The sequence below is a fragment of the Rhizobacter sp. P5_C2 genome, assembly GCF_054049715.1.
Window position 1 is genome coordinate 1 of record NZ_JBFULV010000020.1, and the last position, 83,986, is coordinate 83,986.

Below are 83,986 nucleotides of genomic sequence, written 5' to 3' on the forward strand. Positions count from 1 at the left end.
GCCGGCGCGAGCGCGGTGCAGGCCCGGGCGTACACGCTGGGCCGCGACATCGTGTTCGGCGCCGGCGAGTTCGCGCCGCACAGCGACAGCGGCAGGCACCTGCTGGCGCACGAGCTGACCCATGTGCTGCAGCAGCAGGGCGGCGCGCCCCTGCAGCCGCAGGCACAGCCGCTGCGCCGCCGGCCCGCTCCCGCGACGGCCACCACGGCCGCACCGACCACCGCCGCCGCGCCGCCGGATCCGCTGGCCGCAGCGCTGACCGACTCCGAATGGCGGCAGGTCGACCTGTGGATGAGCCGTGGCGTGATCGGCGTCGACAAGCTGGGCGCCGACGCCGCCGAGAACGCGAACCTGATCGCCGCCAACCTGTTCTGCGAGCGCGCGCTGTATGCGCCGGAGTTTCGCGAGGGCGACCTGCCGCCGGTGTGCCTGTTCCCGCGGCTCGCGACCGACAACCCGCGTGTGGTGGCACTGAGCAAGGAGGTGGCGCGCTTCGGCCCGCTGGTGCACTGGCCGGCGGTGCCGCTGGACAGCCGGCAGGTGCGCGCGATGGACCGCCTGGTCGACGTGCATGCGTTCCCGGTGAACGCCGCGGCCGGCATCGTCGGCAACCTCGTCGTCGAGTCGGCGGTGCTGCCGAGCCGCATCGAGCGCAGTGACGAGAGCACGCCGATGCGAAGTCCGCGTATCACGGGAAAGCCGGGTGTCACGGGCAAGGCCACCGACTTCTCGCCCCCGGAGGTCAAGGGCCGCGACGAGCGCAAGCAGGTCGGGCCGCAGCCGCCCGGCATCGGGCTGGGTCAGTGGACCACGCCGGCGCGCCGCGACGCGCTGTTCGCGCGCCAGGGCAAGGGCGCATCGATCCTGTTCGACATGGATGCGCAGGTCGATTTCCTGGTGACCGAGGTGCGGGCCATCCGCGGCCTCGATGCCGCACTGATGCGTGCCGGCATCTCGGCCGATGCGGCCAGCGACGAGTTCCTGTACCAGTTCGAGATCCCGAAATCGATCACCGACGGGCACGGCGGCAAGCTGCCACGCTCCGACCCCGCGGTGCAGACGGAGTTCGGGACGCGGCGCAGGAATTCGCAAAGCGCGCTGCGGGCGTACCGCAAGGCCCATCCCTAGTGAGCGCACATGGCGACCGAACGCGCAACGACCACCCGCCTGCCGGCAGGCCGCACGGCACCGCGCGAGGTGCAAGCCGCGGCGCTGCGGCAGGCGCAGCCCGTGGGCCTGGCCTCGGCGCGGGGAGCTTGCGCCTGCGGCGGCGGTTGCCCGCGCTGCCGCGGCGCCGCGCTGCAGCGCAAGCCGCAGCTCAGCACGCCGGGCGATCGCTTCGAGCGCGAGGCCGATGCGGTCGCCGACCAGGTGATGCGGATGGCGAGCGCGACGCCGGTGTCGGCCGGAGTCGCTGGGATCAGGAGCTTGCAGCGCAAGTGCGCCGACTGCGAGGACGAGGTGGAGGGCGCGACGATCCGGCGCGAAGCCGCTGGGGCCGGCGCGCAGTCGCTCGATACCGAGTCCGCAGCCCGCGCCGCGCAGCAAGGCGGGGCGCCGCTGTCGCCGGACCAGCGCGACTTCTTCGAGCCGCGCCTGGGCCATGACCTGGGCCACGTGCGCGTGCACACCGGTGGCTCGGCGGAGGCCGGCGCGAGCGCGGTGCAGGCCCGGGCGTACACGCTGGGCCGCGACATCGTGTTCGGCTCGGGCGAGTACAAGCCTGGCACGCCGGCCGGCCAGCGCCTGCTGGCGCACGAGCTGGTGCATGTGCTGCAGCAGGGCGAGCACCACCCCGACGCGCAGGCGGTGCAGCGCACGCTGAAGGTCGACGCCGCGGCGTCCGACGACCCGGCCACCGCGATCTCGACCATCAAGCCGCTGCTGACGGCGTTGTGCCCCGATTTCGACATCGCGGCGACCGGCCAGGTCTTGCCGAACAAGGGCAGCGATTGCGCCGGCTTCAAGTTCGGCGCGCTGGCCAAGGGCAAGCAGCAGGTCGGCTGCTGCTGCCTGTGCACGCTGACGGCGGCACCGGACGCCTGGCGCATCGTCGTGACCACCAAGGACGCACCCACCACCGACGAGGCCGGCAGGCAGGTCTCGATGACCCCCACGGCCGGCCCGGCGGCGCCCTCGCTGAGCTACTGGACCGCGGCCCAGAAGGTGCAGACCCTGCCGCTCACCGAGGCCTTCGGGCACGAGCTGTGCGGCCATGCGGCGCTGATGCAGATCAAGGCGCATCCGTCGTCCAGCGCCCCCGACACCGACCGCGCCTACAGCGACGTGCACGACCCCACGGTGCGCATCGAGAACGCGCTCGCCACCGAGATGGGCCTCGGCGGGGACCGGCGCGGCCTGGCCGGCAGTGGCACGCACCGCGGCGAGTCGCTGCGAGTCTTCAGCGTCGGGCCGTATGCGGCCGATGCCGACGACCCGGCGCCGTTCGCCGCGCAGATCAAGGCGGCGGTGGATTTCCTGAACGGCAACGAGCTGCTGCTGGTCGACGAGATCGGCCAGCGCAGCGCGGCCGACAAGACGGCGACCGTCGGCAAGACGCGCGCCGACAAGGTCGAGGCGGCGCTGAAGAAGGGCATCGCGAAGGCGGACGTCGCGGTCGAGACCACGCCCGGCGTCGACGAGACGCTGACCCGCGTGCGGCCGGCCACCGATGGCGGCGTGGGTGCGACGCCGGGTGTCGAACTGCGGATGGCGATCCGCCCCGCCGGGCTGGTCGTGCCGGCCGGCGCGGCACCGCCGAAGGCGCCGGTGCACGTCGGTCCCGCGAACCCGGCGGTGGTGGCGGCGCTCAAGGCCAAGGGGGCCGTCAACCCGTGCCACGTGCTGCTGTCGGGAACGGCCTGGCCTTGATCAGAGCTGCGAAATCACCTGGCTGGGCACCCCGTCCGATGTGGTGTTGCCGATCACGCGGTTGTTGCCGAAGGACACGTAGGAGCCGCCACCGACCGGCGGAAAGAAGCCGTAGCTGTTGCCCGACAGAAGCGTGTTGGCCAGCCAGATGATGGCGCCTGCGCCCTTGGCCAGCACGCCGCCGTCGCGGTTTCCGGATGACACCACCCGATCCAGGCTGATCGTGGAACTGCCACCCGTCGACGATGCCGCGACGCCCGAGGTGCCGTTGCCGGTGAGCAGGCTGTCGCTGACGCTGGCCGAACAGTTGTCGTTGAGGCGAATTCCCGTCAAGCCGTTGGCGGCCGAGGTGCTGTTGAACACCGCCAGCCTCGCGACACCGGCCGTCGGGGCGAGCCAGATGCCGTGTCCTGCGTTCTCGCGGATCACGCTGTTGGTCACCGTGACGTTCGTGGACGCGCTCGTGAGCACATCGATGCCGTTGCCGGTCTGCCCTCGAATGATGACCTGATCGATCTGGACGCTCGCCGCGGACAGCACGCGGATGCCCGCCTGCCCGCTGCCGTTCGCGACCGCGTCGATGGAGAGGTGGCGCAGCGTCACCTGGCCCGCGCCTGCATTGACGATGATCCCGTTGGTGCCGGCGTTCAGCACGCCCGCGAGAACACCGGTGCAGTCGATGACGATGGACTTCGTGATGGTGACGGCACCGAAACCTCCCGGGTCGATGCAATTGATCTCGCCATTCGTCGCGGTCTTGCTGATCGCTCCGGCGAAGGTCTTGCAAGGGGCCGTCCGGCTGCACGGGTTGACGTCGTCACCGACCCCGGAGACCCAGGTGCGCGAGGCCTGCGCTGACGCGACCTGCGGCACGCTCGACAGCACGAGCGCCGCGACCACGGCAACTGACGACGAGAGGATGGCCCTGATGATTTGCATGGATGCTCCGATCTGTTGATTGATGAAGAAGCGGTCTTCAATATCGCATCGGAGGACATCGATCACAACATCGAAATCACCGAGGGCCTATCCCACACGCCCCCGCGCCAGTGCCCTGAACCCCTTGAGAAGTCTCACCCCGAACCCTTGCGGAAGCGGCCGCCACAGATCGACCGAACTGGACAAGGTGACCTGCAGGAAATTGCGCGGATGGCGTTGCCGAACGATGGGCGAAACCGAATGCCATGACGCGTTGTTGCAGGGGAACATGACCAGCCGGTTCGCGCGCGGCACGATGGTGGTGGTGGCCCCGCCGGCACCATGCAGCAACAGGTTGCCGCCATCGGCCTCGGAGGGCTCGGACTCGGTGAAATAGAGCAGCATCGTCGCCGCACGCCTGCGGTGATCGACGTGAACGTTGCGCTTGTAGCCGACCCGCCCCTGCATCAGGTCGAACCTGACCCACAGATCGTCAGGCGCCAGCTCGTTGGCCGGCGGGTGCCGACTTTCTTTCTCGGCCCTCGACTCGACATGCAGCACGTGGCGCGCGTGATCCAGGTTCACCACCGCATCCTTCGAGAAGCAGGCAGCGAACTGCCGCAGCATGAAGTCGGTGAAGGCCTGGCTGTCACACGCCTTCCACAGGTCGCTCCACGCGCCATGGGTGGTCATGAGGCGGTCGAACCCGGCATCGCCTGGGTGGATGGTGAAGCCGGTCGGACCCGTGGCCGGCGGGCATTCCGGAAAGGTCGAAGCCAGTTCGTCGAACAGGTCCCGAGGCAGGAAGCCGTCGACACAGACATGGTCGAAGGGCAGCGTGTTCACCGGGAACGGCGGGCGATTCCACAGGTCGGAGACCGCGGGTTCAGTCATGGCGTCATCCTTTCGGCCGGGCGAGTTGGGCAAGACGCGAGAACTGTCGCCGAGCCCACAGCGTCGCGGCGGCCGGCAAAGGCTCCAGGCGCGACACATCCTTCTCGCGGGCGAGAAAGCGCCGCCGCCACTCGTCGGACAGCGCATCGCGCTGGACGTCGAGCGTCACCCGCTGCGGTTGGATCGGGTGCGCCCCCTCCAGACCGATGAAGCGGGCCACGGCATCGACGGCCGCTTGCGGTCGTGCCGCAACGTCCTCGTAGTTCAACTGCAGCGGCTCCAGGCCATTGCGTGCGAAGAAGAATTTCCAGCGTCCGGCGTCGCGGGCCGTCCGTGCCAGCGAATCGCAAATGGCGCGATGGTCGAACCGCGGGTCCGCCTGCACCGGTGCCGTCGAGCGGTATTGCCCGGTCTGGGTCGAGCGCACATCCGAGATGGCCTGGCCCAGCAGGTCCTGCCTCTCCAGGTGGATCCAGTGCAGCTGCGGCAACGCACTCGGCCAGTCGAGGCCGGCAATGCGGTCGAAGCTGGCGCAGAACATCTTCATGCCGTGCACGCCGTTCCCGGTGCCGCCGCGCAGCAGCAACTGCTGCAGCTGGGCATGCGGTTCGAGCGGATAGTCGGCGTCCCCGCGCAAGCGGATGCCGGCGCCGTTGAACCAGTCCTGCGGCCGGCCCAAGGTGCCCGTCGAGGCGAGCAGCTCGCACAGGTAGTTCGATCCGCTGCGAGGGTAGGAACAGATCACGTACGCAAGGGGGGTCGGGGTCGTCATCGGGCAAGTTCTTGCACGGCTGGTGGTCGCGGGGCCGACAGGATGAAATCCCGGCATCGCTCGGCCAGTTGTCGCGCCAGCGGCCGCCAGTGCTCGGGGTTGGGCGGCGGCGCCTTCAGGTCGAAATCGAAGCGCCCCGACAGGAAGGCGGCCGGCATCGCGACGTGCGCCAGGTCGAACCCCGGCTGCTGGCGCCTGCGATCCGGATCGACGGGCACGAACAGCACCGGCGTGCCGAATGCCAGGCAGGGCAGGGTGCAGTGCAGCCGCGTCGTGACCACCGCACGCGCGCGCGCATAGAGATCGAGCAGGGCCTGCGCGGTGGCCATGCGCTGCGCATGGCCCGTCGTGACCGCATCGTGATGCGTCACGCAGACGACCCGTGAAGCCGTCCGACGCCTCAGGGCCTCGACGTGCTGTGGCGGCAGATCACACGCCACGACGACATCGTCGCGCACCGCTGAACTCGCCGGCAGCGTCAAGGTGAGGCATCCGGAATGCCAGCTCGGGATGCGGTGACGCTGCAGGAGTTCGAACGTGGCCAGGTCGCGTGCGCCGACCGGGCCGTTCGCCGTCAGCCACGCCCGCCCCTGCGGCGTCAGCATCCGGGCGGCGGGCGGCGCGCGCCAGATGCGCCTGCGCGAACGCCGGGTGCTGAAGTGCATCGACAGGAGCAGCGGGCGGATGCGTGGGTGTGGCGGCCACTGCATGGGCGGTCCGAGGTACCACCCGTTGAGGATGGCGTGCACCGGGCCGGCACCGTCCGGCTCCCGTTGCAACGCGTCGCGCTGCAGCAGAGCGTCGACGCGTGGCAGGAAGCGCTGCGCAGCGATGCTTTGAACCTCATCGCCCAGGTTGGTCGTCTCGTAGGTGAGCAGCCCGAAACTCATGGCGCCCCCGTCGGCACCCGCTCGACCACGCTGCCGTGGCGAACGTCCAGGATCCGGTTGCAGCCGCGCAGTGCTGCGTCGCGGTGGGTGACGATCAGGATCGTCATCGACGCCCCGAGCGCATCCAGCGTGTCCAGGATGCCGGCCTCGGTGGCCGCATCGAGCTGGCTCGTCGCCTCGTCGAGCACCAGCACCGGCGCCTGGCGATACAAGGCGCGTGCGATGGCGATTCGCTGCCGCTGCCCGCCGGACAACAGAACACCGCCGTCGCCGACGCGGGTGTCCGCGCCCGACGGCAACGAGGCCAGCCACGGCACGAGCCCGGCGCCGCGGACGGCACTGTCGAACTGCGCGGCATTCACCGGGCTGTTCACCGCCGAATCCATGACGACGTCTCGAACGGATGCATCGCGCAGGTACACGTTCTGCGCGACACAGGCCAGCTGCCGCTGCCAGGCCCACAAGCGCTCATGCGAATCGAGCGGCACGCCATCGACCAGAAGACGTCCCGCGGTGGGCGCCACCAGGCCCAGCAGGATGTCGAGCAGGCTGGTCTTGCCGCTGCCGGAGGGGCCGACGATCGCCACGCGTTCGCCCTTGCGGATCGTCAGGTCGACATGGCGCAGGACGAGCTCGCGGTCGTCGTAGCGCATCTCCACCTGTTCCAGGGTGATCGAGCGCTCGAACGGCACGGCAGCGGCCGAGACCTGCGGCATCGGCAGCGCAGGCCGCTGCATCAGGCGAAGCGTTTGTGCGAGCACGTCGCTGTTGGCCTTGAAAAGCCGCCACCCCGCGTGGCTGCCGTTGATCATCGGCAGCAAGCGCTGCATGCCCAGCGCGGCCACGCCGATCACCGGGATGCCGGGAATCAGCCCCCCGGTTCGGCTGGACAGCAGCCAGACCAGCGCGACCGCGACCAGCACGACGACCAGTTCCACGACATGACGAGGCCCCAAGGCGGCGAAACGATCGCTCGCCTGGCGGGACCGGTAGTCCGCCTCCGCCTGGCGGAACTGCTCGGTGGCACGCGACTGCTCATGCGAGAGAACCAGGTCGCGAAAACCGCTCTGTGCTTCATGAACCACGTGGAGGCGGCGCACGGCCAGGGCCTGCAGCGTGGGCAATCCGTGTCCGGTGCGGCGGGTCGCCCAGACACTCGAGGCTCCGTACACCAGCGCCAGCAAGCCCAGCACCGGAAGGACGACGATGGGCGCGATGACCAGCAGGTAGGCCAGCAGCACGGTGGCCAGCGCGACGCTGACCAGGGCCTGCGCCAGCGGCCCGAGTGCGCCGTTCACCAGGCGCTGCATGTCTTCGAGCGCCGCGAACAACTCGGCAGACTCGCGCTTCACATGCTGAAGATAGGGTTGCCTGAGGGCACGGGAGAAGATCTCGGAACTCGCATCGCCGGCAAAGGCCAGCACGAACCCGTCCTGCAGTTTGAGGGTGGCCAATCGCGCCCCCGCGAGCGCGATGGCGCTGCCCGCAAAAACGAGCGATGGCACCAGGAGCTGTCGCTGGTCCACGGCATGCACGACGGTGGTCAGGAATTCCTTCAGGGCGATGAGCGTTCCGAGCTCGGCAGCCCCTGCGATGAGCATGACACCGGTCGTCAGGCCCACGGTGCGCCTGCGGCGAGCCGGGAGCACACGCCAGAGTGTCGCCAGCAAGGCCGCGGGGCTCATTCGGTCACCGGCCCATCGATGCGACCCAGGTTGATCGAAGGCTTGCCGGGCACCCATCGAAAGAGGTGGCCTGGCGGGAAGCGCCGGCGTGTGCGCCAGTTTCGCCACGCCAGTCGCATGCGGGTGGCCTGGCGCGCCATCGACGGCGACAGGCTGCAGACGAGGGCCCAGGCCATCACGCGCGCACTCGCGCTCAGGGGCCACAGGCGCATCCGCGCTGCCATGTCGGCCAGGATGCCGGGCGACCGGTGCGCCCAGAGTCGCAGGCCACCCAGTGTCCGGAAGACTTCAGGCTCGAGCCTGGCGGAGCCGTCGTGCCTGAACTCGCGCTGCTTCAGCGTGGCCGGCATGGCGTTCAGCGCCTGCTCGACATCCGCCTGGTCATCGGTCAGGCGCGCATTCATGCCGGTGACCCGGTACAGCAGCAGGTCATCGGCAATGACGAGGATGTCGCCGACTTCGACCAGCCGGAGGTAAAGCTCGGCATCCTCGAAATAGTTCGCGCGCTGGCAGTACCCGCCGATCTGGTCGAACGCCCATTTGCGGTAGAGCACCGAGGAATGCGCGATCGGGGGCGTGGGCCGGCCGAGGAGCGTCGACCGATCCACGCCGCGAACGGGCCGGTCGGCACCGTCGATGAGACTGAAGAGCGCGCCGACGAGCACCGCGGACGGATTCTCGGCCAGCGCCCGCAGTTGCAGCTCCAGCCGGCGCGGATGGCACAGGTCGTCGGCATCCATGCGGGCGACCAGCGGCGCACGCGCTTCGTTCGCGACCCAATTGGAACTGCGTGCCGGCCCGAGGCGCACCGCACTTGTCAACACGCGAATGCGCGGATCGAGCCTGGCGAAGGCCTCGGCGCATTCGGCGGACCCGTCGGTCGAGCAGTCATCCCCGATCACGAATTCAAAGTCACCGAAGCTCTGCCGCAGGATCGCTTCGATGGCCGCGCCGAGGTAGGGCATGGCGTTGTGCACCGGCATCACGACGCTCAATCGCGGCACCGCACCCTCGGTCAAGCCAGCCCCTCAGGCCGGTCGCGCGTCAGATGAATCATGAGTATTGCTCCCCGTGATGACCTCCGGGGATGGTGCCACATCGCAATGCAGCGCCACTTCATCGAGCAGGATGTTCAGGGCTCGGCGATCGAGCGCCTGCAACGCAGCGGAGCGTTGCGGGTCGTCTTCGGGCAGCAGCGACGCGGCACCCAGGTCGCTGAGCAAGGCACGACCTTCGCCATCGACCAGCAGGTTGTGTGCATAGAGATCGCCATGGGCGAGACCGCATGCATGCAGGTGGTCCAGCGCCTCGGTCGCCGCGCGTGCGACCGAGGTGGCCTGGGCGACGGACAAGTGCAAGTCGGCGCTGTACACGTCGCGGCTGCAGCTGACCATGTTGGGCGGTCCGGCGAGTGGCTTCCACTGCGGGGCGAGGCGCGGCAGCACGAGGCCTTGCGTGCCGTCAGGATGATCGGCGAGGGCGCCGAGCACGCCGACAAGGTGAGGGTGGCGGCCGGCCCTCAGCGTGGCGGCGATCTCGCAAGCGGGCAGGCCGTCGCTGGTCACAGCGCCCTTGAACAGTTTCACCGCCACGTCTTGCGCCGGGCCGCCGGCCGGCTGCCACTGCGCCGCATGGATGTGACCGGACGCCCCTTCGCCCAGCAGCGCTTGCAGCCGCAACTCGCGCCACGCGATCGGCGCGACGGTGGTCGTGGCCTGCGCGGCCTGCTCGCGCGCAGCGCTGAACGGATTGCCGGCATGGGCCAGCCAGGCCAGTTGCGGCAAGGCCAGCAGCTCGTCGGTCAACGCATGTTCTGCGCGCTCGAAGGCGTTGGCCGACAGCCGAAGCAGTTCGAGCCGCTGCAGGCGATCGATGCCCGCCGGCAGCCGCGTGAGCTGGTTGCCGGCCAGCATCAGCTTCTGCATGCGGCTGCAGTCGGTCAGCGTCGACGGCAAAGCCGCGATGCGGTTGTCGGTCAGGATCAGCCAGCGCAGCGTCGGTGCGAGCGCCGCGGCCGGCACGTCGGCGATCTGGTTGGCCTTGAAGCCCATCGTGTCGAGCGCCGGCAAGCGGCCCAGTACCGGCGGCAACGCGGTGAAGCGGTTGCCGGAAGCGAACAGCGTGTGGAGCCTGGTCAGGCGCGCCAGCCCGTCGGGCAGCGAGCTCAGCGCGTTGCCCGACACGTCGAGCACCTCGAGCGTGTCGGCCAGCATCAGCACCTCGACCGGCAGTTCGGTCAGGCCACCGCCGCGCAAGTCGAGGCGGGTGCAGCCTTGCAATTCGCCGGCGCGCAGGCGGGCCAGCGTGCGGGCAGTGCTCAGGTCGGGTTGCAGCGTGTGGTCCATCGGGCAGATCGGCGGGCGGCCCGCATTCTCGGTCATCGATCCAGCGCTTGACATGCAGGTATTTGCCTGCCTATCATGGGCTCACGCACGAACCTCGCAACGGATGGACGCAGACAAGGTATTCAAGGCACTGGGCGACCCGACCCGCAGAAAGCTGCTCGACCTGCTGTGCGAGCACAACGGGCAGACGCTGGGCGAGCTGTGCGAGCACCTCGACATGGCGCGGCAATCGGTCACGCAGCACATCGGGCTGCTGGAAGCGGCCAACCTGGTGAGCACGGTCTGGCGTGGCCGGGAGAAGCTGCATTTCATCAACCCGGTGCCGCTGCACGAGGTCTATGAGCGGTGGGTGCGCAAGTTCGAACGTCAGCGGCTGAGCCTGCTGCACGACCTGAAGAAGGAACTCGAAGGAGAGTGACGATGAGCAAAGAGAAAACCAGTTTCGTCTACGTGACCTACATCCGTTCGACGCCGGAGAAGGTGTTCGAGGCGATCACGAAACCGGAGATCGCGCGGCGCTACTGGGGCCACGAGAACGTGTCCGACTGGCAGCCGGGATCGGACTGGCAGCACATTCGCGCCGACGAGCAGCGCACGCTGCAGCTGGTCGGCAAGGTGATCGAGGTGTCGCCGCCGACGCGCCTGGTCATCACCTGGGCGAACGCCTCGCAGGCGGACGATCCGGGCAGCTACAGCCGTGTGAGCTTCGACGTGGCGCCCTACGACGAGATGGTGCGGCTGACCGTCACCCACGACGAACTCGAGGCCGGCAGCGGCATGGCCAAGGGCATCCAGCAGGGCTGGCCGATCGTTCTGTCGAGCCTGAAGTCGCTGCTCGAGACAGGGCAGGGCATCGATGTCTTCGCCAAGCCCAAGGCGGCGTGAAGCCATGACGACGCCCTACACCGGCGGATGCGCGTGCGGCGCGATCCGCTATGCCACACCGCACCAACCCATCTTCCAGAACCACTGCCAGTGCCGCGACTGCCAGCGGCGCAGCGGCACCGGGCATGGCTCCTGGCTGACCTTTGCCGCACGGGCCGAGATGGCGATCACCGGCGAGGCGACGCACTGGGAGGTTGCCGGCGACAGCGGCAACGTGAAGATCCACGCCTTCTGCCCGCGCTGCGGAACGCCGGTGTTCCTGCGCTTCGCCGCGATGCCGGACCTGATCGCGGTGCCTGCGGGCAGCCTGGACGAGCCGGGGCGCTTCGATCCCCACGTGCTCACCTACCGCGTGCGGGGGCTGGCGTGGGATGCCGTCGATCCGGCGCTGCAGGCGTTCGAGCGAATGCCGGTCGCCCAGGGCAGCGCCTCGCCGTGACTCACTTCTTGTCTTTTTTCTCGAGCGCCTCGAGGCGGCGGAGCTCCTCTTCGCGCTCCTTTTTCCTGTTTTCCCCGACAGCCTTCTCCAGCGCCTCCCGCAGCGCCTTGGGATCATTCTTGAGGTGATCCAGCCCCAATCGCTTCAATCGTGCATCCGAGGACATCCTGATCTCCTATAGCTTCTTCAGTTCCACTTCCTGATCTGCCCGAGCAATGACGTCGACCGGGCTCTCGTCGGTGGAAAGCACCGAGCTTGTGCCCCAGACGATTCCCGTGCCAGGCAGCCGCGGCTTCTCGATCGAGTCCTTGCTGTGCAGGATCTGGCTCAGCGTCAACAGGCGCGGTATGTTCATGACATTGAACGTCGCGTCTTCCTTGCTGATCAGCCAGTAGGTCTCGCTTCCGATGACCCGCCAGCGCACGTTCTTCTCGCTGATCTCGACCTTGGGCTTGCTGCGCATCGCCACTTCCCCCTCCAGCGGCTTGACGAAGATCGTCGGCAATCGAAGGCTGTTCAATTCCGCCACCTCGTGCCCGGTGTCCGCAGCGACGGAAAAATCCTTCCTTTCCTTCTGCCTGATCTTCTTGTCCTGCACATGAACATCGACGGCAGCCTGGGCTTCTCCCAGCACCTGCCTGACGGCGCCGGCCTGCACATCCCCGATCTTCGCCACGACGACAAAACTGAATTCGTCGCCCCCGTGCCGGAAACTCACGACGTCTGCCTTCAGTGACCGGACGTGCTTGTCGGCAGTATCAGACATGAACCTGAACACATTGTCGGAATCGCCACGCGTCAGGTTGTCGTTCAAGCCGCCCAGGTTTCTCACGTCGACCTCGACGTAGGCAGCGTACACGTCAGGCTTCTCCCTGACGAAGAGCCTGGCCTTTTCGACCGTTCCCAGGCGATCCCCGGCCGCGTCGAAGCCCGTCAACGGTTCTTTCTCGGACCTGCCCGCGATCTGGTACAGGTCCGCCGCCTGGACCTCGTCGAGCTTCAGTCGGTCCGCCAGTTCAAAGAATGAATCCCGTCGCGCCAGCGCCTGCCCTTTGAAGATGCCTGGCGCTGCGCCTTGAGATTCATGCCCGCCGCGTGGACCGATCCCGACATCGGCGGGCTCTCGCGCCTGATCGCGCTCGCCGGTGTCCGCATCGTCGCGTCGAGCGGGCCTCGCATCCATTTCGTCGACCTTGAAAGCCAGGTCCACGCCGGGCCGGCTGGGGGCTTTGGGGTTGGCGATGCCAGCCAGATCGCGTTCTTTCTTGACCTCGCCCCACGCCAGCTCGGCGCCCTTCAATGCAAGCTCCGTCTCTGCTTTGATGGTTTCCCCGGCGCCGACGATCATGAATCCGAACTGGCTTCCTTCATGCCGGTATCCCCGCACCTGGTATTTGATTCTCAATGCGGCGAGGCTTTGCCTCACGCAGTCCGCCATCCTCCCGAAGATCGCATCAGCACCGGCGTGCCCTTTGGCGGCATTCAAGCCGGCCAGGTTGCGGAACTTGATCGTGGCATAGAAGACCTTGTCGGTGTGGCCATCGCTTCCGACGTAGTCCCTGGCCAGCTTTCTGCTCGCATCCTTGTCCGTGGAGATCATCAGGTGGGTGACTGGATCCAGGTCGTCGCCGCCGCTTCGCCCATAGAGTTCCGTTGCGGCCTCCGTCTCGACGAGATACGTCTGCGCCTTCGCAATGAACGCTTCCTTTCGCAGTTCCGCACTGTCCTTGAATGCGCCCTGAATCACGCCGGTCCGTGACTGGAACGAACTTCCGAACGCTGCCTGCAGTGCGCGTCGCTGCGCCAGCAAGCGCGGCGACCGATCGATGCCCGCCTGGAAGCTGCCGTACCGGGTCGCGACCGCGCCAGCAGGGGGGCGAATCGGCTCTCGCTCGCCTGGCTCGGCTGCAGTGCCGCGCTGCGCCGTGTCGGGGCCGGTGTGGCTGGCTTTCATCGAAGCGCTCCTGGGTGGCAGACCCGTTCGTCCGCAGCACGCCCATGGTAGGAACCGCCGAGGTCCGGCGCCATCGGTCAATTGCTGAGATGTCGAGGAACTTCCGCGTACCCGCCTGGCGCGGTTGAAACGCCAGGGCGCCGTGCGGCCGGTCAGACCGCGGTCGGCGCGCCGCCTGCCGTGTCGCCGGATGCCTCGGGCGGATGCGTCACGATGCTCTTCAGCTCCGGCCGCGGCGCGCGCAGCGCGTCCAGGTCGGGCCGCGGCCGATGCAGCGCAGGTATCGTCTCGAAGCAGTGCTCGAGCGCTTGCGCGGCCGCGAGCAGAGCGGCATCCCCGCGCAGCCGCCCGATCACCTGCAGCCCGAACGGCATGCCATGTTCGTCGCGCCCGCAAGGAAGCGACAGCGCCGGGTTCGTCGCGAGCGTGACCACATAGGTCAGCCCGAGCCAGTGGTAGTAGTTGCGCATCGCCTGGCCGTCGATGTTCCGGGCATACAGCTCGGTCCACGGGAACGGCGTGACCGGCGTGGTCGGCGCGATGATCAGGTCGTAGCGCTCGAAGGCGCGCGCAAAGCGCCGCGCGATGCGCGTCTGCTCGAGATGCGCCCAGGCGCGGTCGGCGAGCGTGATCGACGCCGCCATCTCGACATTGGCGCGCACATTGGGCCCGAGCGTTTCGGGGGCGCTGCGGAAGGTGTCGGCGAATGCGGCGACGAAGCTCTCGGCGCGCAGCGTGTCGAACGCCCGGTCGGCGTCGCCCAGCTCGAGGTCGACCGGCTCGCAGCAGGCCACCCACGGCCGGATCGCTTCCACGCGCGTGCGAAACACGCGCCGGATCTCCGGGTCGACGATGCACAGGCCGAAGTCTTCGGTCGTGCCGACGCGAAGCCCGGCCAAGTCCACGCCGGCGAGCGGCCAGAACGACGCGCCGTGCGCCGCATGCGACAACGGGTCGCGTGGGTCGAAGCCGACCGCGGCGGCCAGCTGCAGCGCCGTGTCGCCGACGTCGCGCCCCATCGGCCCCAGCACCGAGAGGACCGACCAGCCGAGCGGCCGCGYATCGTTGGCCACCAGGCCGGGCGAGGGCCGCAGGCCGACCAAGCCGCACAGGGCCGCCGGGATGCGCAGCGAGCCGCCGGTGTCGGAGCCGGTCGCGATCGGCAGCATGTCGACCGCCAGCGCGGCCGCCGAGCCGCCCGACGAGCCGCCGGCGTTCAGCGCGGGGTCGAAGGGGTTGCCGGTCGCGCCCCACACCGGATTGCGCGTGTTGGCGCCGGCGCCCATGTCGGGCACGTTGGTCTTGGCGGTGACGATCGCGCCGGCCGCGCGCAGCCGTGCGACGAGCCCGTTGTCGTGCACCGGCACGTTGGCACGCCGGCCGACGTTGCCGTGGGTGGTGAGCAGCCCTGCGGTGTCCAGCAGGTCCTTCACGCCGAGCGGCAGGCCGTGCAGCAGGCCCAGCGGCACGCCGCGCATCACGTCGGCCTCGGCCTGGCGGGCGCTCGCGCGGGCGCGCTCGAAGTCGGTGGCGGCGATCGCGTTGACGGCGGGGTTGAAGGCTTCGATGCGCGCGATGCAGGCGTCCATCAGCTCGACCGGCGAGAGCTGCCGGCTGCCGATCAGGCGGCGCAGCTCGACGGCGGAGCGCTCGGGCAGCGTGGGGTCGTGGCTCATGGTGCTCACTCCAGCGGAATGTTGGCCTTGTGAACGTAGGCCCGCAGCAGCGGCATCTCCTTCGCCACGCGCGCATCGTAGAACGAGCCCGGCTCGTACGACACGTCGACGCCGGCCTTCTCGAGATCGGCGCGGCTGACGGGATCCGCCAGCGTGTCGGCGAGCGCCTTGCCCAGCACCTTCTGCACGGCAGGCGGCAGCCCGCGCGGCGCGACGATGGTGATCCACGGCAGCATCTCGAACCCGGGGTAGCCGGCCTCGGCGATGGTCGGCACCTGGGGCAGCGAGGGCGAACGCCGCGCCGACGTGACGGCCAGCGCCTTCACATGGCCGGCCCGCAGCATCGGCAGCGCGGCGACATTGGTGTCGAAGCTCAGGAGCACCTGGCCGCCGATCAGGTCCGTCATCGCCGGCGAGCTGCCCTTGTACGGCACGTGCAGGATGTCGACGCCCGCCACCAGCTTGAACATCTCGCCGGCCAGGTGCGCGGTGGTGCCGTTGCCGAACGATGCGTAGGCCAGCTTGCCGGGTTGCGCCTTGGCGAGCGCGACCAGCTCCTTCACGCTGTTGGCCGGCAGCGACGGGTTGGCCAGCAGCACCAGCGGCGAGGTGCCGATCAGGCCGATCGATTCGAAGCTCTTCTGGGCGTCGTACGGCAGCTTCGCCTTCAGCGCCGGGTTGACGGTGAAGGTGGTGTTGGAGCTGATCAGCAGCGTGTGGCCGTCGGCTGCCGCCTGGGCCACCGCGCCCGCGCCGATCGTGGTGCCGGCGCCGGCCTTGTTGTCGACGATGACGGGCTGGGCGAGCCGCTGTCCCATGCCCTTCGCGATGATGCGGGCCATCGTGTCGGTCGCGCCCCCCGGCGGGAAGGGCACGACCAGCGTCACCGGCTTCTCGGGGAAGCCGGCCGCCAGCGCCGGGCTGCATGCCAGCGCGCCGAGCAAGACGCAGAACAGCGAGGCGAGGCGGGTGGTGGTTCTCGACATGGACGGTCCTTTCGAAAAAAAAGATCAGCGCAAACGTTGCGGCGCCAAGGCGTGCACGTCGACGCCCTGTTGCACCAGGTCGGGCGGCAGGGCGGTGCCGCGCAGCAGCGAGGCGGCCAGCGCCGCGGCGCCGGCCGCGCTCTGGATGCCGTAGCCACCCTGGCCGGCGAGCCAGAAGAATCCGGGGCAGTGTTCATCCCAGCCGATCACCGGCTCGCCGTCGCGCACGAACGAGCGCAGGCCGGCCCAGGTGCTGGTGGGCCGGCGGATCGTGAGCGTGGTGACGGCCTCGATCTGGTGGATGCCGAGCGCGATGTCGAGCTCTTCGGGCACCACGTCGTGCGGCACGGTCGGGTCGGCATTCGCGGGCGAGCCGAGCAGCCGGCCGGCGTCGGGCTTGAAGTAGTAGCTTTCGTCGACACCGACCACGGCCGGCCAGTCCGACACGTCCGATCCTTCGGGTGCCTTGAACGTGAAGGCGCTGCGCCGGTGCGGCACCAGGCCGATCGGCGCCGCACCGAACACGGCCGCCACGTCGTCGGCCCAGGCGCCGGCGGCATCGACCACGGCCCGCGCCAGCACGGCCTCGCCGTCGGCCAGGCGCAGCGTCCAGTGGTCGTTGCTGCGCTGCGCGGCGATGACGTCTGCGCTGGTGCGGAGTTCGCCGCCGCGGGCGCGCATGCCGCGCAGGAAGCCCTGGTGCAGCGCGTTCACGTCGATGTCCTGCGCACCAGGCTCGTAGAGCGCGCCGTGCACCACGTCGGGCCGCAGGCAGCCGACGCGGGCCAGCGCCGCATCGGCGTCGACCCGATCGAGCAGGCTGCCGCTGGCCGCCAGCGTGCGCTGCATGGCTTCCAGCAGGGCCTCCTGGCCGTGCGTGGCGAGGTAGAGCACGCCGCGCGGCGCGAGCAGCGCAGCCTGGGTGAAACCGTGCGGTGGCGTCTCGTAGAACGCCCGGCTGGCCCGCGTCAGCGCACGCACGGCCGGCGGGCCGTAGCTCTCCATGAACATGGCCGCCGAACGGCCGGTGGCGTGGTAGCCGGGCTGGGTTTCGCGCTCCAGCAGCAGCACGCTGCGCTCACCGGCCAGCTGCCAGGCAAGCGACGCACCGGCGATGCCGGCGCCGACGATGGCGACATCAAATTCTCTCATACGAGAATTCTCACATGCGAGAATCGTGCCCGCAACCCCTGCCACAGGAACGATGCCCAAGCTTCGAACGACGAGTCGTCCGCCCGCCCGCACGACAGCCGCCGCCTTGCCCGACCGCGAGCGCGTCGGCGAGCGCCTGCGCGCCATCCGCAAGCGGCACGGGCTGACGCTGGGGGCGCTGTCCACCCGTTCGGGCGTCGCGCTGTCGACCTTGTCGAAGATCGAGCTCGGGCAGATCTCGGTGAGCTACGAGAAGTTCGCAGCGGTCGCGCGCGCGCTCGACGTGGACATCGCCTCGCTGTTCGACCCGGGCGCCGATGCGGCGCCGGCCGCGGGCCGCCGGCCGGTGGTGGTGCGCAGCACCCTGGACGCCGCACCCCGCTACGACGCCGAGAACTACGACTACCGCATGCTCGCCACCGGGTTCCCGGCCAAGCGCATGACGCCGCTGCACGGCATCGTCGTCGCGCGGCAGATGGCGCAGTTCCCCGACTACATCCGCCACCCGGGGCAGGAGTTCGTGATGGTGCTGTCGGGCCGCGTGCGCATCCACTTCGAGACCGGCGAGGTGGTCGACCTCGCGCGCCAGGAGTCGGCGTATTTCGACAGCGGCGTCGGCCACGTCTACCTGTCCACCGGCAAGGCGGACGCGCGCGTCGTGGTGGTGATGACGGAGTGAGGGGCGCCGGGCTCATCGTCATTCGTGTGGATGGCGCCGCTGCGCAGCATGAGCAGAATGGAGCGCTTGCAGGGAGAGCCTCTACATGAGCAATGACATCGCGTCGCAGCGCCGGCGCCTGCTGCTGTTGTCCGGCCTGGGCGGATCGGCGTTGGCGGCCGGGCCGGCCCGCGCCGAGGACGAGCTGGCCCACGGTGGCCACCACCCGCCCAGCCTGGACACCCGGCTCACGCGCGGCTACGGCGTGCGCCATCCCTTCGTCGGTGCCGGCATGGGCTTCGTCGCGCTGCCGTCGCTGGTGGCGGCGGTGTCGAACGCCGGCGGCATCGGCGTGCTGGGCAACGGCATCGAGCCGCCGCCCGGCACGCAGGCGCTGATCCAGTCGATCAAGGCCGTGACGGCGCGGCCCTTCGGCGTGGATTTCATCTTCGACGACTCGGCGTTCGGACCGCTGGTGACGGATGCGCACATCGATGTCTGCATCGCCGAGCGGGTGCGCCTGGTGGTGTTCCACATGAACGTGCCACCGCGCGCCTGGGTCGACCGGCTGCATGCGGCGGGGGCTCGGGTGTGGATGCAGGTGGCCTCGGTGCCGCAGGCGCTGGAGGCAGCAGCCGTCGGGATGGATGCGGTGATCGCCCAGGGCTCGCAGGCCGGCGGACACAACAAGAGCGGCACGCGCACGCTCAAGCTGCTGCAGCAGGTGGTCCACGCGGTGCGGCCGTTGATGGTGCTGGCCTCGGGCGGCATTGCCGATGGCCAGGGCGTGGTCGACGCCTTGTCCCACGGGGCCGATGGCGTCTGGGTGGGCACGCGGCTGGTCGCGTCGAGCGAGGCCCATGCGCATCCGGAATACAAGCGCCGCATCGTCGAAGCCCGCGGGCACGCCACGGTCACCACCACGCTGTTCGGACCGGAGTACCCCGGGCGGCCGTACCGCGTGCTGCGCAACCGGGTCGTCGATGAATGGGCCGGCAGGGAAGGGCAGGTGCCGAACCCGCCGCCGCCGCCCGCCGTCATCGGCAGCACGCTGCTGTTCCCGTTGACGCTGAAGCAGAACTACAGCATGCCCAAGTTCAGCGCCATCGTGCCGACGCCCGAAACGACCGGCGACTTCGAGGAGATGGGGCTGCCGGCCGGCTCGGAGAGCGTGAAGTTCATCAAGCGGGTGCAGCCTGCGGCCGAGATCGTGCGGGAGATGATGGAAGAAGCCCAGGCGCTCATCCGGGCGGCCTGACCGGGGCCGCTCCGCCCTGCGCGGCGCCTGGATGCCCGGCGATCTGCCGCGGGGTCTGCCCGAGGAATCGCTTGAGCGAATGCGTCAGGTGGGCCTGGTCGGTGAATTCGAGCTCGGCGGCCACTTGCGACGGCGCCTGCCCCAGGCGCAGCAACCGCGCGGCCTCGTGGGCGCGGGCAATCTGCTGGAAGGCCTTCAGGCCGAGGCCGGTCACCTCTGCGAAGTGGCGCTGGATGCTGCGCTCGTCGAGCCGCTGGCGCGCGCCCTGCAGCGCGCGCGAGACCACCGGGTCACGCTCCAGCAGGCCCTTGCGCGCCAGCGCGGACACGAACGCTTCGACGTTGTCGAAGCGGGGCACCTCGAAGCGATCGGGGCCGATCCAGACACTGCGATCCGCCTCCACCGGGCACGGCACGCCCTGGTTGAACGTCAATCGCCCCGGCAGGCGGGGCATGTAGACCTCGGGCTTGAAGGCGATCGTCAGCATCTCGTCGCCGGCCCGGCTGTCCACCGCGAGGGGTGCCGCGATCTGCCCGGTCTGGATGACCAACAGCGGGCCGCCGCCGCGGCGCAAGAACAGCAGGTCCCAGGAGCCGTCGGGCAGCGCCATCTCGCGCACGTCGCCGGCGTAGCGGGCACGGCGGACCTTCGCCACCAGGGGCGAGTCCGCCGCGCGCTCTTCTTCAGTGATCGTTCCTTCTGTGGGGGACATCCTGTTGCGCCTGCAGTCCGACGAAGAAGCGGCGCAGGTCATCGGCGACGAGGTCGGGGTCGGTCTCGCTGGCGAAGTGGCCACCGCGCGGCATCTCGGTCCACTGTAGCAGCCGGGTGTGGGAACGGGCCACGAAGCGGCGGACCGAGCGGAAGTCGTTCGGGAACACGGCCACGGCGGTCGGCGTGGGGTTGGGCAGTTCACGGTAGCCGGCACCGCTGGCGGCGTTGGCCAGGTAGAACTCCGCGGCCTGGCCGCCGGTGGCGGTGAACCAGTACAGCGACACATGCGTCAGGAAGCGATCGCGGTCGACCTCGGCGATGCGCTCGCCTTCGAAGCCGAAGAACAGCTCGGCATTCCACGACAGCAGCGCGGCCGGCGAATCGACCAGCCCGTAGGCCAGCGTGCCGGGGCGCTTGGACTGGATGTCGACGTAGCCGGCGTACTTGCGGAAGTGGTCGAGGCCCTTGAACCCTTCCATCTCGAACGCGGACAGCCCGTCCATCTCGCCGGGGCTGCCATTGGGGAAGGCGAAGACCTGCTGCAGGTGGACGCCGGCCAGGCCCTCGGGCGCGAGGATGCCCAGCTCGCGCGCAATCAGCGCGCCCACGTCGCCGCCTTGCGCGCCATAGCGGGTGTAGCCCAGCCGCGCCATCAGCGTGTCCCAGGCGGCCGCGGTGCGGGCCGCGTCCCAACCGGTGCCGGCCAGCGGCGACGACAGCCCCATGCCCGGCACCGACGGGATCACCAGGTCGAACGCGATCGAGGCATCGAGGCCATGGCTGCGCGGGTCGGTGAGCGGGCCGATCAGGTCCAGGTACTCGGCCGGGGAACTGGGCCAGCCGTGCGTCAGGATCAACGGGAAGGCCTCGGGCTCCTTCGACTTCACGTGGATGAAATGGAGGGTCTGGCCGTCGATTTCGGTGATGAACTGGGGATGGCTGTTCAACCGCGCCTCCTGGGCGCGCCAGTCGAACCCGTCGGCCCAGTAAGCGGCCAGCTCGCGCACCAACGCCAGCGACTGGCCATGGCCGAAGCCCGGGTCCACCGGTTGCGGCCAGCGCGTGGCCGCGAGGCGGCGCTGCAGGTCGAGGATCTGCGCTTGCGCGATGTCGATGCGGAACGGGCGGATCGTCGTGTTCGTCGTCATCATGGCTCCTGGCGGTGATCGGTGGTGAGGGCTTCACTGTCTCGCAACGCCGCCCGGCGATCTTGTAGAAAACCGACGCTGCAGGTAGTCCCCACAATTGCCGCCTGGATCGCTTCTTGCTACCGTCTTCAGCTTCACTGAACACGGACTGCAGAGCATCACATGCCAGGAAGTATTTCCCTCGAGCCCGTCGGCCGATCCCTGCTGGCCGCCGCTGTCATCGCTGCCGGCGTCTCTCTCTCCAGCGCCGCCGCAGCGCGCGACCTCGTGGTGGCGCTGAAGACCGAGCCCACGTCGATGGACCCGCAGTACCACGCGCTGACGCCGAACATCCAGCTGTCGCAGACGCTGTTCGAACCGCTCGTCTGCGTCGATGCCGACCTGAAGCCCGAGCCCTGCCTCGCCGAATCCTGGAAGGCCGACGGCAAGGTCTGGACCTTCAAGCTGCGGCCGAACGTCAAGTTCTCCGATGGCAGCCCGATGACCTCGGCCGACGTGCTGTTCACGATGGACCGCGTGCCCAAGGTGCCCAACAGCCCGTCGTCGTTCAAGGTCTACCTGCAGAAGGTCGAGAAGATCGAGGCCCCCGATCCGCTGACGGTGCGCATCACGACGACCGAGCCGTACCCGCTGCTCGCGATCAACATGGTCGGACTGCCCATCATGTCGGCCAAGGCCGCCGCCGGCTCGGCCCCCGAAGGCAAGACCACCACCGAGCTGAACGCCGGCAACGGCCTGGTGGGCACCGGCCCGTACAAGTTCGTCTCGTGGAAGCGCGGCTCCGAGGTCATCTTCGAGCGCAACCCCCACTACTGGGGCAAGGCACCGGCCTGGGACAAGGTCATCTACCGCCCGATCAGCAACCCGGCCGCGCGCGTCGCCGCGCTGCTGGCGGGTGACGTCGACCTCGCCGAAGATCCGCCGACCGATGACCTGGAGCGCCTGCGCAAGGAGCCCAAGCTGACGGTGGAGACCAAGGCATCCAACCGCATCATCTACGTGGCGCTCGACCAGAACGGCGACACCACGCCGGGCATCACCGCCACTGCCGGTGGCCCCATCGGCAAGAACCCGCTGCTCGACAAGCGCGTGCGCGAAGCGCTGTCGCTCGCCGTCGACCGCTCGGCGCTGGTCTCGCGCACGATGGGCGGCGTGGCATCGCCGGCCGCGCAGCTGCTGCCGTACCCGATGTTCGGTGCGAGCAAGAACCTCGTCACCGCCGCCAAGCCCGATCCCGAGAAGGCCAAGGCGCTGCTGAAGGAGGCCGGCTACCCGGACGGCTTCACGCTGGTGCTGGGCACGCCGAACGGGCGCTACATCAACGACAGCAAGGTCGCGCAGACGCTGGCCGCCATGTGGACGCGCATCGGCGTGAAGACATCTATCGATGCCAACGCGCCGGCCGTGTTCTTCAAGAACCGCGACACCTACACCTACAGCGCCTACCTGGCCGGCTGGGGCACCGCGACCGGCGAGATGTCGAACACGCTGATCGCGCTGCTGGTCACGCCGGACAAGGACAAGGGCCTGGGCACCACCAACCGTGCCCGCTACTCCAACCCCGCGATGGACAAGCTGGTGGCCGAAGCCTCGTCGCAGATGGACGATGCCGCACGCGCCGCGACGCTGGCCAAGGCCAGCGAGCTGGCGATGGCCGATTTCGCGATGCTGCCGATCCACTTCGAGCACTCGGTGTGGGCGATGAAGAAGAACGTCAGCTTCAAGGGCCGCGCCGACCAGCAGACGATGGTCCAGTACGCGGTGCCGGCCAGGTAATCAGCATGCACACAGGGCAGTACCGGGCACGCTGATGTCGGCTTTCATCATCCGCCGCCTGCTGCAGGCGGTGCTCGTCATGGCGGTCATGTCGGGCCTGGTCTTCGTCGGCCTCTACGTCGTCGGCGACCCGGTCTCGATGATGGCCAGCGCCGAGGCCACCGAGCAGGACCGCGCCGAGATCCGCGCCAGCTTCGGCCTCGACAAGCCGCTGTGGCAGCAGTACGGCATCTTCATGTCGCATGCGCTGCGGCTCGATTTCGGCAAGAGCTTCCTGACCGGGCAATCGGCGATGGGCCTGATCCTGGAGCGCATGCCGGCCACGCTGGAGCTCGCGCTGGTGTCGATGGGCCTGTCGGTGCTGATCGGCATCCCGTTGGGCATCTGGGCGGGCCTGCGGCCGCAGGCGCTCAGCACGCGCGGCATCATGGCCGGCTCGGTGCTCGGCTTCTCGCTGCCCAACTTCTGGGTCGGGCTGATGCTGATCATGGTGTTCGCGGTGCAGCTCGGCTGGCTGCCGGCCAGCGGGCGCGGGGCCACGGTGCACCTGGGGCCGCTCGACCTCAGCGTGCTGACGCTCGACGGCTGGTCGCGCCTGCTGCTGCCGGCGGTGACGATCGCGCTCGCGAAGACCGCGCTGATCATCCGCGTGACACGCGCCGCCACCCGCGAGGCGCTGCCGATGGACTACATCAAGTTCGCGCGCGCCAAGGGCCTGGGCTGGGGCCGCATCCTGCGCGTGCACCTGCTGAAGAACATCATGGTGCCGATCGTCACGGTCGGCGGGCTGGAGTTCGGCCAGGTGGTCGCGTTCGCGGTGGTCACCGAGACGATCTTCGCGTGGCCCGGCATGGGCAAGCTGCTGCTCGATTCGATCATCACGCTCGACCGGCCGGTGGTCGTCGCCTACCTGATCCTGATCGTGTTCTTCCTCGTGATGCTGAACCTCGTGGTGGACGTTCTCTATTCGGTGCTCGACCCGCGCGTGCGGCTGCAAGGGGCGAAGGCATGACGGTCGATGTGCTGTTGACTGCATTGCCGCCGCCCGAGACGCCGTGGCAGCGCCTGCGCCGCGAGTTCATGGCCGACCGCCTGGCGATGTTCGGCCTGGTGCTGCTGGTGCTCGCGCTGTTCGCCGCGGTGTTCGCGCCGTGGATCTCGCCGCAGAACCCGTACGACATCGGCAAGCTCGACATCTTCGACTCGAAGCTGCCGCCCGGCAGCCGCGATGCCGCCGGCACGATGACCTACTGGCTGGGCACCGACGGCCAGGCGCGCGACCTGCTGTCGGCCATCCTCTACGGGCTGCGCACCAGCCTGCTGGTGGGCGGCGTCTCGGTCGCGGCGGCGTTGGCCATCGGCAGCGCGGTCGGGCTGGCGGCGGCCTATTTCGGCGGGTGGATCGACGCGCTGCTGATGCGCATCGTCGACATCCAGCTGTCGTTCCCGGCGATCCTGGTCGCGCTGATCCTGCTGGCCATCCTCGGCAAGGGCGTCGACAAGGTGATCCTCGCGCTCGTCATCGTGCAATGGGCGTATTTCGCGCGGGCCGCGCGCGGCGCCGCGCTGGTCGAGCGCGCGAAGGAATACATCGAGGCCGCGCAATGCATGTCGCTCGGCTGGCCGCGCGTGCTGCTGCGCCACATGCTGCCCAACTGCCTGCCGCCGCTGATCGTGATCGCCACCATCGACCTGGCGCATGCGATTGCGCTGGAGTCGACGCTGTCGTTCCTCGGCGTCGGCGTGCCGGTGACCGAGCCGTCGCTCGGCATGCTGATCGCCAACGGCTACGAGTTCCTGCTGTCGGGCAACTACTGGATCTCGTTCTTTCCCGGCATCGCGCTGGCGCTGGCGATCGTCGGCATCAACCTGGTGGGCGACCACCTGCGCGACATCCTGAACCCGCGCAACGCGCATTGACAAGATGACCGTCCTCGACGTCCAGGGCCTGCAGACCCATTTCTTCACGCATGGCGGCGTGGTGAAGGCGGTCGATGGCGTCGACCTGCGAATCGAGGCCGGCGAGATCCTCGGGCTGGTCGGCGAATCGGGTTCGGGCAAGAGCATCACCGGCTTCTCGATCCTCGGGCTGATCGACCCGCCCGGGCGCATCGTCGGCGGGCACATCCGCTACCTCGGCGAGGAGTTGGTGGGAGCGCCCGAGCGCCGGCTGCAGGCGCTGCGCGGCAAGGAGATCGCGATGATCTTCCAGGACCCGATGATGACGCTGAACCCGGTGCTGCGCGTCGACACGCAGATGGTCGAGGCGATCCACGCGCACGAGAAGGTGACGGCGAAGGCGGCGCTCGCGCGGGCCCGCGACGCGCTCGCGATGGTCGGCATCCCGTCGCCCGACGAGCGGCTGCAGGCCTACCCGCACCAGCTCTCGGGCGGCATGCGCCAGCGCGTGGCGATCGCGATCGCGCTGCTGAACCACCCGCGGCTGTTGATCGCCGACGAGCCGACGACCGCGCTCGACGTGACGATCCAGGCGCAGATCCTGTACGAGGTGCAGAAGCTGTGCCGCGAGACCGGCACCGCGATGATGTGGATCACGCACGACCTGGCAGTCGTGTCTGGCCTGGCCGACCGCCTGGCGGTGATGTATGCCGGCCGCATCGTCGAGAGCGGCGCGACGGCCGACGTGATCGGCAACCCTTCTCACCCGTACACGCGCGGCCTGATCGATTCGATCCCGACGCGTGCCACGCATGGCACCTTGCTGCGGCAGATCCCGGGCATGACGCCGTCGCTGCTGAACCTGCCGCAGGGCTGCGCCTTCCGGCCCCGCTGCGGCCATGCGACCGACGCGTGCCTGGTGGTGCCGCAGGCCTCTCCCGGGCCTGAGGGCAAGACGGTGCGCTGCTGGAACATGCTGACGCCCGAGCCGGCCTGAGGAGCGCATGGACACCGTTCTCGAACCTACTCCTGTGAGCACCGCCGCGCCGCTGCTGCAGCTGCGCGGCGTCTCGAAGCGCTTCGTGCAAGACATCGATCTCGCAGGCCGCATCGCGAACCTGCTGGGGGCCGGCCACCGCGCCTCGGTGGTGCACGCCGTGGCCGATGTCGACCTGGAGATCCGGCCTGGCGAAGTGATCGGCGTGGTCGGCGAATCCGGCTGTGGCAAGTCGACGCTGGGCCGCGTGGTCGCCGGCATCACGCCGCCGACCGAGGGCAGCGTCAGCTTCCTCGGCAAGCCGGTGGCCGCGATGGACGCCACCGAGCGCCGCGCCTGGGGGCTGGGCGTGCAGATGATCTTCCAGAACCCGATGGCCTCGCTGAACCCGCGCATGCGGGTGATGGACATCGTCGGCGAGGCGCCGGTGGTGCATGGGTTGGTGAAGGCGGCGCAGAAGGTGGAATACGTCGAGAGCCTGATGCGCCAGGTGGGGCTCGACCCCGGCTATGCGCAGCGCTATCCGCACCAGTTCTCGGGCGGGCAGCGGCAGCGCATCGGCATCGCGCGCGCGCTTGCCCTGAAGCCGCGGCTGATCGTCTGCGACGAGGCGGTGGCGGCGCTCGATGTGTCGATCCAGGCGCAGGTGCTGAACCTGTTCCTCGAGCTGCGCCGCGAGTTCGAGCTGACCTACCTCTTCATCAGCCACAACCTGGGCGTGGTGGGGCACGTGTCGGACCGCGTCGTGATCATGTACCTGGGCCGCATCGTCGAGGTCGCGCCCACCGAGACGATCTTCAGCGCGCCCAACCACCCCTACACGCAGGCGCTGCTGGCCGAGCTGCCGACGCTGGACACCACGCGCCGCGCCTACCTGCCCATCCAGGGCGAACTGCCATCGCCGCTGGCGCCGCCCCCGGGTTGCGCCTTCCATCCGCGCTGCCCGCATGCGATGCCGCGCTGCAAGGTCGAGGCGCCGGTGCTGCGCACGCTGCTGACGGGCCACACCAGCGCGTGCCACCTCAACGATCCCACGCCATGACAACCGTCCTTCAAAGCGTCCCGACGCCGTTCCCGCCCTTCACGCTGCGCCTGCCCGAGGGCGAACCGGTGCCGCTGGTCTGCGACTCGCCGCACAGCGGCGTGCTGTACCCCGACGACTTCGGCCACGTCGTGCCCTTCGATCAGCTGCGCGGCGCCGAAGACACCGACGTGCACGTGCTGTGGCAGGCGCTGCCTTCGGTCGGTGCCACGCTGCTGGCGGCGGATTTCCCGCGCGCCTACATCGATCCGAACCGCGACATCGACGACATCGACCCCGAGATGCTGGCTGAGCCCTGGCCCACGCCGCTGCACCCCAGCGAGAAGACGCGCCTGGGCATCGGCCTGATCTGGCGCGATGCGGGCAAGAGCGGCAAGTGGCCGATCTACGCACGCAAGCTGCCGGTGGCCGAGGTGCAGCAGCGCATCGCCACGTACCACGCGCCGTACCACGCCGCGATGCGCGAGCAGATCCAGGCCGCCCATGCGCGCTTCGGCGCGGTATGGCACCTGAACCTGCACTCGATGCCCGCCGATTCGTACGAGGGCTTGCAGATCCAGAGCGACCATCCGCTCGCCGACTTCGTGCTGGGCGACCGCGACGGCACCACGGCATCGCCCGAGTTCACCGCGCTGGTGGCCGAGGCGCTGCGCCGGCGCGGTTTCAGCGTGGCGCTGAACGACCCGTTCAAGGGCGTCGCGCTGATCGCACGGCTGGGCCGACCCGCCGAGCGCCGCCACAGCTTGCAGGTGGAGATCCACCGCGGGCTTTACATGAACGAGACCACGCGCGAGCGCAGTGCCGGCTTCCCCGCCTTGCAGAATGCGCTCACCGCCGTCTCCCGAGAGATTGCCGACTACGTGAAGGATCAAGTGACATGACGCTCATCGCCGAGATCGAAGACAAGCACGCCGAGTTCACCGCGCTGCGCCGCGACATCCACGCGCACCCCGAGCTCGCCTTCAAGGAAACGCGCACCTCCGACCTGGTGGCCGAGCGCCTGGCCGCGTGGGGCATCGAGGTGCACCGCGGCCTCGGCCAGACCGGCGTGGTGGGCGTGCTGCACGGCACGCGCGGCGCCGGCGAGCGCGCGATCGGCCTGCGTGCCGACATGGATGCGCTGCCGATGCCGGAGCACAACCGCTTCCTGCACGCTTCGACGGCGCCGGGGCGCATGCACGGCTGCGGGCACGACGGTCACACCGCGATGCTGCTGGGCGCGGCGCACTACCTGGCTACGCACCGCGATTTCGAGGGCACGGTGAATTTCATCTTCCAGCCGGCGGAGGAGGGCGGCAACGCCGGCGCCAAGGCGATGATGGACGACGGGCTGTTCACCCGCTTCCCGTGCGAGGAGATCTACGGCATCCACAACATGCCGGGTTTCGAGGCGGGGCATTTCGCGTTCCGCAAGGGGCCGACGATGGCGTCGAGCAACCGCTTCGACATCATCGTGCGCGGCACCGGCGGGCATGCGGCGCAGCCGCACAAGGCGGTCGACACGATCGTGATCGCGGCCGAGATGGTCGGCGCGCTGCAGACGCTGATCTCGCGCCACAAGAACCCGATCGACGTGGCGGTGGTGAGCGTGACGCAGATCCATGCCGGCGATGCCTACAACGTGCTGCCGGGCGAGGCGGTGATCCGCGGCACGGTGCGCACCTTCAGCACCGAGGTGCTGGACGAGATCGAGGCCAACATGCGCCGCATGGCCGAGCTGCTGCCGCAGGTGCATGGCGGCACCGGCGAGCTGAAGTTCCACCGCGCCTACCCGCCGCTGGTGAACTGGGACGCGCAGACCGATTTCGCGATGAAGGTGGCGCAGGACACCTTCGGCGCCGACAAGGTCGACGGCAACACGCCGCAGCACGGTGGCGCCGAGGATTTCTCGTTCTACCTGCAGAAGGTGCCGGGCACCTACCTGTTCGTCGGCAACGGCGGCGGGGGGCACCGCGAGGCCACGTACCACGGCATGGGGCCGTGCGAGCTGCACAACCCGAACTACGACTTCAACGATGCGCTGCTGCCGGTGGGCGGGACGTATTGGGTGCGGTTGGTGGAGGCGTTCTTCGCGCGGGGGTGAGCGGAAATTGCAGCCTGCGACCTCGATTCCTGACAATTATCGATAATCGAGTTCGGCCGATTGAAATCGGCCACGTCGACAATTAATCTACTGCTCAGCCTGAGCCCACACGATCAGGTGTCAGCCCTTGGGAGGGATGCAATGAGCAGCAAGACGGTTGATCGCCGGTTCGATGACGTGGCCGTGTTCGCTCGGGAGAGCAACGGCCTGACCGCCAAGGTTTCCGTCGTGATCCCCACCTACAACCGGGCCGAGGACGTGGTGCGCGCGGCGCGTTCCGCGCTGGCCCAGACGCTGCCGCCGCACCAGGTCATCGTGGTCGACGACGGCTCCACCGACAACACGGCTGAGCTGGTGCGCGCGCTGCCGGAGCCGGTGCTGTACATCCCCAAGCCCAACGGTGGTGTGTCCAGCGCACGAAACACGGCGTTCCCGCAGGTGACCGGCGACTACGTGGCGCTGCTCGATTCGGATGACCACTGGGATCCGCGCTGGCTGGAGACGGCGGTGAACAGCATCGAAGCGGTGCCCGGCGCCGGCGCGGCCTGCTGCACCCGCGCGCGCGGCGTGCGCCCCGACGGCTCGGAGATCGGCATCGCGCCGCCCAAGCCCGGGGTGGTGAACGGCATGCTGCGCCTGCCCGACCTGCTGATGGGGGGCATGATGGRCTCCAACGTCGTGCTGCGCACCGAGGCGCGCAATGCAGCGGGCGACTTCGACACCACGTTGAAGACCGGCGAGGACATCGACTTCGCGCTGCGCGTGGCGGTGTCCACCACCGTCGTCGAGGTGGCGCAGCCGCTGGTGAACGTGACCAGCACGCCGGGCTCGCTCAGCAGGAACATCAACACCGGCAACCGCCTGAAGGTGTATGCCAAGTTCGAGCAGGAACATCCGGAGCAGGCCCGCCATTTCGCCAAGGAGTTTCGCGACGCCCGGGTGGCCACCACGCTGGGTTACGCGCGCGACCTGATGTGGGCTCGCCAACTGCCGGCGGCGCGCGAGCGGCTGCGCGAATCGTGGCGCTACCGACCCACGGTGGAGGCCGCCAAGCTGGCAGTCAAGCTGGTCGTGCTCAGTGCGCTGGGGCGTGGGCGCACCCAGGGCTGACTTTCCTCATCGTTCACGCGCGCGCCGCATCAGCAGGTACGCAGCCGGGATCACGAACATCGACAGCAGCGGTGCGGTGATCATCCCGCCCACCATCGGCGCGGCGATGCGCTGCATGACTTCGGAGCCGGTGCCGCTGCCGCCCATGATCGGCAACAGGCCGGCGAGGATGACCGCGACCGTCATCGCCTTCGGTCGCACGCGCAGCACCGCGCCTTCGCGGATCGCGTCGAGCAGGTCGGCCGGGCTCGTCTGGCCGGCGTCGAGGCGATCCTGCCAGGCGTGCTTGAGGTACAGCAGCATGATCACGCCGAACTCGGCCGACACGCCGGCCAGCGCAATGAAGCCCACCGCCCCGGCCACGGACAGGTTGTAGCTGAGCAGGTACAGCAGCCAGATGCCGCCCACCAGCGCGAACGGCAGTGCCGCCATGATCAGCAGCGCCTCGTCGAAGCGCCTGAACGTGAGGTACAGCAGCACGAAGATGATCAGCAAGGTGAACGGCACGACGATCTTCAGCTTGGCCGTGGCGCGTTCGAGGAACTCGAACTGGCCCGACCAGGAGATCGAGTAGCCCGGCGGCAACTTCAGCTCCTTCATCACGGCGCGCTGCATGTCCTGCACGGCACCGCTCAGGTCGCGCCCGCGGATGTCGACGTAGACCCAGCCCGACAGCCGCGCGTTCTCGCTGCGCAGCATCGGCGGGCCGTCGGTGATCCGGATGTCGGCCACATCGGACAGCAGCAGCCGGGCGCCGCGTTCGCTGACGATCGGCAGCGTGCGCAGCTTGTCCAGCGAGTCGCGCAGCTCGCGCGGGTAGCGCACATTGATCGGGAAGCGCTGCAAGCCCTCGACGGTCTCGCCGATGTTTTCGCCTCCCACCGCTGACGAGATGACGGACTGCACGTCCGAGATGTTCATGCCGAAGCGCGCCGCGTCGTCGCGCCGGATGGTGACGTCGACATAGCGACCGCCCGTGAGCCGCTCGGCCAACGCGCTGGTGACACCCGGCACGTCCTTCAGCACGCGCTCGATCTCGCCGGTCAGCCGGTCGATCGTCGCCAGGTCGGTGCCCGCCACCTTCACGCCCACCGGGCTCTTGATGCCGGTGGCCAGCATGTCGATGCGGTTGCGGATCGGCGGCACCCAGATGTTCGAGAGACCGGGCACGCGCACGATGCGGTCCAGCTCCTCGACCAGCTTGTCCTGCGTCATGCCGGCACGCCACTGGTCGCGCGGCTTGAACTGGATCGTCGTCTCGAACATCTCGAGCGGTGCCGGGTCGGTGGCGGTCTCGGCGCGGCCTGCCTTGCCGTAGACGCTGACGACCTCGGGGACGGTCCTGATCAGCCGGTCGGTCTGCTGCAGCAGCTCGGCGGCCTTGCCGGCCGACAGGCCCGGCAGCGCCGAGGGCATGTACAGCAGGTCGCCTTCGTCCAGCCGCGGCATGAACTCGCCGCCGATGTGCTGCATCGGCCACAGGCTGATGACGAGCACGACGGCGGCGCCCGCGATGGTGGCCTTGGGCCAGCGCAGCACCACGTCGAGCAAGGGCCTGTACACCGCGATCAGCAGGCGGTTCAGCGGGTTGCTCCGCTCGTCGGGAATCCTTCCGCGGATCAGGTAGCCCATCAGCACCGGGATCAGGGTCACCGAGAGGCCGGCGGCGGCCGCCATCGCATAGGTCTTGGTGAAGGCGAGCGGCGCGAAGAGCCGCCCCTCCTGGGCTTCCAGCGTGAACACCGGAATGAACGACAGCGTGATGATGAGCAGCGAGAAGAACAGCGCCGGACCGACCTCCGCCGCGGATTCGGCGATCACCCGCCAATGCTCATCGCCCCGCAAGGCCTGGCCGGGGTGCCGGTGCCGCCAGTGCTCGACGTGCTTGTGCGCGTTCTCGATCATCACGACTGCCGCATCCACCATCGCGCCGATCGCGATCGCGATGCCGCCGAGCGACATGATGTTGGCGTTGACGCCCTGGTAGTGCATCACGATGAACGCGGCCAGGATGCCCAACGGAAGCGAGACGATCGCGACGAAGGCCGAACGCAGGTGAAAGAGGAAGATGAAGCACACCACCGCGACGACGATGAATTCCTCGACCAGCTTGTGCGTCAGGTTCTCGACGGCGCGCTCGATCAGGCTGGCCCGGTCGTAGGTCGGGACGATCTCGACGCCCTGGGGCAGGCTGGCCTGCAGCGCCTTGAGCTTGTCCTTGACCGCGGCGATCGTCTCCAGCGCGTTCTTGCCCGAACGCATCACGATCACGCCGCCGACGGCTTCGCCTTCACCGTCGAGTTCGCCGATGCCGCGGCGCATCTCGGGGCCGAGCTGGATGCGCGCCACGTCGCCCAGGCGCACAGACACGCCCGCCTGCGAGGTGGTCAACGGGATCTTGCGGAAGTCGTCCAGCCCCTGCAGGTAGCCGGAGGCGCGCACCATGTACTCGGCTTCACCCAGTTCGAGCACCGATCCGCCGGTCTCCTGGTTGGCCTTCTGGATCGCGTCGACGATCCTGGTGTGCGGGATGCCATAGGCCGCCAGCTTGTCCGGGTCGAGCACGACCTGGTACTGCCGCACCATGCCGCCGACCGAAGCGACCTCGGCCACGTTGGGCACGGTCTTCAGCTCGTACTTCAGGAACCAGTCCTGCAGCGCGCGCAGCTGGCCGGCGTCCTGGGTGCCGCCGCGGTCGACCAGCGCGTACTGGTAGATCCAGCCGACGCCGGTCGCATCCGGTCCGAGCGATGCCTTGGCCTGCGGGGGCAGGCGCGCCTGCACCTGGTTCAGGTACTCGAGCACCCGGGAGCGTGCCCAGTACGGATCGGTACCGTCCTCGAACAGGACATACACGAACGAGTCGCCGAAGAACGAGTAGCCGCGCACCGTCTTCGCGCCGGGCACCGACAGCATCGTCGTCGTCAGCGGGTACGTGACCTGGTTCTCGACGATGCGCGGTGCCTGGCCGGGATAGGTCGTGCGGATGATGACCTGCACGTCCGACAGGTCCGGCAGCGCGTCCAGCGGCGTCTTCGTCACCGCGTGGATGCCCCATGCCGCGGCCATCAGTGTCGCGAGCAGCACCAGGAAGCGGTTCGCGATGGACCAGCGGATGAGCCTGGCGATCATGGCTTGCTCCCCGCTTGGGAGCGCGACTCGACCCCTCTGAGACTCGCCTCGGAGTCGATCAGGAACTGCGACGACACGACCACCCGTTGACCCGCCTGCAAGCCGCGCTTGATCTCGGTCCGGCCACCGCTCTCKATGCCGGCCTCGACGTCGACCGGCCGGAAGCGGCCGTTCTCCTCGGCCAGCATCACGACCGTGCGCTTGCCGGTCTGGATCACTGCTTCGGTCGGTACCAGCAGGCTCTTCTCCGGGTGCATGTCCATGAACTGCATCTGCACGAACATGCCGGGCACCAGGCGGCCTGTCGGGTTCGCGAGCTCCATGCGTGCCTTCAGCGTGCGGGTCGAGGCATTCACCTCGGGCAGGATGGCCTGCACCTTGCCTTCGAAGCGTTCACCGGGCGCCGCGGGGCTCCTGGCCATCACCTTGGCGCCGGGGCGCAGCAGCGCCGATTGGCTTTCGGGGACCTCGGCGTTCGCCCACACGCTCGACAAGCCGTTGATGCGAAACAGCGTCGTGCCGGCCACCACCGTCATGCCTTCCCGCGCCATCAACTCGACGACCACGCCATCGATGGGTGCTGCCAGCGTGATGCGCGGCTGCGTCGTGCCGGTTCTCTCGACCAGGCGGATCTGCTCGTCGCTCATGCCGACCTGGCGCATGCGCTGGCGAGCGCCATCGACCAGCGACGCCAGGTCGGTGCCTTGCATCCGCCGCACCGACAGATATTCTTCCTGCGCCGCAATCCAGTCCGGCACGTACAGCTCGGCCAGCGGCTGCCCCTTGCCGACGCGATCGAGCGTCGCCCGGACATGCAGTCTCTCGACATACCCGGTCGCCCGCGCCTGCACGATCGCCTGGTCGCGCTCGTTGAAGGCGATGCTGCCGACCGCGGAGACCTGCGGTGACAGCAGGCCCTCGGCGACCTGGGCGGTGCGCACACCGAGGTTCTGCTGCACGCGCGGGCTGACGGTGACCTGGCCGGGGTCGCTGCCGCTGTCCGAGTACACCGGCGACATCATCATGTCCATGAACGGCGACTTGCCCGGCTTGTCGAACCTGCTGGCCGGCACCATGGGGTCGTGGTAGTAGAGGATCTTCTTGCCCGTCACCGGGTCGGTGTCGCCGGCCTTCAGGCCGGTCTGCATGTGGCGCCGCGTGGCGTCTTCGCCTTCGGCCGCGCCGGGCGGACTCTCCGGGAGGGCTCCGCCCATGGCGGCGGTTGTGGCTGGGGAGGGCGCCTCACCGGCGCTCATGCCCATGCCGCGCTGCATGCCGAGCACGTACAGGCCGTAGCCGCCGGCGCCGAAGAGCGCGGCCATCGCGAGCGAGATCAAGAGGGGTCTGGTTTTCATGGCGTTCCTCCATGGGCGGCCGGGATGAGGTAGTTCAGCTGCGCCCACAGGCGTGCCGTGTCCATCTCGATGCGCAGCCGATCGATGCGCGTGTCGATCTCGTTGCGGCGCGCTTCCAGCACGGCGGCCAGTGGGCCCGTGCTGCCGCGGTAGGCAGCGACAGCGGCGCGCGTTCGTTCGGTGGCCAACGGGAGGATGGCGCTGTCGTAGCGGGCCAGTCGCTCGCGGTTGCCTTGCCATTCCTGCCACAGGGCCAGCAACTCGGCCACGTGCATGCGCGTGGCTTCCTCGCGCTCGGCGCGCATCTGCTCCAGCGCAGCCAGCTTGGCCGCGACCTCGCGGTCCTGGCGGTTCTTCTGGTCCCACTGGAGGGGAATCGCCAGGTTCACCGACACCATGTTCGAGTAGCCGGGCCCGCGCTGGCTGTACATCAGCTCGACACTCGCATCGGTCTTCTTGTTGGCGCGGGCGACGTCGACCTCGGCCTGGGCCACTTCCTCACGCTTGACCATGACCGCGATGTCGGGGTGGTGCGCGAGGCGCGCCTCGAGTTCGTCCGGATGGAAGCTCACCGTCTCCATCGCCGGTGCCGCGGACAAGGGATCGGTGGCCGCGGCGCCGATCCAGCGCGCGAGCTGTGTCTTGCCCGCGGCGATCTGCTGCTCACTTTGGGCGATGCGGTCTTCGATGAGCGCGACGGCCGCGCGGGCGGCGAACACGTCGGTCTGAGCGCCGCGACCGCCACGATAGGCAGCGTCGGCTGCATCGATCTGCAGCCTGGCCTCGTCGCGCTGGCTGACGAGCACCTCTCGCATGCGCTCCTGATGGAAGCGATCCAACCACGCCACCGCCGTGTCGCGCTGGAGGGTGGTCAGGGCGAGCGCGCGGTTCGCCTCGGCCACTTCAGCCTCGCGCTCGAAGCGGGCTGCCCGGGCGTTCAGCTTGCTGCCTCGCGTGAGCTCCTGCAGGACGCCGATGGAGCGCATGGTCATGAAGTCGCGGGTCGTGCTGAACGAGTCAGGTCCGTTGATCGGCAGGTTGTTGATGCCGGCCTTCAGCGTGGGGTCCGGACGCTGTCCGGCGGCGACCGCCATCTGGCGGGCGGCATCCGCGGCGGCGTCCTGAGCCGGCAACTGCCGGGATCGGGCGCGGGCCAGTTGCTGCGCGGCGTCCAGGGTCAACGCGCCTTCGGCATACACGGGAAGCACCGCGAGACCCAGGGCGACCGCCAGCGATGCGCCGACGAGCTGGCGCCGGACGGACGGGGTCCGTTGGGGTGGGACAAGGAATATGAGACGAAGCATGAGATCTCCGAGCGAACGACGTGGGGTCGAAGCTGCGCTCGTGGGCGAGCGCAGCCTGCGGCCGGGCCGACGACCCGTCAGCTCAGCGCGCGCAGCGGCGGGAGATCAAATGCGGAAACAGCAGTGCCGAATCGCGATGGGCGGCGCGGTGGTGCGCCGCAGGAACGAAGGCTGCTCAGCGACCGGTTGCGGCGAGGCGAGGAGCGGTTCCAGCGGGAAGAGGATGGTCGAAACGAGCACGACCGCGGGTGTGACCGTCGGCGCCTGGGGCTTGTCCAGCGACGACTTGCCGTCCAGGCAGTGCGCGTGACACAAGGCAGGGTTGCCCGAGTCGGGCTGGGGCTGATCGCATCCAGGCATCGCAGCCATCGATGGCTGATCGACGACCGTGCTTCCCAGGTCGCCGCCGCCTTGCAGAGCGGGGCAGGTGTACGACGCCACGGCCGCCTGCATGAACAGCATGCTGAACAGCGCGATGAGCGCCGTCAGGATGCGGTACGTGCGGGACAGTTTCATGGGCATAGTCTAAGTCGAAGGAGTCACCCCGTCCTTACGCGGAGGGTGGTGCATCACCCAAACCGCTCCGGCAAGGGCTTCACCGGCGGGCACCCTTGCGTTGCCGGGAAATCTCCGGCATGTCCGGCATCGTCGATCCCAGCGCAGAGAGGCGCTTGGCGGCCTGCACCCGCACGAAGGTCTTGATGGCTTCGCGGAACAGGTCGGCCTTGTCCATGTCCGGTTCGGCGACTTCAAGGGCCTCTTGGTACAGCGCGTCGTCGATGGTCACGGTCGTTCGCATGGCATCCTCTCAGCATCAAAAACGATGCCACTCTGAATCAATGATGGCATCCATGCAATCGGATGCGGTGAGCGTCCTGTGATCTGGGGCCTGGTGCCGCCAACGTTCAGTCCAGCCCGGCCTTCCCTGGCGCCCAGTACGCCTTGGTCAGGACGCGGGACGAAGCGACGCCTGAGTCCTTCAGCACGCGGCGCAGGCGCTGGATGGTCGACGCCTTGCCCGTCAGCACGAAGGTCGAGCCGGTGGCATCGAGCGCTGGCAGGCGGCGCTCGATGCCTTCCAGATGCGCGTCGTTCTCCGTGCACTCGAACAACTCCGCCGCGTCGAGATGCAGTCGCGCCATCGCCTCACGGGCAGGCGCCGCGGCTTGCACCTCGAACAGGCAGGGCAGGGTCGCGGCGCTCGGACGGCCAGCGAGCCCGATTGCATGCGCTAGTCCGATCGAAGTCTCGTCGCCGATCAGCACGGGCATGTCGATATTCCCGACATCGAGCGATGCCCGCGGCCCGAACACATCGCACGAATCGCCGGGACGGACATCGCGCACCCAGGCGCTGCCTGGCCCATGCCCGTGCGCCACCCCGAGGATCCGCGTCCGCCCCGCCGAAGCATCCCACTCGATCGGCGTGAAGGTGCGCGCGACGAAGGCCGATCCCATCGAGATCTGCACCTTCTGCCCGGGAACCCACTGAAGGCCCGTGAACTCCGGACTCTCCAGCGTGATCAGCCGGAAGCCCTCGGCGACGGGCTCGACCTCCACCACCCGCGCCTGCTTCATCAGCAAGCGCATCAGCGAACGCCCCCAGCTCATCGGGTGAACACGCTGAACTCGTTGCCCCGCCCCTCGCTGATCGGGATCGGCTGCGAGAGGTAGCCGTTCGCGGGATCGCGCACGTAGGCCAGGTACTCGTTGTCGTGATCGAAGGCGTTCTCCGCGAGGATCGGCGTGCCGGTCTTCAAATGCGGTTCGAGCAGCTTCAGCACCGGCAGGTACAGGCTGAACGCGCCATCGAGCAGCACCAGGTCGACCTCGCCGCCGACATCGGCCAGCGTCTCGCGCGCATCGCCCACGCGGATCTCGACCAGGTCGGCAAGCCCCGCCGCCTCGAGGTTGGCACGTGCGCGCGCGGCCTTGCTCGCTTCCAGCTCGGTGCCGATCAGCTGGCCGCCACCCATGTCGCGCAGCGCCGCGGCCAGGTGGATCGTCGAGACGCCCATCGACGTGCCGAACTCGACGATCCGCGTCGCCTTGCGCGCCCGGGCGCTTTGGTAAAGGAAGCGGCCGTATTCCGGCGCGACGTTCAGGAAGTTGTCGGCGTAGCCGCGGTAGAAGCCGCGCAGGTCGCGGCGCTCTTCGGCGACGTGGTGGGCGATGGTGTCCGCGATCAGCTGTTCGGGATGTGCCGCGTCGGCGAACTGCGCCATCAAGGGCAGGTCGGCCTGCTCCGCTTCGGTGAAGAGGTGCTGCAGCGTCCGGGCGACGCGGCCCGTGCTCAATGAATCCATGGTCTCGTGTGCTCCAAAGGGTGACGGCACATCGTACGGAGGGGCTCTTGCGAGCGCATTGCGCGGCAATGCCAGAATCTTCGGAGATCCTGCCAATCGTCATCGCCCCCCATGCCCCTTCTGAGTGAGCTTGCCGCCGACTGGGCGGACCCGGATCTCGTGCCGCGCCCGGTGCTGAGCATCGGCGCCGTGGCCGAGAGCCCCGGCCAGCGGCACGAGATGGATTTCCACAGCCACCGCAAGGGTGAACTGCTGTTGCTGATGCGCGGGGTGCTGACCTGCGAGGTGGAGGGTGGCTTCTGGATGGTGCCGCCGCAGGGTGCGATCTGGATACCCGGCGGCGTGTCGCACAAGGTGACCGGTGCCGGCGAGATGGAGGGCTACGTCGTCTTCATCGAACCGGAGGCCGCATCGAACCTCCCATCGACCTGCTGCGCGGTGTCGACGACGCCGTTGCTGCGCGAGCTGGTGATCCGCTCCTCGACACTGCCGACGCTCTATGCCGAGGAGGGCATGGACGCCCGCGTGACCACGCTGCTGGTCGATGAGCTCGGTGCGGCACCGACCGGCCACCTGCACCTTCCGATGCCGGTCGATGCGCGCCTGCGCAAGATCGTCGAGATGATCATCGAGGCCCCGGCCGACCGCGGAACGACGCAGACCTGGGCGCAGCGCGCCGGCCTGAGCGAGCGGACGATGGCGCGCCTGCTCGCCAAGGAAACCGGCATGAGCTTCGGCCGCTGGCGCCAGCAACTGCACCTGATGCTGGCGGTGAAATGGCTGGGCATCGGCTCGTCGGTCCAGCAGGTCGCGGACCGGCTGGGCTACGAGAGTTCGGGCAGCTTCGTGACGATGTTCCGCAAGGCGATGGGGACCACGCCGGGGCGGTATGTCGCTGAGTGAGCCCGCGTCACGACGCCCGTAGCGTTCACAGGCCCTGGGGCCCTCGGGGCGGATACACCAGTTCGTCCCGAGCCGGCGAGTACTGCGCGCCATCCTTCGCCGCACGCTGCAGCTCCGCACGGTCGAAGTGGCCGAAGCCGCGATCGATGAGCGTGTCGATCAGGCCCTCCGTCAGCGGCTCGACGGCATCGCGGGACGCGGCGGACGTGAACCGGGCCTGGAACGACGCCGTCGCCACTCTGCACGCTTCACGCAATTCGGCGACAGGCAAGCCCTGAACCGTCCGGTTCCCCACCAGAGGCAAGCCCGTTCGAAAGTGCACCGCATCGCCGTCCAGCCGGTACGTGCCGTGAAACTGCATCGTCACCTGCTCGCCGTGTTCCGCCAGCCCCGACTCGATGCGCTCGCCATGGAAGGCGAGGCACATGCATTCCTGCGTGTGCGGCTCCAGCATCCAGGCATCTCCTTGCGCCGCGAACATCACCATCGGCACGGCGAGCATCTCCGGGCCCGTCACTTCGATGCGATGGCCCCCCTCGGCAGCCAGCGCCTGAAACGCCGCAATCCTGCTGCGCAGCAAGGCCACGCCGTCCTCGGCCTGCTCAGATGGCTCCACCTTCTCGGCGGACGTCGGGATGTGTCGCATGCCGCCAAGCATAAACATCAACTCGATCGGATCGGCACCAAGTCCGATGGATGCCGCACCGAACGGCGGTGCCTCGGACCCTAGACTGGACGCGTTCCAACTCCCGATCCAGGACATGCTTTCAAGCCACACCCCACGCCTGCGCGAGTTGCCGGACGGTGCCGAGCTGGCGCGAAGCCTGCACGTCCGCGTCGGCGTGGGCATCGCGGCCCACGTGCTGCAAGGGCAGGGCCTGGAGATCCTGCGCATGCGCGTGGACCAACCCGCGCTGATCCTCGTCGACCGGGGCATCAAGGCCATCCGCACGGCGCGAGGGGCCTCCGTCCGGGCCATGCCGGGACAGGGCGTGACGCTCGGCGGCAACCAGACCGTCGACTTCACGAACTCGGTGCCGGACGGCACGCACTACGAGGCGCGCTGGCTGTTGTTCGATGACGCACTGTTGGCCGACGCCCACTACCTCGGCTTGGCCTCGCAGGTCGAGCCACCGGGCAAGACGCCGGCGTCGGTGCAGTTGCTGCGGCGGGTTCCCGCGAACCTGGCCGACGCTTTCGATCGAGCCTCTCATGCTTTGGCGCTCGGCGAGCAACTGCCTGACGCCGTGGCGCGCCTGCGCGTGCTGGAGGTGATGCAGTGGCTGCTCGAAGAAGGCATCGTGCTGCGCAGCTCCCCGGTCCATCCGAGCGCCTCGGTCAAGCTGCGCGCGTTGATCGCCGGTCGCCTCGACGAGGCGTGGCCGGCGGGCAGGGTGGCCGGCGACATGGCGCTGTCCGAGGCCACGCTGCGCCGGCGCCTTGCCGCCGAGGGCACGTCGCTGACCGACCTGCTGGCCGATGCCCGGATGGCCACCGCGCTGACGCTGCTGCAGGCCACGACGCAGCCCGTCTCCCAGATCGCGCTCTCGGTGGGCTATGAATCCCCGTCCCGGTTCGCCGTGCGCTTCAGGCATCGCTTCGGCTTTGCGCCCACGGCCGTCCGCGGCCATGACCGCGCGAGCTGACGCTTTCAACCCCTCTCACCTCCACCGACACCCATGCTCACGATCCACCACCTCGGCCATTCCCAATCCGAACGCATCGTCTGGCTCTGCGAAGAGCTGGGCCTGCCTTACGAGCTGCGGCACTACACGCGCGAGCCGGTCTCGCTGCTGTCGCCACCCGAGCTGAAGGCGTTGCACCCGCTCGGCTCGGCGCCGCTGATCCAGGACGGCGATCTGTTGCTGGCCGAATCGGCGGCCATCGTCGAATACCTCATCGTCCAGCACGGCGGTGGCCGCTTCAAGCCCGGACCGGCCCATCCGGACTTCGCGTCCTTCCTCTACTGGTTCCATTTCGCCAACGGCAACCTGCAGCCGGCGATGGTCCGCATGATCTTCCTGCGCCGCCTGAATCTCCCCGCGGACCACCCGGTGCTGGTGGCGCTGCAGGGGCGGCTCGGCCGGGTCTTCGCGCTGGTGGAGGCGCGGCTCGGCGAGGCGGCTTGGTTGGCGGGCAGCGAGTTCAGCGCGGCCGACATCATGAGCGTGGTCTCGCTCACCACGATGCGCCTCTTTCAGCCGGTCGATCTCGCGCCGTATCCGAACATCCGGGGGTACCTGCAGCGCATCGGCGAGCGGCCGGCCTATCGGCGCGCGATGGCCAAGGGCGATCCGGACCTGACGCCGATGCTGAGCTGAGGCATCCCCTCACGCGACCGTCAGCACGATCTTCCCCTGGAGGTGCCCGCGTGCGGCTCGCTCATGGGCCTGTCGCGCCTCCGCCAGCGCGAACCTGCTGTCGATGGCGACGCGAACCGTGCCTGCCTCGAGCAGCTTCCCGAACGCTGCCAGCTGCGAGCCGCTCGAGCGCACCTGCGTCATCGAGACGGTGATGCCCCGCTGCGCGGCCTCTTGCGCATCGGAGAAGCCGATGAACACCGGGAACAGCGCGCCGCCGCGCTTCAGCGTGCGCAGGAAGCGGCCGGTGGTGGGGCCGCCGAGGGTATCGACGACGAGATCGAAGTCGCGCGCCACCTCTTCGGGCGCGCTGCGGGTGTAGTCGATGAACTCGTCCGCCCCGAGCTCGCGCAGGAACGACTCGTGTGCGCCCGAGGCCACCGCGGTGACGTGCGCGCCTTGCCACTTCGCCACTTGCAAGGCCAGGTGCCCCACGCCGCCCGCTGCGCCATTGACGAGCACTTTCTTGCCGTCGAGCGGCACCGGGTGATGACGCTCCGCTTGAAGCGGGTTGGCGTGATCGTGTCCCAGCTCGACCAGGTACTGCCAGGCGGTGAGACCTGCCATCGGCGCCGCGGCAGCGTGCAGGTGGTCGATGCCCACAGGCTTGTGCGCCAGGTCCGCCACCGGCACGGCGACGTACTCGGCATACGCGGCCCCTTCACCCTTGAGGCCGGGGAACCGGACCATGCCGAAGACCTCATCGCCCACCGCGAAGCGATGGCCATCGCCGGCGACGGCCTCGACGACACCCGACACGTCCGTCCCCGGAATGACAGGGAAGGGCACCGCCGGCCGCCACTCCGGAGGCAGGTTCCTGTAGCCCTCGCGCAGGTACCAGTCGGGGGGATTGATGCCCACCGCGTGCACGCGAACCAGCACCTCATCCGGTTTGAGCGCGGGCACCGGGGCGTCCTCGTAGCGCAGCACCTGCGGACCACCGTACTCGTGCAGCCGGATCGCCTTCATCGTCTTCGTCGTCATCGCCATGTCCTTCATCGCGGGTTGTGTGGGAAGGACTGTGGATCCTCGCCATCCGTTTGATAATCCCTGTGCGATTCACATATCAAGTGCCATGACGGAACAAATCAGCCTGGAGCGCCTGACCGGCATCGTCGCGTTTGCGCGTGCGGCGTCGTACGGCAGCTTCACCGCGGCGGCACGCTCGCTGTCGGTGTCGCCGTCGGCCGTCAGCAAGACGATCCAGCGCCTGGAGCAGCAGCTGGGGCTGCGCCTGTTCACGCGGACCACCCGCTCGCTGGTGCTGACGCCGGAGGGGCGCGAGCTGCACGAGCGGGCCCTGGTCCTGCTGCGGGCCGCTGAAGATGTCGTCCAGTCCGCGGCCGCGGTGCGGGCCGAGCCCTCCGGCACGCTGAAGATCGCCGCGCCGCTGCCGATCGGCACGCGCCTGCTCGCGCCGGCGCTGCCGGAGTTCCGGCGCCGCTACCCCAAGCTGAACATCGACCTGCGGTTGAACGACCGCTTCGTCAACCTCGTCGAGGAGGGCATCGACGTGGCGATCCGCGTCGGCCAGCTCGCCGATTCCACGTTGATCTCGCGCCGCTTCGCGCCGAACCGGGTTGGCGCGTACGCGTCGCCGGCCTACCTCGAGGCGCGCGGAACGCCGCGCAAGCCGGAAGACCTGCGCGATCACGACTGCGTGAACTTCCGCTACCAGACCTCGGGGCAGCCGCTGCGCTGGTTGTTCAAGGTCGGCAGCCGCAACATCGAGTTCACGCCCGACGCGGCCATCGTGGTCGATGTCAGCGACGCGGTCGTCGAGGTGCTTGCGGCCGGCGGCGGCATCGGCATGACGGCGTCGTGGATCGCGGCCCCGTATGTGGAGCGAGGGTTGCTGCTGCCCGTGCTCGCCGAGTTCTCGGTCGACCGATCGGCGATCACCGCCGTGTGGCCCGAGAGCCGGCGCGGCAGCCCGAACGTCAAGGCCTTCGTCGCGTTTCTCGAAGAGGTGTTTCCGGGCTCGGCACCGCAGGCGTGATCGGCGCGGCGGATGATTTGGAAACACGGCGTGACGGTACGCAACGGCTCGGAGTGGAACCGTATCCACTTTTTGTCGGGCCCTGTCCTTCCACACGGTGGATCGCCTTGCAGGGAAGCCGGCTACATCAGGTTGCAGCCGATGCAGATGCACACGGCTCGCGACAGGTCGGCTGCCTAGGATGCGCCCCACCGTTCAGAGACCTGGAGCCACCGTGACACTCTCCCGCCGCACTTTCCTGGGGTCCGCCGCTGCCGGCGCGGCCGCCGGCGCCTTGCCGTTCGCCACCGGCGCGGCCCATGCCGCGAGCCCGGTCGGCGACGTGGTCGGCAAGATCACCGTCGGCTACCAGGGCTGGTTCGCCTGCGCGGGCGACGGGGCGCCGATCCGCGGCTGGTGGCACTGGTCCAACGACTGGGGCCGCCCGCCGTCGCCCACCAACAAGGCCATCAGCGCCTGGCCCGACATGCGGGAGTACACCGCCGGCTACCGCAGCGACTACGGCAACCTGAACAACGGCTCGCCCGCCACGCTGTTCTCGTCGTACGACCAAGCGACGGTCAACACGCATTTCCTGTGGATGCAGCAGAACGGCTGCGACACCGCCGCGCTGCAGCGCTTCAACCCGAACGGCGGCGAAGGCGCCACGCGCGATGCGATGGCCACCAAGGTGCGCATCGCCGCCGAGGCGACCGACCGCAAGTTCTACATCATGTACGACGTGAGCGGCTGGACCAACATGCAGCCGGAGATCAAGACCGACTGGCTCAACAAGATGGCGGCGCTGGTCGCCTCGCCGGCCTACGCGCGGCAGAACGGCCGCCCGGTGGTGGGCATCTGGGGCTTCGGCTTCAACGACGACAACCACCCGTGGTCGGCCGCGGCCTGCCTCGAGGTCGTCAACTGGTTCAAGGCCCAGGGCTGCTACGTGATGGGGGGCGTACCGACCTGGTGGCGCAACGGCAACAGCGACTCGCGCGCCGGCTACCTCGACGTGTACCACGCCTTCAACATGATCTCGCCGTGGATGGTGGGGCGCATCGGCGATGCCGCAGGCTCCGACTGGTTCTACACCAATGCCAACCAGCAGGACCAGGCCGATTGCAACGCGCACGGCATCGACTACCAGCCCTGCGTGCTGCCGGGCGACCTGGGCGCGCGCCAGCGGGCCCATGGCGATTTCATGTGGCGCCAGTTCTACAACATGGTGCGGGTCGGCGCGCAGGGCATCTACATCTCGATGTTCGACGAGTACAACGAGGGCAACCAGATCGCGAAGACCGCCGAGACCGCGGCCTTCCTGCCGTCGAACGCCGGCATGCTCGCGCTCGACGAGGACGGCACGCCGTGTTCGTCCGACTACTACCTGCGCCTCACCGCCGACGGCGGCCGGATGCTGAAGCGCCAGATCGCGCTGACGGCCACCCGGCCGACGCCACCGGTGGCCGGCGGCACGACGCCGGTCACCGGCAAGGTCGTCAGCCTGCGCGCGCGGGTCAACAACGCCTATGTGTGTGCCGAGAACGCGGGCGACGGCGCGCTGATCGCCAACCGCGCGGCCATCGGCGGGTGGGAGCAGTTCGATCTGCTGGACGCCGGCGGCGGCAACGTTGCGCTGCGCGCGCATGCGAACGGCAAGCTGGTCACGGCCGAGAACGCCGGCAACTCCCAGCTGATTCCGAACCGCACGGCGATCGGCCTCTGGGAAACCTTCCAGCTGATCCGCAACCCCAACGGCAGCGTCTCGCTGCTGGCGCGGGTCAACAACCGCTACGTCACGGCAGAGAGCGCGGGCGCCGCGCCGCTGATCGCCAACCGCACGGCGATCGGTCCGTGGGAGCAGTTCGACCTGATCGGCGGCTGATTCTTCGCGGCCCCGCGAGCGATCCCACGAGCGGAGGGCATGGACCTTGGTCCCATGGTGTCGCCGCCCGCGTGCCCTCGCGCGTCGGCACGAAGCAGGGCGACACCAGCTCTGGTAGCAGCGTCTGTCGACCAACTCAATCCGCGTAGGCGCCCGCGGCTTGGATGACCTTGGCCCAGCGTGCGACCTCGCCTTCGACAAACTTCTTGTGCGCTGCCGGTTCGAGACGGGCGTCCGACACGACCGTGATCCCCAGCGCTTCCTGGCGCATGATGAGTTCCGGATCCTTGAGTGCCCCGCGCAGCGCTTCGTTCAGCTTACTCAGCACGGGCGCTGGCGTGTTGCGCGGCGCATAGAGCCCGTGCCAGACCGTCACGCTGAAGTCGGTCAGGCCGCCTTCGGCCAGCGTCGGTACGCTGGCCAGTGCAGGCAGCTTCATGCGGTCCTTGCTGGTCACCGCGAACACCTTCACCTTGCCACCTTCGATCTGAGGCACGGCATTGGTGGCCTGCTCGCACATCAGATCGACCGTGCCGCCCATCAGGTCGGTCATGGCCGGGCCCGTGCCCTTGTACGGTACCGTCGTCATCTCCGCCTTCAACGCGCTCTGCAGCATCAGACCGCAGAGATGCGAGGCGGACCCGACGCCCGCATGGGCCAGGTTGACCTTCGTCGGATCGATCGCGATCCACTTGCGGAGGTCGGCAAAGTTCTTCGCCGGCAAGGTCGTGCGGCCGATCAAGGTCGAAGGCGCCTCGTTGATCAGGCCCAGGTAGGCGAAGTCCTCGATGCCCTTGTAGGGCAGCTTGCGGTACAGCGTCGGTGCCGTCGCAAAGCCGATGTGGTGCACCAGCAGGGTGTAGCCGTCGGGCGTTGCTGTCGCTACCTTCGCCGCGCCCAGCGTGCCACCAGCGCCGCCGACGTTCTCGACGATGACGGTCTGGTTCAGCCGCTTGCGCAAGGCTTCGGCCAGGTCGCGCGCGATCTTGTCGCTGGGGCCGCCAGCTGCGAACGGTACGACCAACGTGACCGGCTTCTCCGGGAACTCGGCCCGGACGCTGCCCGCCGCCGCAAGAAGAACCGAGGCCATCGCAAGGCCCCACGTCCGCCGATCGATCTTGTCCATGTCTGTCTCCAAGTGGGCACGCCACTCTGGGCGCTGTGACTCGGATGATCGTCGGTCGGTTTGGAGAATGCCAATGCCTGATTGTCGGATCTGATGCCTTCAAAGCACCGGCACACCGGGGCTGCTTCAGCCTCTCAACCAGTCGTCGATCTGATGGAAGTCGATGCGCAGAGAGCGCACCGGGGGTTCACCTCATGAAGTGCCATCTTGTCCTCGACTCGCGTGGCCCGCTCGTCGCTTCAGTCGTGGAGCGCGCGATTGACGCGCAGGATGTCGTCGTTCGTGATCGTCGACCCGAGTTGCCCCAATCGCTGAAGCGCCAAGTCGCGCAAGCCGGGGGCCTTGTCTTTCACCGCCCGAGCCAGCGCGTCCTTCAGTGCCACGCTGCCTACGATGTCCGTGCAGTACGCGGGGGTCCCGGGCTGCTGGCGCCACGACTCGCCGAGCGTGCCCGCATCGACGCCCTCGAACCCGGCATCGTTGACAAGGCCGATGACGATCTTCTTCGCGTCGGCCTCATCGCCTGCCGCCGGTAGCACGATGCGTCCCGGCGAGCCGGCAGGCTGGCCCTTCGTCGCCAGGCTGTGCGCCAGGATGCTGTTGAACGCCTTCACGACAGGGCGGCCAAGTTGCTCAGCCACCCACTGGCTCTCGGGCATTCCGCTCTCGATGGCTGCCACCGGCTCGTCGCGCATCCCCGGATAGTAGTTTCCGGTGTCGATGACGACCACATGCCTCGGCAGCGTGGCGAAGAGATCCTTCGGCAACTGCGGGATCGCCTTCTCCGGAATGGAGACCACCACCACGTCGGCGCCCTTGACCACGTCTGCCAGCGCAACCGCGGTCGCGTTGGCCTCTCTCGCGATCTCGCGGATGCTTTCCGGCCCGCGCGAATTCGCAAGCGAGACCTGGTGTCCCGCTGCGCTGAACTTGCGAGCGAGGGTGGCACCGATGTCGCCAGCGCCGATGATTCCGATTTTCATGATCATTCCTGTTTCGTCTCAAGCACGATCATTCAACTGCGCGGGGGGTTTGATGGTCGAGAGCATGGTCAGCATATTCCCGTACTCGCCTTTCGCCTCGGCGTTGCGCAGGAACTTGGCGCGCTCCACGACGATTTCTTGCGCCTTCGGAGTGGCTTGCAGGAGAGTCATGGCCTCCGAGAGGAAGTCCTCCAGCGGCATGGCATGTTCGTCCTGCTGCTGGCCCAAGAGCGTTGTCCGAACGCCCGGCGGCGCGATCTCGATCACCTGGACTGAGGTGTCGGCGAGCTGGACGCGCAAACCCTCGGTGAACGAGTGAAGGGCGGCCTTGCTTGCGCTGTACGTCGGCGCGGCGGGAAAGGGGACGAAGCCCAGCGCCGAGGTCACGTTGAGGATGGCTGCGTCGCCCTTCTTCAACAGGTGCGGCAAGAAGGCGTACACCATGCGAATCGCACCAAGCAGGTTGGTCGTTATCGTGTCCTCGGCGATCTGGAGGCCGGCGGAGTCGCGGACATCTTCCCAGTGCATGATGCCGGCGTTGTTGATCAGGACGTTCAGTTCCGGGTAGCGGGCGGCGATCGCCTCGCTTGCGCGGGTGATGGAAGCGCTGTCTGCCACATCGAGCACGACCGCTTCGATTCCCGGGTGGTCGGTCGTGATCCGGTCGAGCAGTTCCTTGCGTCGGCCGGCGACGATCACCTTGTTGCCGGCTTGGTGGAAGCGCAGGGCCAAGCCGAGTCCTATGCCTGAAGTGCCGCCGGTGATCAGGATGGTGTTGCCAGAGATTTTCACGAAGAGCCTTTCAGAGTGTTCCGGTAAAATGCCTAAGCGGACATCTATCCGCTTGTTCTGAAGCATATCGGACAGTTGTCCGCTTAGCAAGCTCGATTCGAGAGGAAGAAGAATGCCGGAGATGGACACGCCCTTGCGTTCTGACGCACTGCAGAATCGCGAGCGCATCCTGAAAGTGGCGGTCGCCGAGTTGACTCATCGCCCCGACGTGGCGCTCAGCGCCATTGCGAAGAAGGCGGGTGTTGGCCAGGCCACGTTCTACCGAAACTTCCCGAGCCGTGAGGCGCTCGTCATCGAGATCTACCGCTACGAGATGGAACAGGTTGCCAATCTGGCGGGCGAATTGCTCCGGACACGCCCACCGGAGCAAGCCTTGCGCGAGTGGATGGACGGTCTTGCCCAGTACGCGGCGACCAAGGCGGGCTTGCCCGACGCGATCCGCCAGGCCGCCAGTGATCGCGCGTGCCCGGGCACATCATCGGGCTACGCTCCCGTGCCTGCTGCCGCCCAACTCCTGCTGGACGCCAACCACAAAGCAGGAACGATCCGTCCGGGAGTGACCGTCGACGACTTCTTTCTGGCTACCGCAGGCATTTGGCAGATCGATCCCCGCGGAGATTGGCAACCACGTCTTGGTCGGCTCATGGACCTCGTCATGGACGGACTGCGCATGGGCGCGCCCGGCATCCAGTTGGCGTGAAGTGCATGACAAAGCGAGGATGCTGGGCCAGCCAATCCTGCACGTCAGGGTGAGTGCGGGCGGCGTAGTTGCCCACGACAGTTCGGCGTCGTCACGTCACCCCGTATTCACATGCACCCGCAGGTGCAGCCGCCGGTACGCCTGCGGCGTCATGCCGGTCGATCGCTTGAACAGCCGCCGGAAATAGCCGGCGTCGTCGAAGCCGCAGCGCGCGGCGATGGCATCGATCGAGGTCTTGCCTTCGGCCAGCAGGGCCGTCGCCTGGCGCAGCCGCCGCAGGTGGATGGCCTCGGTCAGCGTGCAGCGGTAGATGGTGCGGAACACCCGCCCCAGGTAGTCGGCGTTGCAGCCCAGCGCCGCGGCAATCGTCGAGGTGCTCATCGGTCCGTGGAAGCCGGTGCAGATCAGCGCGTCGGCCCGCGCCGCCAGCACGGCCGCGGAGCTGTCCTGCACGCTGCCGATGGTCCCGACGGCGCGCGAGTTCGTCACCTCCCACAGCATCAGCATCAGCATCAGGCTCATCGGAATCTGGCGCTCGCCCAGCAGCTCCTGCTCGTTCAGGAAGCGCCGGAACAGGCTGGTCATCTGCTCGGGGCGCGCCACCATCGCGTGCTGCGGCACGTCGAGCATCTGCGCGGCCTGCCGCGCCGGCTTGGCGGGCAGCACGAAGTGCGCCCAGAAGAACTGCAGGTCGGGCGGGTAGGGCAGGGTACCGCCGTGCTCCTTGCCGGGCCACAGCAGCAGCGTTTCTTCGGCGCCGACCCGGAATTCGCGCCCCGCCTCCTCGATGCCCAGCGTGCCGCGCTTGACGTACAGCAGCTCGAACGAATCGATCACGCGGCGCGGATGCTCGCCCACGGCACGCGACATGAAAAGCCCGCCGTTGGTGGCCTGCAAGGCCATCGGAAGCGCAAACGAGAGGCTGCTGTCCTGCATTCGAAGGAAGTCGGATTTGTCCCGTTTTGCTCGGGCTTTGTCATCTTGTTGGCCGCATTCGTTGCTGTCAACATGGCTTTCACCGCGCACCAACACAACAAGCAGGAGACAAACCCATGCGTAGTCCCAACTGGGCGAGACAGCTCGCCGGTGGCCTGGCGGCTGTGCTGCTGGCAGGCGGCGTCCACGCCCAAGCCGGCCAGGAAATCAGCTTCTGGATCCGTGCCGCAGACGCCGGCTTCGTGGAGCCGCTGGTCAAGACCTGGAATGCCAAGCAGGCCAACAAGGTGGCGCTGACCGTCATCCCGAGCGATGACTTCGTCACCAAGTTCGGCACCGCCGTGGCGGGCGGCGCGGCACCCGACGTGGTCGCGATCGACCTGATCTTCGTGCCCGCCTTCGCGCAGGCCGGGCAGCTGAGCGACATCGGCGCCGAGGCGCGCGCCCTGCCATTCGCGAAGAGCCTGTCGCCCTCACACGTCCGCCTGGCCATGTACGGCGGCAAGCAGTACGCCGTGCCGTTCAGCGCGGAAAGCTCCTTCCTGCTCTACAACAAGGCGCTGTTCAAGCGCGCCGGCCTGGACCCCGAGAAGCCGCCGACCACGCTGGCCGAACTGGAGGCCTACGCCCGGAAGATCGCCGCGCTGGGTGGCGGTGTCAAAGGCTTCTACTTCTCCGGCGCGTGCGGCGGCTGCAACATCTTCACGATGACGCCCTACGTCTGGGCCTCGGGCGGCGACGTGTTCTCGGCTGACGGCAAGAGCGATGCGCTCGACAACCCCGCGCTGCGCAACACGCTCGCGATGTACCGCCGCCTGTGGAAGGACGGCGTGATGCCCGGCGGCGTCAAGACCGACAACGGCAGCAACTTCATCAGCCCGTTCTTCTCCGGCAAGATCGGCATGCAGGGGACGGGCGCCTTCGCGATCGGCCTGCTGAAGAAGGACCACCCCGAGATCGACTTCGGCGTGGCGCCGCTGCCCGGCGAGAAGGGCGGCAGTGCCAGCTTCGCCGGCGGAGACTCCATCGCCATCCCGGTCGGCTCCCGGCACAAGAAGGAGGCCTGGGACTTCATCACCTGGTGCCTGTCCGAGGAAGTGCAGGTCGAACAGTTCGCGAAGAACGGCAGCATCCCGGTGCGTGCCGACCTGGCCGACAACGCCTACAGCCGGCAGGACAGCCGCTTCGCGATGGCGTCGGTCGCGATGCAGTCCGGGCGCACGCCGTACTCGGTGCACTTCAACCAGCTGATCAACGACCCCAACGGCCCCTGGCTCGCGATGATCCAGGAGGCGGTGTTCGGCAAGGGCGTCGACGTGGCCATCAAGGACGCGCAGGCCAGGTTCCGGCAAGTCCTGGCCGCGCCCTGAGGATGCTGGCACTCCTCGGCCTCCGGGTTCCCCGCGGGCGCGCCGGCCTGCTCTTCATCCTGCCGTGCCTGGCGGTGACGACGCTGTTCTTCATCGTCCCGCTGCTGATGACGGCGTGGATGTCGCTGAACAACTGGCCCCTGCTCGGCCACCCGAGCTTCACCGGCCTGAAGAACTACCTGGACCTGTTCCACGATGCGTCCTTCTGGGGCAGCGTGCTCTTCACGGTGAAGTACACGCTGGTCGTCACGCCGGCGATCTTCCTGTTCGCGTTTGCACTGGCGCTGCTGGTGCACCGTGGCGTGCGCTTCGTCGGGATCTTCCGCACCGCCTATTTCCTGCCGGTGGTGATCGGCATGACCACGGCCAGCCTGCTGTGGACCTGGCTGTTCAATGACCAGGTCGGCATCTTCAGCGCCGTGCTGATGGATCTCGGCTGGATCGACGAGCCGGTGCAATGGCTCGGCGACACCTACAGCGCGCTGGCCTCCATCGTGGTGATGGTGCTGTGGAAGGCGGCCGGCTTCACGATGGTGATCCTGCTGGTGGGCATGCAGGCGATCCCGGTCGACCTGTACGAGGCGGCCAGCCTCGACGGCGCGCGCTGGTGGGCCCAGGTGCGCCACATCACCATCCCGCTGATGCGGCGCACCTTCGCGCTCGCGCTGACCATGTCCTTCATCGGGTCCTTCCTGGCCTTCGAGCAGTTCTTCGTGATGACGCGCGGCGGGCCGTTCAACAGCACGATCACCGTCGTGCACTGGATCTACCGCGCCTCGTTCACCTACTTCAAGCTGGGCTACGGCGCGGCGATGTCGGTGGTGCTGCTGCTGATGCTGCTGGTGCTCTCCGCCGTGCAGCTGTACCTGCTGAGGGACGAGCGATGATCGAACTCGCGCCGCTCTCGATGCGCCCGCACGCCGCGATCGACACGCCCGGCCACCGCCACTGGCGCCGGCTCGGCCTGCAGGCCGCGTACTACGGGCTGTGCAGCGTGCTGATGCTGATGTTCCTGTTCCCGATCCTGTGGTCGCTGCTGACGTCGTTCGAGACCGCGGCCGAAGCGTCGGCGTCGCCGCCACTGTACTGGCCCAGCCGCTTCTCGCTCGAGAACTACCGCAACCTGGCGAACTACGGCCAGGGCATCGGCCGCTACCTCGGCAACAGCGCCGGCGTGGCCTCGATGACGGTGCTGTTCACGCTGGTGCTCGCGACGCTGGGCGGCTACGGCTTCTCGCGCTTCACGTTCCCCGGGCGGCATGCCTTGTTCATGCTGATCCTGGCGACCTTGATGATCCCGTTCCAGTCCATCCTCAACCCGCTGTTCGTGCTGCTGCGGCTGCTGCACCTGCAGGACACGCAGCTCGGCCTGGCGCTGGTCTACACCACCTTCCAGCTGCCGTTCGCCGTCTTCATGATGCGCAATGCGTTCGATGCGGTCCCGAGGGACATCGAAGAGGCCGCGGTGCTCGACGGCTGCTCGCCGCTCGGCCTGCTGCTGCGGGTGATGCTGCCGCTGGTCGGGCCCGGCCTTGCGACGGTCGCGTTGTTCGCCTTCTTCGGCTCCTGGAACGAGCTGCTGGCCGCGCTGATCCTGATCTCCGATTCGCGCGCCTTCACGCTGCCGGTGATGCTGATCAACGCGCAGAGCGGCCAGCTCGGCTCCGTCAACTGGGGCTTGATGCAGGCGGGCATCGTGCTCTCCATCGTGCCGTGCGCGGCGCTGTTCCTGCTGCTGCAGCGCTACTACATCCAGGGCCTGATCGCGGGTGCGGTCAAGGCCTGATGCCATCGATCTCCACCGAGTCCACCGGGAACGCTTCATGACATTCGTCGTCGATTTCAGCCGCAGCCGCGGTGCCGTGCTGCGGCCGGTGGCGGTGGCCGCCGTCACGCTGGCGGGCCGCTTCTGGGGGCCGCGCCTGCAGCGCAACGTGGCGGTCACGCTGCCCACACAGTACGACTTGCTGGAGAGCACCGGCCGGCTGAACAACTTCCGGCGCGTGACCGGGCGGCACGACGGGCCGTATGCCGGCATCTTCTTCAACGACTCCGACGTCTACAAGTGGATCGAGGCGGCGTCGTGGGCGCAGGCCGCCGGGCCGGTGCCGGCACTGCAGGAGCGCATCGACGCGGCCATCGCGCTGATCGAGGCGGCACAGGGCGACGACGGCTACATCAACACCTGGTTCAGCCTGGAGCGCCAGCACGAGCGCTGGAGCAACCTGCGCGACCTGCACGAGATGTACTGCGGCGGCCACTTGATCCAGGCGGCGGTGGCGCATCACCGCGTCACCGGCAGCACGCGGCTGCTGACCGTGGCGCGGCGCTTCGCCGACCTGCTGTGCGAGGTGTTCGGCCCGGCCGGCGAGGGCAAGCGCGTGATGGTGGACGGCCACGAAGAGATCGAGATGGCGCTGATCGAGCTGGCCCGCGAGACCGGCGAGCCGCGCTACCTGGAGCAGGCCGAGTTCTTCATCCATGCGCGCGGGCACGGCCTGCTGCACGGTGGCCGCATGGGGCTGGACTACTTCCAGGACGACGTGCCGATCCGTGCCATGACCTGTCTGTGCGGCCACGCGGTGCGCGCGCTCTACATGGCCTGCGGCATCACCGACCTGGCGCTGGAGCGCGAGGACGCGGCGCTGCTCGACCGGCTCGGCTCGCTGTGGACCCAGCTGACGCGCCGGCGCATGTACATCTCCGGCGGCATGGGCGCGCGCTACGAGGGCGAGGCGCTGGGCAAGGATTTCGAGCTGCCGAATGCCCGCGCCTACACCGAGACCTGCGCAGCCATCGGCAGCATGATGTGGAACCACCGCATGCTGGCCGCGACCGGCGATGCGCGCCACGCCGACCTGCTGGAGTGGACCTTGTACAACGGCATGCTGCCCGGCTGGGGGCTGGACGGCAGTCACTACTTCTACGTCAACCCGCTGGAAGACGACGGCACGCACCACCGACAGGCCTGGTACGACGTGGCCTGCTGTCCGCCCAACGTGGCCCGCACCGTGGCGGGTCTGCCGGGCTGCGTGTACAGCACCAGCGCCGAGGCCATCTGGGTCAACCTTTTCATCGAAGGGACGGCACGCATTCCGCTGGGCGAACGCACGGTGCAGCTCGCGCAGCGCACGCAGTACCCGTGGGACGGCAGCGTCGCGATCGAGGTCGGCACGGCGGGCAGCTTCACGCTGCACGTCCGCGTGCCGGGCTGGTGCGACGGCGGCGCTGGCCTCGCGGTCAACGGACGCGCCGTGCTGCAGGCCGTCGAGGCTGGTGCCTATGCGGCGATCAGCCGCGACTGGCAGGCCGGCGACGTGGTGCAGCTCACGCTTCCCATGCCCGTGCAGTGCTGGCAAAGCCACCCGCGGGTGCACGAGAACGCGGGGCGCATCGCGCTGACGCGCGGTCCGCTGCTGTACTGCGTGGAGGCGCTGGACCACCCGGGTGCGGGCATCGAGGACTTGAGCGTCGACACGCAGGCCGCGTTCGAGAGCCGGTTCGAGCCGGACACGCTGGGCGGGGTGGTGATCCTGCGTGGCACGGCGCGCATCGTGCCGCGCGCTGCGGCCTGGGACGACGCGCTGTACCGGCGCGTGCCGCCGGGCAAGCCGGACGTGCCGCCCGGCGGCGACACCGTCGAAGTCGTCGCGATCCCGTACTTCGCATGGCAGAACCGGGGGGCTTCGCCGATGGCGGTGTGGTTGCCGCGGGCCTAGTGGATGTAGGTGCCGCTCAGGCTGATCAGCGTCAGGTCCACGAAGCTGGAGCCGTTGTGGCTCTTGTTCGAGAAGTGCACCCGCATCCCTCCGAGATCCACGTCGTCCATCTTCTCCAACGCGGCGATGAGGCCCGCGCGCGTCGGGTCGGATCCGGCCGAGCGCAGCGCGTTGACCACCAGCTTCGCGGCGATGAACCCTTCGAAGCTGGCGTACGACACCGGCACCTTGCTGCCGCCATCCTTCAGGGCCTGCTGGTACTCGCGTGCCAGCGGGATGGTGTTGCTCCAGGGATAGGGCACGACCTGCGACATCACGACGCCGCGGCCGAGGTCGCCCAGCGACTTGACGAATTCGTTGGAGTTCACGTTCGACAGCAGCAGGAACTGCGGCCGGCGCCCGGCGGCATTCATCTGCTTGATGAAATCGGCGCAGGCGCTGGGCGTGCAGGCCATCACCACGGCATCCGGGGCCGCCGCTGCGATCGCCTTGACCGCGGCCTCTATGTTCAGCGTCTTGCGATCGTAGTTGGCTTGTGCAATGGCCGTGAGTCCCGCCTTCTTCAGCGCCTGCTCCATGCCCGACAAGGCGTCCTTGCCGAACGGGTCGTCCTGATAGAAGACCGCGATCTTGCGCACGCCTTCGGTGGCGAGGTGGTCGATGAGCTTGGTCGCCTCCTGCTGGTAGCTGGCCCGCAGGTGGAAGACCATCGGGTTGTGCGGCGAGCGCACCGACTGCGCGCCGGAATACGGCGCGATCATCGGCACGCCTTCCTTCGACAGGATCGGGATCGCCGCCTCCAGCGACGGCGTGCTGCGGTAGCCGAACAAGGCGAAGACATGGTCCTCGGCGATCAGCTTCTGGGTGTTCTGCACCACCCGCTTGATGTCGCGACCGTCGTCGTAGGCCTTGAGTTCGATCAAGCGACCGAACAGGCCACCACGCTTGTTGACCGAATCGAAATACGCCGTGGCCCCTTGCAGGCCTTCGACGCCGACGGCCAGCCCGCTGAGTTCACCGGTCACCCCGAGCACGATCGGCGGTTTGGAGCCGCTGTTGTCCGCCGCGGCGGCAGGCAGCGACGCGACGAGCGAGACGGTGAGTGAGGCAGTGAACGAAACAAGACAGTGGAAGAGGTCCCGCATCACCGGCGATCGGAAAGTCATGGCGTGCTCGTTGTCGAAGGGCGGTTGAAGGGGTACAGCGACTGCCCGTCGAGTTTGACATTCGCTCGTGGCGGCTGCGAGGTTCTGTACCCCTGGGTCTGCCCGGATTGCGGCGATCCTGGCGCACGGTCACGACTCGACGGGAACCACTGCATGAGCCTCGACAGCCGGAGCATTCCCATCGCCGACCCCCCAAGGTTCGCTCCCGCATCGCGCAGTTGCGATCCGTGCTGCAAGTCACGAGCGGCAACCTGCTCGAGATGTTCGATTTCTTCCTTTTCGGCTTTTACGCCACGAACATCGCCACGACGTTCTTCCCGACCCAGTCGGCCCAGTCGGAATACGCGTCGCTGATGTTGACCTTCCTGACCTTCGGCGCCGCCGGGCGCTAGAACGAGTACTGGATCCCGAACGAGGTCAGCACCGGCAACTGGTAGACCTCTTCGCGTGTCCTGTAGTCGGGGCTGTAGCTGTAGCCCGAGACGTTCTTTCGGTTGTAGGCGTTGATCAGCTCGACGTAGTACGTGAAGCGGTCCGACACCTTGCGGTCGAGCCGCAGGTCCAGCCGGTGGTAGGCCGGTACGCGCAGCGAATTGATGGCGCCGTAGACCGGCTTGGCGCGCCCGTCGGGGTACGCGCCGGTGCCCACCACCGGCGTGTACGGCGAGCCGGTGTGGTAGCTCCACTTGGCGCCCCAGGTCCAGGCGTCCGACTGCTTGTACTGGCCCACCAGCGTGGCGATGACGGGCTGGTCGTAGTCGAAGCGGAAGCTTTCGCCGGTCAGGTCGTTTCGACGCCGCGCCTGCGAGACGCTGAGCGAGAAGAAGCCTGTCAGCCTCTCGCTGCCGTCCTTCTTCACCAGCAGCTCGAAACCGCTGGCCGTGCCGCTGCCGCCGTTGCGATAGTTCAGCGCCGGGTCGTCGACCGCATAGCCCTGGAAGGTCTTGCGATAGACCTCGGCACGCACCGACCAACCTGCGTCGAATGCCTGCGTCACGCCCAGCACGTGTTGCGTGCTGCGCAGGTGGGCGAGCTGGGGGTTGCCGATGTCGCGCAGCGCCTGCTCGATGGGCGGCGGCTGGTGGTGCCGGCCCGTGCCCACCGACACCAGGGTGCGTGGCAACACGTTCCACTCCAGTCCCAGGCGCGGTTCGGTGAAGGTCTGCCGCAGGTAGAAATCGCGGCTGGCACGCAAGCCACCGGTGGCCGTCCACTGCGGCGACAGCCGCCATCGGTGATGGGCGTACGCCTCGGCCTGGTTCTGGCGTGTCTTCTGCAGCGAGACCACGCGGCCGGCGGTGCTGATGTCGCAGTTGGGGTCGAACTCGGTACAGCGCGGGTCCTGGATGTCCAGCTCGAGATCGACGAGGCGGCTGTTCACCGCAGCGCCCAGCGTCGTGGCGTGCTCGGGCGTCCAGGCCAGGCGCAGCTGCTCGCGCAGGTAGGTGGTGACCACCTCGGCGTCGTAGAAGCCCGCGCTGCCGATGCGCGTGAAATCGCGGGTGGCCATCTGGCCCAGCGCGAGCTGGTGGCTGGTGGACGGGGCGAACTCGCCGTCCCAGCTGAGGGCGAAGCTGCTGTAGGACTGGCGCATGCTGCTGTTCCCCAGCAGCACCGGGTCGCGCTGTACAGCCCTGGAGCCTTCTTTCGTGGTGAAGTCGATGCGGTCGTTTGCGGTGCTGAAATCCAGCCGCAGGCGATGGCCGGGGTTCAGCTCCCACAACAGCCGGCCCTGCGAGTCGTGGTACACGGGCACGGTGAGGCTGACGCCTTCTTTCTCGTCTTCCACCGTCTTGACGGCCAGGTCGAACCAGCTGCGCCGCCCGGCCAGAAAGAACGAAACGCCGTCGCCGATGGGCCCTTCGGCCAGCACGCTGGCCCCCAGCAGGCTGAAGTCGAGCTTGCCGCCGAGGCGGTCGCTGCGCGGGTTGCGCAGCGAGATGTCGAACACCGCGCCCACCACGTCGCCGTACTCGGGGCTCCAGGCGGCGCTGGCCAGGTCGAAGCGGCGAATCAGGTCGGGGTGGAAGGTGCTGGCGAAGCCGCCCAGGTGGAACAGGTAGCCCACGGGCAGGAAGTCGACGTAGTAGGCGTTGTCCTGCGGCCGCGCACCTCGCACCGCGGGGGCGCTGCTGCTGTCGTCGGTGGTGGTCACGCCGGGCAGGGCCATCACGGCCTTCATCGGGTCGCCGCTGCTGCCGGGGATGCGCGACAGCTCCTCGCGTGTCAGCGTCTRCTTGCCGGCGGCGTTGCGCGCGCGCTGGCCCTGGATCTCGACGGGTTCCAGGTGGATGGGCTCGGCAGGTGCTTCAGCTAGCTGGGCCCAGGCAGAGGGGACGCAGGCCAAGGCGACGGCGCTGAGGGCGAGGCGGTGTGGGTGGCGCAGGAGCGGCATGAAGCACAAGAAGCAGTGACGACGGGCGAGATGCTCGCCGCAACCACCTTCGTGCTTCCTGAAGACGGGCCCCTAGGTTCGAGGGAGCTTGACGGTGAAGCTGCAGCCGTGCCCGCCGGGGCCGACCTGCAAGTCGACGTCGCCACCCAGCGAGCGCGCCGCTTCGCGCACGATGGCCAGGCCCAGGCCCGCACCGCGTTCGTCGCCGGCCTTGCCGCGCCAGAAGCGCTCGAACACCTGTTCACGCTGCGCGGCAGGAATGCCCGGGCCGTTGTCGACCACCCGCAGTTGCCAGCGCGCGGGCTGCACGTCGATGCTCACGTCCACCAGCACGCCGTGCCCGCCGTAGCGCAGCGCGTTGTCCACCAGGTTGCCCAGCATCGAGCGCAATGCACGCGGGTCGGTGGCCAGCACGGCGTTGTCGGGGCCGCTCAGCGACAGCTCGCTGCCCAGGCCGGTCGCCGCCTCGGTCATGCCGGCCAGGGTGTCGCGCGCGACGTTCATCACGTCCACCGGCTCGCGTGGCGCGAGCGCCGTGGCGTCGGCCTGGGCCAGGCGGAGCAGCTGGTGCGCCAGGTGCGAGGCACGCTCCACCGCGCCCTGCAAGTGGCGCGCGGCCTCGTGGCGCGCCGGGCCTTCGCTGGTCTGCAGCACATGGGCCTGGGTGCTGATGACGGCCAGCGGCGTGCGCAGTTCATGCGCGGCATCGTGCACGAAGGCCTTCTCGCGGGCGAAGGTGGCCGCCATGCGCTCGAACAGCCGGTTCAACGCCGTCTGCAGCGGCAGCAGCTCGCGGTAGCCCTTGGGCAGCACGATGGGGCTCATGTCGGCGGGCGCGCGCACCGCCACCTGCTCCGACAGGCTGTGCAGCGGCGCCAGTGCCGCGCGCAGTGCCAGCCACACCGGCAGCAGGATGAACGGCAGCGTCAGCGCCAGGTAGCCCAGCAGCTCGACGCCGGCCTCGCGTGCGGCCCAGCGCGTGCTCCGCGCGTCGTCGTCGAGCAAGGTCACGGTCCAGTGCTGGCCACGGGCGGTGTAGCTGCGCAGCGTGGCACCTTGATGCAGGGTTTCCGACAGGCCGTCGGGCAGGCGCAGCGGGTCGGCGTCGCCGGGCTGCGCCGCCGGCAGGCGCAGGCCACCGTCGCGGCGCGACACCAGCAGCAGGGGCCGCGGCTCGCCCTGCGGATCGTTGGCCGCGGCGTCGTCCCTCAGGTTCAGCAGGACGGCGACGCCGGCGCTGACGCTGGCGTCGGCGGGCGTGAGGTCCAGCGCCCGTGCCAGGCTCTGCGCCCTGCGCAGCAGGGTACTGTCCAGCTCGCCCGAATCGCGCTTGAGCGTCTGCCACAGGATGAAGCCGAAGAAGACGAGGAACAGCAGCACGATCACGCCCATCATGGCCACCAGCACGCGCCGCTGCAGCCGCGGTGGGCGCGCGGTGGCTGCGGCCGCGCTCAAGCGCGGTCCCCGACCAGCAGGTAGCCGATGCCGCGCACGGTTTTCACGCGCTCCGCGCCGACCTTGCGCCGCAGGTTGTGCACATGGACCTCGACGGCGTTGAAATCGAGCGGCTCGCCCAGCGGCGCCAGGGACTGCGCCAGGCGGTGCTTGGGCACCACGCTGCCACCGGCGCGCGCCAACGCAGCGAGCACGTCGAACTCGCGCAGCGAGAGGCCCGCCGGCTCGCCATCCACCGTGCAGACGCGCTGGCGCATGTCGATGGCCAGCGTGCCGATGGTCCACACCGAAGCCGCCTGCTGGGCGGCACGCCGCGTCACCGCGTGCACGCGCGCGATCAGCTCGACCACGGCGAAGGGTTTGACGATGAAGTCGTCGGCGCCTTCGTCCAGGCCGGCCAGGCGATCGCCCAGCGCGTCGCTGGCGGTGATGACGATCAGCGGCACGGCCAGGCCCTCGCGGCGCCATGCGCGCAACAGGTCGAGGCCGTGGCCGTCCGGCAAGCCCAGGTCGAGCAGGATGCAGTGGTGGCCGCCGGCCACGGCGAAGCGGTGGGCGTCGCACGCCGTGCGCAGCCATTCACTGGTGAATCCAGCGCCGCGCAGGGCTTGCTGCAGCGACGCGCCCAGGTCCACATCGTCTTCGATCAGCAGCAGGTGCATCGTGCGCGATGGTAGGGCCCGCGAGCTTGGCCGATGCTTAAGAGGTGCAGCGGCGTCGCATCAGCCGATCGTGGGGGCCGACGCAACGCTGTTGCGCTTCATGGCCGATGCGGCCTCCCGGCAGGCCTCGAAGAAGGCGAGCTTGGTGGCATTGCGGCGGCGGTGCTGGGCGCGGTGCTTGGATGCCACCTCGCTGTCCGGCCGGACCTGCGGCATTCCCGGCAGTTTCCAATGGCGCGGGCCGAGGCGGTCCGCGCCGGCCTCGGACCAGACGCTGTCGTAGTCGAGCTGGATGCGCCGCCGCCGGGCATAGCGTGACGACACGTGCGATTGCTGGGCGACGGTGACCGGCGCCGGAAGGTCCCAGCCCGCGCACACGCCTTGCAATGCACACAGCAGCAGCGACGACGGCCGCAGGCGGTGCAGTTGCGTGCCCAGTTCGCGCATCAGCGCCTCGGTCCCGCGCACCCCTTGGAAACCGGCGATGAGGGCGACGCTGCGCTCCTCGCCGGCGATGCCGGCCGCGCGGGCGCCGACGATGCTGAAGTTGGTCGACACCAGGCGCTGGCCCTGGAACAGCAGGTCGAAGCTGAGCTCGCCTTCGCGGCTTTGCGAAGCCGACTGCCGCAGCACGAGCGAGACGTCGGTGCAGGTCTCGGCCGCCAGCGGAAGCAGCAGGCACTGTCGTTGCCACAGCGCCTGGCAGGTTTCCGGCCGGAGCGTTGCGTGCAACCAGCTGAAATGGGACACGACGCAGGCTGCGCGGTCGGACACGCTCAGGCCATCGCAGAGGTACGGCCGCAAGGGCCGCAGGCTCACTTCGATCGGGTAGTACGCGCCGTGCTCCAGCTTGAGGCGATGCAAGGAAACCCGGCAGATCTGGACGCCGGCCTTGCGCAGCGCAAAGCGCCAGAAGAACTTGACAGCCCGCCTGTACGTCGCCCACCTCCCGCCTGCGCCGTCGTCCGTGCTGCGGAACAAGACGTGCCAATCCACTCGGGCTTGCGCCGCTGCTGCAAACATCCTCTGGTCTCCTCCCGCCCCGCGAATCGCCATTCGGCGACTGAATTTGTACAAAACTTTACCATCAGGAAATGTTGCGGAAGCCTTGTTTTCTTTGGGCTTCCTTGGTTTTGCTGCGTCTCACGTGTCGTTTTTCGCCGTGAGCAGGCCTCGGCACTCGAACAGGCGGCCGCTTCGATGGAAGAGCTCGGCTCCACCGTCAGCCTGGCCGGCCGTTCGGCCGAGGCGGCCAAGGAGATCAAGAGCCTGATCAACGCCAGCGTCGAGCGCGTCGAGCAAGGCACGACGCTCGTCGGTCAGGCCGGCGTCACGATGACCGAGGTGGTCAGCTCCATCAAGCGGGTGACCGACATCGTCAGCGAGATCAGCGCCGCCAGCAGCGAGCAGAGCGTGGGCGTTTCGCGGTGCAGGCCGTGGCCGTCTTCAAGCTGCCGGCCGGCGGCGCGGAACATCGGGCAAGCCCCGGCCAGGACGACGTCGCGCGCAACCCCACCGAGCGCCGCGGGCCGGCGCATGCGACGAACGTCGCTAGCCCCGACGTCGGCAAGACGAAGTCGGAGCCGAAGAGTCCCGCGGTGGGACACCCCGTCGGGCCGGCCGCCGCGGTGACGGTGGCGCGCACCGGCACCGACGACTGGGCCAGCTTCTGACCAGCGGAGCGGACCGGGCTCAGTTGCTGTACAGAAAGCCCCGGCCGGTGCCGCTGAGGTAGATCCGGCCATGGACCTTCTGGTCGGCCGCCATCGCGCCGATGCCGCCGAACTGGTGCGCGTCGTCGTTGAAGCGCGACCAGGTGGCGCCGCCGTCGTCGGAGCGGTAGACGCCCCACACGCCGTTGACCACGCCCACCACGTAGACCGCAGCCGAGTACGCAGCGCCGGCCTTGGCCTTGCCCAGCGCCACCGCGGTGGCGCCCTGCACGTCGGGCCACGCGTTGCTGCCCGTGATCGACGCAAACTGGCTCAGCTTCGTCCAGGTCGATCCTGAATCCACCGAGTGGTACACGGCGTTGCCGTCGGCCAGCCAGAGGTCGCCCTCGGTGTTGGGGTTGACCACGAGCGAGGTGTTCGCGAAGTAGTTGGGGGCCAGGCCAGCGGTCACCGAGCTCTGGCTCAGCGTGAACGTGTGGCCGCCATTCGTCGACACGTAGACCTTGCCCGGCGTGCCCCACCAATTGGCGCCTGAATCGTAGGCATAGACCTTGTTCGGGTTCTTGCGATCTGCGGCCAGATGGTAGGCGCGGGGGTAGATGTCGGAGACCGGCGGCAGATTGGTCGGGACCCAGGTGGCGCCGTTGTCCGTGGTGTAGGACGGCACCGAGTACGCGGGCGCCCAGACCGCCTTGTTGCGCGCGGTGACGGCGATGCTTGCTTCGCCGTTCGTGTTGGCCGCGGCACCGGGAGCGAGGGTGGCGAACGGCGTCCAGGTCTTGCCACCGTCGCCGGACCAGACGCCGAAGGCGGTACCGGTGCCGAGGACGACGCCCATGCTGGCGATGTAGAGCGGGTCGGACCACGCCATGTCGGCGGCGAAGCCGTTGCTCCAACTGGTGCCCGGCGTCAGGGTCGGCTTCGTCGCGAGATCCGCGTGCACCCAGGGGCCGACGTCGCCCGAACTGTTGATCACGGTGTACGTTGCCTCGGCCGGCGGCGTGGCGAGGCTCAGGACGGCAGTCTCCTCCATCCCCTCGACGACCTCGTTCCAGCTCGGCGTTGACGAGGAAGCGTTGCGGGTTTCCCAGGCGCCGCCGCCATGGACGTGCAGAACGCGGTCGGGGTTGAGCGGATCGATCTCGACGTCATCGGGCCATCCCCAGAAGGCGCCGTCGGCCGGCGTACGCGGCATGGTCGCCGCGATCTCGCGCCAGGTCTTGCCGGCGTCGGCGGACCACTGAATGACCTGCTGGCCGCTGTAGTTGCCCCAGGAGTTGGTCACACCCAGTGCAATGCGGGTGCTCGCGCCGGTGCCGGAGACGGACAGGCCGCCAAGGCCCAGGCCCGTCCCTGTTCCGCCGTTGTTGGGGTCCTTCAGCAAGGTCCAGTTGGTGCCGTCGAACTTGTAGAGCTGGGCGGGACCCGCGGCGCCCGGCCCTGGATCCTTGGTGAAGACAACATAGAACATGCCGTCCGCAGCGCGCACCATGTGCGGAATGTGGTAGCCGGAGATCGGGGTCGACACCGCGGTCCACGAAGCGCCGCCGTTGCTGGACTTGTAGAGATTCGAGCCCAGGCCCGCCGTGCTGACGTAGTCCGGGGCGATGGCCGCGTAGATCGTCTGCGTGGCCGAACCGCTGCCCTTGGTGCCGGTGTCGAGCACCACCAGTTCGACGCCCATCGCGCTGCCGACGCTCAGGGTATTGACCTGATCCTGGGTCAACCTGGCGCTCGACAGCGACGCGACCTGGGCCCAGGTGAGGCCCGAGTCCGTGCTCTTCCACAGGCCGGCCGTGCGCGTGCCGTAGAACAGCGTCGAAGGCTTGTTGGGGTCGACCGTCAGGCGTTCGCCGATGGCCCGGCCGGGGCTGTTGCCCGCCAGGGGAAAGGGCAGGTCGACGTGAGTCCAGTGGTCACCGCGGTCGCTGGAGATGTACAGGCGGCCGTTGCCCCCGAACGTGTACATGCCGGCGGCCAGGTAGACGAGCTTGTCGTTGTTCGGATCGACGGCGATGCTTTCGATGCCGTGGAACCGTTCCTCGCCTCCGCCGAAGCCCAGGCCGTCGGTGATGGGCGTCCAGGACGACGCGCCCTGGTTCCAGCGGTAGGCGCCACCGACGTCGGTGCGCGCGTACAGCAGGTTGGCGGTGCCCGGATGGAAGACGAGGCCGGTGACGTAGCCGCCACCGCCGAACTTCACGCTCTTCCAGGAGGTGGCCTGGGCTGGTGCCGGCGCAGGCGCAGGCGCAGGCGCAGGCGCAGGCGCAGGCGCAGGCGCAGGCGCAGGTGCAGGTGCAGGTGCAGGTGCAGGTGCAGGCGCAGGCGCAGGTGCAGGTGCAGGTGCAGGTGCAGGTGCAGGTGCAGGCGAGGGTGCCGACCCAACCGGTGCGGCCGCGGTGTCCGAGTCATGGCCTCCGCAGGCAGACAGCACCATGGCGCACAGCAGTGTGCTTGTCGCAGTGGCACGGTTGGGGCGTTTGGGGCGTTGGCTCGGCATGCTCATCGTGAAGATCCTGTTGCGTCAAAGTCAGTGCGGCACGCGCATGTCAGTCGACATGCGGCACCCTCGATTTCGGCGCCAGTGTCTGGGTCGCGATGTCAGGAAAACTGACGAAACTTGCGGAGTCGACGGAAGCCGCGCGGGGCGTTGGCGCAGCGAGACGCCATGCAACAGGATGCAAATCAACGTGAATCGGAAGACGCCGAATCGGGTCCGCAAGTGCCGCAAATTGCGCCAGAGCGACGAAATTCGGCGGCCTCAAGCTCCGCCGTCAGCACCGACCCAGCGTTCCTCTGACAGCTTGAGGTGCATGTGCATCGCGGACTGCGCCGCCAGGGGGTCGCGCGCTTCGATGGCGCGAAGAATGGCCTCGTGCTCCTTCAGCGCAAGGTTCCACGTACGGGCGTTCTCGTAGCGTGAGCTGATCTTGGCCGAGATGGGGCTGTGACGTTCGTCGAACAGCTCCGCCACGATCCGCACCATCACCGAGTTGCCGCTCATCTCGGCGATGGTCAGGTGGAACTGCCGGTCCTGGTCGATCGGCGTGCGGCGTTTGGCGACCTCGCTGCGCATGCCCTTGACGATCTCGCGCAGGCGCAGCAGCGCCGGCTCGGTCCCGTGCACGCACGCGAGCATGATCACCGAACCTTCGAACGCCGCGCGCGCCTGCATGAGCTCGCTCGGGCTCTCGCCGAGCGCGGCCGTCGTCTCGGGCGCACGTTCCGCCCGGGGGCACACATACACGCCGGATCCGCTGCGGATCTCAACGCTGCCTTCGACGTCGAGCGCGATCAGGGCTTCGCGCAGCGAGGGCCGCGACACACCCAGTTGCTGCGCCAGGTCGCGCTCCGGCGGCAGCCGTGTGCCGGTGTCGAAACCGCCTTGCTGGATGAGCTCGCGGATCTGGTCGGCGATCTGCTGGTAGAGCCGGCGGGGCTCCACCTGCTTCAACTGGAGGGTCATGGCGGGTCCGGGAAATTGGCCTGACCATGATAGCGACATCGTTTGCCTGATGCCGCCTCCGACGCAGTAACGCACTGGCACGTTCAGGGAATGTCCCAGGTTCCCCGCAGAGTTTTGGTCAGGCCAAATCAAACATTGTTGGTAAGGTGGTTTGACCAAAACTCGACAGGAGACACGACTTGCAGCTTCACGCAGCGTCAGACGGCACGGTGGACTCGCCGCGCCGCGCAGCGCCCGAACCCTTGCTGAGCCTGCACGGCATCGGCAAGCGTTTCCTCGCGGTGACCGCGCTGCACGGCGTGAGCTTCGAGCTGCGCCGCGGCGAAGTTCATGCCGTGTGCGGCGAGAACGGCGCGGGCAAGTCGACGCTGATGAAGATCGTCAGCGGACAGCTGCAGCCCGACGAGGGACACATCGCGTTCAAGGGCACGCGGACCCGCTTTGCGTCGACGCGCGAGGCCGAGGCCGCCGGCATCGCGATGATCCACCAGGAGCTCAACCTCGTGCCCCACCTGTCGGTGGCCGAGAACATCTTCCTGGCCCGCGAGCCGCGCCGCGGCTGGTGGATCGACCGGGCGAAACTGCAGGCCGGCGCGACGGCCTGCCTGCAGCGGCTGGGCGTGGACATCGCCCCGGCTCAGCTGGTGCACACGCTGTCGGTGGCGCAGCGACAGATGGTCGAGATCGCCAAGGCGCTGTCGCTGAATGCGGAAGTCCTCATCATGGACGAGCCCACCTCGTCGCTCACCGAGACGGAAACCGCGCAACTCTTCAAGGTCATCCACGAGCTCAAGCGCGCCGGTGTCGGCGTGGTCTACATCTCGCATCGGCTCGACGAGATGGCGCACATCGTCGACCGCGTGACGGTGCTGCGCGACGGCCGCCACGTGAGCACCGATGACTTCGCCGCGACGACGGTCGACAGCATCGTCGAGCGAATGGTCGGCCGTCCGCTGGAAGACAAGTTTCCGCCCGCCACGCGAGTGCCGACGACCACGCTGCTGATGTCGGTACGCGGCCTGGCGCGCAAGCAGGTGTTCGAAGGCATCGGCTTCGAGCTGCGGCGCGGCGAAATCCTCGGCTTTGCGGGGCTCCTGGGGGCAGGGCGCACCGAGGCCGCGCGAGCGGTCTTCGGCGCCGACCTGCCGGACGCCGGCACCGTGCAGCTGGGCGACCAGGTGCTGCGCATCCGGTCGCCGCGGGACGCGATCCGCCACGGCATTGCCTACCTGTCGGAAGACCGCAAGCACGACGGCCTCGCGATCGACATGCCGCTGGTGCACAACGTCAGCATGGCCAACATGGCGGCGGTGTCGGGTCGTGCGGGCTTCATCCGCTTCAGGGACGAAGAGGCGTCCGCCCGGCGCTTCGTCGACTCGCTGGCCATCCGCACGCCGTCCGCGCGCCAGCTGGTGCGGCTGCTGTCGGGCGGCAACCAGCAGAAGGTCGTGATCGCCAAATGGCTGTTCCGCGACTCGCGCGTGCTGTTCTTCGACGAGCCGACGCGCGGCATCGACGTGGGCGCGAAGTACGCCATCTACCAGCTGCTCGACGAACTCGCCGCGCAGGGCATCGGCGTGGTGCTCATCAGCTCGGAGTTGCCCGAAATCCTGGGCATGACCGATCGCGTGGCGGTGTTCCATGCCGGGCGCATCACCGGCACGCTCGACACGCGCAAGACCTCACAAGAAGAAATCATGCATTTCGCGTCGGGCCGGCCGGCACGCGCGGCCGCATGACCAGGCCAGGCACCCCATGACCGACAAGCAGAAAGACCTGTTCCAGAAGTTCGCGGCGCTCGCGAGCCTGATCGCGCTCACCGCGGTGTTCTCGTTCGTGAGCGATTCGTTCTTCTCCGTCGGCAACGGCATGACGGTCGCGCTGCAGGTGACCTCGATCGCCTACCTCGGCATCGGCGCGACCTGCGTGATCATCACCGGCGGGATCGACCTGTCGGTGGGCGCCATCCTCGCGCTGGCGGGCGTCGTCGCCGCGCTGGCGGTGAAGGCGGGCGTGCCGGTGCCGCTGGGCATGCTCTGCGGGCTGGCGGTGGGGGCCTTGTGCGGGCTCGTCAACGGCCTGTGCGTGACCTTGCTCAGGCTGCCGCCGTTCATCGCGACGCTGGGCATGATGATGGTCGCGCGCGGCGTGGCGCTGCAGATCACCGATGCCAAGGCCATCGGCGGGCTCGGGGAGGGCTTCGCGGCACTCGGCAACGGCTCGCTGGGCCGCATCGTCAACATCGGCGCCGATGGCTTCCCGGACGTCGTGTTCCCGGGCATTCCCTACCCGGTGCTGCTGATGATCGCGCTGGCCGTCGCGGTGGCGGTGCTGCTCAACCGCACCACGCTCGGCCGCTTCATCTATGCCATCGGTTCGAACACCGAGGCGGCGCGCCTGTCGGGCGTGGACGTGCGCGGCGTCACCGTCTTCGCTTACGTGCTGTCGGGAACGCTCGCGGGGCTGACGGGCTGCGTGCTGATGTCGCGCCTGGTCACCGCCCAGCCGAGCGAAGGCCTGATGTACGAGCTCGACGCGATCGCCGCCGCGGTGATCGGCGGCACCTCGCTGTCGGGCGGCGTCGGAACGATATCGGGCACCGTCATCGGCGCCTTCGTGATCGGCATCCTGCGCAACGGCCTGAACATGGGCGGCGTGTCCGCCTTCACGCAGCAAATCATCATCGGTCTGGTCATCCTGCTCACCGTGTGGATCGACCAGATGCGTCATCGCAGATGACACCTCACCGGCAGGACCGCCCGGGAATCGGAGAGAGACAAGCTCGTTCATCAAGAGGACTGACATGAAGAAAATCCTGACCACCGTGTTCGCATCCACGTTCCTGTTCGCCGCCTCGGCGGCATCGTCTGCCGACAAGGAGATCGCAGTCATCGTGAAGACCGCGAACTCCGATTTCTGGCAGAACGTGAAGAAGGGATCGACCGCCGCCGCCGGCGAGCTCAAGGGCTACACCGCCAGCTTCCAGGGCGCGGCGTCGGACACCGATCTCGCCGGCCAGGTCGCGCTGGTCGAGAACGCCGTGAACCGCAAGGTCGCGGCCATCGTGCTCGCGCCGTCCGATCCCGATGCGCTGATTCCCGCGATGAAGAAGGCCTGGGAGGCCAAGATCCCGGTGATCCTGATCGACTCCGCGGCCAGCGACGCGGGCAAGGACTACTACCAGTCCTTCCTCGCCACCGACAACAAGAAGGCGGGCGAGCTGTGCGCGCAGGCCCTGATCGACAAGGTCGGCACGACGGGCAAGATCGCGATCATGTCGTACACGGCAGGTTCCGGCTCCGAGATCGGCCGCGTCGGGGGCTTCCGCAAGTACATCGAGACCCACTCGAAGCTGCAGGTCGTGGGCCCGTTCTATTCGAACTCGCAGATGGGAACGGCGCTGAACCAGACCACCGACGTGCTCGCGGCGAACGCCGACCTGAAGGGCCTCTTCGGCGCCAACGAGCCGACCGCGATCGGCATGGGCCGCGCGCTCGTGCAGTCGGGCAAGGCAGGCAAGGTGGTGGCCATCGGCTTCGACGGCAACGGCGACCTGCAGGGCTTCATCAAGGACGGCACGCTCGAAGCCATCGCCGTGCAAAGCGCCTACCAGATGGGCCACCTGGGCGTGAAGACCGCGGTGGAAGCGAGCCAGGGCAAGACCGTGCCGAAGTTCCGCGACACCGGCGTGGTGATGGTGACCAAGAAGAACATCGAGTCCACCGAAGCGAAGAACGTCCTGTACTGAGCGACTCGAAGGGAGCGTCATGCTGACTGTCATCTGCGACACCCCGGGCACCTTGCGTGTCGTGGACAGGGAAATGCCCCTGCGCGGCGACGGCGAGGTGCTGCTGCGGGTGCGGCGGGTGGGGGTGTGCGGCACCGACCTGCACATCTTCACCGGCCACCAACCCTATCTCGAATACCCGCGCGTGATGGGCCACGAGTTCTCCGGCACCGTGGCCGAAGCGCCCGCCGGCAGCGCGCTGGCGGTCGACGACCCGGTGTTCGTGATGCCCTACCTGTCGTGCGGCAACTGCATCGCGTGCCGCCAGGGCAAGACCAACTGCTGCGTGGCCATCCAGGTGCTGGGCGTCCACCGCGACGGGGCCTTCACCGAGTACATCAGCGTTCCGCAGGCCTTCGTCCACAAGGCGGAAGGCGTCACGCTCGACCAGGCGGCGATGCTCGAGTTCCTGGCCATCGGCGCACACGCCGTGCGGCGGGGCGATGTGCAGGCCGGCCAGCGCGTGCTGGTCGTCGGCACCGGGCCCATCGGCATGGCGGCGCTGACGTTCGCCGTCCTGCGCGGCGCCACCGTCACCGCGCTCGACACGCGCCGCGATCGCGTCGACTTCTGCTGCGAGCACCTGGGAGCGCATGCCGGCGTGGTGATCGGCCCGAGCGACGAAGCGGAGCTGTCGCGGCTGACCGGCGGCGATTTCTTCGACGTCGTGTTCGATGCCACCGGCAACGCCCGCGCGATGGAACGCGGCTTTCGCTTCATCGCCCACGGCGGCAAGTACGTGCTGGTCTCCGTCGTGCGCGACAACATCGCCTTCGCCGATCCCGAGTTCCACAAGCGCGAGGCGAGCCTGCTGGGCAGCCGCAACGCCACGATGGAGGATTTCGAGACCGTGCTCGCCGCGATGCGCGCCGGCCAGATCCCGCACGAGGCGCTGAACACGCACCGGCTCGCCCTCGCGAACCTGCCCGCCGACTTCGTGCAGCTGCTCGACCCGTCGCGAGGCGTGGTCAAGGCCATCGTCGAGTGCTGAGGGGTCGCACGATGGCGCTGCCCATTCTTCAATTCGGCACCGGTCGCTTCCTGCAGGCGCACGTGGACCTGTTCGTGTCGCAGGCGCTCGCGCGGGGCGAGGCCCTCGGCGGCATCGCCGTCGTGCAGACGACGGGCAGCGCGCAGAGCACGGCACGCACGGCGGCGCTGGCCGGCGGCGCGGGCTACCCCGTCGAGGTGCGCGGCCTGCTCGACGGACGCCGGCTGTGCGAGACCGTGCGCGTCGACTCGGTGCGGCAGGCCTGGCATGCCGACACCCATTGGCCGCAGATCGTCGAGGCGGTCGCCACGGACGTCCGCGTCATCGTGTCGAACACGGGCGAACGCGGCTACGCGCTCGACTCCGCCGATGGGCCGTCGCTGTTGTCCGGTGGCACGGCCGCGCCGCGCAGCTTCCCGGCGAAGCTGGCCGTGCTGCTGTATCGCCGCTGGCGGCATCAGCCGGGTGGCGGCCCGTCGCTGTTCCCCTGCGAACTCGTGCCGAGGAACGGCGACACCTTGCGCGCGGTCGTCTGCGAACTCGCGAAGGCGTGGCAGGCGCCGGCGTCCTTCATCGACTACCTGCACGACGAGTGCGTGTGGGTCAACTCGCTGGTCGATCGCATCGTGTCGGAGCCGCTGGTTCCGGTCGGCGCGGTCGCCGAGCCGTATGCCCTGTGGGCGATCGAGCGGCAGCGCGGCATGGTGCTGCCGTGCACGCATCCGGCCATCGTCCTGACCGACGAACTGGGGCGCTTCGAGCGATTGAAGCTGATGCTGCTGAACCTCGGCCACACGTTTCTCGCCGAACGCTGGCTGGCCGGCGGGCGGCCGCGCGATGAAACCGTCCTGCAGGCCCTGGGCGATGCGCTGTTGCGCGCCGAGCTGGAAGCGGTCTGGCGCGACGAGGTGATGCCGGTGTTCGACGCCCTCGGCGAAGGCCGCGACGCGCGCGACTACCTCATCGTGCTTCGCGATCGCCTGCTCAATCCGTTCCTGGCCCACCGGCTGGCCGACATCGCGCAGAACCACGCGTCGAAGAAGCAGGCGCGCATCGGCCTGCTGCTGTCCCATGCGGACAAGCTGGGACTGCCGCCGACGCAGACGCGATTGAGGGCGGCGATGGCCACCGATGAGGAGCTGCATTCATGAAGCGAACCGGTGAGGGCAGGGGCCGCATGCTCGTGACGGGCGCGGCCGGCAAGGTGGGGCAGGCCTTTCTCGCGCGCGCGCTGCACGACCCGGCGTTCGACCGCTTCGTGTTTCGCGCCTTCACGCATCGACGGCCACTCGACGCGCACGATCGCCTCGAATGCGTGCAGGGCTCGATCCAGAACCGCGTCGACGTCGACCGCGCGCTGGACGGCGTGACCCATGTGCTGCACCTGGCCACCAGCAAGGAAACGCCTGACGACGTGATGGACGTGGCCGTGAAGGGCATGTTCTGGTTGCTCGAAGCCTGCCGCAGCAGCGCCAGCTTCGAACAATTCCTGCTCGTCGGTGGCGATGCAGGCGTCGGTCATTTCTTCTATCCGCACCCGGTGCCCGTCGTCGAGACGCAGCCCCACAGCGCCTACCCCGGCTGCTATGCCTTGTCGAAGGTGCTCGAAGAAGTGATGCTGCAGCAGTACTTCGTCCAGTACGGCCTCAACGGCTGCTGCCTGCGCGCACCGTGGATCATGGAGAAGGACGACTTCAGGTTCCAGTTGTCCTTCGGCCCCGATGTGTTCGGTGGGCCGCGCTGGTGCGAGCTGGTCGGCGCCGAAGCGGCCGCCGCCCATGTCGCCAGCGGCGCGGTTCCGGTGATGCTCGACGAGGCAGGCGTGCCGGTGCAGCGCAATTTCGTGCATGTGGACGACCTGGTCGACGCCATCTGCATCGCGGTCGATCACCCCCGGGCGCGGCAGCAACTGATGAACATCGCGATGGACGAGCCGGTCGACTACGGCGTGCTGGGCGACTACCTCGCGCGCACGCGGGGCGTGCCGCTGGTGCCCGTCAAGACGCCGTACCACTCGACCTGGCTCGACAACACCAAGGCCAGGTTCCTGCTCGGCTGGCGACCGACGTACGACATGGCCAGGCTGGTCGAGACCGCGTGGTCGCATCGCCGCGCCGTCGACGACCCGCGCCAGGTCTGGTACCCCGGCTGAAGGCCGCGGCATCACTCGGACCCGGGTGGCACTCCGCCATGCCGGCCTGTTCTGTTCCATCGGAAGGAGACATCATGCAGATGAACAAGAGAACGCTGGTCGCCACCCTGCTCGCCGCGGCGGGGGTGTCGCTGGTTCCCGGCTTGGGTGCTGCCGCCGGCAAGCGGCTGGTGATCGGTTTCGCGCAGACCGGCGCAGAGAGCGAATGGCGCACGGCGAACACCGAATCGGTGAAGTCCGCGGCGAAGGCCGCCGGCGTCGAGCTGAAGTTCTCCGACGGGCAGCAGAAGCAGGAGAACCAGATCAAGGCGATCCGGGCCTTCATCGCGCAGAAGGTCGACGTGATCATCCTCGCGCCGCTGGTGACGACCGGCTGGGACACGGTGCTGAAGGAAGCGAAGGCCGCGAAGATTCCGGTCATCCTCGAGAGCCGCAATGTCGAGGTCAAGGACCCGACGACCTGGGCCTCGTTCGTCGGCTCGGACTTCGTCGAGGAAGGCCGACGCGCCGCCCGCTGGCTGCTGGACCACACCAAGGACACGCAGGGCGACGTCAACATCGTCGAGCTGCAGGGCACCGTCGGCTCCGACCCCGCGAACGACCGCAAGAAGGGCTTCGAGGAAGTGATCAAGACGAACCCGCGCTACAAGGTCGTCCGGTCGCAGACGGGCGACTTCACGCGCTCGAAGGGCAAGGAGGTGATGGAGGCTTTCCTGAAGGCGGAAGGCAAGAAGATCCATGTCCTCTACGCACACAACGACGACATGGCGATCGGCGCCATCCAGGCCATCGAAGAGACGGGACTGAAGCCGGGCAAGGACATCCTCGTCATCGGGGTCGACGCGGTGAAGGGCGCCTTCGAAGCCATGATGGCCGGCAAGATGAACGTGTCGGTCGAATGCAGCCCGCTGCTCGGTCCGCAGCTGATGGAGGCCGCCAAGAAGGCGGCGGCCGGTGAAACACTGCCTCGCTGGATCAAGACGAACGAGGGTGTGTTCCCGCAGGAGGTCGCGGCCAAGGAGTTCCCGAACCGCAAGTATTGAGCGTCAGCCGCAACCCGGCGGTGCGGCCATCGACACTCCTGCGCACGGTCACTGCATCAGCGCCGCGACCTCTGCGGCACTCAGCGCGCCCGCTTGGACGCGGAAGTCCTGGATTCGGCCGTCGAACGACGGATGCCCCCAGTTGCGCCCCAGGAAGGCCACCTGGTCGCCGACCTGCCGCGGCGACAACAGGATGGCGTCCGAGCTCGCCACCTCGGTGCCGTCGACGTAGAGCCGCCCGGTGCTGCCCTGCAGCGTGACCGCCACATGGACCCAGCGCCGGATGGGCAGGAAGCCCGGCGCTTCCACGGCCTGCTCGTCGTTGTGTCCCGCGCCGCAGATCCCGAAACGCAGCCCCTGGCCGGCCTTGGGCGCGATCCGCATGTAGGAGAAGCCGTCGTGCCCGGCGAAGAACAGGCAGCTGTCCCAGCGCAGCGAATTCGCATAGGCCCACAGCGACACGGTGAAATCGTCCAGGCCGCTGAAGATCCCCGGCGGCAGTTGCAGGCCGGCCGCCTTGCCGTCGAACGCCACGGCCTTGTCGTTCCGGCGTCCCTCGCCCCAGGTCGCCCCGTCCAGCAACGTGCCCTCGATGGTGGTTCTGCTGCCGGCCGGGGTCAGCAGCGTACCGGCGGTGCCGGTGCCGTTCATGCCGTTCAGCGGCATCGACAAGCGCGTCTCGCCGGACACCGAGGCCCGAACCGAGCCCGAGCTGGCGCTTGCGCCGCCGCTGCCCAGGGCGGTGACCTGGTAGAACCAGATGCTCCTGGGCGCGGCGTCGGTGTGGGTGAGCAGTTCGTCGGCCGCGACCGTGGCCAGTTCGGTGAAGGGCCCATCGGCACTCGCGCTTCGCCTGACCACATAGGACGTCGCGCCGACGCTGCCCCACCACGACAGCACCGCGCGACCATCGCGCACAGGGGCGGTCAGGCCGGACGGCGGCTTCATCGGCCCTGCATAGGCCGGGCGGCGGTGGATGAGGGTCGGGAACACCACGTCGTCGCCACCGCTGGACCCATAGTTCGGCTCGCACAGCGGCACCATGCGCGCGACGTTGGGCGCTGCCAGGCCCATTCGATTCACATAGTGGTTGTAGATGGGCTCCCAGGCGTTCCGCTTGTGCTGGAACGACTGGTTCACTTCCGTCCACAGCGACGTGTGGGGTTCCGGCGGGTTCTGCTCGCGTGCATACGGCATCGGGTACGTGTTGCCGTTCTCGTCCAGCAGGTTGGAGCGGGCCACGTATTCGGCTCCCGCGAGGAAGCGGTTGTCGTACAGCCCGTAGAGGTCGTCGCCCTGGCTCCAGGCCATCTCCAGCAGGTCGCCACCCAGCGACATGCCCAGCGTCGAGTGGCCCTGGTCGCGGCCGCTCTCTTGCCATTGCCCGAAGTGACCCGGGTGCATGAAGTAGACGGCGTGCACGATGGAGCCATTGCCGAACATCGTCAGCTTGCCGCGGTTGTTCGCCGCGTAGTAGTCGCAGGCCTGCCGGTACAGGTCGGGCCGGTCGCAGAACACCCCGATGGCCAGCGTGCCGCACAACGAGGCCATGTCCCAGTTGGCGTGGGAACCCGGGTGCGCCCCGCTGAGGAATCGCGACGAGATGCCGACGAAGACGCTCGTGAGCATCTCCTGGAAGCGCGCCAGGCGCTCGGGCGGCCAGCCGGGGTAGCCGCGCATGATCTCGCCGGCCTGGGCCCATTGATGGCCCTGCATGCCGGCCAGCAGGATGAAGGTGTGGTCGTCATGGGCGGTCGAGCCCTCGGGCACGGTCCCGATCACCTTCAGCGTGTTCGCCCACGCATCCAGTGTTTCCACCGCCTTGTCGGCATAGCGCGTGTCGTCCGACAGCCGCCAGCGCAGCGCCAGGCACCAGGCGCGCTGGATGTCGCGGTACATCGCGAACTTGCTGCTGTCGGCGCGATAGACACCGGCGAGCGGATTGGGCTTGCCATCCAGGCTGGCGGCGCGGTCGGCGCACAGCTTGTTCCACCAGCCGGTCCACGGCTGCTGGCCGGCCTTGATGTGCTCGCGGATGCGAGCGAAGTCGTCATCGGTGACCAGCAGTCCCGGGTGACGGAAGACGCCGCTCACCGAGCCGGGGACGCTCGCGGACGGGCTTGGCCCCTGGCCTCGAGCCTGCGCGGACTGGCCGGTGTCCTCGGCGCCCGCGCCACATCCGGACAGCAGCGGGAACATCGGGAGCAGGCCCAGCCCCAGAGAGAGCGCACGCCGTGCGGGATCGGGCAATTGACCGAGGTCGGTGCGTTCCGGGAATGTCTTCGACACGTTCACGTCCTTGTTCTCCCTCGTTGAGTTCAGCGGGGAAACGGAGCGGGGTTGGCCAGGTAGGCCTTGGACAGGCGCGCGAACTGGCCGCCGTCGTTCGTGATGTCCGCCGACGTGTCGTCCCCGGGACTGAAGACGATCGCGAATGTGCCGTTGCCCGCGTACTGCGTTGGATGCGTCAGCATGTACTGGACGTGGTTGTCCCGATAGTGCTTCGGCGTTCCGCCGGGGGTCGTCGAGGGCACGCCCATGGGGGTCTGCCAGTACAGGATCGGCAGGCCGCCCAGGTGGCTGCGCACGATGCTCCAATCGTTGATGCCCTGGTTGAAATTCGGTGTGGTGACGTTGTTCTCGTCCAGGTAGAACGGGCCGGGGCCGCGATTCGCACAATTTGGCACGGGGTTCGGGTCTTCAAAGCAACCTGCATCGCGATCGCTCGTCTGCGCCACGATGAAGTCGGCCTTGTCTGCACCGAGTTTGGCCATGAAGGTGCCGGTGGCGTCTGGATCGCCCGACCACAACGACGGGGGGAAGCCCATCCTCGCCTTGGGCGCGTACGTCCGCCCGAGCGTCAACAGGCAACCGACGACGCCGACGGCCGTATCCGGTTGGCTGGCGCATTCCGGCACCGTGCTCACGCGCGCCGGCAACTTCGCCGGGTCGCCGCCGGGTGCACCGCCCTGGGCGAAGCCCCAGAAGTCAGGCTCGAGGTTGACCAGGGTGGGACGGCCGGTCTCGGCGATCTTCTGGTACATCAACTTGACTTGCGCCCAGTAGGCGGCCATGAACGGCGCGTCGTTGATGACGGTGACGTCGCCACCCCGCAGGGAAGGCATCTGGAACAGGGTGAACATCGGCACGGCGCCCATGGCCGCGACGTCGTTGGAGAAGACCGTTATGACGCCACCGTCCGGATAGTTGTATTGCCATTGAGGCCATGCGTTGCCGCCGCCGGAGTTGAAACCCGTGACCGCCACGAGATAGGTATCGATGATGTCCGGAGCGATCTGCTGGGCCTTCATGTCCGCGAAAGTACTGGCCGCGCCGAGGCCCACGAGGAGCCGGCCGGGCTTGCCGAGGGCTGTCGTGATCGAAGGTGCGGGCGCAGGCGCGGGCGCTGACCCGACCGGTGCTGCAGCGGTGCCCGAATCACGGCCTCCGCCGCAGGCAGACAGCACCATGGCGCACAGCAGTGCGCTTGTCGCCGTGGCGAGTCCGGGGCGTTGGCTTGGCATGCTCATCGTGAAGATCCTGTTGCGTCAAAGTAAGTGCGGCGCGCCCGTGTCACTCGACATGCAGCGCCCTCGATTTCTGCCAGTGTGTGGGTCGCGATGTCGGGAAAGCTGACCGAACTTGCGGAGTCGCCCGTGAGCATTTCACGGGTTCGCGCGGGACGACTCAGCAGGGCGAGTTGGTCTGCGTGAGCACGCCGAGGCGGTACGGCAGCTTCTCGTAGCTGTCCTTCGCTCCAGGCGTCAGCCCCTGGTAGAGGAAGCGCATGTTGCAGGCACTGACCTCGACGTTCTGGTCGTACCCGCTGCGCAGCATTTCGCCGTGGCTGATGCCCTGGCTCCACTTGCCGGTCGGGAAGCTCACGTTGGCGTCGCCGGCGAACGGGCTGGACTCGGTCGCGGCCAGCGGCGTCCAGGCTCCGCCCAGGCTGCTCGCGGTCCACGAGCGGAAGTACCGGCCGTTGCTGCCGATGGCCTCGACGATGAGCAGGTACTGCCCGGTCTCGCGCACCTTGTACACCTGGGGTGCTTCGAAGACCTTGTTGCGGTCGGCGTCCTGCAGCGCGATCACCGTGTTGCCGAAGCCGTTGGGGAAGTTCGCGAGCGTGGTCTGCGACCGGTAGATCTGCCCGTTGTCACCGGCGGAGAACAGGTGGCAGTTGGCCGCGTCGCAGGCCACGGCAAAGTCCAGCCAGTTGCCACCGTTGCCGGTGTTCTGCTGGACGATCGGCGGCACGCCGCTGTAGAAGGTCTTCAGCGCGCTCCACCCACCCGGGTTGCCGATGTCGGGGTTGGTCGAGTAGGCGGCGTTGCCGTTCTGGAACACCAGGTACCACAGCCGCGAAGGCGCGTGGAAGAACACGAAGGGCGCAGCCCGGTATCCGCCTCCGATGGCGGTGGAGTCGAGGAAGTAGGGCGTTGCTGCCCCGGCGTTCGACCAGTCCGTGAACGAGCGGTACTCGAGGCCCCACCCGTTGCCCTTGGCCTGGGTGGAGAACACGTGCCACAGGCCGTTGTAGTACACGACCGACGGGTCCTTGATCGCCACTTCCGGGAACTGCGCGGCAGGCTTGGCCACCATCAGCGCCGCGCTCGAGGTCCAGCGGAAGCTGGACGGCAGCGCCACGTTGCCGGGTCCGCCGCCGGGCGGCGGCGTGGTGGCGCCGACGGGCACGAGCGCCCAGGTCTGGTTGCGGCCGCTGTAGTCGGTGTACTGGGTGACGTCGCCACCATCGGCGGTGGACGCGCCGGCGACTTCGAGCGCCTTGCCCGAATTGCGGTTGATGAAGCGCACCGCGTTGTTGTCGGTGCCGACCAGCTGCCACTGCTGGTTGACGCCATCGTGGTCGGTGTACTGGTTGACGGCGGCCCCGTCGGCCGTCGAGAGGTTCCACACGTCGACGACCTTGCCCGAGTGCCTGTTCTTGAGCCGGTAGTAGCCGTTGCCGGAGCTGACCAGCTGGAACTGCTGGTTGGCGCCGTCGTGCCGGCTCCACTGGCGGAACTCGGCGCCGTCGCCGGTCATCCAGTTGTAGAGGTCGAGCGCCTTGCCGCTGTTGACGTTGACGAGGGTGTACCAGGCATTGCCGTCGACCGTGACGGCGGCGTGTGCCGGGGCGGTTGCCACCAGCGTGCCCACCGACAGCACGAAGGCCGCCAGCGTCGACAGCGTGTTGCGAAGCTTCATCGTGTTCTTCATGACGGGTCTCCGTTCAGATGAGAGGGGGCTCACAGGTCGCCGAACCCGATCGCGCCGTTGCAGTGCAGCCATTCGCTGCGGCCGCTGCCGCCGCCGCACCGGCCGTTCTGGTACACGCCGGTGTTGTAGGTCTGGTTCTCGGCTTGCCGCACGCTGCCGTTCACGCTCAGGGAGTCGACCTGCACGTCGCGCCCGGCGGCGTCGTTGGTGAACTCGACGGTGCTGCCGCCCGACAGGCTGGTCGTGAACGTGTAGTTGGTCATGGTCTTGCCGAGCGTCCAGCTCTGCACGGCGGTGCCGCCGATGCGCAGGGTCACGCGCTCCTGGCCCGAGGTTCCCCGTGCACGCACGACGATGGACTTGCTGGTCGTGCCGCCGCCACCGCCGCCGGTGTTGCTGCGCACGTAGTTGCCGAGCCAGGTCAGCGCGGGCCGCTCGCTGCCATCGCGGCGCACGAGGTGCGAGTTGGCCACCCACGTCTGGCCTTCGATGTAGCCCCACAGCGTGACGCCCGCGACGCCCGGGTGCGTCCACAGCAGCGGGAACTTCTGTTGATAGCGCGCCAGCTGTGTGGCGTCGTCACCGGTCATGTCCAGTTCGGACACGTAGATCGGCACGCCGGCCTGGGCCAGCGAGTCCAGGTTCTGCGTGATCGTCGCCGGCGCCAGGTTGTCGATGCTGAAGTAGTGCGACTGGATGCCCACGCCGTCGATCAAGCCGCGCGACTTGAGGATGTTGACGATGCCCTTGTAGCGGTTCAACGCGTTGGCGTCGTTGATGATCCCGTACTCGTTGATCAGGAGCTTGGCGTTGGGGCAATGCTGGCGGGCCTTCTGGAACGACCAGACGATCCAGTCCCAGCCGGTCGAGCCCGCGCCGCCGAGGGCCTCGCGGTAGCTGGCCGGTTGGTGCAGCGGCTCGTTGACCACGTCGATGTACTGCGTCTGCGGGTAGCGCTGGCAGTACTGGCGCATGAAATCCTCGACCTCGGCGGCTTGCTGCGGCGCGCTCAGCCCGTCGATCCAGTTCGGCGCCTGCGAACCCCACACGAAGGTGTGCTGCTTGAACGGAAAGCCGTTGGAGCGCGCGTAGTTGTAGGCGGCGTCGAGCTGGCTCCAGTTCATCTGGCCGCGCACCGGCTCCACCGACTCCCACTTGCCGGCGTTCTCCGGCGAGACCTGGTTCCAGTAGGTGCTGAAGTTGCCCGGCGGATTGCCGGCAATGATGTTGCCGAGGAACTTGGGCTTGCCGACGGCAATCTGCGCGTGGGCCAGGCCGGCTGAACCCAGCAGGCCGAGGGCTGCCATGGTGCAGGCCATGGCGCGATTCACGGACTTGAAGATGTATGCGGTGTTCATTGTTCGTCTCCCTTGAAGTGTTGAATGGGTCGGTTTGACAACGGCGCGAATGCGCATCAGCGCAGCCCCACGCCGCCCTTCTTGTCGTAGCCCTGCGTCCAGCCGAGCAGTCGGCCACCATCGGTTTCCGGCGATGTCTGGGGCGTGTCACCGGCGCCGAAGAACAACCCGGCAATGTGCGCGTCAGCCACCTTGTCGAGGTTGTTGAAGAGGTAGTCCACCTTGTTGTCCTGCCAGTGGTTGGTCGTGTTGTTCTGCTGCGAGTTGCCGAGCGGGACCTGCCACATCACGGTGGACTTGCCGACGACCTCGGCCAGCTTCTTGCTCCAGGCCAGGTAGGCCGCGAAGCTCTGGTCGGTCCAGAAGGTGTCCTTGTTGTAGGTGGCCTTGTACCAACCCGCATCACGGTCGGAGGGGTCGGTGGTCACGAAGTCGCCGCTGCCGGCGCCCAACGCCAGCATGAACTTGCCGATCTCCTCGGCGTTGCCGCTCTCGGTGTGGTTCCACGACGAGGCATGCAGTCCGACGGCTGCGTTCGGCGCGTACTGGCGTGCCATCGCGATCATGCAGCGGCCGAGGCCCGCGGCACTGTTCTCCTGCTGGGCGCAGTCGGTGGGATTGGCGGCCGCCACCTGGGCCGGCACGGCATGCGGATCCTTGTTCCTGCCGCGCACGAAGCCCCACAGGTCGGGCTCGATCTGCAGGATCACGCGTTCCTTGCCGATCGTCTGCAGCAGGAAGCGCCAGTCGGTGAAGTAGCGCTTGAGCGTTGCCGCATCGTTCATCGCCGCCAGCTCGGCCTCGCCTTCCTGGTAGCCCGCGGCCGACTTCATCACGTAGTACGTGAACATCGGCACGCGCGGGCGGGCCGCGTTCTGCCAGGTCGCGGCCTTGTTCGCAGCGATGCTGTTGCGCAGCTGCGTCGCCGGCGCATGCGTGTTGTCCCAGCAGGCCCACCAGTTCACCTGGGTGCTCGGACACGCCTTCAGGTAGGCGTCGGCAGGAACCGGCAGGCTGGCGAGATAGGAATAGCGCACGTCGAAGGGGGCTGCCGCTGCGCTCGAGTCGTCCATCTGTGCGCCGATCAGCAGCCTGGTCTGGCCCATGAAGGTGCCGAAACTGCCGCTCGCCGTCCCGGCGCATTGGCCGTCGAACGGGTTGAGGTACCAGCGCTGCTTCGCCGACGACCGGTCGGCGTCCTGGTAGATCTTCGACAAGGCATTGGCGTCGCCCACGGTCACGAACTTGCCCGAGTAGCTCGAGACGATGTTGACCGCGCCGCCGCCCGTGCTGCGCAGCGCGAACAGCTGGTTGGCGGTGCTCTTGTAGACCCACTGCTTGAGGGGCGTGTTGTCGCCGGTCTGCCAGCCGTAGACGTCCAGGGCCTTCTCGCTGTGCACCGGCCGCAGCGACCACGATCCGTCGGCCACCTGGGTGAGCTTCCATTGCTGGTTGGCCGCGCCGTTCGACTGGTACTGGATGATGTCGGCGCCGTCGTCCCTGGACCAGCCCAGCACGTCGAGTGCGAGGCCGCTTGCTTCATTGACGATGGTGTAGGTCTTGCCGCTGACCGGTGCGTCCGCGCAATTGCCGGCATGGGCGGCAAACGACGCCAAGGTCCCGACCGCCACGCCGATCAGCGTTCGCAGCACGATGCGGCTGGTGCCGGCCGCGGAAGCGCTTGAATTGTCTTGCTTGTCGAGTGTCATGTCTTGATCTGCTTTTTTCAGTTCACCAGCGTCGTGATGCTCTTGGCCGGCAGCGAAATGGAGAACGTGTTCGCGCTGACGCCGATCGCAGGCTGTTGCGCGAACGTGGCGGTCCCGGTGGTGCGGTACGGCGTCAGGCTGGTCAGCGAGCGGCCGGCGGGGGCGATCGACGTCGTCAGCGTGACGTCCGCCGCGTTCTCGTTCACGAGCACCACCACGGCCTTGCTGTCGGCAGCGCCGGGGGGTGTGCCGAATGCCGAGACGCGGACACCCTTCTGCGGCAGCGCTGTCGCGTCGTAGCGGACGTAGCCCGGACGGATGAAGTACGAGAAGTGCTTCAGGCCGATGCCGAAGTAGGTCGGCTTGTTGTTCGTGCCGATCAGGCCGGTCGGCGTCGCGTCGTTGGAGTTGACGAGCCACCAATGGACGTAGGCGTTGTACTGCGACAGCGTCAGGCCGTCGTGGACTTCCTTCGCCATCGCGATGGCGTCGTCGATGCTGGTCTGCCAAGACGTCTTCGCGTCCGATTTGTTGACGGAGTCCAGGAAGTGCTCGGTCATCCAGACGTCTTTTCCGAGCTTTGCCGCCGCGCTGGAGTAGTTCGGTGTGCCGCCGTACAGGTGGCCGCCGACGATGGAGAGGTTGCCGGCTGCCTTCGAGTCGGCCAGCAGCGTGTCGGTGGTGGCCTGCGAGTAGTAGAACGATTCCGCCGCCATCAGCCTGGTGGTGGTGCCGGCGATGGCCGTCGCCCCGTAGCCACCGACCCAGGCCGTCATCTCGTCGGCGTTCCACAGGCAGGACTCGTAGTCCTTCGGGTCCCAGTCCGGCTCGTTCTGCAGCGACACCGCGTGCAGCTTCACATTGCGCGTGGCGGCGTAGCGGATGTAGGCGTTCAGGTACTGGGCGTAGTCCGCATACATCGCGGGGTCGAGCCGTCCGCTGTAGAGCGGGTTGCTGCGTTCCGTGTTGACGATCTTCATGCTCGCCGGGGGTGACCACGGCGAAGCGAAGACGATGGCTCCCCGCGCCTGGGCACCGATGCCGTTCTCCAGCTCGGCCGTCCATTGCGTGGTGTCGGCGGTCTTGGCCGAGGCGTTCCAATTCGCCGGCGCGATGCGCAGCCGGATGATGTTCAGTCCCAGGCTGTCGGCGAGGCTGGTGCCGAACAGCACGTTCAGGCGCTCGTCCGACATCTTGCTGTAGTACCAGGCCGCCGAGCCGCCGAAGCCCTGGATCGTCTGCTTCGTATCGCCGAAGTCGATGGCGGCCGTGGTCGACGCGGGCTTGATGGTCAGCGTGGTGCTGATGACCGCCGGGCTGTAGTGCGCGCCGTCTCTCGGAACGAAGGTGGCCTGGACGATGGCCGTCCCGGCGGCGGCCGTGGTGGCGGTGCCCAGGGGCTTGCCGTCGATGGTCATGTACGACGCCGCATCGGCAGTGCCCTGAACGCCGTAGAGCGCGTACGGTGACGTGGTGATCTGCGCGGCCGTGAGCGCAGAGCCTTGGAGCACGGCGGCGGGGAGGTCCCATCTCGCCGGCGGTTGAGCCTTGTTGACGGTCAGCTTCTGCACGACCGTCACCGTCGAGTACTTCGCCGTGTCCTGCGGCGTGAACTTGAGCGTCAGCGACTGGACGCCGACCTCGGGTTTCGCGCCAACCGCCGGTGAGTAGGTGAACGTGCCTGGCACGCCTGCCTTGGCATTCAACTGCGCCGAGCTGAGCGCGGTGCCCCAGTCGATGGCTGCCGGCTCAGGCCAGGTAATGGCTGCTGCGGGCGCAGGAGCCGGTGCGGGTGCGGGTGCGGGTGCGGGTGCGGGTGCGGGTGCGGGTGCGGGTGCGGGTGCGGGCGCGGGTGCGGGTGCGGGTGCGGGTGCGGGCGCGGGTGCGGGTGCGGGTGCGGGTGCGGGCG

The 83,986-nt window shown here is 68.3% G+C and carries 74 protein-coding genes and 2 pseudogenes; 34 read left to right on the top strand and 42 right to left on the bottom strand.

The features are described from left to right. Together ACXJLU_RS09560 and ACXJLU_RS09565 are read left to right on the top strand one after the other, a co-directional pair. The coding region (locus tag ACXJLU_RS09560; RefSeq protein WP_457330240.1) for a phage tail tip lysozyme at positions 1 to 1,128 on the top strand (1,128 nt) is incomplete at its 5' end. Positions 1,129 to 1,137: 9 nt separating this feature from the next. Further along, complete coding sequence (locus ACXJLU_RS09565; RefSeq protein ID WP_457330242.1) at positions 1,138 to 2,871, top strand: eCIS core domain-containing protein; 1,734 nt, start codon at positions 1,138 to 1,140, stop codon at positions 2,869 to 2,871. Here ACXJLU_RS09565 and ACXJLU_RS09570 read toward each other — a convergent pair whose 3' ends face one another. From ACXJLU_RS09570 to ACXJLU_RS09600, 7 genes are read right to left on the bottom strand one after another with little or no spacing between them, the layout of a single operon-like run. Then, complete coding sequence (locus tag ACXJLU_RS09570) at positions 2,872 to 3,876, bottom strand: right-handed parallel beta-helix repeat-containing protein (RefSeq protein WP_457330244.1); 1,005 nt, start codon at positions 3,874 to 3,876, stop codon at positions 2,872 to 2,874. Between the two features lie 21 nt (positions 3,877 to 3,897). Beyond that, positions 3,898 to 4,683 carry a 2OG-Fe(II) oxygenase gene (locus tag ACXJLU_RS09575; RefSeq protein ID WP_457330246.1) on the bottom strand — a complete coding sequence of 262 codons (786 nt, stop codon included), beginning with the start codon at positions 4,681 to 4,683 and terminating at the stop codon, positions 3,898 to 3,900. A 4-nt stretch (positions 4,684 to 4,687) separates the two neighbouring features. After that, positions 4,688 to 5,455, bottom strand: a complete 768-nt coding sequence (locus tag ACXJLU_RS09580; protein ID WP_457330248.1) for a Stf0 family sulfotransferase — start codon at positions 5,453 to 5,455, stop codon at positions 4,688 to 4,690. Continuing rightward, complete coding sequence (locus tag ACXJLU_RS09585; protein WP_457330250.1) at positions 5,452 to 6,345, bottom strand: polysaccharide pyruvyl transferase family protein; 894 nt, start codon at positions 6,343 to 6,345, stop codon at positions 5,452 to 5,454. Before ACXJLU_RS09585 ends, ACXJLU_RS09580 begins: the two co-directional genes overlap by 4 nt. Beyond that, complete coding sequence (locus ACXJLU_RS09590) at positions 6,342 to 7,967, bottom strand: ATP-binding cassette domain-containing protein (protein WP_457330252.1); 1,626 nt, start codon at positions 7,965 to 7,967, stop codon at positions 6,342 to 6,344. Before ACXJLU_RS09590 ends, ACXJLU_RS09585 begins: the two co-directional genes overlap by 4 nt. 59 nt (positions 7,968 to 8,026) lie before the next feature. Further along, positions 8,027 to 9,025: a glycosyltransferase family 2 protein gene (locus ACXJLU_RS09595; protein WP_457330254.1), complete on the bottom strand. Its 999-nt coding sequence runs from the start codon at positions 9,023 to 9,025 to the stop codon at positions 8,027 to 8,029. Positions 9,026 to 9,058: 33 nt separating this feature from the next. After that, the gene (locus ACXJLU_RS09600; RefSeq protein WP_457330372.1) at positions 9,059 to 10,375 is read right to left on the bottom strand and encodes a leucine-rich repeat-containing protein kinase family protein; all 1,317 of its coding nucleotides are present in this window, start codon (positions 10,373 to 10,375) and stop codon (positions 9,059 to 9,061) included. Positions 10,376 to 10,478: 103 nt separating this feature from the next. On the opposite strand from ACXJLU_RS09600, the gene ACXJLU_RS09605 reads away from it, so the two are divergent. From ACXJLU_RS09605 to ACXJLU_RS09615, 3 genes are read left to right on the top strand one after another with little or no spacing between them, the layout of a single operon-like run. Continuing rightward, on the top strand, positions 10,479 to 10,793 hold the full coding sequence (locus ACXJLU_RS09605) for an ArsR/SmtB family transcription factor (protein WP_073466123.1): 315 nt from the start codon (positions 10,479 to 10,481) through the stop codon (positions 10,791 to 10,793). 2 nt (positions 10,794 to 10,795) lie between these two features. Then, positions 10,796 to 11,260 (top strand): SRPBCC family protein, encoded by a 465-nt coding sequence (locus tag ACXJLU_RS09610; RefSeq protein WP_457330256.1) that lies wholly within the window; start codon positions 10,796 to 10,798, stop codon positions 11,258 to 11,260. Between the two features lie 4 nt (positions 11,261 to 11,264). After that, the gene (locus ACXJLU_RS09615; RefSeq protein ID WP_457330258.1) at positions 11,265 to 11,699 is read left to right on the top strand and encodes a GFA family protein; all 435 of its coding nucleotides are present in this window, start codon (positions 11,265 to 11,267) and stop codon (positions 11,697 to 11,699) included. Position 11,700: 1 nt separating this feature from the next. Here ACXJLU_RS09615 and ACXJLU_RS09620 read toward each other — a convergent pair whose 3' ends face one another. The 5 genes from ACXJLU_RS09620 to ACXJLU_RS09640 form a co-directional block, all read right to left on the bottom strand. Further along, positions 11,701 to 11,865: a hypothetical protein gene (locus tag ACXJLU_RS09620; RefSeq protein WP_457330260.1), complete on the bottom strand. Its 165-nt coding sequence runs from the start codon at positions 11,863 to 11,865 to the stop codon at positions 11,701 to 11,703. Positions 11,866 to 11,874: 9 nt separating this feature from the next. Continuing rightward, positions 11,875 to 13,653 carry a hypothetical protein gene (locus ACXJLU_RS09625; RefSeq protein WP_457330262.1) on the bottom strand — a complete coding sequence of 593 codons (1,779 nt, stop codon included), beginning with the start codon at positions 13,651 to 13,653 and terminating at the stop codon, positions 11,875 to 11,877. Positions 13,654 to 13,805: 152 nt separating this feature from the next. Further along, positions 13,806 to 15,329, bottom strand: coding sequence for an amidase (locus ACXJLU_RS09630; protein ID WP_457330264.1), 1,524 nt, complete (start codon positions 15,327 to 15,329; stop codon positions 13,806 to 13,808). Between the two features lie 5 nt (positions 15,330 to 15,334). Continuing rightward, complete coding sequence (locus ACXJLU_RS09635; protein ID WP_457330265.1) at positions 15,335 to 16,315, bottom strand: Bug family tripartite tricarboxylate transporter substrate binding protein; 981 nt, start codon at positions 16,313 to 16,315, stop codon at positions 15,335 to 15,337. 24 nt (positions 16,316 to 16,339) lie between these two features. Continuing rightward, a complete protein-coding gene (locus ACXJLU_RS09640) occupies positions 16,340 to 17,467 on the bottom strand; it encodes an NAD(P)/FAD-dependent oxidoreductase (protein WP_457330267.1) in 1,128 nt (375 codons plus the stop codon). A 52-nt stretch (positions 17,468 to 17,519) separates the two neighbouring features. Between ACXJLU_RS09640 and ACXJLU_RS09645 the strand changes: the two genes are divergently transcribed. Both ACXJLU_RS09645 and ACXJLU_RS09650 read left to right on the top strand, forming a co-directional pair. Further along, on the top strand, positions 17,520 to 18,146 hold the full coding sequence (locus ACXJLU_RS09645) for a helix-turn-helix domain-containing protein (protein WP_457330269.1): 627 nt from the start codon (positions 17,520 to 17,522) through the stop codon (positions 18,144 to 18,146). A gap of 85 nt (positions 18,147 to 18,231) precedes the next feature. Further along, the gene (locus ACXJLU_RS09650) at positions 18,232 to 19,383 is read left to right on the top strand and encodes an NAD(P)H-dependent flavin oxidoreductase (RefSeq protein ID WP_457330271.1); all 1,152 of its coding nucleotides are present in this window, start codon (positions 18,232 to 18,234) and stop codon (positions 19,381 to 19,383) included. On the opposite strand, the gene ACXJLU_RS09655 is transcribed toward ACXJLU_RS09650, so the two are convergent. Together ACXJLU_RS09655 and ACXJLU_RS09660 are read right to left on the bottom strand one after the other, a co-directional pair. Beyond that, positions 19,367 to 20,038, bottom strand: coding sequence for a helix-turn-helix domain-containing protein (locus ACXJLU_RS09655; RefSeq protein WP_457330273.1), 672 nt, complete (start codon positions 20,036 to 20,038; stop codon positions 19,367 to 19,369). The genes ACXJLU_RS09650 and ACXJLU_RS09655 overlap by 17 nt on opposite strands. 28 nt (positions 20,039 to 20,066) lie before the next feature. After that, entirely contained in the window at positions 20,067 to 21,245 is a 1,179-nt protein-coding gene (locus ACXJLU_RS09660) for an epoxide hydrolase family protein (RefSeq protein WP_457330275.1), read from the bottom strand. Positions 21,246 to 21,407: 162 nt separating this feature from the next. Here ACXJLU_RS09660 and ACXJLU_RS09665 point away from each other — a divergent pair, with 162 nt between their 5' ends. From ACXJLU_RS09665 to ACXJLU_RS09700, 8 genes are all read left to right on the top strand, one after another. Then, complete coding sequence (locus tag ACXJLU_RS09665; RefSeq protein ID WP_457330277.1) at positions 21,408 to 23,021, top strand: ABC transporter substrate-binding protein; 1,614 nt, start codon at positions 21,408 to 21,410, stop codon at positions 23,019 to 23,021. A 34-nt stretch (positions 23,022 to 23,055) separates the two neighbouring features. Beyond that, positions 23,056 to 24,033, top strand: a complete 978-nt coding sequence (locus tag ACXJLU_RS09670; RefSeq protein ID WP_457330279.1) for an ABC transporter permease — start codon at positions 23,056 to 23,058, stop codon at positions 24,031 to 24,033. Continuing rightward, a complete protein-coding gene (locus tag ACXJLU_RS09675) occupies positions 24,030 to 24,941 on the top strand; it encodes an ABC transporter permease (protein WP_457330281.1) in 912 nt (303 codons plus the stop codon). Before ACXJLU_RS09670 ends, ACXJLU_RS09675 begins: the two co-directional genes overlap by 4 nt. A gap of 4 nt (positions 24,942 to 24,945) precedes the next feature. Continuing rightward, a complete protein-coding gene (locus ACXJLU_RS09680) occupies positions 24,946 to 25,917 on the top strand; it encodes an ABC transporter ATP-binding protein (RefSeq protein WP_457330283.1) in 972 nt (323 codons plus the stop codon). Positions 25,918 to 25,924: 7 nt separating this feature from the next. Continuing rightward, complete coding sequence (locus tag ACXJLU_RS09685) at positions 25,925 to 26,959, top strand: ABC transporter ATP-binding protein (protein WP_457330285.1); 1,035 nt, start codon at positions 25,925 to 25,927, stop codon at positions 26,957 to 26,959. Continuing rightward, positions 26,956 to 27,840, top strand: coding sequence for an N-formylglutamate amidohydrolase (locus ACXJLU_RS09690; RefSeq protein WP_457330286.1), 885 nt, complete (start codon positions 26,956 to 26,958; stop codon positions 27,838 to 27,840). The genes ACXJLU_RS09685 and ACXJLU_RS09690 overlap by 4 nt, the downstream gene beginning before the upstream one ends. Further along, positions 27,837 to 29,042: a M20 aminoacylase family protein gene (locus ACXJLU_RS09695; protein WP_457330288.1), complete on the top strand. Its 1,206-nt coding sequence runs from the start codon at positions 27,837 to 27,839 to the stop codon at positions 29,040 to 29,042. Before ACXJLU_RS09690 ends, ACXJLU_RS09695 begins: the two co-directional genes overlap by 4 nt. Positions 29,043 to 29,183: 141 nt before the next feature. Beyond that, positions 29,184 to 30,152, top strand: coding sequence for a glycosyltransferase family 2 protein (locus tag ACXJLU_RS09700; protein ID WP_457330290.1), 969 nt, complete (start codon positions 29,184 to 29,186; stop codon positions 30,150 to 30,152). Positions 30,153 to 30,158: 6 nt separating this feature from the next. Here ACXJLU_RS09700 and ACXJLU_RS09705 read toward each other — a convergent pair whose 3' ends face one another. The 7 genes and pseudogenes from ACXJLU_RS09705 to ACXJLU_RS09735 all read right to left on the bottom strand — a co-directional run bounded on the left by ACXJLU_RS09705 (position 30,159) and on the right by ACXJLU_RS09735 (position 38,248). Beyond that, positions 30,159 to 33,284: an efflux RND transporter permease subunit gene (locus ACXJLU_RS09705; RefSeq protein WP_457330292.1), complete on the bottom strand. Its 3,126-nt coding sequence runs from the start codon at positions 33,282 to 33,284 to the stop codon at positions 30,159 to 30,161. Further along, positions 33,284 to 34,639: pseudogene (locus ACXJLU_RS09710) on the bottom strand (efflux RND transporter periplasmic adaptor subunit); the annotation flags it as partial. The gene ACXJLU_RS09705 and the pseudogene ACXJLU_RS09710, both read right to left, overlap by 1 nt. Further along, on the bottom strand, positions 34,636 to 35,943 hold the full coding sequence (locus ACXJLU_RS09715) for a TolC family protein (RefSeq protein WP_457330294.1): 1,308 nt from the start codon (positions 35,941 to 35,943) through the stop codon (positions 34,636 to 34,638). The pseudogene ACXJLU_RS09710 and the gene ACXJLU_RS09715, both read right to left, overlap by 4 nt. Positions 35,944 to 36,048: 105 nt before the next feature. Further along, positions 36,049 to 36,459 carry a hypothetical protein gene (locus ACXJLU_RS09720; protein WP_457330296.1) on the bottom strand — a complete coding sequence of 137 codons (411 nt, stop codon included), beginning with the start codon at positions 36,457 to 36,459 and terminating at the stop codon, positions 36,049 to 36,051. A 79-nt stretch (positions 36,460 to 36,538) separates the two neighbouring features. Continuing rightward, positions 36,539 to 36,742, bottom strand: coding sequence for a type II toxin-antitoxin system VapB family antitoxin (locus ACXJLU_RS09725; protein ID WP_457330297.1), 204 nt, complete (start codon positions 36,740 to 36,742; stop codon positions 36,539 to 36,541). Positions 36,743 to 36,848: 106 nt separating this feature from the next. Next, complete coding sequence (locus ACXJLU_RS09730; RefSeq protein ID WP_457330299.1) at positions 36,849 to 37,532, bottom strand: siderophore-interacting protein; 684 nt, start codon at positions 37,530 to 37,532, stop codon at positions 36,849 to 36,851. Between the two features lie 17 nt (positions 37,533 to 37,549). Further along, entirely contained in the window at positions 37,550 to 38,248 is a 699-nt protein-coding gene (locus ACXJLU_RS09735; protein ID WP_457330301.1) for an O-methyltransferase, read from the bottom strand. A gap of 111 nt (positions 38,249 to 38,359) precedes the next feature. On the opposite strand from ACXJLU_RS09735, the gene ACXJLU_RS09740 reads away from it, so the two are divergent. Next, entirely contained in the window at positions 38,360 to 39,151 is a 792-nt protein-coding gene (locus ACXJLU_RS09740; protein WP_457330303.1) for an AraC family transcriptional regulator, read from the top strand. A 25-nt stretch (positions 39,152 to 39,176) separates the two neighbouring features. Here the strand turns inward: ACXJLU_RS09740 and ACXJLU_RS09745 are convergent, their stop codons facing one another. Beyond that, complete coding sequence (locus ACXJLU_RS09745; protein ID WP_457330305.1) at positions 39,177 to 39,797, bottom strand: hypothetical protein; 621 nt, start codon at positions 39,795 to 39,797, stop codon at positions 39,177 to 39,179. 46 nt (positions 39,798 to 39,843) lie between these two features. Here ACXJLU_RS09745 and ACXJLU_RS09750 point away from each other — a divergent pair, with 46 nt between their 5' ends. Both ACXJLU_RS09750 and ACXJLU_RS09755 read left to right on the top strand, forming a co-directional pair. Beyond that, entirely contained in the window at positions 39,844 to 40,797 is a 954-nt protein-coding gene (locus ACXJLU_RS09750; protein WP_457330307.1) for a helix-turn-helix transcriptional regulator, read from the top strand. A gap of 33 nt (positions 40,798 to 40,830) precedes the next feature. Then, the gene (locus ACXJLU_RS09755; RefSeq protein WP_457330309.1) at positions 40,831 to 41,472 is read left to right on the top strand and encodes a glutathione S-transferase family protein; all 642 of its coding nucleotides are present in this window, start codon (positions 40,831 to 40,833) and stop codon (positions 41,470 to 41,472) included. Between the two features lie 9 nt (positions 41,473 to 41,481). On the opposite strand, the gene ACXJLU_RS09760 is transcribed toward ACXJLU_RS09755, so the two are convergent. Continuing rightward, positions 41,482 to 42,510, bottom strand: coding sequence for an NADP-dependent oxidoreductase (locus ACXJLU_RS09760; protein WP_457330311.1), 1,029 nt, complete (start codon positions 42,508 to 42,510; stop codon positions 41,482 to 41,484). 76 nt (positions 42,511 to 42,586) lie between these two features. Between ACXJLU_RS09760 and ACXJLU_RS09765 the strand changes: the two genes are divergently transcribed. After that, positions 42,587 to 43,510: a LysR family transcriptional regulator gene (locus ACXJLU_RS09765; RefSeq protein WP_457330313.1), complete on the top strand. Its 924-nt coding sequence runs from the start codon at positions 42,587 to 42,589 to the stop codon at positions 43,508 to 43,510. 214 nt (positions 43,511 to 43,724) lie between these two features. Then, positions 43,725 to 45,374, top strand: coding sequence for a lectin (locus tag ACXJLU_RS09770; RefSeq protein WP_457330315.1), 1,650 nt, complete (start codon positions 43,725 to 43,727; stop codon positions 45,372 to 45,374). Between the two features lie 136 nt (positions 45,375 to 45,510). Here the strand turns inward: ACXJLU_RS09770 and ACXJLU_RS09775 are convergent, their stop codons facing one another. The 3 genes from ACXJLU_RS09775 to ACXJLU_RS09785 all read right to left on the bottom strand — a co-directional run bounded on the left by ACXJLU_RS09775 (position 45,511) and on the right by ACXJLU_RS09785 (position 48,275). Further along, positions 45,511 to 46,500, bottom strand: coding sequence for a tripartite tricarboxylate transporter substrate-binding protein (locus ACXJLU_RS09775; RefSeq protein ID WP_457330317.1), 990 nt, complete (start codon positions 46,498 to 46,500; stop codon positions 45,511 to 45,513). Positions 46,501 to 46,739: 239 nt separating this feature from the next. Further along, positions 46,740 to 47,483: an NADPH-dependent F420 reductase gene (locus ACXJLU_RS09780; RefSeq protein WP_457330319.1), complete on the bottom strand. Its 744-nt coding sequence runs from the start codon at positions 47,481 to 47,483 to the stop codon at positions 46,740 to 46,742. 18 nt (positions 47,484 to 47,501) lie between these two features. Further along, positions 47,502 to 48,275 carry an SDR family oxidoreductase gene (locus tag ACXJLU_RS09785; protein WP_457330374.1) on the bottom strand — a complete coding sequence of 258 codons (774 nt, stop codon included), beginning with the start codon at positions 48,273 to 48,275 and terminating at the stop codon, positions 47,502 to 47,504. 121 nt (positions 48,276 to 48,396) lie between these two features. On the opposite strand from ACXJLU_RS09785, the gene ACXJLU_RS09790 reads away from it, so the two are divergent. Then, on the top strand, positions 48,397 to 48,975 hold the full coding sequence (locus ACXJLU_RS09790) for a TetR/AcrR family transcriptional regulator (RefSeq protein WP_457330321.1): 579 nt from the start codon (positions 48,397 to 48,399) through the stop codon (positions 48,973 to 48,975). Positions 48,976 to 49,071: 96 nt separating this feature from the next. Here the strand turns inward: ACXJLU_RS09790 and ACXJLU_RS09795 are convergent, their stop codons facing one another. After that, positions 49,072 to 49,878 (bottom strand): helix-turn-helix domain-containing protein, encoded by an 807-nt coding sequence (locus ACXJLU_RS09795; RefSeq protein WP_457330323.1) that lies wholly within the window; start codon positions 49,876 to 49,878, stop codon positions 49,072 to 49,074. A gap of 149 nt (positions 49,879 to 50,027) precedes the next feature. On the opposite strand from ACXJLU_RS09795, the gene ACXJLU_RS09800 reads away from it, so the two are divergent. From ACXJLU_RS09800 to ACXJLU_RS09815, 4 genes are read left to right on the top strand one after another with little or no spacing between them, the layout of a single operon-like run. Then, entirely contained in the window at positions 50,028 to 51,281 is a 1,254-nt protein-coding gene (locus tag ACXJLU_RS09800) for an ABC transporter substrate-binding protein (RefSeq protein ID WP_457330325.1), read from the top strand. Positions 51,282 to 51,283: 2 nt separating this feature from the next. Continuing rightward, the gene (locus tag ACXJLU_RS09805) at positions 51,284 to 52,168 is read left to right on the top strand and encodes a carbohydrate ABC transporter permease (RefSeq protein WP_457330327.1); all 885 of its coding nucleotides are present in this window, start codon (positions 51,284 to 51,286) and stop codon (positions 52,166 to 52,168) included. Beyond that, on the top strand, positions 52,165 to 53,067 hold the full coding sequence (locus ACXJLU_RS09810; RefSeq protein ID WP_457330329.1) for a carbohydrate ABC transporter permease: 903 nt from the start codon (positions 52,165 to 52,167) through the stop codon (positions 53,065 to 53,067). The genes ACXJLU_RS09805 and ACXJLU_RS09810 overlap by 4 nt, the downstream gene beginning before the upstream one ends. Before the next feature lie 37 nt (positions 53,068 to 53,104). Continuing rightward, the gene (locus tag ACXJLU_RS09815; RefSeq protein WP_457330331.1) at positions 53,105 to 55,000 is read left to right on the top strand and encodes a glycoside hydrolase family 127 protein; all 1,896 of its coding nucleotides are present in this window, start codon (positions 53,105 to 53,107) and stop codon (positions 54,998 to 55,000) included. On the opposite strand, the gene ACXJLU_RS09820 is transcribed toward ACXJLU_RS09815, so the two are convergent. Next, on the bottom strand, positions 54,997 to 56,166 hold the full coding sequence (locus ACXJLU_RS09820; protein WP_457330333.1) for an ABC transporter substrate-binding protein: 1,170 nt from the start codon (positions 56,164 to 56,166) through the stop codon (positions 54,997 to 54,999). The two genes, ACXJLU_RS09815 and ACXJLU_RS09820, sit on opposite strands and share 4 nt — an antisense overlap. Before the next feature lie 218 nt (positions 56,167 to 56,384). On the opposite strand from ACXJLU_RS09820, the gene ACXJLU_RS09825 reads away from it, so the two are divergent. Continuing rightward, the gene (locus ACXJLU_RS09825; RefSeq protein WP_457330376.1) at positions 56,385 to 56,558 is read left to right on the top strand and encodes a hypothetical protein; all 174 of its coding nucleotides are present in this window, start codon (positions 56,385 to 56,387) and stop codon (positions 56,556 to 56,558) included. Here the strand turns inward: ACXJLU_RS09825 and ACXJLU_RS09830 are convergent. From ACXJLU_RS09830 to ACXJLU_RS09845, 4 genes are all read right to left on the bottom strand, one after another. Then, positions 56,555 to 58,513: a TonB-dependent receptor plug domain-containing protein gene (locus ACXJLU_RS09830; RefSeq protein WP_457330335.1), complete on the bottom strand. Its 1,959-nt coding sequence runs from the start codon at positions 58,511 to 58,513 to the stop codon at positions 56,555 to 56,557. The two genes, ACXJLU_RS09825 and ACXJLU_RS09830, sit on opposite strands and share 4 nt — an antisense overlap. Before the next feature lie 120 nt (positions 58,514 to 58,633). Continuing rightward, entirely contained in the window at positions 58,634 to 60,016 is a 1,383-nt protein-coding gene (locus ACXJLU_RS09835; protein ID WP_457330337.1) for a sensor histidine kinase, read from the bottom strand. After that, the gene (locus ACXJLU_RS09840) at positions 60,013 to 60,678 is read right to left on the bottom strand and encodes a response regulator (protein ID WP_457330339.1); all 666 of its coding nucleotides are present in this window, start codon (positions 60,676 to 60,678) and stop codon (positions 60,013 to 60,015) included. The genes ACXJLU_RS09835 and ACXJLU_RS09840 overlap by 4 nt, the downstream gene beginning before the upstream one ends. 60 nt (positions 60,679 to 60,738) lie before the next feature. Further along, positions 60,739 to 61,659 carry a DUF535 family protein gene (locus tag ACXJLU_RS09845; protein ID WP_457330341.1) on the bottom strand — a complete coding sequence of 307 codons (921 nt, stop codon included), beginning with the start codon at positions 61,657 to 61,659 and terminating at the stop codon, positions 60,739 to 60,741. A 183-nt stretch (positions 61,660 to 61,842) separates the two neighbouring features. Here ACXJLU_RS09845 and ACXJLU_RS09850 point away from each other — a divergent pair. Further along, a pseudogene (locus tag ACXJLU_RS09850) lies at positions 61,843 to 62,106 on the top strand (methyl-accepting chemotaxis protein); the annotation flags it as partial. Here the strand turns inward: ACXJLU_RS09850 and ACXJLU_RS09855 are convergent. The 4 genes from ACXJLU_RS09855 to ACXJLU_RS09870 form a co-directional block, all read right to left on the bottom strand. After that, positions 61,998 to 62,216: a hypothetical protein gene (locus ACXJLU_RS09855; protein ID WP_457330378.1), complete on the bottom strand. Its 219-nt coding sequence runs from the start codon at positions 62,214 to 62,216 to the stop codon at positions 61,998 to 62,000. The pseudogene ACXJLU_RS09850 and the gene ACXJLU_RS09855 overlap by 109 nt on opposite strands. A 154-nt stretch (positions 62,217 to 62,370) precedes the next feature. Further along, positions 62,371 to 64,554: a dockerin gene (locus ACXJLU_RS09860; RefSeq protein WP_457330343.1), complete on the bottom strand. Its 2,184-nt coding sequence runs from the start codon at positions 64,552 to 64,554 to the stop codon at positions 62,371 to 62,373. Continuing rightward, entirely contained in the window at positions 64,551 to 64,763 is a 213-nt protein-coding gene (locus tag ACXJLU_RS09865) for a hypothetical protein (protein WP_457330344.1), read from the bottom strand. The genes ACXJLU_RS09860 and ACXJLU_RS09865 overlap by 4 nt, the downstream gene beginning before the upstream one ends. A 349-nt stretch (positions 64,764 to 65,112) precedes the next feature. Then, positions 65,113 to 65,817 carry a FadR/GntR family transcriptional regulator gene (locus ACXJLU_RS09870; protein WP_073466085.1) on the bottom strand — a complete coding sequence of 235 codons (705 nt, stop codon included), beginning with the start codon at positions 65,815 to 65,817 and terminating at the stop codon, positions 65,113 to 65,115. A gap of 179 nt (positions 65,818 to 65,996) precedes the next feature. On the opposite strand from ACXJLU_RS09870, the gene ACXJLU_RS09875 reads away from it, so the two are divergent. The 7 genes from ACXJLU_RS09875 to ACXJLU_RS09905 all read left to right on the top strand — a co-directional run bounded on the left by ACXJLU_RS09875 (position 65,997) and on the right by ACXJLU_RS09905 (position 73,790). Then, positions 65,997 to 67,556 (top strand): sugar ABC transporter ATP-binding protein, encoded by a 1,560-nt coding sequence (locus tag ACXJLU_RS09875; protein ID WP_457330346.1) that lies wholly within the window; start codon positions 65,997 to 65,999, stop codon positions 67,554 to 67,556. 16 nt (positions 67,557 to 67,572) lie between these two features. After that, positions 67,573 to 68,556 (top strand): ABC transporter permease, encoded by a 984-nt coding sequence (locus ACXJLU_RS09880; RefSeq protein WP_457330348.1) that lies wholly within the window; start codon positions 67,573 to 67,575, stop codon positions 68,554 to 68,556. A gap of 64 nt (positions 68,557 to 68,620) precedes the next feature. Then, positions 68,621 to 69,565: an ABC transporter substrate-binding protein gene (locus tag ACXJLU_RS09885; RefSeq protein WP_457330352.1), complete on the top strand. Its 945-nt coding sequence runs from the start codon at positions 68,621 to 68,623 to the stop codon at positions 69,563 to 69,565. Between the two features lie 19 nt (positions 69,566 to 69,584). Continuing rightward, the gene (locus ACXJLU_RS09890; RefSeq protein WP_457330354.1) at positions 69,585 to 70,595 is read left to right on the top strand and encodes a zinc-binding alcohol dehydrogenase family protein; all 1,011 of its coding nucleotides are present in this window, start codon (positions 69,585 to 69,587) and stop codon (positions 70,593 to 70,595) included. 11 nt (positions 70,596 to 70,606) lie between these two features. Then, positions 70,607 to 71,746 (top strand): mannitol dehydrogenase family protein, encoded by a 1,140-nt coding sequence (locus ACXJLU_RS09895; protein ID WP_457330356.1) that lies wholly within the window; start codon positions 70,607 to 70,609, stop codon positions 71,744 to 71,746. After that, positions 71,743 to 72,747 (top strand): NAD-dependent epimerase/dehydratase family protein, encoded by a 1,005-nt coding sequence (locus ACXJLU_RS09900; RefSeq protein WP_457330358.1) that lies wholly within the window; start codon positions 71,743 to 71,745, stop codon positions 72,745 to 72,747. The genes ACXJLU_RS09895 and ACXJLU_RS09900 overlap by 4 nt, the downstream gene beginning before the upstream one ends. Before the next feature lie 74 nt (positions 72,748 to 72,821). After that, on the top strand, positions 72,822 to 73,790 hold the full coding sequence (locus ACXJLU_RS09905) for an ABC transporter substrate-binding protein (RefSeq protein ID WP_457330360.1): 969 nt from the start codon (positions 72,822 to 72,824) through the stop codon (positions 73,788 to 73,790). A 48-nt stretch (positions 73,791 to 73,838) separates the two neighbouring features. On the opposite strand, the gene ACXJLU_RS09910 is transcribed toward ACXJLU_RS09905, so the two are convergent. The 6 genes from ACXJLU_RS09910 to ACXJLU_RS09935 all read right to left on the bottom strand — a co-directional run. Then, positions 73,839 to 76,079: a LamG-like jellyroll fold domain-containing protein gene (locus ACXJLU_RS09910; RefSeq protein ID WP_457330362.1), complete on the bottom strand. Its 2,241-nt coding sequence runs from the start codon at positions 76,077 to 76,079 to the stop codon at positions 73,839 to 73,841. A 29-nt stretch (positions 76,080 to 76,108) separates the two neighbouring features. Beyond that, entirely contained in the window at positions 76,109 to 77,320 is a 1,212-nt protein-coding gene (locus ACXJLU_RS09915; protein WP_457330364.1) for a hypothetical protein, read from the bottom strand. 157 nt (positions 77,321 to 77,477) lie between these two features. Continuing rightward, complete coding sequence (locus tag ACXJLU_RS09920; RefSeq protein ID WP_457330366.1) at positions 77,478 to 79,010, bottom strand: non-reducing end alpha-L-arabinofuranosidase family hydrolase; 1,533 nt, start codon at positions 79,008 to 79,010, stop codon at positions 77,478 to 77,480. A gap of 29 nt (positions 79,011 to 79,039) precedes the next feature. Beyond that, positions 79,040 to 80,368 (bottom strand): endo-1,4-beta-xylanase, encoded by a 1,329-nt coding sequence (locus ACXJLU_RS09925; protein WP_457330368.1) that lies wholly within the window; start codon positions 80,366 to 80,368, stop codon positions 79,040 to 79,042. 56 nt (positions 80,369 to 80,424) lie between these two features. Beyond that, positions 80,425 to 82,077, bottom strand: coding sequence for an RICIN domain-containing protein (locus ACXJLU_RS09930; protein WP_457330370.1), 1,653 nt, complete (start codon positions 82,075 to 82,077; stop codon positions 80,425 to 80,427). Between the two features lie 17 nt (positions 82,078 to 82,094). Continuing rightward, positions 82,095 to 83,986: glycoside hydrolase (locus ACXJLU_RS09935; RefSeq protein WP_489742102.1), on the bottom strand; the 1,892-nt coding region annotated here is incomplete at its 5' end.

What these genes read in the sequence shown, in the direction of transcription:
- ACXJLU_RS09765 (WP_457330313.1), top strand. Translation starts at nt 42,587, where the DNA reads ATGACGGAACAAATCAGCCTGGAGCGCCTGACCGGCATCGTCGCGTTT.
- ACXJLU_RS09930 (WP_457330370.1), bottom strand. Translation starts at nt 82,077, where the DNA reads ATGACACTCGACAAGCAAGACAATTCAAGCGCTTCCGCGGCCGGCACC.
- ACXJLU_RS09615 (WP_457330258.1), top strand. Translation starts at nt 11,265, where the DNA reads ATGACGACGCCCTACACCGGCGGATGCGCGTGCGGCGCGATCCGCTAT.
- ACXJLU_RS09740 (WP_457330303.1), top strand. Translation starts at nt 38,360, where the DNA reads ATGCCCCTTCTGAGTGAGCTTGCCGCCGACTGGGCGGACCCGGATCTC.
- ACXJLU_RS09890 (WP_457330354.1), top strand. Translation starts at nt 69,585, where the DNA reads ATGCTGACTGTCATCTGCGACACCCCGGGCACCTTGCGTGTCGTGGAC.
- ACXJLU_RS09585 (WP_457330250.1), bottom strand. Translation starts at nt 6,345, where the DNA reads ATGAGTTTCGGGCTGCTCACCTACGAGACGACCAACCTGGGCGATGAG.
- ACXJLU_RS09625 (WP_457330262.1), bottom strand. Translation starts at nt 13,653, where the DNA reads ATGAAAGCCAGCCACACCGGCCCCGACACGGCGCAGCGCGGCACTGCA.
- ACXJLU_RS09780 (WP_457330319.1), bottom strand. Translation starts at nt 47,483, where the DNA reads ATGAAAATCGGAATCATCGGCGCTGGCGACATCGGTGCCACCCTCGCT.
- ACXJLU_RS09855 (WP_457330378.1), bottom strand. Translation starts at nt 62,216, where the DNA reads ATGCGCCGGCCCGCGGCGCTCGGTGGGGTTGCGCGCGACGTCGTCCTG.
- ACXJLU_RS09660 (WP_457330275.1), bottom strand. Translation starts at nt 21,245, where the DNA reads ATGACGACGAACACGACGATCCGCCCGTTCCGCATCGACATCGCGCAA.
- ACXJLU_RS09690 (WP_457330286.1), top strand. Translation starts at nt 26,956, where the DNA reads ATGACAACCGTCCTTCAAAGCGTCCCGACGCCGTTCCCGCCCTTCACG.
- ACXJLU_RS09685 (WP_457330285.1), top strand. Translation starts at nt 25,925, where the DNA reads ATGGACACCGTTCTCGAACCTACTCCTGTGAGCACCGCCGCGCCGCTG.
- ACXJLU_RS09695 (WP_457330288.1), top strand. Translation starts at nt 27,837, where the DNA reads ATGACGCTCATCGCCGAGATCGAAGACAAGCACGCCGAGTTCACCGCG.
- ACXJLU_RS09805 (WP_457330327.1), top strand. Translation starts at nt 51,284, where the DNA reads ATGCTGGCACTCCTCGGCCTCCGGGTTCCCCGCGGGCGCGCCGGCCTG.
- ACXJLU_RS09915 (WP_457330364.1), bottom strand. Translation starts at nt 77,320, where the DNA reads ATGAGCATGCCAAGCCAACGCCCCGGACTCGCCACGGCGACAAGCGCA.
- ACXJLU_RS09920 (WP_457330366.1), bottom strand. Translation starts at nt 79,010, where the DNA reads ATGAAGAACACGATGAAGCTTCGCAACACGCTGTCGACGCTGGCGGCC.
- ACXJLU_RS09810 (WP_457330329.1), top strand. Translation starts at nt 52,165, where the DNA reads ATGATCGAACTCGCGCCGCTCTCGATGCGCCCGCACGCCGCGATCGAC.
- ACXJLU_RS09565 (WP_457330242.1), top strand. Translation starts at nt 1,138, where the DNA reads ATGGCGACCGAACGCGCAACGACCACCCGCCTGCCGGCAGGCCGCACG.
- ACXJLU_RS09670 (WP_457330279.1), top strand. Translation starts at nt 23,056, where the DNA reads ATGTCGGCTTTCATCATCCGCCGCCTGCTGCAGGCGGTGCTCGTCATG.
- ACXJLU_RS09905 (WP_457330360.1), top strand. Translation starts at nt 72,822, where the DNA reads ATGCAGATGAACAAGAGAACGCTGGTCGCCACCCTGCTCGCCGCGGCG.
- ACXJLU_RS09665 (WP_457330277.1), top strand. Translation starts at nt 21,408, where the DNA reads ATGCCAGGAAGTATTTCCCTCGAGCCCGTCGGCCGATCCCTGCTGGCC.
- ACXJLU_RS09900 (WP_457330358.1), top strand. Translation starts at nt 71,743, where the DNA reads ATGAAGCGAACCGGTGAGGGCAGGGGCCGCATGCTCGTGACGGGCGCG.
- ACXJLU_RS09580 (WP_457330248.1), bottom strand. Translation starts at nt 5,455, where the DNA reads ATGACGACCCCGACCCCCCTTGCGTACGTGATCTGTTCCTACCCTCGC.
- ACXJLU_RS09745 (WP_457330305.1), bottom strand. Translation starts at nt 39,797, where the DNA reads ATGCGACACATCCCGACGTCCGCCGAGAAGGTGGAGCCATCTGAGCAG.
- ACXJLU_RS09680 (WP_457330283.1), top strand. Translation starts at nt 24,946, where the DNA reads ATGACCGTCCTCGACGTCCAGGGCCTGCAGACCCATTTCTTCACGCAT.
- ACXJLU_RS09675 (WP_457330281.1), top strand. Translation starts at nt 24,030, where the DNA reads ATGACGGTCGATGTGCTGTTGACTGCATTGCCGCCGCCCGAGACGCCG.
- ACXJLU_RS09600 (WP_457330372.1), bottom strand. Translation starts at nt 10,375, where the DNA reads ATGGACCACACGCTGCAACCCGACCTGAGCACTGCCCGCACGCTGGCC.
- ACXJLU_RS09640 (WP_457330267.1), bottom strand. Translation starts at nt 17,467, where the DNA reads ATGAGAGAATTTGATGTCGCCATCGTCGGCGCCGGCATCGCCGGTGCG.
- ACXJLU_RS09755 (WP_457330309.1), top strand. Translation starts at nt 40,831, where the DNA reads ATGCTCACGATCCACCACCTCGGCCATTCCCAATCCGAACGCATCGTC.
- ACXJLU_RS09880 (WP_457330348.1), top strand. Translation starts at nt 67,573, where the DNA reads ATGACCGACAAGCAGAAAGACCTGTTCCAGAAGTTCGCGGCGCTCGCG.
- ACXJLU_RS09620 (WP_457330260.1), bottom strand. Translation starts at nt 11,865, where the DNA reads ATGTCCTCGGATGCACGATTGAAGCGATTGGGGCTGGATCACCTCAAG.
- ACXJLU_RS09715 (WP_457330294.1), bottom strand. Translation starts at nt 35,943, where the DNA reads ATGCTTCGTCTCATATTCCTTGTCCCACCCCAACGGACCCCGTCCGTC.
- ACXJLU_RS09705 (WP_457330292.1), bottom strand. Translation starts at nt 33,284, where the DNA reads ATGATCGCCAGGCTCATCCGCTGGTCCATCGCGAACCGCTTCCTGGTG.
- ACXJLU_RS09720 (WP_457330296.1), bottom strand. Translation starts at nt 36,459, where the DNA reads ATGAAACTGTCCCGCACGTACCGCATCCTGACGGCGCTCATCGCGCTG.
- ACXJLU_RS09635 (WP_457330265.1), bottom strand. Translation starts at nt 16,315, where the DNA reads ATGTCGAGAACCACCACCCGCCTCGCCTCGCTGTTCTGCGTCTTGCTC.
- ACXJLU_RS09605 (WP_073466123.1), top strand. Translation starts at nt 10,479, where the DNA reads ATGGACGCAGACAAGGTATTCAAGGCACTGGGCGACCCGACCCGCAGA.
- ACXJLU_RS09925 (WP_457330368.1), bottom strand. Translation starts at nt 80,368, where the DNA reads ATGAACACCGCATACATCTTCAAGTCCGTGAATCGCGCCATGGCCTGC.
- ACXJLU_RS09760 (WP_457330311.1), bottom strand. Translation starts at nt 42,510, where the DNA reads ATGAAGGACATGGCGATGACGACGAAGACGATGAAGGCGATCCGGCTG.
- ACXJLU_RS09750 (WP_457330307.1), top strand. Translation starts at nt 39,844, where the DNA reads ATGGATGCCGCACCGAACGGCGGTGCCTCGGACCCTAGACTGGACGCG.
- ACXJLU_RS09645 (WP_457330269.1), top strand. Translation starts at nt 17,520, where the DNA reads ATGCCCAAGCTTCGAACGACGAGTCGTCCGCCCGCCCGCACGACAGCC.
- ACXJLU_RS09815 (WP_457330331.1), top strand. Translation starts at nt 53,105, where the DNA reads ATGACATTCGTCGTCGATTTCAGCCGCAGCCGCGGTGCCGTGCTGCGG.
- ACXJLU_RS09865 (WP_457330344.1), bottom strand. Translation starts at nt 64,763, where the DNA reads ATGACTCGGACACCGCGGCCGCACCGGTTGGGTCGGCACCCTCGCCTG.
- ACXJLU_RS09800 (WP_457330325.1), top strand. Translation starts at nt 50,028, where the DNA reads ATGCGTAGTCCCAACTGGGCGAGACAGCTCGCCGGTGGCCTGGCGGCT.
- ACXJLU_RS09840 (WP_457330339.1), bottom strand. Translation starts at nt 60,678, where the DNA reads ATGCACCTGCTGCTGATCGAAGACGATGTGGACCTGGGCGCGTCGCTG.
- ACXJLU_RS09795 (WP_457330323.1), bottom strand. Translation starts at nt 49,878, where the DNA reads ATGGCCTTGCAGGCCACCAACGGCGGGCTTTTCATGTCGCGTGCCGTG.
- ACXJLU_RS09775 (WP_457330317.1), bottom strand. Translation starts at nt 46,500, where the DNA reads ATGGACAAGATCGATCGGCGGACGTGGGGCCTTGCGATGGCCTCGGTT.
- ACXJLU_RS09735 (WP_457330301.1), bottom strand. Translation starts at nt 38,248, where the DNA reads ATGGATTCATTGAGCACGGGCCGCGTCGCCCGGACGCTGCAGCACCTC.
- ACXJLU_RS09725 (WP_457330297.1), bottom strand. Translation starts at nt 36,742, where the DNA reads ATGCGAACGACCGTGACCATCGACGACGCGCTGTACCAAGAGGCCCTT.
- ACXJLU_RS09575 (WP_457330246.1), bottom strand. Translation starts at nt 4,683, where the DNA reads ATGACTGAACCCGCGGTCTCCGACCTGTGGAATCGCCCGCCGTTCCCG.
- ACXJLU_RS09730 (WP_457330299.1), bottom strand. Translation starts at nt 37,532, where the DNA reads ATGCGCTTGCTGATGAAGCAGGCGCGGGTGGTGGAGGTCGAGCCCGTC.
- ACXJLU_RS09790 (WP_457330321.1), top strand. Translation starts at nt 48,397, where the DNA reads ATGGACACGCCCTTGCGTTCTGACGCACTGCAGAATCGCGAGCGCATC.
- ACXJLU_RS09870 (WP_073466085.1), bottom strand. Translation starts at nt 65,817, where the DNA reads ATGACCCTCCAGTTGAAGCAGGTGGAGCCCCGCCGGCTCTACCAGCAG.
- ACXJLU_RS09610 (WP_457330256.1), top strand. Translation starts at nt 10,796, where the DNA reads ATGAGCAAAGAGAAAACCAGTTTCGTCTACGTGACCTACATCCGTTCG.
- ACXJLU_RS09895 (WP_457330356.1), top strand. Translation starts at nt 70,607, where the DNA reads ATGGCGCTGCCCATTCTTCAATTCGGCACCGGTCGCTTCCTGCAGGCG.
- ACXJLU_RS09820 (WP_457330333.1), bottom strand. Translation starts at nt 56,166, where the DNA reads ATGACTTTCCGATCGCCGGTGATGCGGGACCTCTTCCACTGTCTTGTT.
- ACXJLU_RS09885 (WP_457330352.1), top strand. Translation starts at nt 68,621, where the DNA reads ATGAAGAAAATCCTGACCACCGTGTTCGCATCCACGTTCCTGTTCGCC.
- ACXJLU_RS09650 (WP_457330271.1), top strand. Translation starts at nt 18,232, where the DNA reads ATGAGCAATGACATCGCGTCGCAGCGCCGGCGCCTGCTGCTGTTGTCC.